At 56.5% G+C, this 115,343-nt stretch carries 101 protein-coding genes, 1 tRNA gene and 6 pseudogenes (1 of these 108 running past the window's edge); 70 read left to right on the top strand and 38 right to left on the bottom strand.

From position 1 onward, the window contains the following. From BST95_RS00545 to BST95_RS00535, 4 genes are all read left to right on the top strand, one after another. On the top strand, positions 1–189 hold the end of the coding sequence (locus tag BST95_RS00545; protein ID WP_146004262.1) for a hypothetical protein. It extends 282 nt beyond the left edge of the window; only the last 189 of its 471 coding nucleotides appear in the window; its start codon lies beyond the left edge, outside the window; the stop codon is at positions 187–189. 53 nt (positions 190–242) lie between these two features. Next, positions 243–377 (top strand): hypothetical protein, encoded by a 135-nt coding sequence (locus BST95_RS20795; protein WP_268245015.1) that lies wholly within the window; start codon positions 243–245, stop codon positions 375–377. Between the two features lie 299 nt (positions 378–676). Continuing rightward, the gene (locus BST95_RS00540) at positions 677–2,791 is read left to right on the top strand and encodes an LruC domain-containing protein (RefSeq protein ID WP_084197725.1); all 2,115 of its coding nucleotides are present in this window, start codon (positions 677–679) and stop codon (positions 2,789–2,791) included. 5 nt (positions 2,792–2,796) lie between these two features. Beyond that, complete coding sequence (locus tag BST95_RS00535) at positions 2,797–3,741, top strand: hypothetical protein (protein ID WP_146004261.1); 945 nt, start codon at positions 2,797–2,799, stop codon at positions 3,739–3,741. A gap of 65 nt (positions 3,742–3,806) precedes the next feature. Here BST95_RS00535 and BST95_RS00530 read toward each other — a convergent pair whose 3' ends face one another. Then, positions 3,807–4,643: an ATP-binding protein gene (locus BST95_RS00530; protein WP_169843808.1), complete on the bottom strand. Its 837-nt coding sequence runs from the start codon at positions 4,641–4,643 to the stop codon at positions 3,807–3,809. A 401-nt stretch (positions 4,644–5,044) separates the two neighbouring features. On the opposite strand from BST95_RS00530, the gene BST95_RS00525 reads away from it, so the two are divergent. From BST95_RS00525 to BST95_RS19490, 6 genes are all read left to right on the top strand, one after another. Further along, positions 5,045–5,488: a hypothetical protein gene (locus BST95_RS00525; protein ID WP_157114434.1), complete on the top strand. Its 444-nt coding sequence runs from the start codon at positions 5,045–5,047 to the stop codon at positions 5,486–5,488. A 194-nt stretch (positions 5,489–5,682) separates the two neighbouring features. Continuing rightward, the gene (locus BST95_RS00520; protein WP_157114433.1) at positions 5,683–7,389 is read left to right on the top strand and encodes a vWA domain-containing protein; all 1,707 of its coding nucleotides are present in this window, start codon (positions 5,683–5,685) and stop codon (positions 7,387–7,389) included. A gap of 14 nt (positions 7,390–7,403) precedes the next feature. Beyond that, positions 7,404–9,788 carry a DUF7507 domain-containing protein gene (locus BST95_RS00515; RefSeq protein WP_157114432.1) on the top strand — a complete coding sequence of 795 codons (2,385 nt, stop codon included), beginning with the start codon at positions 7,404–7,406 and terminating at the stop codon, positions 9,786–9,788. 169 nt (positions 9,789–9,957) lie between these two features. Then, positions 9,958–10,362, top strand: coding sequence for a hypothetical protein (locus BST95_RS00510; RefSeq protein ID WP_146004259.1), 405 nt, complete (start codon positions 9,958–9,960; stop codon positions 10,360–10,362). Between the two features lie 131 nt (positions 10,363–10,493). Further along, positions 10,494–13,901, top strand: a complete 3,408-nt coding sequence (locus BST95_RS00505) for a GEVED domain-containing protein (protein ID WP_146004258.1) — start codon at positions 10,494–10,496, stop codon at positions 13,899–13,901. Positions 13,902–14,053: 152 nt separating this feature from the next. Continuing rightward, positions 14,054–16,678: a GEVED domain-containing protein gene (locus tag BST95_RS19490; RefSeq protein ID WP_146004257.1), complete on the top strand. Its 2,625-nt coding sequence runs from the start codon at positions 14,054–14,056 to the stop codon at positions 16,676–16,678. Between the two features lie 24 nt (positions 16,679–16,702). On the opposite strand, the gene BST95_RS00490 is transcribed toward BST95_RS19490, so the two are convergent. Both BST95_RS00490 and BST95_RS00480 read right to left on the bottom strand, forming a co-directional pair. Further along, complete coding sequence (locus BST95_RS00490; protein WP_146004256.1) at positions 16,703–18,271, bottom strand: GEVED domain-containing protein; 1,569 nt, start codon at positions 18,269–18,271, stop codon at positions 16,703–16,705. A gap of 608 nt (positions 18,272–18,879) precedes the next feature. Then, positions 18,880–19,776 (bottom strand): hypothetical protein, encoded by an 897-nt coding sequence (locus BST95_RS00480; RefSeq protein ID WP_084197713.1) that lies wholly within the window; start codon positions 19,774–19,776, stop codon positions 18,880–18,882. A gap of 163 nt (positions 19,777–19,939) precedes the next feature. On the opposite strand from BST95_RS00480, the gene BST95_RS00475 reads away from it, so the two are divergent. From BST95_RS00475 to BST95_RS00465, 3 genes are all read left to right on the top strand, one after another. Continuing rightward, positions 19,940–22,306, top strand: a complete 2,367-nt coding sequence (locus tag BST95_RS00475) for a C25 family cysteine peptidase (RefSeq protein WP_169843806.1) — start codon at positions 19,940–19,942, stop codon at positions 22,304–22,306. Positions 22,307–22,543: 237 nt separating this feature from the next. Further along, positions 22,544–22,810, top strand: a complete 267-nt coding sequence (locus BST95_RS00470) for a PqqD family peptide modification chaperone (RefSeq protein ID WP_169843805.1) — start codon at positions 22,544–22,546, stop codon at positions 22,808–22,810. Continuing rightward, entirely contained in the window at positions 22,807–23,859 is a 1,053-nt protein-coding gene (locus BST95_RS00465) for a radical SAM/SPASM domain-containing protein (protein ID WP_066059432.1), read from the top strand. Before BST95_RS00470 ends, BST95_RS00465 begins: the two co-directional genes overlap by 4 nt. A 7-nt stretch (positions 23,860–23,866) precedes the next feature. On the opposite strand, the gene BST95_RS00460 is transcribed toward BST95_RS00465, so the two are convergent. Continuing rightward, entirely contained in the window at positions 23,867–25,516 is a 1,650-nt protein-coding gene (locus tag BST95_RS00460; protein WP_084197711.1) for an ABC transporter ATP-binding protein, read from the bottom strand. Positions 25,517–25,593: 77 nt separating this feature from the next. Here BST95_RS00460 and BST95_RS00455 point away from each other — a divergent pair, with 77 nt between their 5' ends. From BST95_RS00455 to BST95_RS00430, 5 genes are all read left to right on the top strand, one after another. Then, positions 25,594–26,040 (top strand): hypothetical protein, encoded by a 447-nt coding sequence (locus BST95_RS00455; protein ID WP_146004255.1) that lies wholly within the window; start codon positions 25,594–25,596, stop codon positions 26,038–26,040. A gap of 146 nt (positions 26,041–26,186) precedes the next feature. Next, a complete protein-coding gene (locus BST95_RS00450; protein ID WP_169843804.1) occupies positions 26,187–27,452 on the top strand; it encodes an O-antigen ligase family protein in 1,266 nt (421 codons plus the stop codon). A gap of 98 nt (positions 27,453–27,550) precedes the next feature. Continuing rightward, the gene (locus BST95_RS00445; protein WP_084197709.1) at positions 27,551–28,801 is read left to right on the top strand and encodes an outer membrane beta-barrel protein; all 1,251 of its coding nucleotides are present in this window, start codon (positions 27,551–27,553) and stop codon (positions 28,799–28,801) included. A 424-nt stretch (positions 28,802–29,225) separates the two neighbouring features. Beyond that, positions 29,226–29,753: a polysaccharide biosynthesis/export family protein gene (locus tag BST95_RS00435; RefSeq protein WP_066059445.1), complete on the top strand. Its 528-nt coding sequence runs from the start codon at positions 29,226–29,228 to the stop codon at positions 29,751–29,753. Next, entirely contained in the window at positions 29,753–31,996 is a 2,244-nt protein-coding gene (locus BST95_RS00430; RefSeq protein WP_084197708.1) for a GumC family protein, read from the top strand. The genes BST95_RS00435 and BST95_RS00430 overlap by 1 nt, the downstream gene beginning before the upstream one ends. A 5-nt stretch (positions 31,997–32,001) precedes the next feature. Here BST95_RS00430 and BST95_RS19485 read toward each other — a convergent pair whose 3' ends face one another. Further along, the gene (locus BST95_RS19485; RefSeq protein ID WP_157114431.1) at positions 32,002–32,148 is read right to left on the bottom strand and encodes a hypothetical protein; all 147 of its coding nucleotides are present in this window, start codon (positions 32,146–32,148) and stop codon (positions 32,002–32,004) included. Between the two features lie 144 nt (positions 32,149–32,292). Between BST95_RS19485 and BST95_RS20790 the strand changes: the two genes are divergently transcribed. From BST95_RS20790 to BST95_RS00380, 10 genes are all read left to right on the top strand, one after another. Further along, complete coding sequence (locus BST95_RS20790) at positions 32,293–32,688, top strand: acyltransferase (RefSeq protein WP_084197707.1); 396 nt, start codon at positions 32,293–32,295, stop codon at positions 32,686–32,688. 13 nt (positions 32,689–32,701) lie between these two features. Beyond that, positions 32,702–33,406, top strand: a complete 705-nt coding sequence (locus BST95_RS00420; RefSeq protein ID WP_084197706.1) for a glycosyltransferase — start codon at positions 32,702–32,704, stop codon at positions 33,404–33,406. 35 nt (positions 33,407–33,441) lie between these two features. Then, positions 33,442–33,828, top strand: a complete 387-nt coding sequence (locus BST95_RS00415; protein WP_240500238.1) for a glycosyltransferase — start codon at positions 33,442–33,444, stop codon at positions 33,826–33,828. An 18-nt stretch (positions 33,829–33,846) separates the two neighbouring features. Next, positions 33,847–34,686, top strand: coding sequence for a glycosyltransferase (locus BST95_RS00410; RefSeq protein WP_084197704.1), 840 nt, complete (start codon positions 33,847–33,849; stop codon positions 34,684–34,686). Between the two features lie 134 nt (positions 34,687–34,820). Further along, entirely contained in the window at positions 34,821–35,060 is a 240-nt protein-coding gene (locus BST95_RS00405; RefSeq protein WP_084197703.1) for a glycosyltransferase, read from the top strand. Positions 35,061–35,195: 135 nt separating this feature from the next. After that, complete coding sequence (locus tag BST95_RS00400) at positions 35,196–36,194, top strand: glycosyltransferase (RefSeq protein WP_180962054.1); 999 nt, start codon at positions 35,196–35,198, stop codon at positions 36,192–36,194. Positions 36,195–36,197: 3 nt separating this feature from the next. Further along, positions 36,198–37,250 carry an EpsG family protein gene (locus BST95_RS00395; RefSeq protein WP_084197701.1) on the top strand — a complete coding sequence of 351 codons (1,053 nt, stop codon included), beginning with the start codon at positions 36,198–36,200 and terminating at the stop codon, positions 37,248–37,250. 50 nt (positions 37,251–37,300) lie between these two features. Beyond that, positions 37,301–38,488, top strand: coding sequence for a carboxylate--amine ligase (locus tag BST95_RS00390; protein WP_084197700.1), 1,188 nt, complete (start codon positions 37,301–37,303; stop codon positions 38,486–38,488). Then, positions 38,485–39,327 (top strand): carbohydrate deacetylase, encoded by an 843-nt coding sequence (locus BST95_RS00385; RefSeq protein WP_169843802.1) that lies wholly within the window; start codon positions 38,485–38,487, stop codon positions 39,325–39,327. Before BST95_RS00390 ends, BST95_RS00385 begins: the two co-directional genes overlap by 4 nt. Before the next feature lie 15 nt (positions 39,328–39,342). Then, positions 39,343–40,455, top strand: a complete 1,113-nt coding sequence (locus BST95_RS00380; RefSeq protein WP_229801908.1) for a glycosyltransferase family 4 protein — start codon at positions 39,343–39,345, stop codon at positions 40,453–40,455. Positions 40,456–41,145: 690 nt separating this feature from the next. On the opposite strand, the pseudogene BST95_RS00375 reads toward BST95_RS00380, so the two are convergent. Further along, a pseudogene (locus tag BST95_RS00375) lies at positions 41,146–42,292 on the bottom strand (IS3 family transposase). A gap of 297 nt (positions 42,293–42,589) precedes the next feature. Between BST95_RS00375 and BST95_RS00370 the strand changes: the two are divergent. The 6 genes and pseudogenes from BST95_RS00370 to BST95_RS20210 all read left to right on the top strand — a co-directional run. Continuing rightward, positions 42,590–43,720, top strand: coding sequence for a DegT/DnrJ/EryC1/StrS family aminotransferase (locus BST95_RS00370; RefSeq protein ID WP_084197697.1), 1,131 nt, complete (start codon positions 42,590–42,592; stop codon positions 43,718–43,720). A gap of 13 nt (positions 43,721–43,733) precedes the next feature. Then, positions 43,734–44,216, top strand: a complete 483-nt coding sequence (locus BST95_RS00365) for a GNAT family N-acetyltransferase (RefSeq protein WP_169843801.1) — start codon at positions 43,734–43,736, stop codon at positions 44,214–44,216. A gap of 273 nt (positions 44,217–44,489) precedes the next feature. Continuing rightward, positions 44,490–45,713, top strand: a complete 1,224-nt coding sequence (locus tag BST95_RS00360) for a glycosyltransferase family A protein (RefSeq protein WP_169843800.1) — start codon at positions 44,490–44,492, stop codon at positions 45,711–45,713. Between the two features lie 574 nt (positions 45,714–46,287). Further along, positions 46,288–47,808 carry an ABC transporter ATP-binding protein gene (locus BST95_RS00350; protein ID WP_084197693.1) on the top strand — a complete coding sequence of 507 codons (1,521 nt, stop codon included), beginning with the start codon at positions 46,288–46,290 and terminating at the stop codon, positions 47,806–47,808. Between the two features lie 390 nt (positions 47,809–48,198). Continuing rightward, positions 48,199–49,815, top strand: coding sequence for an acyltransferase family protein (locus BST95_RS00345; protein WP_084197692.1), 1,617 nt, complete (start codon positions 48,199–48,201; stop codon positions 49,813–49,815). A gap of 689 nt (positions 49,816–50,504) precedes the next feature. Continuing rightward, positions 50,505–50,633: pseudogene (locus BST95_RS20210) on the top strand (IS3 family transposase); the annotation flags it as partial. Positions 50,634–50,671: 38 nt separating this feature from the next. On the opposite strand, the gene BST95_RS21200 reads toward BST95_RS20210, so the two are convergent. Then, positions 50,672–51,013, bottom strand: a complete 342-nt coding sequence (locus tag BST95_RS21200; RefSeq protein ID WP_084197690.1) for an FkbM family methyltransferase — start codon at positions 51,011–51,013, stop codon at positions 50,672–50,674. A 592-nt stretch (positions 51,014–51,605) separates the two neighbouring features. Here BST95_RS21200 and BST95_RS00325 point away from each other — a divergent pair. Next, positions 51,606–51,854: a hypothetical protein gene (locus BST95_RS00325; protein ID WP_084197688.1), complete on the top strand. Its 249-nt coding sequence runs from the start codon at positions 51,606–51,608 to the stop codon at positions 51,852–51,854. 1 nt (position 51,855) lies between these two features. Here the strand turns inward: BST95_RS00325 and BST95_RS00320 are convergent, their stop codons facing one another. Then, positions 51,856–52,980 carry a nucleotidyltransferase family protein gene (locus tag BST95_RS00320; RefSeq protein ID WP_084197687.1) on the bottom strand — a complete coding sequence of 375 codons (1,125 nt, stop codon included), beginning with the start codon at positions 52,978–52,980 and terminating at the stop codon, positions 51,856–51,858. A 78-nt stretch (positions 52,981–53,058) separates the two neighbouring features. Next, positions 53,059–53,307 carry a hypothetical protein gene (locus tag BST95_RS00315; RefSeq protein ID WP_084197686.1) on the bottom strand — a complete coding sequence of 83 codons (249 nt, stop codon included), beginning with the start codon at positions 53,305–53,307 and terminating at the stop codon, positions 53,059–53,061. 338 nt (positions 53,308–53,645) lie between these two features. Here BST95_RS00315 and BST95_RS00310 point away from each other — a divergent pair, with 338 nt between their 5' ends. Next, complete coding sequence (locus BST95_RS00310; protein WP_084197685.1) at positions 53,646–54,464, top strand: tyrosine-protein phosphatase; 819 nt, start codon at positions 53,646–53,648, stop codon at positions 54,462–54,464. On the opposite strand, the gene BST95_RS00305 is transcribed toward BST95_RS00310, so the two are convergent. Further along, positions 54,420–55,259, bottom strand: coding sequence for an MraY family glycosyltransferase (locus BST95_RS00305; protein WP_084197684.1), 840 nt, complete (start codon positions 55,257–55,259; stop codon positions 54,420–54,422). The genes BST95_RS00310 and BST95_RS00305 overlap by 45 nt on opposite strands. Positions 55,260–55,608: 349 nt before the next feature. On the opposite strand from BST95_RS00305, the gene BST95_RS00300 reads away from it, so the two are divergent. The 3 genes from BST95_RS00300 to BST95_RS19480 all read left to right on the top strand — a co-directional run bounded on the left by BST95_RS00300 (position 55,609) and on the right by BST95_RS19480 (position 56,802). Next, complete coding sequence (locus BST95_RS00300; RefSeq protein WP_084197683.1) at positions 55,609–55,929, top strand: hypothetical protein; 321 nt, start codon at positions 55,609–55,611, stop codon at positions 55,927–55,929. Positions 55,930–55,984: 55 nt separating this feature from the next. Further along, positions 55,985–56,542: a hypothetical protein gene (locus BST95_RS00295; protein WP_084197682.1), complete on the top strand. Its 558-nt coding sequence runs from the start codon at positions 55,985–55,987 to the stop codon at positions 56,540–56,542. Between the two features lie 89 nt (positions 56,543–56,631). Then, complete coding sequence (locus BST95_RS19480) at positions 56,632–56,802, top strand: HNH endonuclease signature motif containing protein (RefSeq protein WP_157114430.1); 171 nt, start codon at positions 56,632–56,634, stop codon at positions 56,800–56,802. A gap of 1 nt (position 56,803) precedes the next feature. On the opposite strand, the gene BST95_RS00290 is transcribed toward BST95_RS19480, so the two are convergent. After that, positions 56,804–57,811 (bottom strand): NAD-dependent epimerase, encoded by a 1,008-nt coding sequence (locus tag BST95_RS00290; RefSeq protein ID WP_084197681.1) that lies wholly within the window; start codon positions 57,809–57,811, stop codon positions 56,804–56,806. Positions 57,812–57,917: 106 nt separating this feature from the next. Here BST95_RS00290 and galE point away from each other — a divergent pair, with 106 nt between their 5' ends. Continuing rightward, positions 57,918–58,937: a UDP-glucose 4-epimerase GalE gene (galE, locus tag BST95_RS00285; protein ID WP_084197680.1), complete on the top strand. Its 1,020-nt coding sequence runs from the start codon at positions 57,918–57,920 to the stop codon at positions 58,935–58,937. Between the two features lie 16 nt (positions 58,938–58,953). On the opposite strand, the gene BST95_RS00280 is transcribed toward galE, so the two are convergent. Further along, positions 58,954–59,331 carry an MAPEG family protein gene (locus BST95_RS00280; protein ID WP_066059515.1) on the bottom strand — a complete coding sequence of 126 codons (378 nt, stop codon included), beginning with the start codon at positions 59,329–59,331 and terminating at the stop codon, positions 58,954–58,956. Positions 59,332–59,431: 100 nt separating this feature from the next. Here BST95_RS00280 and BST95_RS00275 point away from each other — a divergent pair, with 100 nt between their 5' ends. Both BST95_RS00275 and BST95_RS00270 read left to right on the top strand, forming a co-directional pair. Next, the gene (locus tag BST95_RS00275) at positions 59,432–60,172 is read left to right on the top strand and encodes a YdcF family protein (protein ID WP_084197679.1); all 741 of its coding nucleotides are present in this window, start codon (positions 59,432–59,434) and stop codon (positions 60,170–60,172) included. A 140-nt stretch (positions 60,173–60,312) separates the two neighbouring features. Next, positions 60,313–62,142, top strand: coding sequence for a sensor domain-containing diguanylate cyclase (locus BST95_RS00270; protein ID WP_169843797.1), 1,830 nt, complete (start codon positions 60,313–60,315; stop codon positions 62,140–62,142). A 15-nt stretch (positions 62,143–62,157) separates the two neighbouring features. Here the strand turns inward: BST95_RS00270 and BST95_RS00265 are convergent, their stop codons facing one another. The 5 genes and pseudogenes from BST95_RS00265 to BST95_RS00245 all read right to left on the bottom strand — a co-directional run bounded on the left by BST95_RS00265 (position 62,158) and on the right by BST95_RS00245 (position 66,928). Further along, positions 62,158–62,643 carry a helix-turn-helix domain-containing protein gene (locus BST95_RS00265; RefSeq protein ID WP_229801900.1) on the bottom strand — a complete coding sequence of 162 codons (486 nt, stop codon included), beginning with the start codon at positions 62,641–62,643 and terminating at the stop codon, positions 62,158–62,160. 123 nt (positions 62,644–62,766) lie between these two features. Continuing rightward, positions 62,767–64,722: a M48 family metallopeptidase gene (locus tag BST95_RS00260; protein ID WP_084197677.1), complete on the bottom strand. Its 1,956-nt coding sequence runs from the start codon at positions 64,720–64,722 to the stop codon at positions 62,767–62,769. A gap of 88 nt (positions 64,723–64,810) precedes the next feature. Continuing rightward, positions 64,811–65,400, bottom strand: a pseudogene (locus BST95_RS00255) (LemA family protein). Between the two features lie 70 nt (positions 65,401–65,470). Beyond that, positions 65,471–65,746, bottom strand: a complete 276-nt coding sequence (locus BST95_RS00250) for a PqqD family protein (RefSeq protein WP_066059530.1) — start codon at positions 65,744–65,746, stop codon at positions 65,471–65,473. A gap of 204 nt (positions 65,747–65,950) precedes the next feature. Continuing rightward, positions 65,951–66,928, bottom strand: coding sequence for a hypothetical protein (locus tag BST95_RS00245; RefSeq protein WP_084197676.1), 978 nt, complete (start codon positions 66,926–66,928; stop codon positions 65,951–65,953). A gap of 145 nt (positions 66,929–67,073) precedes the next feature. On the opposite strand from BST95_RS00245, the gene BST95_RS00240 reads away from it, so the two are divergent. Next, on the top strand, positions 67,074–67,313 hold the full coding sequence (locus BST95_RS00240; RefSeq protein WP_084197675.1) for a hypothetical protein: 240 nt from the start codon (positions 67,074–67,076) through the stop codon (positions 67,311–67,313). Between the two features lie 17 nt (positions 67,314–67,330). On the opposite strand, the gene BST95_RS00235 is transcribed toward BST95_RS00240, so the two are convergent. After that, positions 67,331–68,440, bottom strand: a complete 1,110-nt coding sequence (locus tag BST95_RS00235) for a D-2-hydroxyacid dehydrogenase (protein WP_084197674.1) — start codon at positions 68,438–68,440, stop codon at positions 67,331–67,333. A 193-nt stretch (positions 68,441–68,633) separates the two neighbouring features. Here BST95_RS00235 and BST95_RS00230 point away from each other — a divergent pair, with 193 nt between their 5' ends. From BST95_RS00230 to BST95_RS00220, 3 genes are all read left to right on the top strand, one after another. Next, positions 68,634–69,251, top strand: a complete 618-nt coding sequence (locus tag BST95_RS00230) for a DMT family transporter (protein WP_084197673.1) — start codon at positions 68,634–68,636, stop codon at positions 69,249–69,251. Further along, entirely contained in the window at positions 69,248–69,493 is a 246-nt protein-coding gene (locus BST95_RS00225) for an EamA family transporter (RefSeq protein ID WP_240500237.1), read from the top strand. The genes BST95_RS00230 and BST95_RS00225 overlap by 4 nt, the downstream gene beginning before the upstream one ends. A gap of 258 nt (positions 69,494–69,751) precedes the next feature. Then, the gene (locus BST95_RS00220; protein WP_146004254.1) at positions 69,752–70,300 is read left to right on the top strand and encodes a hypothetical protein; all 549 of its coding nucleotides are present in this window, start codon (positions 69,752–69,754) and stop codon (positions 70,298–70,300) included. On the opposite strand, the gene gad is transcribed toward BST95_RS00220, so the two are convergent. From gad to BST95_RS00200, 4 genes are all read right to left on the bottom strand, one after another. Next, positions 70,297–71,658 (bottom strand): glutamate decarboxylase, encoded by a 1,362-nt coding sequence (gene gad, locus BST95_RS00215; protein WP_084197670.1) that lies wholly within the window; start codon positions 71,656–71,658, stop codon positions 70,297–70,299. The two genes, BST95_RS00220 and gad, sit on opposite strands and share 4 nt — an antisense overlap. A 56-nt stretch (positions 71,659–71,714) precedes the next feature. Next, positions 71,715–73,400 carry an aspartate-alanine antiporter gene (aspT, locus tag BST95_RS00210; RefSeq protein ID WP_084197669.1) on the bottom strand — a complete coding sequence of 562 codons (1,686 nt, stop codon included), beginning with the start codon at positions 73,398–73,400 and terminating at the stop codon, positions 71,715–71,717. 148 nt (positions 73,401–73,548) lie between these two features. Beyond that, positions 73,549–75,033: a Na+/H+ antiporter NhaC gene (gene nhaC, locus BST95_RS00205; RefSeq protein WP_084197668.1), complete on the bottom strand. Its 1,485-nt coding sequence runs from the start codon at positions 75,031–75,033 to the stop codon at positions 73,549–73,551. Between the two features lie 556 nt (positions 75,034–75,589). Beyond that, positions 75,590–75,676, bottom strand: a tRNA-Leu gene (locus BST95_RS00200). A 133-nt stretch (positions 75,677–75,809) separates the two neighbouring features. Here BST95_RS00200 and rnr point away from each other — a divergent pair. From rnr to rplI, 6 genes are all read left to right on the top strand, one after another. After that, a complete protein-coding gene (rnr, locus tag BST95_RS00195) occupies positions 75,810–78,143 on the top strand; it encodes a ribonuclease R (protein ID WP_084197667.1) in 2,334 nt (777 codons plus the stop codon). Between the two features lie 68 nt (positions 78,144–78,211). After that, positions 78,212–78,982: a 23S rRNA (guanosine(2251)-2'-O)-methyltransferase RlmB gene (gene rlmB / locus BST95_RS00190; protein WP_084197666.1), complete on the top strand. Its 771-nt coding sequence runs from the start codon at positions 78,212–78,214 to the stop codon at positions 78,980–78,982. Positions 78,983–79,179: 197 nt separating this feature from the next. Further along, positions 79,180–79,617 carry a 30S ribosomal protein S6 gene (rpsF, locus tag BST95_RS00185; RefSeq protein WP_066059588.1) on the top strand — a complete coding sequence of 146 codons (438 nt, stop codon included), beginning with the start codon at positions 79,180–79,182 and terminating at the stop codon, positions 79,615–79,617. Positions 79,618–79,635: 18 nt separating this feature from the next. Beyond that, entirely contained in the window at positions 79,636–79,863 is a 228-nt protein-coding gene (gene rpsR, locus BST95_RS00180) for a 30S ribosomal protein S18 (protein ID WP_066059591.1), read from the top strand. A 33-nt stretch (positions 79,864–79,896) separates the two neighbouring features. Further along, complete coding sequence (locus tag BST95_RS00175; RefSeq protein WP_084197665.1) at positions 79,897–80,778, top strand: hypothetical protein; 882 nt, start codon at positions 79,897–79,899, stop codon at positions 80,776–80,778. Positions 80,779–80,830: 52 nt separating this feature from the next. Further along, on the top strand, positions 80,831–81,280 hold the full coding sequence (rplI, locus tag BST95_RS00170) for a 50S ribosomal protein L9 (protein WP_084197664.1): 450 nt from the start codon (positions 80,831–80,833) through the stop codon (positions 81,278–81,280). A gap of 122 nt (positions 81,281–81,402) precedes the next feature. Here rplI and BST95_RS00165 read toward each other — a convergent pair whose 3' ends face one another. Then, a complete protein-coding gene (locus tag BST95_RS00165; protein ID WP_084197663.1) occupies positions 81,403–81,978 on the bottom strand; it encodes a hypothetical protein in 576 nt (191 codons plus the stop codon). A gap of 3 nt (positions 81,979–81,981) precedes the next feature. Further along, positions 81,982–82,539 (bottom strand): NAD-dependent epimerase/dehydratase family protein, encoded by a 558-nt coding sequence (locus tag BST95_RS00160; protein WP_169843796.1) that lies wholly within the window; start codon positions 82,537–82,539, stop codon positions 81,982–81,984. A 147-nt stretch (positions 82,540–82,686) separates the two neighbouring features. Here BST95_RS00160 and dnaB point away from each other — a divergent pair, with 147 nt between their 5' ends. Continuing rightward, a complete protein-coding gene (dnaB, locus tag BST95_RS00155) occupies positions 82,687–84,102 on the top strand; it encodes a replicative DNA helicase (RefSeq protein WP_066059603.1) in 1,416 nt (471 codons plus the stop codon). A gap of 192 nt (positions 84,103–84,294) precedes the next feature. Here the strand turns inward: dnaB and BST95_RS00150 are convergent, their stop codons facing one another. The 3 genes from BST95_RS00150 to BST95_RS00140 form a co-directional block, all read right to left on the bottom strand. Beyond that, complete coding sequence (locus BST95_RS00150) at positions 84,295–84,588, bottom strand: GIY-YIG nuclease family protein (RefSeq protein WP_084197661.1); 294 nt, start codon at positions 84,586–84,588, stop codon at positions 84,295–84,297. A gap of 140 nt (positions 84,589–84,728) precedes the next feature. Continuing rightward, the gene (locus tag BST95_RS00145; protein ID WP_229801899.1) at positions 84,729–85,280 is read right to left on the bottom strand and encodes a replication protein P; all 552 of its coding nucleotides are present in this window, start codon (positions 85,278–85,280) and stop codon (positions 84,729–84,731) included. A gap of 31 nt (positions 85,281–85,311) precedes the next feature. Next, positions 85,312–86,451, bottom strand: a complete 1,140-nt coding sequence (locus tag BST95_RS00140; RefSeq protein WP_084197660.1) for a DnaT-like ssDNA-binding domain-containing protein — start codon at positions 86,449–86,451, stop codon at positions 85,312–85,314. A 62-nt stretch (positions 86,452–86,513) separates the two neighbouring features. Between BST95_RS00140 and radA the strand changes: the two genes are divergently transcribed. Next, positions 86,514–87,896 carry a DNA repair protein RadA gene (gene radA, locus BST95_RS00135; protein ID WP_084197659.1) on the top strand — a complete coding sequence of 461 codons (1,383 nt, stop codon included), beginning with the start codon at positions 86,514–86,516 and terminating at the stop codon, positions 87,894–87,896. A gap of 144 nt (positions 87,897–88,040) precedes the next feature. Here radA and BST95_RS00130 read toward each other — a convergent pair whose 3' ends face one another. Further along, positions 88,041–88,319, bottom strand: coding sequence for a PilZ domain-containing protein (locus BST95_RS00130; RefSeq protein ID WP_084197658.1), 279 nt, complete (start codon positions 88,317–88,319; stop codon positions 88,041–88,043). A 157-nt stretch (positions 88,320–88,476) separates the two neighbouring features. Between BST95_RS00130 and BST95_RS00125 the strand changes: the two genes are divergently transcribed. Further along, on the top strand, positions 88,477–89,496 hold the full coding sequence (locus tag BST95_RS00125; RefSeq protein ID WP_084197657.1) for a YVTN family beta-propeller repeat protein: 1,020 nt from the start codon (positions 88,477–88,479) through the stop codon (positions 89,494–89,496). A gap of 55 nt (positions 89,497–89,551) precedes the next feature. Here BST95_RS00125 and ettA read toward each other — a convergent pair. The 6 genes and pseudogenes from ettA to BST95_RS00095 form a co-directional block, all read right to left on the bottom strand. Further along, positions 89,552–91,215 (bottom strand): annotated as a pseudogene (ettA, locus tag BST95_RS00120) (energy-dependent translational throttle protein EttA). Positions 91,216–91,266: 51 nt separating this feature from the next. Continuing rightward, a complete protein-coding gene (locus BST95_RS00115; protein WP_084197656.1) occupies positions 91,267–92,154 on the bottom strand; it encodes a transglutaminase family protein in 888 nt (295 codons plus the stop codon). Next, positions 92,154–94,736, bottom strand: coding sequence for a circularly permuted type 2 ATP-grasp protein (locus tag BST95_RS00110; protein ID WP_084197655.1), 2,583 nt, complete (start codon positions 94,734–94,736; stop codon positions 92,154–92,156). The genes BST95_RS00115 and BST95_RS00110 overlap by 1 nt, the downstream gene beginning before the upstream one ends. A 70-nt stretch (positions 94,737–94,806) precedes the next feature. Then, positions 94,807–98,159, bottom strand: a pseudogene (locus BST95_RS00105) (transglutaminase family protein). A gap of 28 nt (positions 98,160–98,187) precedes the next feature. Then, positions 98,188–99,126 (bottom strand): alpha-E domain-containing protein, encoded by a 939-nt coding sequence (locus tag BST95_RS00100; protein WP_084197654.1) that lies wholly within the window; start codon positions 99,124–99,126, stop codon positions 98,188–98,190. After that, positions 99,123–100,570 (bottom strand): annotated as a pseudogene (locus tag BST95_RS00095) (circularly permuted type 2 ATP-grasp protein). Before BST95_RS00095 ends, BST95_RS00100 begins: the two are co-directional and overlap by 4 nt. 207 nt (positions 100,571–100,777) lie before the next feature. On the opposite strand from BST95_RS00095, the gene glyA reads away from it, so the two are divergent. From glyA to ribA, 12 genes are all read left to right on the top strand, one after another. After that, complete coding sequence (glyA, locus tag BST95_RS00090; protein WP_084197653.1) at positions 100,778–102,040, top strand: serine hydroxymethyltransferase; 1,263 nt, start codon at positions 100,778–100,780, stop codon at positions 102,038–102,040. Positions 102,041–102,169: 129 nt separating this feature from the next. After that, positions 102,170–102,643, top strand: a complete 474-nt coding sequence (gene nrdR, locus BST95_RS00085; protein ID WP_066059638.1) for a transcriptional regulator NrdR — start codon at positions 102,170–102,172, stop codon at positions 102,641–102,643. 14 nt (positions 102,644–102,657) lie between these two features. Beyond that, positions 102,658–103,770, top strand: coding sequence for a bifunctional diaminohydroxyphosphoribosylaminopyrimidine deaminase/5-amino-6-(5-phosphoribosylamino)uracil reductase RibD (gene ribD / locus BST95_RS00080; protein ID WP_084197652.1), 1,113 nt, complete (start codon positions 102,658–102,660; stop codon positions 103,768–103,770). Between the two features lie 71 nt (positions 103,771–103,841). Continuing rightward, on the top strand, positions 103,842–104,501 hold the full coding sequence (locus tag BST95_RS00075; RefSeq protein ID WP_084197651.1) for a riboflavin synthase: 660 nt from the start codon (positions 103,842–103,844) through the stop codon (positions 104,499–104,501). Between the two features lie 44 nt (positions 104,502–104,545). Next, positions 104,546–105,655: a 3,4-dihydroxy-2-butanone-4-phosphate synthase gene (gene ribB / locus BST95_RS00070; RefSeq protein WP_084197650.1), complete on the top strand. Its 1,110-nt coding sequence runs from the start codon at positions 104,546–104,548 to the stop codon at positions 105,653–105,655. A gap of 18 nt (positions 105,656–105,673) precedes the next feature. Then, complete coding sequence (gene ribH / locus BST95_RS00065) at positions 105,674–106,147, top strand: 6,7-dimethyl-8-ribityllumazine synthase (RefSeq protein ID WP_084197649.1); 474 nt, start codon at positions 105,674–105,676, stop codon at positions 106,145–106,147. Beyond that, positions 106,148–106,594 carry a transcription antitermination factor NusB gene (nusB, locus tag BST95_RS00060; protein ID WP_084197648.1) on the top strand — a complete coding sequence of 149 codons (447 nt, stop codon included), beginning with the start codon at positions 106,148–106,150 and terminating at the stop codon, positions 106,592–106,594. It begins immediately after the preceding gene. Between the two features lie 149 nt (positions 106,595–106,743). Next, positions 106,744–107,139 (top strand): AIR synthase related protein, encoded by a 396-nt coding sequence (locus BST95_RS20205; RefSeq protein WP_240500236.1) that lies wholly within the window; start codon positions 106,744–106,746, stop codon positions 107,137–107,139. An 8-nt stretch (positions 107,140–107,147) separates the two neighbouring features. Next, positions 107,148–107,654: a thiamine-phosphate kinase gene (locus BST95_RS20200; protein WP_240500235.1), complete on the top strand. Its 507-nt coding sequence runs from the start codon at positions 107,148–107,150 to the stop codon at positions 107,652–107,654. 34 nt (positions 107,655–107,688) lie between these two features. Then, complete coding sequence (locus BST95_RS00050; RefSeq protein ID WP_229801897.1) at positions 107,689–108,204, top strand: phosphatidylglycerophosphatase A family protein; 516 nt, start codon at positions 107,689–107,691, stop codon at positions 108,202–108,204. Then, positions 108,201–108,851 carry a retropepsin-like aspartic protease family protein gene (locus BST95_RS00045; protein ID WP_084197647.1) on the top strand — a complete coding sequence of 217 codons (651 nt, stop codon included), beginning with the start codon at positions 108,201–108,203 and terminating at the stop codon, positions 108,849–108,851. The genes BST95_RS00050 and BST95_RS00045 overlap by 4 nt, the downstream gene beginning before the upstream one ends. A gap of 65 nt (positions 108,852–108,916) precedes the next feature. Continuing rightward, positions 108,917–109,513 carry a GTP cyclohydrolase II gene (ribA, locus tag BST95_RS00040; RefSeq protein WP_084197646.1) on the top strand — a complete coding sequence of 199 codons (597 nt, stop codon included), beginning with the start codon at positions 108,917–108,919 and terminating at the stop codon, positions 109,511–109,513. A 58-nt stretch (positions 109,514–109,571) separates the two neighbouring features. Here the strand turns inward: ribA and BST95_RS00035 are convergent, their stop codons facing one another. Then, positions 109,572–110,417, bottom strand: coding sequence for a polyprenyl synthetase family protein (locus BST95_RS00035; RefSeq protein ID WP_084200999.1), 846 nt, complete (start codon positions 110,415–110,417; stop codon positions 109,572–109,574). A 32-nt stretch (positions 110,418–110,449) separates the two neighbouring features. Continuing rightward, positions 110,450–110,668, bottom strand: a complete 219-nt coding sequence (gene xseB / locus BST95_RS00030; RefSeq protein ID WP_084197645.1) for an exodeoxyribonuclease VII small subunit — start codon at positions 110,666–110,668, stop codon at positions 110,450–110,452. A gap of 686 nt (positions 110,669–111,354) precedes the next feature. Between xseB and BST95_RS00025 the strand changes: the two genes are divergently transcribed. The 3 genes from BST95_RS00025 to BST95_RS00015 are packed head-to-tail and all read left to right on the top strand — an operon-like array spanning position 111,355 to position 114,411. Beyond that, a complete protein-coding gene (locus BST95_RS00025) occupies positions 111,355–112,113 on the top strand; it encodes a class I SAM-dependent methyltransferase (protein ID WP_084197644.1) in 759 nt (252 codons plus the stop codon). A 58-nt stretch (positions 112,114–112,171) separates the two neighbouring features. Next, positions 112,172–113,269: a glycosyltransferase family 4 protein gene (locus BST95_RS00020; protein ID WP_169843795.1), complete on the top strand. Its 1,098-nt coding sequence runs from the start codon at positions 112,172–112,174 to the stop codon at positions 113,267–113,269. Continuing rightward, positions 113,266–114,411: a CDP-glycerol glycerophosphotransferase family protein gene (locus BST95_RS00015; protein WP_084197642.1), complete on the top strand. Its 1,146-nt coding sequence runs from the start codon at positions 113,266–113,268 to the stop codon at positions 114,409–114,411. The genes BST95_RS00020 and BST95_RS00015 overlap by 4 nt, the downstream gene beginning before the upstream one ends. Here the strand turns inward: BST95_RS00015 and BST95_RS00010 are convergent. Further along, on the bottom strand, positions 114,401–114,793 hold the full coding sequence (locus BST95_RS00010; protein WP_229801895.1) for an FAD synthase family protein: 393 nt from the start codon (positions 114,791–114,793) through the stop codon (positions 114,401–114,403). The genes BST95_RS00015 and BST95_RS00010 overlap by 11 nt on opposite strands. 46 nt (positions 114,794–114,839) lie before the next feature. Next, entirely contained in the window at positions 114,840–115,298 is a 459-nt protein-coding gene (locus tag BST95_RS00005) for a stealth conserved region 3 domain-containing protein (protein ID WP_084197640.1), read from the bottom strand. Between the last annotated feature and the right edge of the window lie 45 nt (positions 115,299–115,343).

The following is a 115,343-nucleotide window of genomic DNA, read 5'->3' as shown; positions in this document are numbered from 1 at the left end:
TGCAGCTACGAGCCCTTCGAGGCTGAGAAGAAGATTCCCGAGCAATTGGCAGACAACTGGTCGCAGGGTGATACGGATGCCCTGGCGATGCTGTGGGCCGATAACGTCAAGTACGAAAGTTGGGTGGGTATCGGCGAGATGCGCTCTGTGTATCAGGACACCTTCGACTGTACGACCAACAGAAACTAGTCATTCGCTCCACCGAGTGGACCCGAGATCCGGTGACTGTCACGGGAGAAGCGATGCTATACGCCACGGGCTGCGGTTGGTGGCCTGAGGGCAAACTGTTCAAGTACTCACTCACGCTCAATGCGGCGGGTGAGATCGATCAAATGTTCTGGTGGTGGCGAGACGAATTTCAGGTGGCATCCCTGTAATCTCAATACCCCCTCGCTGGCGCTTCTACCGCGGCGCAGGCATGAGGTTCACGCTTCATTTCTGCGCTTTCCCTGCTTGTCTGACTGAATCACTCGCCCCGCAAAGCCGATAGGAACACTACGTCATTCACAGTGGCTGAGGGGCTTCCCGGTATGGGTTGCAAAACGCAAATAATTTCGGGACACAAGCATGCTAGCGATGCGCGCATTCTGACTGTAGCCCTTGTCACCACTACGTTTCACGACGCTGGCAAGTTCCTTGCTTTACCAACGGAGGGCTATCAGAAAGAGACATGTAGATGAGGGTCACGAAAGGTTTACTGAACGTGTCGCTCTCTACATCACTGATGTGTTTGAGTGGCATTGTTAACGCATCACCATTCTCTTCTTGCCCCACGCAGGCGTTTCTCGTTCAGGGTTCGACAGCGAAACTCTACGGTGTCGATCTCTCAACGGGTTACGTCGAAACACTGGCCACCAACATCGGTACCAGTAGCAAGTACAACGGTGTGGGGTTCAACTACGAGGACGGCTATATGTATGGTTGGAGTTACCAGCACAAAACCATTGCCCGTCTTGGGGAGGATTACAGCCTCACGCCACTCACCCTGACACAGCTTATCGACGATAATTTTTTCGTGGGTGATGTCTCGATTAGCGGTAGTGACTATTACATTTACAAACGCGGCAGCGGTGGCACCCACGGACTGTGGCGGATTTCCCTGGACGAGAGTTCGGGCAACTACCTCAACCCGCAGCGCATCACCGATGGCAGTTCATTGTCGCTATCGATATACGATATGGCCTTCCACCCAAGCAATGGGACGTTGTACTCTGTGACCTCTGCAGGTGATCTGGTCGCCATCAATCCCGACAACGGTACAGTAAATTTCATGGGTCGGTTGCCTGAGCGCGGTACCTTCGGGGCGGTATATTTTGATCTGGACGGCAGATTGTATTTCAGCCGCAACACCGACGGCCGTATTTTCCGCGTGGATGTCAGCAGTAGCGATCTTGAGGTGGAGCCCTACGCCCAGGGCCCGAAATCCTTCCAGAACGATGGCGCCCGCTGCGCGTTGGCGCCGGTAGCACCACTACCTACCACCGAGATCGATTTTGGTGATGCTCCCGACAGTTACGGCACTACCTTTGACAGCAACGGCGCCCGCCACCAACTCGAGGACGGTGCTCCCATCCTCGGTAATCTTGTCGATAGCGAGGTCCAGGCGCCTCTTGGGGTTGAATCGGACGACAGCATGGGATCTGACGATGAGGACGGTGTCAGCTTTATCACCGACATCGCCGCCGGACAAAAAGCGTTAATCTCGGTAAAAACCACCGGGAACGGTTATGTAAACGCTTGGATTGATTTCAATATCAACGGCGAGTTTGAAGACGATGAGCAAATTCTTCAGGGTCGTGTGATCAACGACGAGACGCAAGTCCTTTCCCTGGATATGCCTGCAGATCTGCAAACTGGCTCCAGCTGGGCGCGATTCAGAGTGTCCGATACGCCTAAATTGCCGCCCACCGGCGGTGCCAGCGGCGGTGAGGTCGAGGACTATCCGGTTGAACTGTATGGCCGCCGGGTCACTACCAGCTTCTACCCCTCCGAAAGCGGCAGTGTGACGTTGGCGTATGAGGACCTGTGGCCCGCGACCGGCGACTACGACATGAATGACCTGGTGATGAGCTACAGCACTCAACTTAACACCGTTGCGCTGGACAACGACCCGGCTAACCGTTCGGTGTACTCCATCGAAGTATCCGGAGAGATTCTCGCTATTGGCGCCTCGATACACAGTGGTTTTGCCGTGGAAATTCCTGGGCTGCCACGCTCGGCCGTGGATCAGGACAATATGTCACTGAAGATTAACGGCACCTATCAGACCCGCGCATTCCTCGAGGAAGGTGCCGGTTATGAGAATGCGGTGTTTATTGTCTATGACGACGCCCACGACTACGTCACCCGCGGCGAAGGCTGCGAGTTTTTCCGCACGGAAGACTATTGCGGCGGTACGTCTGAGAGCCGCTTTACGCTCTCGGTGCCGGTGAGTGGCGATGTGTCTGACGACGCCATTGACGATCTGCTGTTCAATCCCTTTATCTTTGGCGAGAGCGCGCGCCGAGTTGAGGTGCATCTGAAGGGCAAACCGCCCACAGGGAAAGCTGACACAAGCCTGCTTGGCAGTGGGGATGATGCCTCGAACCCGAGCGCTGGCCGTTACTACCAGACCGCGTCCGGCCTGCCCTTTGCCATCGTGATCGGCGACTCCTGGGATCACCCGGAGGAGGCTCACGATATCGCGCAAACATATCCCTCGTTCGAGCCCTATGCGAGCAGCGGCGGCAGTGCCAATAGCGATTGGTACCGCACCGAAAACGCCGTTACCTCAAAACTGTTCCAGGAGTAATGTTCATGATGACGTCTATCAGAGCCGTACTTAAAGCTGGCCTCACGGCCGCTGTCCTGGCAGCCATGGGCGGGTGTATTAGCAGCCCCCTGCCGGTGGGATCGATTGCCACACTGTACCGCTGGGATGATCGCCAGAGCGCGGTGGCCACACGCACCGGTGAGGCCCATGAAGAGGAGGGCGGCTACTTCAGCGGCGACTTCGATTTCAGCGACGTCTTGACGGACTATCCGGAACTTGCAGAGCGCCCCGATGAGCCGATTCTCATCGAAGCCTGTGCCGAGGAAACCTGTTACCGGGTCGTGGTGTTCGGCAATATGTTCAGCTTGTCCGCCGAGGGACTGGTCAGCGGGTACGCATCGATGAATGCCATCACCACAGCCATGGCCAACCAGGTGTTGAATCTGCCAGTGGAAGAGGTGCGCCCGGCGCTGGATGTGCTCGCCGGTCGGCTCACCGCCAGCGGTGAACAAAACTACGCGGCGTTTTTGGCCCTCGACCCGGAGCGCAAGCCCAAGCACATCGCCCGGCTGGTCAACGCGCGGCTGTACGATACAGCTGAACATATGATGCTCGAGCAGCCCGGCTTTGGTGTGGATGCCTTGCTGGGGCAGTCTGCCACCGAAACCATGGACCTGGTCGTACCTGAGGGTTTCGATTTCGATGACTCCTTCAAGATTAGCGTTGATGTGGATGTGTCATCCATGCTGGAAGAAGAGGCGTTTCTGCTGGTCTGTGCTGAATACGAAGAGAGCGGGGCGGGCTATGAGATTGACTTCGACGCCTGTCAGCTGCGGACGGCGTTGATTGGCGGCCGTTACGTCGGAGAGTTGAATCTCACAGGCACCTTTACGGAACTGCTGGTGGTCGTTCTGCCCATGGAGTCTCCTGAGGATGCGCTCTACTTCCCATGGTCACAGCAAGAGGATGGCAATCGTCTACGGATTTAAGCGGTTCTGTGTTTGCGCGGCGAGGGGTAGCTCCAAACTCGTCGCGCTTTTTTTTGCCTGAGAAATTACCGGGCCTGCGGGCCCGCGGCCGCCGGCAGCAGTATCGTGACGTCGGTACCCTTACCTGGCGTGCTGACAATGCGCACGCCGCCGCCAGCGTCGCTGGCAAAGCGCTGCACCATTTTCAGCCCCAGCCCGCGGCCATCCTGATCGCGCGAATCGCACAAGCGGCATTCACAGGATCCTGGCTGTAACAGGCACCTAATCTGCTCCGATCCCATGCCCACGCCATTGTCGGAAACGGTTATCTTCACGTAGTTGCCGGGCGCCAGTTCCTCACCGCGACCGACACTGGCCTGCTCGAGTATCAGGCGGATTCCCCCGTCGTGTTTCCCTTTCACGGCTGACCGCGCGTTCAGGCACAGGTTAAGAATGGCCGATTCGAGGAAGTGGGCATTCACGGTGGCATAGAGCCCCTGCTCGGGCTCTGAGTAGCTGACCCTGCCCTGAAATACGGTGCGATGGGTCCAGCCATACACAACATTCATACTGTAGTTCACTCTTGCGACAGAGATGAGGTCCTCGCCATTGTCGTTTTTGCTAGACAAGCGAGTTAGGTTGGTGATGGCGTCCTGAAGGGCGCACAGCGCATCGCCAATTTCCTCATTGGCGCGCTGGGTGTTTTTATCCTGCTCCTGCACGAGCAGAAACAGGTTGGTGAAGGCGATATGCAAGAGGTTGTTGAGATCATGTACGGCGCCTTGCCGTAGGTGCTCTGAATCGCTTTTGGCAGGTGGGGCCGCACGTGGCGATAGTTCCCGGAAGGCTCGAGGGTCGTAGGGGCCTGCGGGAATACTCTCTGCGGGATAGGTCTGGGTGTCGTTCGCCGTATTGGCTTGCATAACGAGAGTCCTTCTTCGGGCCTGTGAGGGCCCTGTCAGTGTCAGTGACATCTTCCATGCTTGTCTTGGTCGCCTGACGCTCTTGTATCTATGGACAGCGTTCGGCGGTTACCACGCGTTCTTTTAAATATAGTCACAACGCTTGATTTCTGCCCAGCTTCTGGGCTGCTGACCATATTCTCATCCTTATCGACGCCATGGCTTGAATCTTGAGCGTACTTGGCGGAGGAGGCCACCCATTGCGCGTAATCCTTAAGTTACCCTCGTGTGAGTCGATAAAAGCAGTGTGTAGCGATGCTGTGTGAATGGCGCACAGCGCCGCCGCGAAGTTGTTGTAGAGCTTGCGTACACAAGCGAAGAGGGCGAGGGCGATGCAGAAAGAACAGCTAAAGTTTCGGTGCTTGGGCGCTGTCCTGGTTTTATCTACTTTGGTGCTTGGTGGGTGTGCCTCCGGCGATTGGGCCAGCTACAACTACGGCCCCGCCGACTGGCTTCACGACCGCGGCATTGGCACCTGGGAAACCATCTACAACTACGAAAAGTTGGCGGATCCAGAGATTCGGATTCATCGCGTTTCCAATGTGCAGGAAATCTGCGGCAACTTCTTTGCACTTGGCTGCGCCAAGTTGCAGGGCGACGTGTGCGATATATGGATAGGTGAGCGCGGACAGCGCAGCACTTTGGATCACGAGCGTCGCCACTGTCATGGCTGGGACCATCATCGTGTGGACCATTCGTTTTGGTATTCAAGGGACCGCAGCAGCAGAGAGCGCGAGCTGGCGCGGGCAGGGGATTGGTATCCTAGTCGCAGTGATACAGCGACGCAGGTAGCGGCCGAATTTTAGTCTTGAGAGTGTGGGTGATCGAATTATGCCTGACTTGACTTCGTCTGGATTCAGGGCGAAGCTGTTTTGGAAGCTGATTCAAGGGTGACGGATTGCGCCTTTTTTCTATAGCGTCACGTGCTGCCAGTACCGCGCTGGTGGCCACAGCAGTTGTCACACTGACCTTCGTGGCAAGTCACGAGGGGCACGCAGTCGTGCGTGCTACAGAAAGCCCGGTCGTCAACCCGGATCTCGATCAGGCCTGTGGCCTGAACGTGTTGATGATTCTCGATGAGTCGGGCTCTATCGGCAGTAACGCTGGCAATGTTCGCACGGCGTTCAAGGCATTTACCGCCGCGATTAAGAACACCAGTTCGTCCATGGCGGTGGCGGAGTTTTCCAGGGTGGCCAGGCTGCCAGGCATCGGGCCGTTCCAGCCCGGCGACTACATTACCGTTACCGACCAGACCAAAGTCTTTCTCGACACTTACGTGGATTCTGATTACAACCCTAATGGTAATACCAATTGGGAGGATGGCCTGCGCATGGGTATTGCGGGGTCTGCTTTCGCACCTCGCCCCTCGTTCAACGTACCTCACCTGACGGTGTTTATCACCGACGGCGATCCCACCCGCGTGATTCGAAACGATCGCGTGACTACAGCTGAGTATTACAACAAGGTTCCTCTGGACAACAACGAAACCACCGATTCCAACAAAAACCCGGCGGCCGACCGCGCTGTGGCCAATGCCAATAACCTCAAGTCACAGGGCTCGCATATTCTCGTGGTGGCGGTGGGCAAAGGCGTTACCTCCACGTCTTCTTTGGATCGCATCAAGAAGATTTCCGGTGACGACGTTTATCCTGACGATGGCGACCCCTTCGATATCAGCACCGATGACGTGTATCGGCAGCCGAATTTTTCAGAATTGGAAGACGCGTTGCGCGAAGCAGCATTCCAGCTGTGTTCGCCTTCAGTGACTGTAGAGAAAATCCTCGACCTCACCCCCGACCCTGGCACCACCAGCGATGGGGTTCCTGGCGCCAACTGGGGCATTACTGGTGATGTGGACGCTCCTGGCGTCAATGGCGATTACGCCTGGATCCTGCCGGTACAGGAAGATCCTGCCACTGGCCCAAAGAGCACACTCACGGATGCCTCGGGATTTGCAACGTATCAATGGCGTCCTGCAGACGAGGTCGGTCCTTCGGGCTTTACTGCCACCGAAGTTGTTCAGGCTGGCTTTACCAATGACCCCGATCTCACTAACTGCACCTTCCGCACGCCGGATACACCCGATACAACGCTAAATCTCGATGATGTCGGCGATGGCTTCTTTGAGATCACGGTGCCGGAAGAATCTATTGTCACCTGTAAGCTGTTTAACCTGGCGGATCCCGCGCCCTCAATCACTTTGGAAAAACTTACCGACGGCCTGGACGCGGACACGCCGACAGGGCCAATCATCCCTCGTGGCGATGCTGTGAACTGGACTTACGAGGTAACCAACACTGGGAACACCACGCTCAGCAGTATCAGTATTACGGATTTGGTGACTGAACCCAATGCGTTTCAGGGTGAAGTGCAGTCCGTAAATTGTCCCAAGACGGAGCTGATACAGGGAGAATCCATGTTGTGTACCGCCACCGGCGTGGCGGGCGAGACGCCGCAAGGCAACCCATTCAGCGGGCAATTCCGCAACGATGCCACCGTGAATGCGGTGGACAGCTATGGCACGCCAGTGTCGGCTGCTGACCCTTCTCATTACTTTGAGGTGGAACCGGGCGTCAGCATTGAAAAGTTCACCAATGATCAAGATGCCGATCGGCCCCGGGTCCCTTTATACGTCAGGGCCGCAATGTTGAATGGCGCTACGAGGTACGCAATACCGGATCTGAGCCACTCTCTGATGTCGTCGTAATCGACGATCAGGGCGTGTCAGTGTTCTTCCGCAGCGGTGACCTGAACAACAATGGCCTGCTCGACATCACTGAAACGTGGGTTTATATCGGCAGTGGCACAGCGATTGCCGGGCAGTATGCAAACCGTGGACAGGTAAGCGCTAAGGGCTCTATCCAGACGGTGTCGGATGCAGACCCCTCGCATTATTTCGGGCTCGATATTCAGGTGGATATTGAAAAGTCCACTAACGGCGAAGATGCTGATACTCCACCCGGGCCGATATTGGCGCGCGGTGCTGGTGTGAACTGGACATACACGATTAGCAACGTGGGCAACTACCCCATCGACGACTGGACGGTTGTTGACGATCAGTTAGGTGTGGTGGGAACCTGCCCGAACATTGTGTTACTGCCAGGTGGTCCTCCGGCGATTTGCTCAGTGCGTGGCTTCGCAACAGAAGGGCAGTACCGCAATGTGGCGTTGGTCACGGCGGTGAATCCGGCCGGAGGCACGCCAGCCACCGATACCGACCCGTCTCACTATTTCGGTGCCACTCCTGCTTTGAGCCTGGAGAAGGCCACCAATGGCGAGGACGCCGACATCCCCACAGGTCCCTTCATCGAGGTAGGGGATCCGGTTAACTGGACTTATGAGGCGACGAACTCCGGTAACATCCCTCTGCGCCTGCTTGGTGTGCTGGACTCCAAGTTGCCACTGAGCGAGGTGACCTGCCCGAACGTGGTGCTGAATCCCACAGACTCAGCAGTGTGCACAGCCAGTGGCACCTCCCAGCCCGGCCAATACACCAACGTTGGTATTGCTCTAGCGGTGCCCGCTGCTGAGGATCCTAACAATCCCAGCAGTGTGGTAGGCGACTTTGACCTGTCCCATTACTTTGGTGCCAGCCCGGGTATTGCCATCGAGAAATTCACCAACGGCATTGACGCCGACACGCCCGATGCGGCCACCCGGATTCCCATCGGCGACCCGGTGGAGTGGGGCTATGTCATTATCAATACGGGCAACGACGCGCTTGAGGATGTCGCGGTGACTGATAATCAGGGCGAAGTACCTGTCTATAAGAGCGGCGACGACAACAACAACAATCTGCTGGATGTGGGCGAACAGTGGCTCTATGAAGCCCAGGGCGTGGCCGCCCCAGGTATGTATGCCAACATCGGTAGTGTATTCGGCAGAGACCCCCTGGGTTCTGTGGTGGAGGACGAGGATCCCTCGCATTACTTTGGCTTCGAAAATGCCATCAATGTGGAGAAGTCTACCAACGGCGAGGACGCCGACTTGCCTCCCGGGCCCAATCTGGACGTGGGTGACGCGGTTACCTGGGAATATGTGGTGACCAATACCGGAGCCTCAGCCACGCCGCTAGAGCAGGTGGTACTGGAGGATGACCAGTTGGGTATTATCGCCGGCCCGCAAATGGGCGACGATAACAACGATGGCATACTCGATCCCAACGAAACATGGATCTACACCGTAGGTGGTGTCGCCCAGCAAGGGCAGTACGCCAACATTGCCACTATTACCGGTATTGGCCCTGACAGCGAAGAGGTTGATGATATTGACCCCTCTCACTACTTTGGTGGTGAGAGCTCGCCCGGATTGTCGATAGAGAAGTATACCAACGGGGTGGATGCCGATACTCCGCCGGGCCCGCTGCTGGAGGAGGGCTCTCCACTGATTTTTGTCTACGTGCCACAAAATACAGGTGACGTGCCGCTAGAGCAGGTTGAGATCACCGATGACCGGGGCGTGCAGGTATTCTGTGCCGGAGGAAATCCTATTGCCGAGATTCCTGTCGGTGGCTTCGGCTACTGTGTGGGTCTCGGGACAGTGGGTCGCGGCCAATACAGTAACCTGGGCACTGCGGTGGGCACTAGCCTCCTCGGTGACCCTCTGCTTTCCAGTGACCCCAGTCATCACTTCGGTTATATCGATGATAGGGGCTTTGGAGATCTGACGATCGATATCGAGAAAGCCACTAATGGCGATGACGCTGACAACCCGCCAGGGCCCTTGTTGCAGGTAGGTTCTACCGCCAATTTCACATACCAGGTGACGAACGAGAGTGCGGTGCCGGTGGCTACTGTCTTGGTGACCGATGACCAGGGTGTGACGGTGGACTGCCCCTCGGGCAACCCCATTCCTGTCATGATGCCAGGCGCTACCGAGACCTGTACGGGCGACACGGTCGTTACCAGTGGCCAGTACCGGAACGAGGGCACCGCATCCGGCGTAGGCCCAGGCGTTCTGCCCGACACCGTGGAAGACACTGACCCCAGCCACCACCGCGGCCTGTCCCGCAACGAGCTGTTCGGCGTGCCGGTGATGCCGCTGTTCTACCTGGTGATGTCTGTATTGGCCCTGGCGGCCCTCATAGGCCACGCCCGCCGCAAATAAAACCCTGGGGTCAGGTCTTATTTTTCTCAGACAAGGGTTTGTCTGAGAAAAATAAGACCTGACCCCAGGGTTGTGGTTGGTCGAAAAATAACCACCCTGCGAATTCCTGTCTATACTTCAGAGAAGCTGGAGTCGCTGAACACGCGGGAGGTACAGGATGTACCAGGGAATGCTGTTTGCGTTAGTCATTGTGTTGATGAGTCTGCTCGTGTTGAGGATCTACGGCAGCTGGCGGGATGCCAGGGCCAGTCAGCCGCCCTCCAAACGCAGAACCCGACAATCAGCCGCGGTCGAACAGTGGCACTCCGTTTCTTGCGTGGGCAATTGTCCGGCACTCAATACCTACAAAGGCAAGCGCTTCCTGGTGGCTAATGCGCCACCGCTCCCCGTCCCCGGTTGTAAGGCAGATCACTGCGACTGCAGGTATGTGCACTACACCGACCGTCGTGACGATATGGATGAGCGCCGTGGCCTCAACGGCCTGCGTGCTGAGCTTTATACCCAATCGGGCAAGGGTGACCGCCGATCGCGCAGCGGCGGGCGCCGATCTGAGGACCGCCTCACCTTTCATTAGTCGCATTTACCGACTGCCGTCAATCGATATAGTCTGTGAACCTGTTCACCTTGTGCTGATGCCGCGGGTTACCCTCTCTCATTGATTCTGTTAGTGTCGTCCGAACATCCAGAACAAATAGACTAGCGCCCATGTTTGCTAGACCTGCCAGCGTTGGGACCCCCCGGCTTAACGCGCTGCTATTAACGCTTACGGCTGTGATGTTTGCGAACACCAATATTCATGCTGCCGTTGATGTCCCCCAATTGTCTGTCCCTGAAACGGATTACGGCGACGCAGCGGGCTATGGCGATGCCGGTCACCAGCAGAGTGGGCTGCTGGAAACGGTGGTTGCGTCCGGTGTGGGCGACGCCTGGCAGACCGTGAGCTTACGCACGGTATACGACAGCCCCGTTATCGTCTGTACACGCGAACTGGATAACGCTGGCCTTACTGAGGCGGGAGTCAGGGTCAACAACCGCACCAATAACAGCTTCGATGTCAGGCTACAGGTACCCAGTGACCAGCCAGGCTCGGCGGCGTCCGATGTGTATTGTCTGGTTGCGGAAGAGGGTGATTACGACCTGACTGCCGTGGGCGGGCCAAAGTTCGAAGCGCGGACGACAGAAGCCACCGAGACCAACGGTTTCGAGCTGTTCTTCGGCTGGGACAGCGCCGACACGGTGAATATAACCCCAGCCCTGGCCCAAACTTATACATCGCCCGTCGTGTTGGGCCAAGTCATGAGCTTTAACGATTCCCGTTACAGCCAATTCTGGACCCACGATTGTACTGACAGGGCCAATCCGCCCACGGGGGCGGCCATCTGCGTCGGTAAGCACGTGGGTAAAAACGACGACCTCACCGTGCGCAACAACGAGACCCTCGGTTATATGGTCTTCGAAAGCGCCAGCGGCACCATCAACGAACGCAACTGGGTTGCGGCGGTGGGCCCTGCGTTTGTAGAGGGCGTGGACAATTCGCCGCCTTACACCTATGGCCTGACGGGCAACTTTGTATCGGGCACCGTTACCCAGACGGCCGAGATTGGCGGGCAGGGCGGATTTGCAGTGCTGTTCGGTGGTGACCCTCTCGCCGATGGAGAGTTGGACCTTGCCATTGACGAGGACACCACGTTTGACGACCGCACACATCTTGCCGAGCGCGTGGCTTATTTCCTGATGGAGACGGCCGAAGGTATCCTGCTGCAAGAGCCCTATATGGGTTTCAACCCGGGTGACCGTGAGGACCCGCAGTCAGATGCCAATGCGCTGGCGGATGATCTTAACGACACCAGCGTGCGCGGCGTTGGCAGTGACGAGACGGGGGTGAGTCTGGCGCTGTCCTTCACGCCGACGCTGACGCTTACAGCGACAGTTCGAGCGCAAAACCCGACAGCCGGCGACGTGACGCTTTGCGGCTGGATGGATGGGCCGGTAGTCAATGGCAGTTTTGACGCCGGTGAAGTGGCCGAGGAAGGTTGCGTTGCAGTGGCTCCCGGGTCTTCAGATCAGACACTTACATGGACTGGTTTGCCTGAGTCCGGGTATACCACGTTCCTGCGTTTCAGGATCAGTAGCGACCTATTGACTGCTGCCGATGCAGTCGGCATTGCCACGGACGGTGAGGCGGAGGATTTCATTGTGGAGGTCATCCCGCCACCGTCGCCCGAGAGGGACTTTGGCGATGCACCGGAAGTTGATTACGGGGATGCTTTTCATGGCCAGGCGCCCTTGTTGGAGACGCGGGAAGTGTCCGGCAGCGGCGACAATTGGACTACTGTGAATCTGCGCGGCGACTATCAGGACCCGGTCGTGGTTTGCACGCCCATTTTGTCCTCTGCTGGGGATGCCGAGCGAGTGATTCGCGTTCGTAATGTAGCGAGCGAGAGTTTCGAAGTCCGTGCACAGCGCCCCGGCGGGGTATTTGTGGGTAATTGGCAAGCTTCCTGCCTGGTGGTGGAGGCGGGCGACAGCACCCTTCCTGATGGACGTCGCATTGTCGCCGGCACAGTGGAGTCTGACCTCACTAGTGGCAGCACACTGGCAGCCGGATGGTTGACCAGCCAGACAGAGAATGTGAGCCCGGCGCCGGCGTTTACTGAGCCTGCAGTCTTCGGCCAGGTCATGAGCTTTAACGATACTCGTTTCAGTGCGTTTTGGAGTAACAACTGCAGCGCACGCACGGCACCGCCCGATAGTGGTGGCATTTGTGTTGGCAAGCATGTGGGTGAGGATACATCCGGTCGTGGTTCTGAGACTCTCGGCTATATCATCGTGGAGACTACGGGCGGCACCATCGGTAGCGTTGCCGCTAATGGCGCAGCATATGAAGTGTTTCTTGGCACAGATTCCATTCAGGGTGTTGGAGGGACGCCACCGCCCTATACCTATGCGCTCTCATCCTCAGACTACGTTTCTGGTGTGGCCATCCACGCCGCTATGGATGGTGCAGATGGAGGTTGGGCGGTGCTGCTGCCACCCAACGCAATGACTGATCCTGTTTCCGCAGGAGAAATTAACCTGGCGATAGATGAAGACACTATCGGTGATGGTGAGCGCAATCACACGGCAGAACAAGTGGCTGTCTGGGTGTTCGATCGAGAAAATGCCTTTGTGACCACCGGGCCACATCTCGGTGTGATTCCGCCCGATCTTGAAAGCGCTTCCCAGTACAGTGCGGGTGCTGACGGCGATGACACCAATGATACGAGCGAGGTAAGTGCCGGTAACGATGAGGACGGGGTGACCTTCACTTACACCTCGCCGGGCACTATTCAGGCCAGCGTGACGGTCAACAATTTTGCCGATACGGATGCAACGGTCTGCGCCTGGCTGGATGTGCCCAACCTGGCAGGGGTGGCAGATGGCAGCTTCGATGTGTCTGATCTTGGCACGCCCGGTTGCGTGACCGTCTCACCTAATACCGACGTGCCCCAAGCGCCGGTGCTGTTCTCCTGGAATGGCTTGCCCACCTCAGTGTCCTACTCTACCTATGCGCGTGTTCGGATCAGTACAGATGCACTTACTGCGGCAGATTCCACTGGTGGCGCCAGTGATGGTGAGGTGGAGGACTACCAGATCGTTGTGGATCCAACAGCGGTGACCCTGGCGAGCTTCGGCCTAGAGGCAATGCCGATCGAACAATTTGTGGGATCCGAAGGGGCGCCGGTGCAGGTATTGCTGGCAATGCTCGCAAGTTGGGATGAAAGCCAGGCTGGACTGCTGGAAGATAGCTCACGCGAAGACATCGCCGCCGCGCTGATCGACTATCTTGATCCCGATGGTGACGGCCAGGTCGCGCAGTTGATTTGGGAGACCGTCGAGGAGCGTGGTACTTTGGGTTATTATATAGAGCGGAGGAGTAACAGTGGACATTGGACGCGGATCAACAATCGTATGCTGCCCTCGCTGCCCATCGCACCCATGGGTGCGCAATATCAACTGCTTGATCCAGAGGCGGACCTGCAGCAAGTGTTGCATTACCGGTTGATTGAGCAAGAGGCGAGAGGTAGTAAGCGTACCTATGGTCCGTTCGTGCTGGAAGTGCCAAGCCGATAGGTGGATGTCATGCTTCGGTTAGCTGTGCGCGCCTCAAAACTGAACCCGCAAGGCCCCAATACGCAGGGGTGGGATGCCTGCGCTGACTCATCATTTCGGAACAGATTCAACATATGCGAATAACGAATATTGGTATAACAATTGCCCTAGCCTTGAGTACAGGGCTGGCGGCCACGCAGTCTTCCGCTTATAGCTTTGACTGGGCGGCTGCCACTCGCACTGATCTTGGCAGCGGTGTGTTCACCTATGTTGATACTGTGTCTGGGGTGGGTGCTGATATTCTCGTGAGGGCGACCATAACTCCGCAGGACGTGCAAGATGCCTCGAGCCTTTTCGAGGAAGGTACTCCCTGCACGAATAGCTGCGCATTTGGTGCCCCCTTCGGTCAGCTTGAACTGGCGGCTAATCACGGCAGCAGTGCTGCAAATCCCGATCAACGGGTCGAGATTACGATTGAGTTTTTTGAAACGGATGGAAGTACTCCGGTCGGTGTCAGTGTAGATACAGTGGAGGTGAACGATGTTGATGCCGGCGATAGTGGTGGTTCCAGTTTTGCTGACGGTTATCGAGTTGAGGGTTTTCCTGTATCTGTCGCGACGAGTGTGCCGCCCACTAGTTTTATACCAGGCGCTCAACATGATGTGATTGGAGTGAATGGCGTTCGGCCCGCGGTCACGACCGGTTCGTCTTATGGGCCTGAGTCCAGGTTCACCTTTGGCTTCGAAGGTCGGCAAGCCATCGAGAGAATAGTCTTGACCTGGTTTCCGGTCGTGGAACAGCTTCCGGTGTACCCGTTTCCAAATGACAACCCCACGGTTCAAGGGTCGAGCATATCTGGATTTAGCTTTGAGCGGGGCGCTGCTTTCAGCGATTTTGGCGATATCGATGGTTATGCGGATGCTTCGCATTCTGCAGCTGCGCTCATTGAAACGCGAGAAGTCTCGGGCTCTAACGACGATTGGGTCACTGTCAATTTGAGAGGGAAGTTCGTCAGTCCGGTCGTGGTGTGTACCCCGGTATTGCCTTCAGTTGGTGATGACGAGAGAGTCTTGCGTGTGCGCAATGTCGGAAGTGGTAGTTTCCAAATTCGAGCACAGCGTCCCGGGAAGGCGTTTTCTGCACAAGTAGACTGGGATGCTACCTGCCTGGTTGCTGAATCAGGTGAACAGACTCTCCCAGACGGTCGTCGCATCCTGGCAGGGACGGTAACGTCAACCGTGACAAATTATGGGGTTCAGCCTACCTTTTGGGACCCGGCCTCTACCGCGGATGTCACACCGCTGGTTCCATTTGTGCAACCTGCCGTATTCGGGCAGGTGATGACATTTAACGACGAGCGCTTCTCTGTATTCTGGAGTAATGATTGCGTGTCGGAACTATCTCCACCAGATGCCGATGGTATATGTGTGGGCAAACATGTAGCAGAGGATGTGGGTATCCTCGAAGATGATGGGCCTCGCGCAAACGAAACGCTCGGATACGTTATAGTTGAGACTGAGTCAGGCACGACTGGGCTTGAAGCACAAAATGGGGTCGCCTATGAGGTGGCTCTGGGGTCTGATTTTATACAAGGAGTGACCAATCCCTCGACCCCTCCCGGATACACCCTTACGCCAGCGACGACTGAGTACGTTTCAGGGGTCGCAACTTTGGCGGCGATGGATGGGTTCAATGGTGGTTGGGCGGTGCTTTTTGGTACGCCGCCTATCGATGAGCCACAACCGCCGAACTCTGGTCTGATAAATTTACGCATTGACGAAGACACCATTCAGGATGACGAGCGACAACATACGACGGAGCAGGTCGCATATTGGGTCTTTGATCGGCAGAACGTTCTTTTGACCGCTGGGCCATATCTGGGTGTGGTTCCGCCCGATCTCGAAAGCGGCTCCCAGTCCAATGCGGGCGCTGACGGCGATGACACCAATGATACGAGCGAGGTGGGTGCCGGTAACGATGAGGACGGGGTTGTCTTTACTTACACCTCGCCGGGCACTATCCAGGCCAGCGTCACGGTCAATAATTTTGCCAATACGGTTGCAACGGTCTGCGCCTGGTTGGATGTACCGTCGGGCGCGGTCGGTGATGGCAGTTTCGATACGACTGATCTTGGGACGCCCGGCTGCGTGCCCGTCCCAACTAATTCGGCTGGGCCTCAGACACCTGTGCAGTTCGTCTGGACGGGCTTGCCCACCTCGGTACCCTACTCTACCTACGCGCGTGTTCGGATCAGTACAGACGCACTCACTGCGGCAGACGCCGCTGGCGAAGCCAGTGATGGAGAGGTGGAGGACTACCAGATTGTGGTAGATCCTACCGCGGTGACCCTGGCGAGCTTCAGCCTCGAGGCAATGCCGATCGAACAGTTGCTGGGACCCAGAGGGGCGCCGGAACAGGTTCTGCTGGCAATGCTCGCCAGCTGGGACGAAAATCAAGCTGAACTGCTGGGCGATGCCTCACGCGAAGACATCGCCGTCGCGTTGATCGACTATCTTGATCCCGATGGTGATGGCCAGGTCGCGCAGTTGATTTGGGAGACGCTGGAGGAGTACGGTACCCTGGGCTTTTACGTTGAGCGGCGCGGAAGCGAGGGGGGGTGGAACAGGGTTAACCAGCGGATGCTGCCAGCGCTACCCATTGCGCCCATGGGTGCGGAATATCAGTTGCTCGACCCCGAGGCGGACCTTCAGCAGGTATTGCGTTACCGTCTGATTGAGCAGGAGGCGCGAGGCAGTACTCGGACATACGGTCCGTTCACGCTGGACGCGTCACCCTGATACGGGGCAACGCACAACAGCTTACTAGCGAAGTTCCAGTTCATATGGCCCGTAGGTGTTCTTGCCGCCGCGGGCCTCTTGCTCGATCAACCTGTACTCCCAGGTGCCTGAGGACACGGAGGGATCTACCAGCTGATACTGCCCACCCATGGGCGCGATGAGCAGCGAGGGTAGCATTCTCTCGTTCACGGATTGCCACTCGCCGCCCGGGGTTCTGCGCTCCACGTAGAAGCCCAGTGTGCCTTGTTCTTCGAGCGTTTCCCAGATGAGCAGCGCTACCTGCCCGTCACCGTCGGGGTCCAGATAACTGGTCAGAGCCTGCAGTGTTGCATCGCGGTCTTCGGGATTGGTCTGTGCGGCCAGCGCCGGTGCCCAGACCTGCAAGACGCGATAAAGTGAGGCGGTGTCCATTTCGCCTGTGCCAGACTCGCTCAGATAACTGTCTACTGAGGCAGGCTCCAGTTCAATGTTGCCAATGGTTACAGAGGTGGGGTCGTAGATAAGTTGGTAGTCCTCAACCTCACCATCGCTCACAACGGTGTCAAAGTCATTTGTTGTGAGAACATCAGAGGAGATGCGCACCCTTGCGTAACTGGAGACAACACCCGTATCCGCCGACCACGTAAGCTCAATAGGTGGATCCAAGGCATCCGACGTGCTGGTTCTATCCGAGCAGCGCCCTTCGTCATCACTAAAGTTGCCACTGTTATCGAGATCTACCCAGGCACAAACATAGTGAGTTGCAATCTCGCTGATAGTCTCGATGCTTGCCGTTAGCGCATTTGGAGTGGCACCAGCAGAGGCAGTGAATGTTACGCCGTCTTCATCGTTAAGGTTGTTGTCGTCGTCGCCTACAGCATCTGCTCCAGGGACAGCGTGGGGGGTGGTGTTTTCGAAATCTGGCGCGATGTCGCCCAGGTAAATGACATTGCCCGACGCATTGTGCTGCGGATCGCCGTAGGTTGAGGGCGCATCTCCTCTATCGCTGCCAGGCGTAAACGAAAAATCGGAGATGGTTATAGCTTGACCTATAGGGTCATCAAAATTGTCGAGAGGCTTATGAGTGATGCTTATGGAAGTGACCAGCGCATTGGGGTCACTGAAATTGGTTGTAAGCCAGCCTGTTGTGTCTGTGTAACCCAGCGACGTAAATGTCTGAGAATCATAGTTAATGTTGTCCCCGGCATCCGTTACCGCAGAGCCTACAGTGACATTATCCGCCAGTACCGGGTTCACGCCATCGCTGCCCTGAACTTCCACCGCGTCATTGAAACCAAATCCAAAGAAATCTAGGCTGTCGATATCTTTAATAATGAGCTGGCTCACCGACACAGGGGTAGAGAATGCAATTTGCGCGGTAACCGATTGGGCGGTGGACGAGTAGTTTGGGAAGAGTCTAAGTTCGTCATTGCCTCCAACGTCGAACAGCGCGGGCGTGTTGTTTGTCAATTGAGCGACGTCTCCGGTCACGGTCACGGTCACGGTCACGCCGGAACCATCTACGTCATTGAAAATTTGCGGACCATCATCACCATCAACCCACGTTACACTGCCCCAATCAAAATCAAAGGCGTGGGCGATAGGGTTGTTCAATAGCAAAAGTCCCGTGCCAAGTGCAAGGGCGCGGCGTGATAGCAGCATGGTATCCAAGCTTCATCGAATAAGCGTTTTCCAACTATATCAGCGGCGGTCTTTTCTACAAATGGGGCTTTTACAGTTTGTGAGCACGTTCACGCCATTGGGTCACAATCTAGTGGAAGCGGGTTCCCGGAGGAGTCTGGGTATTAGTGATAACTAAACGGTTTTCCTCGGTACTAGCTTTGCCGTGGCTAGCCGGGTCAGGTGCCAGGCGAAGGCCAAGCAGCATGTTAGGCGCTTCGTGGCCTGGGTGCGCAGCGGCTGGCCCTCAATTTCAATAACCCGCCCCACGACCCTGGTTATGGGGAGCAGGGCGTCTGGCCGAGGTTCACGGTCTGCCTTGCATAGCAGGCGTTCTCCGGGAAGAGTGCCAAGTAAGCGGTGCACAAGCATACTGTCATGGCTGGTGGTGAACACCAGAACGTCACCGGGTAGGTATTTGTTCGCTTTCTGGGCTGTAATACAGGACCCAGGACCCAATGTGGGCATCATACACTCGCCATTGACAGTCAGCTTGAGTGCCTCGCCCTCGCGCAGTACCTCAGCGATATGCGCCCTTGAGGTCATGTATGGTTAGCCTCAAGTATGCGGGAATAAATCGTCGTGAAGTCATCCCCTGCCCGCGATTTGAGCTGGTGAAATGGGAGTATCGCAAGAATCTCCAGCAGAACATCTTCCAGCTGGGGTCCGCGTGAATGCAGGGAATTCACTGTTGGGGCACAGGCCATCAGCCGGCCGAAGGCGACCCCCGGAGACAGGGTCTCTACAGCCAGTTCATCGCTTTGGCACAGCCAGAACAAGCCCGCTACGGGGTAGGGGCGGTTACCCTGGCACGCTGTCTGCCCGAGGTCTCCGGCGAAGGGTACTGGTGCTACCTCGTAGCCGCCTTCTGGGGAGGGGAGTAGTAGATTACCGTCATCACTAAGGATAGTCGCGCCGGCCTCTAGTGCTTTGGCGGCGAGGGTTGATTTACCAGCGCCTGAGCGACCCAGGCACAAGTACGCCTTGTCGTTGATGACGACCCCGGCGCTGTGCAGCAGCAGTCCACGCAACTCTAGAGCCATGAGTGCGCTGAGGATTCGCAGGAAGTTTTCGAACACCACCGAGGTAGCGGCCTCGGTGGCGGTGTTGGTGTACAGCACTCCACCGGCGTCGGGGGTGAGGCTGATTTCGCCGCGGTAGTCGACACCCTCCACGCTCAGTTTGGAGTCGGCAACTTCTTCAATCAATTGTCTGTAGCCGGTTTGAGGGTCGTTATAGCGCTCTATAGAGTGCCTCGGAAAAGCCTTTTCAGCGGCACAAATGGTGGCCTGGCAGCGTTGGATGCTCGCCTGATCAGGGTTTAAGCCATAGCGCTGCCTGATGGGCGCACACTGCTCCTGCGTCAGCCCCTCAATGCGGAACTGGAAGCCGGCGAACGAGAGATCTACGTGCTGTTCGCCCCAGGTGGCGAGTTCCATCTGACAACCTTTTGCTCGTTGTGTGACGCGGATCATATCACGGTGCATTTGTGGTCCGCAGCAACGTTTACAGGGAAGGTGATAGGGACGATAATTGGGGGTCAAGATCGCTTTGGCTGTCCGGATGACAGCGTGCGATCTATCAAATCGATGGGAGAGGTTAATGCCACTATCAGGCAAGTACAATGCAGCGAGAGCTGGCATCGGCGCAGCGGCGCTGGCGCTCGGCCTGATTGCCGCCAGTGCCGGTACACAGGCAGCACCGCGTAGCAGCGAGCAGGCAACGTGGGGCGAGTGGCAGGCTATTAGCGGCGGCTTTGTAGGGCGTCGTCGCGAGCCCCACGGCATGGGAGTGAGCCGCGCTGAGCGACAAGCGCTGCCATCGCCCGCAAAACTATCACGCAATAGTTTCCGCGGTAGCGATCTTGCTGCTGTCTCGGCCAAAGAGTCTGTGCCGCCCTCGGGACATGTTTGGCTATATACCCAGGGTGACGGGGTCCAAAGCGTTTCGATTGCCGAGCTTGCACTGAAGATGGGCAAATCCGAGGCAAGCATCCGTGATCGAGCAGACCAGGGCAGACTCGTGCTGCGTAATGCCCGCAAAGGTGTGGCCTGGTACTACGACGCCGCGGGCGATTCGATTCAATTTGTTGCAGAGACATACGATACATTCTTCACGAGCGAAAATGCCTATCACCTGAAATTCGGTGGTGGCAAGCGTGCGCTGAGAATGGCCGTCGCCGTGGGTGAGGGCCCCGCAGAAACTGCTCTGACTGCCTTCCCAGAGACCCTGTTGTTCGAAGAAGAGCCGGACATGGTGTACATCCCATGGGCAGTTGCCGAGGAGCCCGAGGCAGACTTTTGGTTCTGGGATGTGTTGAGCACCGGTTTTCCCGACTTTATTACCCGTGAATTTACATTCGATGCCCCCGATCCCGATGTATCTGGTAATGCGAACCTGCGGGTGCGCCTTCGTGGAGCCAGCGAATTACAGACGGGCGACGACCATTATGTGACGGTAGCGCTGAACGGTGTCGATGTGGCAGCGCAAAGTTTCGATGGCTTTCAGGAAGTGGTCATCAGCGCGGCAGCTGTGCAGGACTATCTTATGATGGATGGCACCAATACGGTAGCGCTGACAATTTCAGGTATTCCAGATGGCGGAAGCCGGGTTTATGTTGATGACATTGAACTCGACTACCAGCGCCAACCTGTTGCAAAAGACGGTTTTTTACGCGTGCACAATGCCGTGGGAGGCCTCCAGTCGGTCTCTGGCTTTTCTAGCGATCAGATCAGTGTGTATGAAGTGGCCGATGGTGGTTCATCCGTGCGGCAGGACGTTGCAGTGGTGGACGGCGGCACCGATGGTTTTATCGCTTCTTTCGACGCACTCGCTGGCGCAGACTATGTGGTGATGCAACAGGGTACAGCTGCACTTCCTGAAGTCGCGATTGATGAGCGGTCCTCTCTGCAGAAGCGTTCCAATGGCTCTGATTACCTGATCATCGCGCCTCGCTCGCTTACCGAGTTTGCTGAGGAATTGGCAAGCTATCGCCGTCAGATGTTTGGCGCGGTCAAGATTGTATGGCTGGAAGACATCTACGACCAATACGCCCAGGGCCGCAAGGATCCGGCTGCAGTGACGTTATTTATGGAAAAAGTCCGCAAGCGCTGGAGTCAGGTGCCTTCCTACGTGGTGCTGTTGGGCAAGGGCAGCCTCGATTTGAAAGACCGGATGGGATACGGCGATGGCGTTCTCCCTGTGCGGTTCGTGTCAACTCCGTGGTCTATCGTGGCGTCTGATGACGCATTGCTCGGCAATGATGGCCGTAATGACCTGGCCATAGGTCGAATCGCGGTAACGACTAATGAAGATGGCTTGCTGTATCTGCAGAAAATGCAGGCCTATGAGGAAGATTTGCTTTACGGCAACTTCGCCTCGCATGACAAGGCGGTACTTTTTGCCGACAACGCTGATTCCGCTGGCGATTTCCCTGCCAATACCGTGGAGAAGGGCGCATACCTGGGCAACGAGGGCGGCTTCTTTACGGTTGAGCAGAACGTTCACGTGAGTGGCACCGCCGTGCGCACAGCGTTCAATGACCCTGAAACCTGGAATTCCGGCTATGTCTCTTATGATGGTCACGGTTCCACCCAGCAGCTGGGTAACTATTCAGAGAACTTCTTTAATGAAAGCGCAGCAGCGAGCCTCACAAATACTGGCCGCCCGATATTCTCTGCGCTTACCTGTTCCGCGGGCAACGACTGGTATCCTAATTACTTGTCGTTGGCATCGGCACTTGTGCTCAACCCCGATGGCGGCGCCATTGCTGCGCTGGCGCCTGCTGGAGCATCGCTTGATGCGGATGCGCATACGCTAGGCATGAGCCTGGCTGAAGGGCTTTTTGAGACCAATGAATCGATTGGCAACGCGGCAACGGCCGCCAAGGCGGCCAATGTAGGCGTGATTCGGGATTTCATGCCGCTGATTTATGACGTAAAGGGTGACCCTGCGCTGAATGCGCGGTAGTGTGGCTCATCAGCAAGGTTCAGGTGGGAGAGAATACGTGAGTACACAAAAGCACGACAATGATACTCGCAGTGGGGCTGGGCAGAAAGTGCGCAAAGCCTACCAGCCGCCAAAAGTGATTAGTATTGAACGCTTGGAGGCTGCCGCCTCGACCTGTGGGCCGCCGCCCAATCCCAACGGGCCAGGGAAGAGTGTGCCTCTACAATGTTCTACTCTCGGATCATAGCTGGGCCCTTTGTGTTTACTCTCTCCCCCCGCGCCAGGTACCGTGCGGTAGCTGGCGAAGGGGTTGTTATTCAGCTCGATCGCGACCAGATTGTCGTGGTAAATGAACTGGGCCTTGAATTACTCGAACAATTAAAGGCGGGCGCTACGATCGCTCAACTGGCCACCTCTGTCTCTGCAAATTACGAAGTGACGTTTTCCAGGGCGTCTGACGATATAGCGCATTTTATCGCTGAATTGCAGGCACAGGAGCTGGTGAGCCAACAGGCTGAGTCATGACAGCCGACCACTATAGCCGTGTTGTGCTCAGCCGTATTCGCGAGCAACGCCTTCTCCATGATGTCACCCTTGAGCTTACTTACGGCTGCAATCTGGATTGTTTCTACTGCTACAACGATAGAGACAAACCGGGCGAGGCCCTGAGCCTTGCGCAATACCGAACGCTGCTGCACGACCTCGCCGAGATGCAGACCATGTATCTCATGCTGACGGGTGGTGAGCCCATGCTACACCCGCACTTCTTCGCTATTGGTGCGCTAACACGCGAACTCGGTTTTGCGACGACGATACGCACCAACGGCCATTCCCTTGGCGCTCGAAATATCGAGCGCATGCGTGATGAGGTCGACCCCTACAAGGTTGAAGTGTCCCTCCACGGCGCCAATGCCGAAGTTCACGACCGCCAGACGCGGGTGGCGGGTAGTTTTGAGCGCCTGATGGCGAATGTCGCGCAGGCGGTATCTGCGGGGCTCCGGGTAGATATGGTGTGCACGCCAACGAAATGGAATCAGCATCAGATCTCGGAAATGTTTCTATTGTCTGATGCCCTTGGAGTGCGGTTGCGCTGCCAGGGGCCTGTTGCCCCTCGAGACAATGGTGATACTGCGCCACTGGAGCTGCAACCTTCCAGTGCCGTGTGGGATGTGGTGCGTGCTGAGCTCAGTTCTCGAAATCCTCTGCTGGAATCGGAACTTGAGGGGCGGCAGAGTCAGTCTTGCTCGGTCACCGCGACTTGTTCGGTTGGTGTTCAGGGAGTAGACATTGACCCCTATGGCAATGTGCAGGCATGTATTCACTTGCAACGTTCGGCCGGTAATTTGCATGAGCGTTCTATAAAAGATATCTGGACTGCCTCGCCATTGTTTGTCGAGGCACGTGATCGGGCCGAACAGGCGGCTCAGGGCTTTGCCGAGCGCCCGCCCGAACAATACGGTGCGCCGATATATTGCCTCGCGGTAGAAGAGAACGCAGAAAAGGGCTGCAACACTGATACGCCCTTTGATGAGCTGCCCAAAGGCGTAGAGCTTATCCGGCTGATCCCAAGCTGACGCAAGTTTACTTCAGGCGTATTACTCGATCGGCGAGTGCCAGCGTACTCTCGCGATGAGTGATGAGCAGTACTGTTTTGCCTGTCAGGGATTGGCCGCATTCGTGAATGAATGCTGTTTCACCTTCCTCGTCATACATTGACGTTGCCTCGTCCAGAATCAGAATCGCAGGGTTTTTCAACAATGTCCGTGCCAGCGCCAGCCGTTGCCTCTGGCCACCTGACAAGCGCACCCCCTGATCGCCGATCACGGTGTCGTAGCCATCTGGTAGCGCCCTAATAAAGTCGTCAGCCCGAGCGGAAATCGCTGCAGCCTCGATTTCAGCGTTACAGGCGCCAGGCTTGCCGTATGCAATATTTTCCCGCACAGGACCATTGATCAGCAGCACCCGTTGAGCGACTAACCCGATAGCATTGCGTACCGATTTTATGGTCGCTTCCCGCGTATCGACACCGCCGATTCGAATCACGCCAGCGTCCGGGTCGGCGAACCTCATTAGCAGGTGCACGAGGGTGGATTTCCCCGCCCCGTTGGGCCCGGTGATCGCCACAGTTTCGCCTGCATCAATATGTAAATTCAAGGCTTCCAGTACCTGTGAGCTCCCCGGATAGGCAAAGCTGACCTCACAGAAATCGATGCTCGCGCCTGTTGCCTGCAAGTTGGTTGCGCCGCTATCTTCTGGCTCTCGCTGCTCATTGAGAAAATCAACAATGCGCTCAGCTGCCCCCCTTGTTGCTTGAAGTTGGCCATACAGATTGGCCAGGCTTTGAAGCGGACCCATCATCAGCATCGCATAGAACATCAGCGACACCAGTTCAGGTGCTTCAAGTTGGCCTGCCTGAATTTGCTGGTAACCCAGCGCCAGTGCGCCGACCAAACCGGCGCTGCCGATCAGGTTCATCGTGGGCCCATACAGGGAGTCAATCCACAGGCGCTCCCGCGATACCGCCAGCAGGTGTTGCAGGCTCTCGCCAAAACGGCGGTTCTCCAATGGCTCCCGGTTAAATGCTTTGATGGCTGGGAGCATCCCCAGGTTTTCTTCCATTACCGAATAGCTCGCGCTATCGGCATCCACCAGGCGCCGAGACAGTGGCCGCATCCGGCGGCCCAGTATTTTCATGGCCAGCATGTAGCCGGGAAGAAACAGCATCGCGATACCGCCAAGCAGAGGGTTCAGCCACAACATCATTCCCATTGCAGCCAGCAAAGTCACCAGCGCCGGGAGCGCCTGCAACCCACTGCCTGTCACGAAGTGGCTGATGCGACTGGTATCGGCGTAGAGAATGGTGAGCACATCGCCTCGCCGCTGGCTGTGGTGGTAGCTCAGGGGCAGCACCTGCATGTGTTCGTAAAGACGCTGGCGCAGCTCATGGGTGAGCTCCATGCCGGTTTGCCCGATGATATAGCTAGACGCCGCGCTCAGCCCCGCTTTGACAGCGGCCACCAGCAACCAAAGCCCGACAATGGCCCATGGCCCAACAGCCGCTTCTTCAGGCTGCAGCAGGCCGCGAGTGAACACCCCTGCGAGCATTGGCGGCACGATCGAAGCTGCACTTACGCACAGCAGCAGAGCCAGTATCAGGATCAATCGATCGCGATGCGGGGTCAGATACGCCAGCACGGTGCGGAACTGGGTCACAGCTGTGTATTTTGTCATCCGTGTATATTACCCAATGGGTTCAGCTCTTTCCCCCTCAGCTGTTACAATTTGCCCAGACTCAGGTGGAGATGATTATGAGCAGGTTTTTCCTCACTATTTGCATGCCGCTGGTGTTCACTACGACCGCCTGGGCTGTTCCTATGGGCGACGCTGAGGCAGTCGCCGCTGTCATGCAGTTGGAACGCGACGGTCGTCCCGCATACGAGTTGGTCAATTTGCTAGTGGATGATGGCCGCAGTGTCGAGGATGCCACAGTGCTGGTAGTGCGCGTAGGCAATGAAACTACGCGGGCCGCGGCCACCTTGGCCGGCATGTGCCTTGCGGGGAGGCTGGAGGAATTTGCCGGTAGTGTAGGGAATGCCGTGTATGCCATCGCCCCCGAAGATGACGCGGTGGTGAATACGATCAGTACTTTCAGCTTCGAAAAGTGCGAAACATTCCTGAAGGGTTTGCCCTACCCTCAAGGGGTAGGAGCTCCTGAGCCCCGCGGCCCAGGCGTCCCCGTTAGCCCTTCTAGTTGAGCCCACAGCCCTCTCGATGGGAGGCAGGCCTGTTCGCCTGCCTGCTGTTAGTGCTGGTGTGGGCGCCGCTGCCGTTTGCGTCCAACCGTGTTTGGGGTGCAATGCTGCTCACCACACTCATAGCCCTTCTGTGTGCAGCCTGGGCTATGTTGTATCTAGCAGGTAGAACGCAACTCCAGCGGGATGTCTGGCGTATTGCTCGCTGGCCGCTGCTGGCTCTACTTGGTGTGCAGTGCTGGGTGTTATTGCAACTGTTGCCCTTGCCCAGATGGCTGCTTGGCCTGGTCAGCCCGCAGGCCGATGCCTGGTGGCTTACAGAAGGCCCAGCGTCCATATCGCTAGACCCCGAGGCCACTCGTCAATACCTGCTGAAAGGCCTGGCCGTTACCGGCGCATTCTTCCTGACAGTCGCCCTGGTAAACACGGCAGACAGGATGAAACTTCTCCTGCAGACCCTCGTTTTTTCCGGCACCGCTCAGGCTATCTATGGGTCCATGATGGTGCTGACGGGCCTGGAATACGGGTTTCTGATTGAAAAGTACGCGAGTCTCGGCTCCGCTAGCGGCACGTTTGTGAATCGCAATCACTATGCGGGCTATCTCGTGATGTGCCTTGCTGCGGGCATTGGGCTTCTCCTCTCGCAGCTCAGTACCCGTTCTTCCAATGGATGGCGCGATCGTATTCGCCGTTATCTGCAGCTGATGTTGAGCTCCAAAATGCGCCTGCGCATCTATCTGGCCCTAATGGTGATTGCCCTGGTACTGACGCGATCGAGAATGGGCAATGTGGCGTTCTTTACGGCGCTGGGAGTCACCGGCAGCATACTGCTCATCAGTCAGCGGCGGTTTAGTTGGCGCATCCCCGTCTTCCTGGGCAGCCTTTTGGTGGTGGATCTGCTCATCTTGGGGCAGTGGTTTGGCCTCGACAAAGTGGTAGAGCGACTCGAGCAGACCGCACCGGATACCGAGGCTCGTGTGGACTATTTCAAGCCAGGCCTGGACTACGTCAGCCACTTTCCAATGACCGGGTCTGGCGGCGGTTCTTTCTACGGTATCTTTCCCAATTTTCAGCCCCCGAACGTTGAGGGGTATCTGGACCACGCGCACAATGATTATGTCGAGTTTGCTGCTGAGCTAGGGGTGCCAGTGCTACTGGTGCTGGGTGCGCTGGTGTTGGCCGCGGCTTGGCAGAGCTGGCTAGTCTTGAGGATGCGCCATACTCGCCTTTACCAAGGTGCGGCATTTGCTGTGCTTATGACCATTGTCTGGCTGTTGTTGCACGCCGCTGTGGACTTCAACATGCAGATTCCGGCGAATGCTGTCACCTTCGCGGCCATTCTGTCTCTTGCGTGGATCGCGCGTGGCCTGCCCGCTGTGGGGGAACCGTGTCACAAAGTCACAGATTTGTCCTAGCTGCGGAGGTATAGTTTGATTAGTATGGGCAACTGCGCCGAAGTCCATATAAATCGTCGCGAAATGCTGCAAAGTGACCGGATGTCTTTCCCGTTTAAATGACAATTAAGAACTCTGCCAGGGATAAAGGCATATCTGATCGCCAGGATGGGCGTTTGCGCCGCGGGATTATTGCCCTGGGGCTGGCGTGCGCGTGTGCGCCGGTAGCTGCCCTGCAGCCAGCGAATATTCCTCTCGGCCCGCTTAAAATTGAGCCCACGCTGCTCTTTGATGCCGCCTGGGTGGACAACCTTTACCGCAGCGCGGATGACGAAATCGAATCCTGGGTTTTCTACACCCAGCCCACGCTCGATGTATGGCTAGACAATGGGCCTAGCAAATACATCTTCCATTACGAGCTGCAGGACAGGCGATATTCCGGTACACCTAGCGGTGAAGATGATGACTTCACCGGTCATCTTTTTCGCGGTGATATCCACCAGCGTTTTAATGTGCGCAATGAGCTGAACCTTTACGCCGAACACCACAGGGCAGCGGAGGAGCGCGGCACTGGCCTCACCGAAGGCGATGATGTCGGTCGCTTAACCAGCGAACCGTTGGAGTATGACCGTGATAGCCTGGGAGGCACCTATATTTATGGTAGCCAGACCGGCCAGGGACGCCTGGAGGCTACCGCCGAATACTGGGAGATGGATTACCGCAATTTTGAAAGCTACACGCAAAATTTCGACTACGATGCGACTCATTATCAAGGTGAATTCTTCTGGGGTGTGGCCCCCAAAACGGCCTTGGTCCTGGATGCCTCTTACTTGCAAACCAAATACGCTGAAGATCGGGCTGACATGTCCTCGCTGGATGCGCAGGAGCTCCGTGTGCTGGTTGGCGTAGAATGGGAGGCCAGCGGTCGTACTCGAGGTGCTGTCAAAGTGGGTGGGTATGAGCGAGACTTTGACGACAGCGAACGAGACAAGTCCACTGGTTTTTCATGGGAAGTCGATGTGACCTACCGTTTGAGAACGCACTCTAATTTCGATTTTGGCGCAGCGCAGATCTCCCGCGAGACCAATGGCCAGGGAGACTTCATTGACTCCAAGGAATACACTTTTGATTGGCTGTATATGTTTAAGCGAGGCTATCGCTCTAACTTGGCTATCATGCGGGCGGAAGATGATTACAAGGGCACGGACCGTGAGGATGTGCGCCTGAATGTCGAGCTCAGTTTAACCAAGGCATTTCGCCGCTGGCTGGAAGCAGGTATCGGCTGGCGCTATGAGGACCGCGATTCCGACGAGGCGCAGTTCAAGTATGAGCGCAATGAGTTCTTTATAGATCTGAAGCTGAGCCTGTAATGGTTGCAAGGGCTGCTGTCGTTAGCCTGTTGGTAGTAGCCTGTGGTACAGCTTTCAGTGCTGCAACAAGAATCCCTGCAGACTTCAAGTATACAAATCTCTCCACTGAAGTGAGCTTCTGGGGTCACAACGATTACAGGCCAACCCCCGACACGCGCGAAGCGACCGCAGCTGGCATCGCTAACCTGGTGAACCAGTATCCCCAGAACGCCGACTACCATGTCTTGGCGGCGCGCACCTATGAGTGGCTCGCGTATTTCACCTTCAACCCAGAAGCTGCAGTAGGGTACCGCCAACAATCCAAAAACTACCAGGAACTAGCTATAAAGCTCCGCCCCGCTCATAGTTATTCCCGTGAAGTCGGTGGTCCGAGATTTCGGAATCCAGTAAACTGACGTCAGAATTCGCCAGTAGCTATCCAATAATGCAGTACGTCACAAAACTACTAACAACACTGTTACTAGTATGGGTCGGTACCATACAAGCCCAAGACGCATATACTCTGTCCGCCGGTGACACTATCCGAATCCACGTCTATGGCGAGCAAGACCTGACCTTCGAGGATCTCCTGGTCGGCCAAAACGGCCGTATCACTTACCCATTCCTCGGTGAGATGAAGGTCAGCGGCCAAACCGCTTCTGAAGTGCAGCAGCGTCTGGTCACCGGGCTGAAGCCCGATTATCTAGTAGACCCTAGAATCTCGGTGAGTGTGGTGAGTTACCGTCCCTTTTTCGTTAATGGCGAAGTTAATGCCCCAGGGGGGGTAGACTTTCAGCCCGGCCTCACGCTCCGCAAAGCCGTTGCACTTGCAGGTGGCTTTACAGAACGAGCCAATAAAAAACAGTTTGTACTCATTGCTGAAAGTGACCCAGAGCGCAAGGAACAGAAGGTAGGCTTGGATTATCGGATAGAGCCAGGCGACATCATTACTGTTCAGAGCACATTTTTCTGATGAATCAGCGTTCTAGTCTTGGCTCAGAGGAACTGGCCCGGCAGCAAGCCCAGGTTGCAGTGATCCAAACCTCGCCTGAGACATCTGAAGACGACCTGATTGATCTCAAGAAAGTATGGAGAGCGGTATTCCGCTACAAATGGGGAATTGTCGGGCTCTCGATACTTTTCGGTTTGATAACGGCAATGTATGTTTCCACGATCGAGCCCGTTTACCGGGCCTCTGCGACGTTGCTGCTCGAGAGTCGCGAAGCGAATCTGGTTGGCGTTGAGGATATATATTCAAGCAGCTATCGCGCATACGATTACTACACGACACAGTTCGAGATACTGAAGAGCCGGAGTATCGCTGAACGTGTAGTCAGGAATCTTGAATTGCACAAGCGTCCCGAATTTCAACCCGGGGAGAAAAAGCAATCTGGTTTCTCTTTGCAGTCATTGCTTCCCGCACGTGAGCAGTCGCCGCCGGTTCAGCTGAGTCCTGCAGAGCGCGAGAAGCGCTTGATCGATCAACTTACAGGCTATGTGGCCGGTGGTCTTGTTGTGGAGCAAGTCGATTACACCCATATGGCGCATCTGAGCTTTAACTCCACCAGCCCCCGGTTGGCAGCAGATATCGTTAATGCCATGGCTGAAGAGTTTATCGCGGCTAATCTTGAGGCCCGTGTCGAGGGAACACTGCAAGCCACAGGGTGGCTTTCTGAGCGCTTGAGCGTATTGAAGAAGAACCTCCGAGACTCGGAACAAGCGTTACATGACTTCAGGCAGATGGAGGGTCTGGTCCACATTGATGGTGAGACCAACCTCGGTGGCAATGAGTTGGCCGGACTGTCTCAGCGCTTGGAAGATGCCCGAAGGTCGAGAATTGAAGCGCAGAACATCAAAGCGGATATTCAAAACATGCCCGGTGCAAGCACCGAAGAGTTGATGGCCTTGCCAGCGGTGTTAAAGCATCCGCTGATTGGAGGCCTGAAGCGAAGCCAGAGTGAGGCAGAGCGCCGTGTAGCCGAGCTGAGCATGCGGTACGGCCCCAAACACCCGGTAATGATTTCTGCTAGATCAGACCTTCAGGTTGCAACCGAGGACTTGCGTCGAGAGGTGCGGAAGGTTATTTCGGGTATCAGCCTAGAGTATGAAATAGCGCTGCGGAACGAGCAGCAATTGCAAGTCAATTGGGAGTCCCGGAAGAAAGAGCTTCAGGAGTTCAATCGCGTCGAGTTCGACCTCCAGGAATTGGAGCGCGATGTTGAGACAAATCGTCAGCTATATGATCTCTTCTTCACCCGGATCCGCGGGGTCAGCGAGGGTGGTGGATTTGAAAAACCTCATGCGCGTATAGTTGATCGAGCGAGAGTACCAGCGAGTCCTCACAGCCCTAATGTAAAACGCGCCGCGGTTATTGCGGCAGTTTTGGGCCTAGTGTTGGGTGCGGCAGTCGCGGCGGTCATAGAGCTTATCGACTACACGATTAAGCAGCCCGATGATGTCCAGAATGAGCTTGGCGTGCCTCTATTGGGCACTCTGCCGCTCGAAAAGACCAAGGGAGAAAGCACATTCCCTGCCTATTGGCACGAGCCTCAGGGCCGCTACGCGGAGGCCATACGTACGATACGAACCGGTGTGTTGCTGTCCGAGCTTGATGAGCCGGAGAAAATTATTCTCGTAACCTCAACAGTGCCGGGCGAAGGTAAGTCGACGCTCGTTTTGAACCTGGGGGCGGCACTTGCCCAGATGGAGCGCATATTGATCATCGGTGCCGACCTCCGCAGGCCCAGTCTTGCCCAGAAATGCGGCCTGGAGCCCGGGCATCTTGGGCTGAGCCACTATGTCTCGGGTACGGCAGAACTGGAAGAGTGCATTTCAGAACTTGAAGACTCTGGTATCTGGGCTATGCCCGCTGGGGTTATTCCGCCCAATCCACTGGAAATGATCAGTTCAAAGAAGTTTGAAAACGCCTTGTCTTCACTAAAAGGGCAATTCGACAGAATTTTGATTGATTCAGCGCCTGTACAGGCGGTGAGTGATGCGCTGGTGCTCGCAGCGTATGCCGACGCTGTGGTGTATGTTGTGAAGGCAGGTTCCACCCACGCCGGGGCCATCAAGAAAGGCATTGGTGGGTTGCTAACTGTCAATAAGTCTTTAAATGGCGTCGTCTTGAATCAATTTGACAGCCGGCGTGCTGACCAATACTTCGCTAACGGCGGGTACTATCAGTATGGTGGTTACTCTCAGGAGCAGGCGTGAAAGGTTTATCCGTTGGTGCTCCAGGCGACCATGGAGCCGTGAAGTGAGGGTTGTTCCAAAATTCCCGAGGTCTCAAGCAGCGGTGCAACGACGCCGTGGCTGTAAGTCAGTGAAGTGACAATACTGCGAGCTTTGCTCAGAAGGGTGTTCAAACTGGCGGATTCTTTCCGCGGAGCCTGTGCGCTTCTGAAATTAAAACTCATATACCCGAGGTCAAGATTCCCTTCAGATATGCGTTTAGCTTCTGGTGCACGCGTACAAGTTACTGACGGAGGTCACGCGGAAATCGGCGCGGGATGTTCGATAGATCGATTCGCTACCATTGTGTCAAGGAGGGCGAATTGGTAATAGGGAGCCATACGCATGTTGGTGCGGGTACACACGTCTGCGCCAGACAAAGCGTGCTCATCGGTGACAACGTGCTCATTGTAGAGCATGTCACGATTCGGGATCAGGACCATATATTCGGCCCCGGATTGGTAACAGCGAGGTCGGGATTCGCGACAGCGCCCATAGTCATCGGAAACAATGTTTGGTGCGGAGCTAAAGTTACTGTTACCAAGGGTGTCTCCATAGGAGACAACGCCGTGATTGGTGCTAATTCTGTGGTGACGAAGGACATTCCTTCCGAAGTAGTGGCGGCGGGTAATCCTGCGGTGGTCATTCGTGAGATTACTTCTTCTAGCTCATGAGTCTTGAAGACTGATGAGGGTACTTCATGTCATCGACACGTTGGGCGTTGGAGGTGCTGAACGCCTTCTGGTAACTATTTTGCCTGAACTTGCCAAACGCGGGCACAGCTTCACAGTAGCAGTTATGAGGGCGCCCTACGAACTGCAAGTAGTGCTCGAAGAAGCTGGAGTTCCAGTGATCAGGCTTCCCGCCAGACATAAGTGGAATTTGTTCGCTAGTGCCAGGGATATAGCGACGTTGTGTGATGAGTTGGATGTGGACATATTGCACGCTCACCTTTATTTCCCCGCAATATGTTCATCGTTGGTGCGCTCTTTTCGACTTGCCAGGGTGCGCACAGTAACGACGTTCCACAACTTGGCGTACGCAGAGGGCGTTAACAAGGCCGGAGTCGGACTTTCACTGAAGAAGAAACTGGCATCTCTGATATATCCCGGCGGTATGGATCAATGTCTAGCGGTCAGTGGTGTCGTATCCTACCACTACTCTCAGGCGCTGGGTTTGGACGGCATTCGCGTGATTCACAATCCCATTGATCTCGCTATGGTCGATAGAGCGATTCGAATCGGCAGCGAACAAGGAGATGCACTGTTACACATTGTTTTGCCGGGCCGCTTGGTACATGAAAAGGGGCATCAAGTATTCCTTTCTGCGATCGCTACAATTGCGCAAGAGTTGCCTCCCTTTCGCATTAGCTTGGCGGGCGGGGGCCGTTAAAGGACGATATTGAAGAGAGAATCACCTCTTTGGGCTTGGGAGCACTTGTAACGGTAACTGGCAATCTGGATCATGCAGCTCTGCTAGAGTCGGTTCACAGTGCCAATATTGTAGTCGTTCCTTCACTGTCGGAAGGTTTCGGGCTTACGGCGCTGGAGGCGATGGCGCTGTCGAAACCGGTCGTTGCGTCAGATGTGGGCGGACTAAAGGAAGTAATAATAGATGGTGAGAGCGGAGTGCTGTTTCCTGCAGGAGATAGCGAAGAGTTAGCCTCGATCCTGCTGGAGCTTGTGAACAGCCCTGAACTGATGCAGCGGATTGGCCTTGCCGCCAGAGAGAGGGCTGAAGCTGCTTTTTCGCTGGGCATGATTGCCGATCAGTATATCGATGTTTATCAAGAGCAATTGCAGCATGCACAGTGAAATGTGCAGCGAACCTGAATGGCAGAGATGAAACCAAGCGTACTGTATATATCCTACACAGGTATTTTGGATCCATTGGGCGAATCCCAGGTCCTTCAGTACGTTATTGGGCTGAGCAAAAAACATAAGATGGTGATCCTGACTTTTGAAAAGCCGGAGGCCCTGAAAGATGAGCAGAAGCTATCTGAATTAAAGCGGACTTGTAGTGATGCCGGGGTGGAATGGCACTACCGTCATTATCATCGCCGCCCAAACCTACCGGCCACGTTCTACGATCTTCTCGTGGGAATATTTGCAGGAACGCAACTGGCCAGACGACATGAAATTTACGTTGTGCATTGCCGCAGTTATCTTGCCGGCCTTATGGGGCTGGCAGTTAAGAGGCTGACCGGTACACGTCACATTTTTGATATGCGCGGGTTCTGGCCTGATGAGAGGGTGGATGGTGGCGTGTGGACGAAAGCGTCCCTGCGCTACCGTTTGTTCAAAAGGCTGGAGAGGACCCTGCTGCTGGGCACCGACTATGTGGTTTCACTCACTCGCTCGGGTGTAACGGAGCTTACCAAGTTTGACTATCTTAAAGATCGAGATTTCAAGGTTTCAGTCATTCCGACCTGCACCAATTTGCAACTTTTTTCGCCAGTAGAAGAAACCAGACCGGGTGCTGGAAGTGGCTTTGTGATGGGCTACGTGGGGTCCGCGGGTAGCTGGTATATGTTCGATCAGGTTGCCAAAGCGGTAAAGAGGCTGTTTGATCAGTTGCCAGATTCGCGATTTCTTGTGCTGAACAAAGGGGGCATACCGAGATTCTCAGGCACCTGGAATCTGAAGACGTTGATATCTCCAGAGTCGAGTTGAAATCGGTTCCTTATCAGGAGGTCTCGCAGCACATTGCGTGCATGACAGCTGGAATTTCTTTCATCAAGCCGGCCTGGTCGAAGCGAGCGTCATCTCCAACCAGGCTGGGAGAATTCCTGGCTTGTGGAAAGCCATTGCTGGCAAACGCTGGCGTGGGTGACGTTGAGTCAGATTTACTCAGCTCTGGAACGGGGGTTGTCATCAAGGAGTTTTCAGACGAGGAATTGTCTGCGGCTCTGGCATCTATCGTTGAACTTGCGAGTGACCCTGAACTAGGTGTCAGGTGCAGGGAAACTGCAGAGCGGCAATTTTCTCTGCAATCCGGTGTGGAAGGATACTCCTCAATCTACCTGCGTCTTGAGGATGAACGGTAGTTCTATGGTCTTCCTGTTATGAGAGTATTGTTTCTGACTCGATACCCCGTCGAGGGAGCGAGCAGTCGCTATCGAGTCTATCAGTACGTCCCTTATCTGGAAGAACTGGGTGTCAGCTGCGAAGTGCAGAGCTTCATGGACCGAAAAATGTACGATCTGAGTCTCGCGAAAGGCCGCACCGTACAGAAGATCTACCTAACTTTGCTTGCCATCGCGAAGCGAATCGCGGTCCTGACAAAGCACCGGCAGTACGACATCATATACATGCAGCGGGAACTGTTTCCCTTGGGCGGTGCAGTCGTAGAGCGTTACTTAAAGAAAAAAGGCGCCGTACTTTGCTTTGACTATGACGATGCTTTGTTCATCAAGAAACCCAGTCGATACAATTCCATTGCGACGTTTTTCCGCTCACCCACCAAGACACTAGATATTTTCAAGGTTGTGGATTGTGTGGTCGCTGGCAACAAGTGGCTCCAGGAATCGGCCCAGAAACACGGTGCTAGGCGCGCCGAAACCATTGAGGTTGCTGAAGATGTTTCACGCTACATCCTTCCCGAGGATCGAGCGTCCCGAGCTAAGGTTACCATCGGCTGGCTGGGCTCGCCTTCAACATCCAAGTACCTTTTCGAAATTGAAGGCGCGTTACGTAGAGTTGCCAGTGAGTTCAGTGATGTAGATTTTCTGATGGTTGGCGGGGGCGAGTTCGCCATGCCCGGCGTCCCATGGGTGCTGAGAGATTGGTCATTGAGCGGAGAGGTAGACGCCCTGGCGGAAATTGATATCGGTTTAATGCCACTGCCATCAGAGGACTGGGCGCTTGGCAAATCGGGCGGTAAGGCAAGAACCTACATGGCGGCCGGTGTTGTACCTATCTGTTCGGCCATTGGCTACAATAATGAGTTGGTAGTTCAAGGAGAAACAGGTTGCTTGTGTAGTAGCGAGGAGGAGTGGTACTCAACCATCGCTGAACTAGTGCAAAGCCCAGGCCAACGGGAAAAAATGTCGGCCTCAGCTAGAAATCACGTAATAGAGAACTTCTCAATTGAAGATAAAGCCAGCCAAATGAACCGCCTCTTTTCCGATCTTCTCCGCCGCGACGAAGAAGAGATCACCAAAGCTAAGGCGGCAGACTGAACCTTGTACACCTATATCTCCATCTATTTTTCTCTAGCTCTTATCGGTCTGATGAAGGGCTCTCGTCGACAGAACGTTCTGTTGTTATTTGCCCTTTTCTTCCTGTTTGTGGCGTTTGTAGGTTTCCGTTTCGAAACCGGATGTGACTACACAGGCTACTTTTTGCGGTGGAGTAACTTCGACGTAAACGCTGATTTTTGGTCCGGGCTAAATGAGCCGGGATTCTTCCTTCTGACCAAGACTGTCAAGTCTCTCGGGTTGGACTACGTCTGGCTAAACGTGATCTGTGCAGCAATCTTCTTCTATTTCGCGGTTAGTTTTTCATACAGGCACCCTCGGCCTTTGCTCCTGCTGGCCATAATGTTTCCTCTCCTTGTCATTCAGTTGTCAATGTCAGGGGTAAGACAAGCCTTGGCAGTGGCGTTGCTAATGGGCGCTTTTGGTGCTTTTTTCGACGGCTCACGCATCAAGGTGGCGGCATACGTGTTGCTCGCGTCTACGTTTCATCAGTCTGCGGTCATCTTCCTCCCTTTGGCATTAATGGTAGGCAGAACTGTTTCCTACTGGAGGATGATACTGGCAATGCTTCTCTTGATGCCGGTGGCACTTTATCTCTTGTCTGATCGTCTGGATGTTTATCAGGCTAGATACTTTGAGGAGACCTATGGCGAGATGGAGTCAGCTGGCGCACTTCTTCGGCTTGGATTGATCATTATTATTTCCCTGCTGTTCTTCAACTATAGGAAACGCATGCGAAAGTACTTTCCTAAGGAATACAGCCTCATGGAAATTGTGGCGTTGGCATCTCTATTCCTTGTCCCAATTGCCTTTGTCAACACCGTGGTCGTCCACAGGTTGATTTATTACGTCGCACCGATGCAGTTATTTACTTTTGCAGCCTTGCCATACGCTATGAGCGTACACTTTGGTGGTAGACGTTTCAGCGAGCTTATTCCGGCAGGCGTTTTTCTGTTGTATGTCGTTGTCTGGTTTTCATTGTCAAGTCACGCACGAACTTGCTATGTACCATATGACTCCTTTTTGTTCTATTGGTAACGGCTGAGTTCGTGAACTAGTGTAGTGCTCTGTATAAATATGGATTGGCAATGAAAGGTTCTCTACCGCACGGCGTCGTCTTAGGTATGTCTCCTACAGGTTTGTACGTCCTTAGGGAACTGGGCGGTTTTGGTGTAGATGTAATTGGCGTCGACAAGGAATTCGCCTGTGCATCATGGTCGAGATTCATCAGAGCTGCCGGTAAGTGTTGGATAGAATCGTCAAGGGATCGGTTGGTTTCAAAGTTGATCGACTTTGCCAAGTCTGTCGAGGAGAAGCCGGTATTGATTCCTACCAGTGATTACTACATTGAATTTTTAATCGAGAACTTCGAGTTGCTAAGCGAAGAGTTTCTAGTAAGCACGGGATACAAGCGGGCGGCTTTGGCCCTACTTGACAAGACTCTTTTCTCAGAGCTGTGCGTTGGGGCCAATATTGAGGCGCCGAGGATTTGGCGGCTGTCCAAAGATTCAGATGTGTCAGCGTTTGAGAGCGAGATCAAGTACCCATGTATTCTCAAGCCGGTGTTCATTCATCTGGCGAAGCCTTTTCTGCGCGGCGAAAAACTTCTTGTCGTGAATAGCATTACCGAAACTCGTGAGCTGATGAGTAAGTTTCCCAGTGAGTCTGGCGATTGGTTCTTACAAGAACTGGTGCCAGGCGAAGAATCACGGATAACACTTTTGGCAGGTATAGCCACGGATGATGGAGACCTTTCCGAGTACTTTACCGCCCGGAAGCTGCGTCAGTATCCACCGGGGTTTGGCTCTGCGTCTTTGGTAGAAAGTGAGGAGTGTGAGGAAACTGCAAGGCTTTCGAAACGGCTGGTTCGCGCTGCTGGATATTCCGGAATCTTTGGTGCAGAGTTCAAACGAGATCCAAGAGATGGCCGACTGAAAGCCATCGAAATCAATCCACGACCAACTCTGTGGTTTCAGATCAGCCACGATGCAGGTAAGCGCATAGTACAGAAGTTGGTTGAGGAACTTGTAGGGGTTGACTCTAATGCAGGTGAGGTTCAACGTAATGGTGTCGTCTGGCGCTACTTGCTCAAAGATATGTACTCCAAGATTTTCTACATGCTAGTGCCTCGAAGGTTCGCGTTACCTCCCCCGGATGTGAGCAGCACCCGTAGAGTCGCCGGACGTTCCTGGCCAGTTTTTTCGCTCGACGACCCATTGCCCGTCTTTGCCGAGTTCCTGGTCTCTATTCGAAAATTCGTCGGAAGAATAGTTTGAGCGAACTGATCATTAATGCAGATGACTTTGGGCTGTGCGATGGTGTAAACGACGCAATTGTTGAGCTGTTTGAGCTGGGAGTGCTGACCAGCACAACGCTAATGGTCAACGCGGATTCTACCTTGAGCGCTGTCACTATCGCGGAGAAGAATCCGAATCTTGGTGTGGGATTGCATTTTAACCTGACGCTGGGGAAGGCTGTTGCACCTGCAAATGAGTTAGATGGTCTAGTTGATAGTGATGGGTATTTCTATCCAAGATCTAAGCTCTTGAAGAGGTTGGCGGCGAGGAGTGTGCAAGCGGAGCAAATAAGTCTTGAACTAGAGTCGCAGTATCAACGCATGCTGAGCTTTGGCTTGAAGCCCACGCACATCGACAGTCATCAGCACCTTCATGTTTATCCACTTGTGTTTGATGTTCTCGCTAACTTCTGTGCCTCGAAGTATCTGCCAATCAGGATGCCCTGGGTTGCGCACAGTCCGAGCAACCGATTGTCGCTCCCGAAGCGCGCCAAACGTGGAATCCTCTCTTCCGCAAACAGCTGGAATGCGCGGCGCTGGGATGGCAAGCTCAAGTGGAATGACGCTCTGTGCAGTGTCTTTGATATTGCTAGAAGGCCTTCGTTGGTGACTGTAGGAGATTATGCAGCGCTGATAGGCGAGCAGCCTGGTGGAGTCGTTGAACTGATGGTGCATCCGGCTACCAATCTGCAGGATATAGGATCACTAACCCGAATTGGTGAAGTAAGTCTTCAGGAATGGACCGTAATGCGAACGCCAGAATTCAGGCGCATGCTGGTGGATAGTGGTTTAAGACTTCGCAGCTTTAGAGGTTTGTGAATACTCGTGAAAGTCATGCTTTTTGCCAATACGGATTGGTACTTATATAACTTCAGATTATCGCTTGCAGCCGAGATCAAGCGACAGGGCTTCGATCTTGTCCTGGTTTCGCCGAATGGAGAGTATGGTCCTAAACTTCGTGAACTTGGCTACGAATGGATCGCTGCTCCGATGGATAGAACCAGCCTTAACCCGCTAAGAGAACTAGCGCTGCTTTGGTGGCTGAAGAGATTGATCCAGTTAGAAGGGGTGACTTTAATCCACGGTTTCACAATCAAGTGCGCAGTTTACGGATCACTAGCTGCAAGACTTGCCGGTGATGTCGCGCGAATCAATGCTGTTGCGGGATTGGGATATGTCTTTATTAGCAACGATATAAAAGCTCGCGTGCTAAGGCCTATGGTGCGCGGGATGATGCGGTTTGCACTCGGCGGGGATCGAGCGAGGTTGATTCTTCAGAATCCAGATGATGTGGATATGTTTGTGCGAACTCGCTTGGTGAGAGAGGAGATAATTCGCCTTATCCCTGGGTCAGGCGTTGACTGTGAGAGGTTCAAGCCCAATCAAAGATCTCGAACCAACAATCCACCTAGAGTTCTGCTTCCGGCCAGGTTGTTGTGGGACAAGGGCTTGGCTGAGTACGCGTCTGCTGCAAGGGAAATTATAGCCGACGGCTATCAAGCTGTATTCTTGCTCGCCGGTGAGCCTGATCCAGGTAATCCCGCTTCGGTCTCCAGAAGCGATATTGAGAAATGGGTAGGCGAGGGTATCCTGGAGTGGCTTGGTCACGTGGATGATATGCCTATGCTGTTTTGTTCTGTGGATGTGGTGGTACTGCCCAGCTACAGAGAAGGACTGCCAAAAGGGTTGATCGAAGCTTCTGCGTGTGGCTTACCGCTGGTCACGACAGATGTACCGGGCTGTCGGCATGTCGTCGAAAACGGAATTAACGGATATTTGGTGCAGCCTCAGAGCTCCCAGATGCTTGCTATTGCTATTAAAAATCTGCTCGATAATTCATCACTGAGGCAAAGGTTAGGGATTGCGGCACGTAGAAAAGCGTTGATGGAGTTTGATGAGAGGATCGTGCTAAGCGAGACAGTATCTACCTATGGCGAGGTGGCATGATTTGTGTGAGGTCAATTTAGATCTCCATTTTATTTGGATTGCGCGTCCTGAACGATAAATTATGGATAGCACTGTTTGCTCTCGGCAACGGTTTTTTCGTCTGGCTAGTTGCGTAAATTTGATTGCATTTCGAACTGCAGCGCCCGAGTGCGCGGCCGCATTGTGTGCAATCGAATGCCCTTCTAATCTGCAGAGTGTAGGTCTGCCAGCGTGAATTGATCAGACTGCTACCATCGACGAAGACTAATAATTCTGCTCCCGAAATTGCTGTTGGGAAAGAAGAGAGCTCTCTAGTATCTGTACTTAGAAATTTGGGCGAGCGTTGAGCGTAGCGGCAACGAAATCGGCGGTGTGTTCGATAGTCGCTAGGACTGTCTGCGAAGCCCCGCTTGGTTGAGCTAGAGGAAACGGGTTTGAGTGATTGGCTGAAAATAGGATGAACCTAGCTAGTTAGTCGAGCAGAGATATGATGAGAAATTGGTAGTCGAAGCTGCGATTGAAGTATTAGAGTCGATAGAAAAAGCGGTGTAGTACTCCCTTACTCTTAAAAGCAGAGACAATCATTTGTAGCGAGTGATATCTTTACTTACGCAAGTGTAGCTAATGTTTTGATATGCAGAGAGCGAAGAGTGCCAATCCAGAAAAGTGAAAATTAGTAGTACTTCATAGCTTTGGACTTCCCAGCCTTTACTAGACGCCTTCTAGCTCCGCGAAATAGGCCTCTTCAAACTTAGCCGGCGAAACACCACCCTGAGGCTGCGGCGCTTCACTGGACTGTAGAACATTTCGATAAAATTGAATATCTCCGCCTTGGCTTCCTCGCGTGTTGAGTAGATTTCTCTTTGGGTGACACGTTTTTTGAAGGTGGCGAAGAAGCTTTCAGCAACGGCATTGTCATGGCAATTCCCGCGACGACTCATCGACGGCTCCAGATTAGTCTCCTTCATAAAGGCAAGATAATCGGCATTGTCATATTGGCTGCCCTGGTCGCTGTGTACCAATACGGTTCTCTTTGGCTGCCGTTTCCAGACCGCGATTAGCAAAGCCCGAATAACCAGGTGCAGATCCATGGTTCCATCCATCGACCAGCCCAAGATGCGACCGGAGAATAGGTCCAACACTGTGGCCACATACAAAAAGCCTTTATACGTACGAACATAGGTAATGTCGTTCACCCATGCCCGATTGGGCTCTTCAGGATTAAAATTACGATCCAGCACATTGGCTGCAACATTCGCCAGATTGCCACGCTTGATATAACAGCGCTTGTAGCCGATTTGAGACTTTATCTTGTTCACACGCATAATCCTCGCAACGCGATGAACGCCGCAGCTTTGTCCGGTCTCGCGCATATCCCGATGAATCCCGGGACTACCGTACGTCGCTTCGCTGGCAATATAGAACTGCTTGATCAGCTTCAGTAAACGCTGGTCCTCTATTGCCCGGTTCGACAGGGGCTTGTCAGGCCAGGCGTAAAAGCCACTGAAGTGCAATTTGAATATCCGACACATGGCTCTGACAGAAGAGGCTGAACGATGGTCAAGGATAAAGGCGTACTTCACCCGGGGTCGTTGGCAAAGTACGCGGCGGCCTTTTTAAGGATATCATGCTCTTCAGTGACTCGGCGAAGATCCGCCTTGAGCTTGGCAATCTCTGCCTGGTCGTCGACCTAGTTCGCCTGTTGGGGATTGGGCTCTCCATATCGCCTCTTCCACGCATACAAACTGTGGGTGGTCATACCCAATCGTTCCGCGACCTCGATGACAGAATAGCCTCGGTCCGTGCCTTGCTTGACCGCTTCAATCTTGAATTCTTCTGTGTATCGCTTGCTGGTCATAAACATCTCCAATAGAGTTACATTTTAACGCTATTAGGTGTCTAGCAACCCCTGGGAAGTCCACTTTTACGCGTGACTCTTTGTAACAGGTTGTTTTCGGTGAGCTTTCAGTAGATTGAAACTTTATGTTTGCTTTTAGTATTTGTGTCAGGAAATTCTCGAATATTTATCCATGACTGGAGTATTGAATACAGCGTTCCCGTACTCTATATATAGGTGGCCAATAGATTGGCTGAAGTGTTGTTTTGAAATTTAAAACTATGCACTTTAAAAAGTGATTGGCAGGGAGGAGGTGATATGAGTATACAGTTGTTCGTTCCTAAATTTAGAGTCGATGAGTGTCTGAACGAAGTTAAGGAGTGTCTTGAAAAAGGTTGGACTGGTCTAGGGTATAAGACAGTAGAGATTGAAGAAGAATGGAAAAAATATACAGGCTTGGAGCACGCGCACTTTATTTCCTCGGCCACTGCCGGGCTGCACCTCGCCTTGTATGTGCTTAGGAAGCGGTATGGCTGGAGTGATGGGGACGAGGTTATTTCCACATCACTGACATTCGTTTCAACTAATCATGCAATCAAGTATTGCAATTTGATGCCGGTGTTTGCGGATGTCGACGACCATCTGTGTTTAGACCCGATCGATGTAGAGAAAAAAATCGGCGCAAATACAAGAGCGATAATATTTGTCGGCATAGCGGGAAACACAGGGCAGTTCAATAAAATTGTAGAGCTGTGTAGAAAGCATAATTTGAAGCTTGTACTTGATGCCGCTCATATGGCTGGCACTAGGCTGGAGGGTAAGCATGTAGGGCCGGGCGCCGATGCGACTGTGTTTAGCTTTCAGGCTGTAAAAAACCTGCCTACTGCTGATTCCGGTATGATTTGCTTTGCAGAAAGAGAGGACGATGAAGTCGTGAGAAAGTTGACTTGGTTGGGGATAAATAAGGACACATTCTCTCGTACAGTTGGTAAGGGGGCCTACAAATGGAAGTATGACGTTGAAGATATTGGATTTAAATATCATGGGAATTCAATCATGGCCTCTCTGGCACTTGTGGGCCTAAAATATCTCGACAATGACAATGCATATCGCCGTCAACTAGCGTCTTGGTACAGGCATGGATTGGCTTCGGTTTCTGGTGTTGATTTGATACCAATCGCTCCTGACTGTGAATCGTCTACTCATTTATTCCAGATACTCGTAGAAGAGCGAGATCGGGTCATTATGGCTTTAAATGACCATGAAATTTACCCGGGCGTGCATTACACAGACAATACGGTGTACGAGATGTACTCATATGATGGGTGCGAGAATTCTCGCTCGAGGTCTTTTTCAGATAAGCTCCTCTCATTGCCTATGCACCTTGGCGTTACTAAGAAAGACGTTGACTCAATCGTAGAAGTTGTTGGTATGTATGGAAATAAATAAGCAAGAAATATACATGCGTGACGGTGATCTAGAGTTAAGATCACTTGAGGGTGACGATCTAGCGTACACACTATCTTGGCGGAATAGTCCTGACGTGCGGAAATGGTTTTTAAACGACGCAGTTATCACTGAGAAAGCTCACAAAGATTGGTACCACCGGAATCTGTCCAACGATAAAGATATTGTATTAATTGGACATGGAGGCACCACTAAAGAAAGAGTCTGCCAAGTATCTATTTACAATATTGACGAAAGTTCAGCGACTGCCGAAGTTGGACGTTTCGTTTCTAACCCTAGAACGGTTGGTATGGGGTTCGTGAGAAGGTCCATAATATTGTTGATTGAATTCGCTTTTAGCGAATTGGAAATGCAGGAGCTTTATCTTGAGGTTAAAGATGACAACTTCCGAGCGATTGAATTGTACAAATCACTAGGGTTTAAGGTCACGCTGGAAAGTGAAAAAATGCTTAGAATGGGTTTGTGCAGGGCTCAATAATGCATGATTTTTCGAGAAGGATGCACCTTCGATTTTGTATATTGAGCTCATTCTACAGTTTTGGTGTCATTGAGAGCTAGGTGCGCCAAGTCAAGAAATCCTTTGGATAGATGTAAGGCGGTTGTGGAAGTGAGCGTACTAAATGACGTTCTAGGTATCACAGACACTCTGCATCGGAGATGATAGTTCGAGCCGAATCACAAGTGTTCTCAGGGGTAATTGTTAGTGCTATTTACTTAGATAGAAGCACTTAGCTTTCAGAAGGGTATTAAAGTGAAAGGTCCGAATTTTATATCAGTAGTTATACCGACCCACAATCGTGGAAAATTAGTACGGTTTGCTATTGAGAGCGCTGCCTCGCAAACCGATGAGAATATGGAGATTATAGTTTCCGATACCTCTACACGGGTAGAGGATCAGTTGCAGGTTAGAGAAGCTGTCGAGAAAGCCAAGTTAAATAGTTCTGTTTCTGTCTCTCTTGTTCGTCCCGATAAGAGGCTAAATATGGCCGACCATTGGGAGTTTGCAGCCAAGGGTTTCACTGGTGATTACCTGGCCATACTCTGTGATCATTACGCATTGAGACCAAGTGCAGTTTCGACCTGGCGTGAGATAATTGGAAATTCAGCGTCTAGCCCCGACATTGTTATGTCAAATGTTCGCTCAGGATACTCCAGTGTTACTCGTACTGAGCGTACAGCATCTTTCACGGGTGAAATTGTATCGAGAAGTGCGCAGGATGTTCTGAGGGATTTCTTGAAGTTTGACGCTTGGAATGATGATTCGATGTTGGCTACCAATCTGCCGCGGGGTATGAACTGTCTTTATAGTAGGAGGATCTGTGATGCTGTTCGTGACCAGCACGGGAAGCTATTTCATGAAATCTCCCCGGACTATACATCGTCGTTTCTTTTGTTGGCACACGCATTAGACGTTTTGTTGGTGGATAAACCTTTCTATTGTACTTTCGGATCTCAGAGTAATGGTCGAAATTCTGTGGTTAATGGCATGGAAAAATTCCTCGAAAATTACCCTGGCGTAGATCCTTTTCAGGATTGTCCTACTCGAATACATGCAGTTCAGAACACCTTGTATAGAGATTTCTACGCCATGAAGAGAGTAGAGCCCAAGCTTGGCGACTACCGTATTGATACTGTGGGTTACTGCCTGTCGCTATATCGCGAAATAATAGTCAAGGAGTTTCATGGTTCTGGTTTAGATACTAAGGACATGAAAGCTGAGTGGCATCACTATGTTGGTACTCTTGATTCTGAATCACGCCAAAGAATAGACCACGGAGTTGAGGTTTTAGCAGCTCGAAGAAAAAAAAACACTCTCGTTCGAAAAGTACTCTTTAAGCTGGGCCTTTTTGAGAAGTCACGAGATGTCTATCGTGAAGCTCGAATCAGAATTGGGAATGCAACTGGTCGTCCTCAGCTCCGTTATGAGAATGTAGTGAATGCGGTTGCTGGCACAGACAGTTATTTGAAAGATTGACAACTAAAAGCAAATGCTGACTGGTCTTTATTGGTTGATCTGAAAACCCTAGTTAGCTAAATGTTTGACTCATCTTAGAGTAGTCCCGCTCTGTTTTCTTTCTGCAGAATACCACCAAAGACTAGTATTATAAAACGTTAGTTCGATGGTGCGGTGTTGAACTGAGCCGTTAAAAAATGAATATTTGGCATGCAGGGAATGTCTGCCTGATCGAGAGGGTTCCATATCAAGGCAGCAGTATGCGGTCGAAAGCTTTTAAAGGTTAGATGGTAAGTAAGTTCAGAATATGATCAGTCGCTTAGTGGCATTTTTTGGATCGTTCTAGAAGAAATACATATCTATTGGTTAATTTGATGCAAATAGTTCGAAAGCTTTTATTTTTACTTCAGCCAAGAGAGCGAATTCAGCTCTACTTACTGATGGCTGCAGTCATATTTAGCGCGATGTTTGAAATGATTGGAATCGCCTCGATTTCACCATTTTTGACCACTGCCACGAATCCCGAAGCAGTTTATGCTAACGAATGGTTGAGCTTTGCGTATAGATACTCGGGGCCGAATCTCCAGAGGAATTTTTGATTTATCTTGGTGTTTTTTCTTCAACCTTTATTTGCATTAGTAATGCCTTTATTGCTTTTACTCTCTGGGCGCAGCTCAGAATTGCGGGAAATTTCCGCTACTCTATTTCAACCAGATTGATGGCTCATTACGCAGAACAGGATTATACGTTTTTTTTAGACAATAATACTGCTGAGCTTCACAAGAATTTGATATCGGAAATTGATTTCGTATCTAGCTCGATCCTCAGGCCTGTGTTGCGATTTATAGCGCGCTTAATAGCTTCCATCGCGATAATACTACTAATTGTCTTTATGGACCCGATACTCGCAGCGATTGTTGGCTTTGGTTTTGGACTGGCTTATGTGCTTGTTTTTCTTTTTGTTAGGCGGAAGATTAGTAGGCAAGGGGAGTTGAGAGCAAGCTCCAATACTGATCGAGCGAAGTCAGCCAATGAACTGTTGGCCGGCATAAAGACCATAAAGATGCTTGGTAAGGAGACGTATTTTCTCCGTAAATTCGCGATAGCAGTGAAAGATAACACCAGAACGACGGCGATGAATGGTTTCTTGGGTGAGCTTCCTAGATATCTTCTGGAAGCTATTACGCTAGTAAGCGTCATACTTGTGGCTACTATTTTCCTCGGGACAGACGAAAATTTTATACAGAAAATTCCGATGATGGGAGTGTACATTTACGCTGGCTATCGCTTGCTCCCAAATTTGCAGCAAGTGTACGCGTCATACGTCCAGCTAGGCTTCGGCCATGCAGGGCTCGACAATCTCTATTTGGCTATGCGCGAAGTGACTGAAATAAATTCGGAACCTGATCCAAAGGTCGAGAAGCGGTTTAGATTGAGTGATTGTATCGAACTGCGTGATACAACATTCACCTACCCAGGCGCGGATAGACCAAGTTTGGATTCACTTAATTGCAAAATATTAGCTCATAGAACATATGGTGTGGTTGGAAAAACAGGCGCGGGAAAAAGTACATTCATTGATTTGTTACTTGGCTTGTTACCAGGCTATCGAGGCGCAATATTAGTTGACGGCTGTCGACTGTCGGAGCGAAATCTTGGCGGCTGGAGAAAAACTATCGGTTACGTACCTCAATCTATCTACCTCAGTGACACTACTATCTCCGAAAATATCGCGTTCGGTGTGCATAAAGATTGCATGGACGAGGAGAGGATTCGAAGGGCCGCAAAGATAGCCCAGGCCGATGAGTTCATCCACTTGCTACCGAACGGCTTTAAAACTGTAGTGGGTGAGCGTGGGGTCCGTCTTTCAGGAGGCCAAGTCCAGAGGATTGGCATAGCAAGGGCTTTGTATAGCAGCCCGGAAATACTCATTTTCGATGAGGCTACTAGTGCGCTGGACAAAGATACCGAGGCCGCTTTAGTAGAGTCTCTTAAAAAACTCCATGGAAACAAAACAATTATAATAGTTGCTCATCGCCTAGAGACACTTAAATACTGCGATAGCATCATTAGGCTAGAGAATGGTTCGATCGCCGAAATAGAAAATTTGAGCTAATGACCTTGCCAGTTTTTTGGTTGAGTAAAATCTTCGGGGTTTACATATTTTTCACGGTGTTGGGGATACAGCATGAAGTATCGTCCAGAGATTGATGGGTTGCGAGCCGTGGCGGTGGTTCCGGTGCTTTTTTTCATGCCGGGATTTCAACTTTTTCTGGTGGCTTTGTAGGCGTCGATGTTTTCTTTGTTATTAGCGGTTACCTGATCACCTCGATCATAGTTAGAGACCAGAAAAAGGGGCTTTCTCTGTCTCTAATTTCTATATGCGTAGGCTAAGACGTATATTGCCGGCACTTTTTCTAGTGACGTTTTTGACGATTCCCTTTGCTTGGCTTTGGATGCTTCCGGATGATTTGGATAGCTTTGCGAGAAGTGTTCTTAGTATCCCATATTTCGTTTCAAATATTTTTTCTGGAGCGAAATCGGCTATTTCAATACAGATGCAGATCTCAAGCCTTTGCTGCACACTTGGAGCCTTGCTGTAGAAGAACAATTTTACCTTCTCTTTCCTGCATTTCTTGTGACGACGGTGCACTACGGCGCCAAACCTCAGGTAGTACTTTTGATAATCCTTGCGGTAGCTAGTTTACTGCTGGCAGAGTGGGGCTGGCGTAACGCTGAATCAGCGAATTTTTACCTCGCACCGACTCGGGCTTGGGAGCTATTAGTCGGTTCTATCTTGGCGCTCTCAAGCGTTCGGTTGAGTGTGCAGTCAGCCAATTATGTTTCTATGGCTGGTCTGGCACTAGTTACATTTTCTATCTTAGTTTTTGACGAAACTGTCCCAACTCCATCGATATATACTCTTGTGCCTGTGTTGGGTACCTCTCTTATACTTATAGGAGCGGTTCGGGGAACGCTGGTAAATGCTCTTCTATCTATGCGTTTATTGGTTTTTATAGGACTCATAAGTTACAGTTTGTACCTGTTCCACCAGCCAATCTTGGCGTTTTGGCGTATACGCACGCAAGACGAAATATTGGGCTTCGATGTCCTCTATTTTCTTATTACTACATTTGTATGTGCGGCGCTTTCATGGAAGGTTGTGGAGGCGCCAATGAGACGATCTAGTTTTATGCCTGCAAGGTTGTTTCTTGCCACATTAGCACTGTCTATTGCGATTCTATCTCTTTTTGGGGTTCATGTGGTTCGAAATGAAGGCTTGCCTAATAGACTTTCATCCATAGTTAATGACCTTGATGAAATCGGTTCGTGGAGTAACTACTGCCTTTTTCAAATTGATGATGGCGCGCCGAGAGATATGCCAATGAGTGATTGTCGTTACGGTCGTGACAGGAATACAGCGTACGCAATCTGGGGAGATTCTATTGCTGCAGCTGTGGCTCCTTCTGTTGCAGCCGAATTTGCGAATCTTGATATAGGCCTGCTACAGCTAACGCATGGACATTGCGCACCAATAAGTGGGGTAGAGCGCGCGTATCACAGGTGGTCATCAAACTGCAGAGAGTTTAACAAAGTCGCTATCGAAATGATTTTATCTAATAAGATTGACACGGTTATATTGATGGCGAATTGGGATGACTTTTTTGGCTCAGAGTATCTCGATTTCGGAGGCGGGGACATATTATCAAATAACATTAACGTATCTGAGCAATTGGCATCTAGCCTCGATTCAACTATAGATATACTCAGAAGCAATGATATTAGTGTGACAGTTGTCTACCCTGTAGTAAGAAGCTCCAAAGACGTCCTACGTTATATTCAGCAGTCATTGGTACATCAAGTAGAATGGCCTCTTGTCCAGGAGACCCGAGCAAATGCACTCAATTCGTCTGAGTTTAGTTACAGAATTTTGGACAGAATATCACGCCCTATTACTAGAATTTATCCCGAGGCAGAAATGTGCGAGGAGGGCCTCTGTACGCTATCTTCCAATGGTGAGTTACTAGTATCTGACAAAATTCACCCTACAGAGCAGGGCGCAGCCAAGTTGGCGAAATTTTTTGTGAGATCTATGCCGATTAAGTCAGATATAGTGAACTGATGTACCCTTGGAAATTCTCGTGATAGAGGGAATGCTTCATTCTAGAATAGTTGTTCTTTCTATCGGCTGATTTGAGGAGATGAGTTTTCTCTCCATAGGCTCTGGAAGATTTCAGTATTGGTCGAAACTTGATGCACGGATATTTACTGATACTTCCTATATAGAAAGAGTGTCGCAGAGGGAAGAGACTTGGATATCGAGCAGCTGAATTTACAAGATGAAGATGTTTGGACAGAAGTTAATGAGCTCCAAAAATTGTGCTTTGGGGATTTCTCACCAACGCTCCAGGCCCACACTCTTCGCGATTCCCATCCAGAAACAGTTATGCTGGGAGTCTAAGGCGGGGGGTAACTCAAGGCAGTTAATGGTTTCATCGCCCACAATGTTCATCGTAACGGAGTACATGGATTGGCCTATCAATCTTATATGAGTGCAACCCACTTTACATTTGGTGGACGAGGAGCGTTTACGGAAATCATAAAAAACTCAAAGGACATATTGGCAGCGTAAGGAGGTGGCTTTATCCTCGATTATCCAAACCAGAATTCCGCTCCCATTTTCCTCAAAAGCTTGGGTTTAAAGATGTATCTATGTCCGTTGCCTATTTGCCTAGTCGACTCCCTGGCTTTGCTATAAATGAAGCGCTTTTTATGTATAGGTGCAGAGGGGCTTGCAGGGCACCGTTCAGTGAGGCGAAGCGGGACATCGGTTGCTACCTGATGGACTACTACAACTGGCAACGGCCGCATCAGTACAACGGGGGTCTATCGCCCGCTGACGCAGAAAATAGACCTAAACCATTGTCCGAGAATAGTTGACCACTACATCTCATACCCTGGGCTATGGCGGAGATGTCTCACAAGGTTCCCTTGGGCAATATCTCTAATGAAGGGGCCTTGCTCGAATGGACTAGAAGTACGTTTCGATCTTCGTGGTCTTCAATGCTACCTAGGTCAACTCTATCTGAGCAGGAAGGGTCAAGAGCAACGTATCCACACCGCTCGAGTAGGTTGGCTGCTTCTCTATTCTTTTCCGCTCCACCTAACCATTCGCAAATGTACTTGCAATTTCCTTGCTCCAGAACTTCTCTCGCGCCTAGAAGAACTTTGCCTTCAACCCCTTCGACGTCTATCTTAACATGGTTTGGCTTTAGTCCGTGTGTCGAGCAGAATTTGTCAATAGTGGTGACCGATACCATAGTATGAATCCATACGGGTCCCTAGGAATTCCGCATCTAGAGAAGTGCTATAAGCCATATCACCTCCAGGATCGAAAATTTGGAGCTGACTCTCTATGTTTGAGATTGCTAAAGGATAAATCTTAACGTCAAGGCCGGAAACTAGTCGGGTCTCCTCAGGAAGTTCCGCTATTCTTTGTATTGGTTCAAAGGCATCAACAGATGAATTGGGGCAAACGGCTTTGGCAATAAATGCAACAGATGGTTGACTTCAATCTCTTTGTGCCGGCCAATATGGTCTACTTTGGATTTCTTACTGGCGTGTTCTTTCACCCCTATTCTGAATCGGCTCCGAGACCTAGCAAGCGCAACACGCCCCGCGTTCCTGTTGAACGCTCGAAGCCGCTGCTACAGCCGGTGGATGAGGGTAGTGACAGAAATCCGTTTATGGATTGAGCCCGGAGCAAGGCCCTGATTGGATGTCTAGACGTTATTTGGGAATTTTTGCAGGCGTATTCTTGGTGCTGGCAATCGTCGGAACTTCGGTGTTGCGAACAACGGGGTTTTTATCCACGATATTTATCGTGTCCAGGAGCGGCTGGGCGGCGACAAGATGACCCACGCCTTGATGGGTGCTGCATTTGTGATTGCTGGCTGGCTCTTCCTGTCTGGAGGTAGTCCAGTGGCACGCATGCGCAAGGCGTTTGGTTTGGCCCTTGTGCTGGTGTTACTGGAAGAAGGCTCGCAGGCACTTATTCCCAACCGATCGTTTTCACTGTCTGACTTGACGATGGGCGTTGTGGGTGCGGCCAGTGTCTATTTATTCGGCTGCTTTATTATGCGTAAGCTGCCTTCAGCGTGACCTATCCCTTCAAGTTATTGCGGATATACCCTGTAAGTTTACCAGGGCTCACTAGCATCTTTTTCCCAAGGTGCCGAACTCGGCCTAATGTATCGAGGTAAGTCGCTGTTCTCGCATTGTTGTACCGAGCCTTTATAAGTCGCTCAGTGAGCGCATTGGCTTTAGCCTCTGTAAATGACATGGGCGCTTCTACTTCGAATAGCCACTTGAGTGAATAGAAAAATTGTTCCCCTCTAATGCCACATGTCTGGGCCACGCTGGCGTTATCAATTTTTGTATTGTCGGCCGCGGCCTCGCTCATCAACTGTATGTAGTCCAAAGCAGGCCGAATCGGCACTCGGCAGGTGGCGGCGTAGCCATCGTGAACGAAACTCCCGAGAATCAGGTGAATGGCACGGTGTTCGAAGCTGGGCACCCTGAAACGAATGTCGCCGGCGGTATGTGTAGCTGCGGTGTTGAGCAGGTCCTCTAAAATTCCTGCCTGATCGAAGCCAGCGGGGAGATGGTAACGATGCAACTCGACCAATGCCGTTGCTTTTGGGTGTGTCATCGGTGGCAGATGGTGGTGGTAGCGAGATTCTTTTAGGGCTCTCTCAATGTCTCTATGCGTGGTGACATTTCCTTTGTTGTCGTTGGGCCTTGTGGTAGTAAAACGATAGCCCGCCTCCACCAGCTGCTCGCAAGCGGCGCGCAAATTAGCGGGCTCGACGACCACGTCGATATCCGCTTGGTCTCTCGCCGCGAAATCTGCTGCCTTCGAACTCAAAAGGGTTGCAGTACCTTTTAGGAATATAGGCGTTATTTCTGCCTTGTTGAGGGTTTCGGCCAGCCTCAGAGCTTGTGCGTAAATGGACATTGTCCGCACGGCAACTTGCCTGCCAAGTCCATTCAGCGATGCAGGGGTTGTTTCTGGTGCGCAAGAGAGGTGGGCGCACGCGTTTAGCTTCGCGGCTAGCGCAGGCAGGCACTGATGGCTGCTCGCGAGGTCCACGAGTGTCGGCCAGCTATCTGTCGAATTGATGCGCTCAATGTAACTCGTCGGTTCACTATCCGTCAGCAATAGGCACAGCAACTGTAGCTGCTCCCAGCCTGTGAGGCTCGAGCCAGTGCGACTTTTAGCGGTCATGTGTGGAAGGAGGGTGGTGCAAGCATGGAAGACCTCTATGGAGAGTTGTCTTCCAGCGGTGGGGGTTATTAAGTGAAATCAGAGAGATGGCCGCGTTGTCGTCGCTGTTGGAGTCGCACCTACCTGATTGTGTGTGGCTGCGGTGAAGATGCTTTCACAGGCCTCTGGCGATGCTATGGTCGCGATTTCGTTGTCGCCTAGGCTTTGTATGCAGCCATTGGCAAAATGCGCCTGAGCGCTGCCACCCTTCATGACCATCAGGCGGTCGCCGGGGTACAGGAACATGCTCTCAGTGGCCTCAACGTAGCTTTCAACCTGATCTGCCATCACGGGAGCCTGCACGTCAGTATGGTTTGCTTGTCTTCGGCGGTGGCAGATAAGCCGGTGGCCACGGCAATCAGCATGAAAATAGAGGTCAGAAGCTGTTTCATTGATCACGATATCCCTGTAAGTCAGATTAATATGTCGCGCGCGCTTCTTCTTAGGGGCTCTTATCTTAATGGCAAGGATAGGAGCGAACTTGGGGCATGGCAAGGTGAAAATCGCACCTTTCTTCGTTGCCTAATGTATCCATTTTGCGGTGTTGTCTTGCCTACCCGCTCGGTTTTGTCATACTGAACCACTGATGGTGCTGTTTTCTTACCGTTTTTGGTTCTGCTGTTCTTATGATTGATCTTCACTGCCATATGCTGCCCGGGATAGACGATGGTGCCCGGGACCTCGAATCCGCCCTGCGTATGGCTGAACTGGCCGTAGCCGACGGCATTACGATGACCGCCTGCACTCCGCATATCTATCCGGGCTTGTTCGAAAACACACACGCCGGTATCCGCGAGGCAGTGGCCAGTTTTCGGGAAGAGTTGAAAAAGGCGAATATTCCTCTGGAATTGACGTATGGCGCTGACATTCAGGTGGTGCCGGACCTTGTGCGGGGCCTGCAGGATGGCACCCTGCCAAGCTTGAATAGCAGCCGCTATTTCCTGTTTGAACCCCCGCATCATGTGCCCCTGCCACGTATGGCGGATTTGATTCACAACGCCTTGCTGGCGGGTTATGTGCCTGTTATCACCCATCCTGAGCGGCTGACCTATATCGAGTCAGATTTTGACAAATTCGTGGGGGTCGCCCGGGCCGGCGCCTGGATTCAGCTCACAGGCGGCAGCCTGCTGGGGCGGTTTGGCCCCCGGGTAAAGAAAATTGCCGAGCGTTTTCTGGAAGAGGGTTACACGCATTTATTGGCATCTGATGGCCATAATCTCAAGAATCGCACGCCTGAACTGCGCGAGGCACGTGACGCGGCCGCACTCATCGTGGGCGAGGAAGAGGCTGACAGATTGGTGCAGGGAAGACCCGCAGCGATTATTGCCAATACTGCACCAGGTGAGGTGCCGCTGCCCTGGGGGTTGGACCCAGAGGGTACTCGCCCGTTTAATCCCTCATCACGGCAGAAGGGCTGGTTTGCCAGGTTTTTTAGTGGCGAGTGACTCCGCTTTTATAACGAAGCCACAGTGAATAGCGAACAGCAAGAAGTAGAGTGCCAGGCTGACATAGGCAGGGAGCGCTTCCAGCGCCAGGCCCGCCGCCGCCGCAATCGCACCGTACGAGACCATCACCGCCAGCGCCGCGCGTTTGCCAAGTCCCGTAGTATCCACCAATGTGTGGTGCAGGTGCATGCGGTCTGCTTCCATCAGTGGAAGCCGTTTTCTCGCGCGCCGCAGCATGGTCGCCAGCATATCCATGAGTGGCAGACATACCAGCCAGAGTGCCGTTACCGGTTCGATGATCGCCGTTTCCCCTTGCGAAAAAAATACCAGCGCTGCAGTGACCAGAAAACCAAGGGTAATGCTGCCGCTATCACCAAGAAACATTTTCGGCAGCAGCGCATTGTTGGGGCCCAGGTTGAACAACAGGAAGACACCTATCGGAATGAGCATCAGCAGCAACGCGTTGGCGTGGGGGTGGCCGGCGTTTACCGCCAGGCCAAAGAGCACCGCCAGCGGCAGCGCGACCAGCGATGATGACACCCCGTCGATTCCATCAAGCATATTGTAGGCGTTGCACAGCCCGGCCACCGAGAGTGCTGTCAGTGGCGCTGCGAGCAAGAGCAGGGGAATGTCTCCCATCGCGAGTAAGTTGCCGACATTCTGTATAGATATTCCGCCCCAAGTCGCGAGCACAATGCCCGCGCCATACTCGATGCCCAGCCGGATCCAAGGGTTGATGTGTTTCACATCGTCAAAGACGCCGATAATAAAAACGAACGCCGCGATGGCCAGCATGGCCCAGGTGAAGGGGGAATGCCAAGCAAGAAAGAGCCGGTGATGATGGTCAGGAAGATCGCGAGACCACCGGACAGGGGAATAGCGCCCACGTGGCTTTTGCGGCTATCAGGGTGGTCCAGAAGCCCCACGCGAAGGCCCACTGATACGCTCGCCCGAGCAAGCACTAGGGCAATCAGCAGGACTTGGAGAACCAGTATTAAGACACCCATGTTAAAACTATCTATCGCTTCGAAAATACAACAGCTAAGTAACAAAAAGACTAGGGTATGATCCTTTGTCTTGTCAAAGCCATTCCGCGCTCTTGAGCCTAGTTGATACGCTTAGTAAACAATTAACCGGGTGTGCGATGGCAGCCATATTCTGGGGTTCTGATGAGCTCGTGCGGCAAATGGAAGAGGTGGGTATTTCCAGGGCCCAGGCGAGCGCCATCGCGAAAGGTACGGCGACAATGGTGGTTCAAAATTTCGATGCGCTGGTGACCAACGATTACTTCGATGCCAGGTTTACTGCGTCCAAATCAGAGCTCGACGCAAAGATCGAGAAGCGGTTTGTTGAGGTCAACCTTCGCTTTGAGCGCGCCGAAGGCAAATTCAGGCTGTTGTTTTGGATGCAGGCCATCACCGAAGCTGCCGTGGTGCTGCCTTCTCTTCGTGATTATATTCGCTAGCTTGGTTCACCTCATACCCACTATCCAGTAGCAGGCGGTTTTCCCGCGCTGTGTGATGTCTAAGCGCGAAGTTGAAGCGCTGCGGGAGCAGAAGCGGGAGTTTTACTGGTTCCACGATGACGATGACGACGGCACGGTGGTGATACACGGCCGGTTTACCCCGGAGGAAGGGCTTGTGGTGTGCAGAACAATCGACACGATGACAAAGCCCATTCGGGAGGCGCGGCAGGCGGACTGGGACGCAGTGCACAAAGGGCGAATGCAGGCAGCGGCACGAAACATTATCGCCCGTGCGCGCGACGCGGAAGACAGGGTGATCACAGGCGAGGATTTTAACGCGCCGCCGGATGTGGAGTATGAGCAGGCCAAAGAAACAATCTCCGCGGAGACGTACAAGCAGTTTATGAACCAAAGTCGGGCGGATGCGTTTGTGGGTTTGGTGGAACATTCTCTGGCGATGGCGCCGAACTATTCACAGCTGCAGGGGCTGAAGGGCGCCGAACGGTGCCAGGTTGTGTTGCAAGTGGATGTGAACACGCTACGGGAACAGCAATCGGGGGTGTTGTGTACATGGGCGCGCCGATTACGAGCAGACGCCGAGTCTGGCGCCTGAAACGGCGCGTAGGTTGAGTTGCGATGCTTTGCTGGTGACGGTGATCGAGAGCGAGGATGGCCTGGTGCTGAACGTGGGTCGAAGGTCGCGTGTGGTGCCTGCGCGCATCCGGCGGGCACTGGTCCGAAGGGGGTGAGACAAGCCTCGACAACCTGGTGACCTTGTGCCGGTTTCACCACCGGCAGCTGCATCGTGGGCGCATGGAGGTGGTGAAAGACGACGTCTCCGCAGAGATTCTATTTGTGGAGACGCCGGAGTAGTTCAGGCGCCGTAGAACTCGCGGTACCAGCGAATGAAATTATCGATGCCTTCACTGACTGGGGTGCTGGGCCGGTAGCCCACAGCGTTCTCGAGGGCATCGATGTTGGCGGCAGTGGCGGGAACATCCCCGGGCTGCATGGGCAGGAGTTCGAGCTTGGCTTTCATGCCCAGAGCGTTTTCGATAGCGCCGATGTAGTCGAGCAGTTTTACCGGGTTATTGTTGCCGATATTGAAGATACGGTAAGGCGCGCTGGATGTGCCCGGGTCTGGGTTGGCGCTGTCCCAGTCGGGGTTGGGGGTGGCCGTGTTGTCGGTGACACGCACCACGCCTTCCACGATGTCGTCAATGTAGGTGAAGTCGCGCTGCATCTTGCCTTCGTTGAATACCTTGAGGGGCTCGCCGGCGAGAATGGCGCGGGTGAACAGGAACAGGGCCATGTCAGGTCGGCCCCAGGGGCCGTACACCGTGAAGAAGCGCAGGCCGGTGGTAGGAAGGTCGAACAGGTGTGAATAGGTATGCGCCATCAGCTCGTTGGCCTTCTTACTGGCGGCGTAGAGCGAAATCGGATGGTCCACATTGTCGTGCACGGAGAAGGGCATGGTGCTGTTCATGCCGTACACCGAGCTGGAGCTGGCGTAGACGAGATGGCCAACGTTGTTATGGCGGCAGCACTCGAGAATGTTGGTAAAGCCCACGATATTGCTATCGATGTAGGCGTGGGGGTTCTCCAGCGAATAGCGTACGCCCGCCTGAGCCGCTAGATTGATTACGGCGTCGAACTGGTGCTCGGCAAACAGTGCTTCAAGCACAGGCCGATCTTCCAGATTGGCCTCAATGAAGGTAAAACCAGGCTGTGCCTCGAGCAGCGCCAAACGGGCTTGCTTGAGACTTACCTCGTAGTAATCGTTCAGGTTATCCAGCCCAACCACGGTATCACCGCGGGCGAGGAGTTTCTGACAAGTGTGGAAACCGATAAAGCCGGCGGCGCCGGTAACGAGAATATGCATCTGGACTTCTTGCGCGAGTGAGCTTTTGCCGAGGATAAGTGATTTAGACAAGCGCCGCTATGTTAGGATGCGCGTGGTCGTCTAATAGTTGTTCGAGAATTGATTCATGTCGCAAACTGTTCTGGTCACCGGTGGTGCGGGTTATATCGGAAGCCACGCCTGTGTCTCCCTCGTCGAAGCGGGTTTTACCGTGGTGGTGCTGGATAACCTGTGCAATAGCAGCCGCGAAGCGGTAGCCCGGGTGGAACAGATCACCGGCGCAGACATCCCCGCCATCGAAGGCGACATTCGTGACGCCCAGTGCCTGGCCGATGTATTTGCCTCTCACCGCATCGACGCCGTAATGCACTTTGCCGGCCTCAAAGCCGTGGGCGAATCTGTCGAGAAGCCTCTCGAATACTACGACAACAACGTGAACGGCACGCTTGTGTTGCTGGGTGCCATGGAGCAGGCCGGTGTCACCCGAATGATTTTCTCCTCCTCGGCCACCGTCTATGGCGACCCGGCCTCTATGCCGATTCGTGAAGATTTCCCTACCTCGGCCACCAACCCCTATGGTCGTTCCAAGCTTATGGTGGAGGAGATTCTCGGCGACTGGGCGGTAGCTCGCCCCAACTGGAGCATCGGCCGGCTGCGCTATTTTAACCCGGTGGGCGCTCACGCCAGTGGCCGTATCGGTGAAGACCCGAGCGGCATTCCGAACAACCTGATGCCCTTTGTGGCGCAGGTGGCGGTAGGCCGACGGGAAAAACTGGCTGTGTTTGGCGATGATTACCCTACGCCCGATGGCACTGGCGTGCGTGATTACATTCATGTGGTTGATCTCGCAGAAGGCCATGTAGCGGCACTGAACTATGTGCTGGAAAAGCCCGGCCTGCTCACCGTGAACCTGGGCACTGGCAATGGATCTTCAGTGCTCGACATGGTGCGAGCCTTCGAGGCCGCCAGTGGCAAGCCTGTGCCGTATGAGATTGTTGCGCGCCGAGCGGGGGATATTGCTGAATGTTGGGCAGACCCGGCTCTGGCCGAAGAGTTACTGGGCTGGAAAGCCAGCCGCACCCTGGAAGATATGTGCGCCGACACCTGGCGCTGGCAGTCGGCGAACCCGGCCGGTTATTCCGGCTGAGTTCGCAGCCTCGCTGTTATAGCTGGCCGATAGCACCCCACAGCGAAAGCACCATAAGGCCCACGTTTGCGAGAAACCCGATGCCCATGCCCGGGCCGCGCGTGGCCGGGTCCTTCATGTAGGCGTTGCGGTACAGCAGCCGGCCCACCATAAACATCACGCCCAGGCCCGCCGCCCACAGCGGGCTGAAAAAATACGCGCACACCCACATGGCTGGCAAAGTCACTGCCATTTGTTCCAGGGTGTTCATCTGCACCCGGAAGGCGCGCTCGAATTTTTCGTCGCCGGAGGTGGCTGGCGCCACCACGTTCTCGCCCCGGGCAAAGCCGCACAGCAACATGTAAGCCGTGTATTGCACGAGCATGAGGATGGTGACAATCGCGACATATTGCATGGTATCTATTCCTTGTTCTTGTTGATTTGTGGCTTAGTATGGTCCCAAGCGCGTTCGAGTATACAGGAGTTGCCCCATCTCATTTGCCGTTACAAAACTGTTGTCGCTGCTGGTGTATCCGCTCACCCAGGTGATTCTGGCGGTATTAATTGGATTATTCCTGCTGAAGAAAGATTGGCCGCGCAGCGGTAAGTGGCTGATCTTCTTTGCCACGGCCTGGCTGTATGTGTGTTCCAGCGCCCTGTTTGCGGATTTCCTGATGGGCAGCCTCGAGGACTATTACCGCCCCAAAGTGATGTCAGTTGTGCCCAAAGCGGAAGCGATCGTGGTGCTGGGCGGCGGCACCCGCGGCGATACTCACTGGAGTAGCCACGGCGATCTCAACCACGCGGCTGACCGCATGCTGCACGCGGCGGATCTCTATAAAAACGGCAAGGCCCCGTTTATTTTGGTGAGCGGCGGGGCCGGGCCAGGAGACCGATCCGAGGCGGATATCATGGAGCAGATTCTGGTAACCATGGGCGTGCCGGCCAGGGCTATTCTTAAGGAGAGCAACAGCCGTGATACCCACGAAAACGCCGTTTTTTCAAAAGTGATTCTCGACGGCAAAGGCGTTGAGAAAATTCACTTGGTAACGTCTGCCTGGCATATGCGCCGCGCCGTGCCCTTATTTGCGCGCGAAGGGTACGAGGTGATTCCCGCGCCCACCGATTACCAGCGCCTCGTCGGTACACCCGCGGTGCCGCCCTTTTTACCCACTGTGGACGATCTGGCCCGCACCACGTATGCCTTGCGGGAATATGTCGGTTATCTTGTGTATCGCTACCGCGGTTGGCTCTAGATCAAGTAGTGCTTTGCAAAAAAGTACAGAAAAGCTGTCCTGAACTGTGACGGAACTCTAGCTTTTACGCCCCTCAAGCCACCGGCCACTGTAATTTCCCTATACTGATGATCCCCATTTTCGAGGGATTGAAGGACAACGTGGCCAAGATCAGTACCCTTCAGTCGGCGGCGAGCAAACTTTTGCTGGGCTGCCTCGCACTCCTGCTTCTGGCGGGACAGGCGAGCCTTGTCTCGGCGAACGATACTGTCGCTGCCCATGTGGACGAGCATCTGCTGCGTGAGTCGCTATCGCTGAAAGGCGATTGGCGGTTTATGCCCGGCGACGACATGGCCTGGGCTTCGCCCACCTACAGCGATGCCGAGTGGGAGGTGCGTCGTGTTCCTGGACGGTGGGAGCGCCCGGGTTACCCAGAATTCAATCACATGGCCTGGTATCGGCTGACGATCCAACTCGACTCGAACCTCGTCGCCAGCGACCAGGTAAAAAGCCTGGCCATTCGCACCGGCAAGGTGATGAGTGCGTTTGAGCTTTATGCCGGTGGTGAGTTAGTCGGTAAAGTCGGGCAACTGCCTCCCCTGGGTGATATTAACTACGACCGCCAGCGCGTATTTGTCATTCCCGCCTCTGCCGTTGATGCCCATGGCCGCGTGGTGCTGGCCATGCGTGTATGGGGCGGCCCGGAGCCCTTAGTGAATGCCTGGAGTGCGGGCCCATCCGGCGGTGAATTCCGCTTCGGTGAATTTGCACCGCTATTACTGAAAGGTGTGGTCGGTGAATTGCCGGGCCTGTTGTTTGCCGTGCTCATTTTCGCGTTTGGCTTGTACCACCTGTACATCTACGCGCAGAACAAGGTCCTGGTGAGTTACCTGTGGTTTGGCCTGGCGTCGATGGTGATCGCGCTCTACGGGCTGATGCTCACCCAATGGAAGTTTATGCTGGGTCTGGATTTCGGCACCCTGAAGAAAATAGAGTTCGGCGCTATTTACCTGTTCCCTGCCCTCGGTATTCAACTGGTATGGGCGGTGCTGAAAATTGGCGTGCCACCGTGGCTGCGGATGGTGCAGGTGGCCTTTGTGATGTTCTCCGCCGCGGTGATGTTGATTCCGGGGCAGAATGTGAACTTCTACACGCTCCACTACGAGCAATTCCTGGCACTGGGCGTAGTGGCCTATACCGTATATGTCATTTTGGCGGAGACACGCCGGGGCAATCCCGAAGCACGCTCGGTGGCGGTGGGTACGTTTATCTTTATGGCCACTTGCGTCAACGATGTGACCATCGACCTGTTCCACATCGAAACCCCGCGGCTGTCGCCGGTCGGTTTCGTGGCTATTCTGTTGGCCATGGCTGTATCCATGGCGCGCAGCTACACGTCCATGCATTCCGAGTTGGAAGCGCAGGTGGCGGATCGAACCGCCGAACTCAGTGACGCCAATGAAAAGCTCATGAGGGCGGCGAGTATTGATCACCTCACCGGCCTGCTGAACCGTCGCGGTTTTACCGATGAAGTCAGCCAGGAAATCAGCCGTTCACAGCGCTCGGGTAAGCAGTTCTCGATCGTCATTTCCGACGTGGATCATTTCAAGCAGTTCAACGACCAGTACGGCCATGCCTGCGGTGACCACGTGCTGCGCCGGGTAGGCGAGCTGATGCGCGACCGCACCCGCGATGTCGATCGCGTGGCCCGCTGGGGCGGCGAGGAGTTTATCCTCATGCTGCCCGAGACAGATTCCGAAGGCGCGGCAGTACTCGCCGAGAAGCTGCGCGAAACTATCGCCGACAATGTGTTCGAGTACGGTGGTGAACGCTTAAGCCTCACCATGACCTTTGGTGTCGCTGAGTATCGCAAGGGCGAGACGCTCGACGCCTGCGTTGCCCGGGCAGATACCGCCCTGTATCACGGCAAGGAGCGCGGCCGGAACAAGGTGATGATCGGCAACTACAAAGGTCTCACACTGGTCGGCTGACGCAACCGTCTCACTTCAGTATCCGCACTGTTCCCTGTACTGGCTGTACGTTAGCCCGGTCCAGCGCTGGAAGGCGCGGTAGAAGCTGTTCACTTCCAGGTAACCCAGTTCATCCGCCAGGCATTTGCCCGGTCGCCAACGCTCTCGCAGTGAGCGTTCACAGCGGTATTGCCGCACCCGGTCCAGCAAAAACTGGTAGCAGGTGTGGTCTTGCCGCAGGCGCCGGCGCAATGTGGTGCCGCTCATGCCGAGGGTCTCGGCAACGGAATCGGCCCTCACTCGCGCCAGGTTACTCTCCAGTAGTATTTTCAGGACGCGCTCGGCGGTGCAGATCTGATGCGAGGGTCTCTCCCGCGGCAGAAAGCCTTCGCTGGCGTCAGGTTCAGGTGGGGCAACGGGCTGGGGTGGCATGGGTGCCAGCAGCGGGTTGCCGATGAGTGCTTTCACATCGGGCAGGTAGCCGGAGCCAGCTCCCGCCCGAGAGGTCAGTGCGTGTTCCATAGCCAAAACTTCCATGTTGTGGTTTAGAAACTGTTATGTGTGCCGTCATCCTTGACGGTAAGGATCAGCCTAGCACAGGGGGCGTGCCTCGCCAGCGAATGGTCGGTTTTGGTGGGGCGGGCTTCAGTTCTGCAGGTAGCCGGGTAGGGGGCAGTCCATTACCGCGGCCATCGCCGCGACAATTTCGCGCTCTTCGGCGGTGACAGCGCCGTCGGCGCCGGCGGCAAGCGTCATCGCTTTTAGTATCCGCGGCTTTAGGAGGGGGTAGCAGCTGGCCAGCTCGTGCACGGCTTGGCTGAAGGCTGCCACGCTCATCTGGTCGCGCTGCATCAACTGCATTTTATTGAAACCCAGTTCATCGGCGCCCAGGCGGAAGGCCTGTTCGCTGTCCTTTATGCTGCTGGCGCCGCCTTCATAGGCGAGGGTGGAAAGGACCACGCGTAAATGGAAGTCGACCTTGGCCAGCTTGCGGTAGCGCGGCTTGCTGGGCTTCACCTGGATGTATTCCGGATCCAGGTAGTGGCGAGCGAGTTGGAACAGGCACCATTCATGCAGTTCAGTGCGCGTGTCCGCTTTAATCAGTTGCAGCAGATTGGTTTTGAAGGCCCGATACTGGCCGAGGGACATGGCCTTGAGAGCGGGCAGGCACAGCTCGAGCAGCGGCAACCGCCTGGGTGCTCCCAGCGCCTGTACCGCCGGGTATACGGTATGGGTGAGCTCGGCCAGGCCCTGCACACCGGATTCGCTAAGCACTTGTGACTGCACCTGGTAAACCGGCGCCTGTGGGCTGGCCAGCAGCGCACACACCAGTGCCTGGGCGCCTAACGGTTCGTGGCTGTGGCGCACCAGGGCCACGGGAATAGCGGCCTGGGTGGCGGTCTCCGCTTCAAAGTCTGCGGGTTCGCCAAACCAGGCGTCTTCCTCAGCGCTTACCTCATCCTGTTGGTCAGCCACATCTGCTGTGGCCGCCATCGCAGCCGCTACGATACCTGCGCGTGCCAGCCCTGCTTCAGCCGCCGAGGTGCCGGGGTTGGGGTAATGCTTGGGTTGGCGTTTGATGAACTGGCCATCCCAGGCGGGGTCGACGCGACGAATGCGCTCGGCCAGCGGCGGGTGAGTGGAAAACACCTGCCACAAGTGATGCTCCACCTGGCCAAAGAAAATGTGCGACATCTCTACCGCGCGTGCGGCGTGCACCAGCGTGCCGGGCACATAGCCCCCTATGACCTTCAGCGCATCCGCAATGCTGCTGTTGTCGCGGGTGAACTGCACCGCACTGGCGTCGGCCAGATATTCTTTCTGGCGGCTGATGGCGGCCTTGATAAAGCCCGCAGCGAGACCGCCCAACCAGCCCAGTAGCCACAGCAGCAGGCCCAGTATCAGCAGTGCCGGGCCATCATTATTACTGCGTGCCCCGGTGCGAACGCGGTTGGTGCTGCGCATCAGAATGTGGCCCACATCGCCCACAAACGTAATGCCCTTGAGCATTGCCGCCAGGCGAATGTTCAGGCGCATATCGCCGTTGAGTATGTGGCTGAACTCGTGGGCGATAACGCCCTGCAGTTCTTTGCGGGTGAGGTGGTCAATACAGCCCCGTGTCACCGCGACTACGGCGTCTGCCGGCACGATCCCGGCGGCGAAGGCGTTAATGCCGCGCTCTTCCGGAAGTATGTAGACCGCCGGCACCGGCATATTTGCCGCCAGTGCCATCTCCTCTACCACATTGAGGCAGCGGCGTTCGGCTTTGTCGGTGGTTTGCGGAAGCAACCGCACGCCGCCCATGCTCTCGGCTACTACCTTGCCGCCGCTGGAAAGGTGTATCCACTTGAACAATATTACCAGCGCGATCGTGGCCGTGGTGGCCATGCCGATCGCCCCGAAGCGCTCCCAGCTAAAAAAGGCCATAAAGCCCTGCACACCGCTGCTGCCCGAATACACGTTGTAATCCTGGCTGAAGTACAGAAAGCCCGATACCAGCAGGTTGGTAAGCAATACCAACAAAAACACCGCCGCCACAAACAGAGCCACCAGCAGCCGGCTGTTTCTGCGAGCAATATCCTGTTGCTGAAAAAAATCCATAACCCTTCCCGCTGTCGGAAAACCCTGGGGTCAGGTCTTATTTTTCTGAAACAGCTGTTTCAGAAAAATAAGACCTGACCCCAAGGTGTTAGAAGGCGATTTTGGGGGCGGCCTGGAGTTGGGGGGAATCGTCGAACTCCAGGAGTTGGGCGTCTTCGGGGTGGCCGAAGCGGGCGGCGAAGAATACCGGGGGAAGCTCTGGCGGTAGGTGTTGAAGGCCATGACGGCATCGTTAAAGCCCTGGCGGGCGAAGGCGATGCGGTTTTCGGTAGTGGTGAGCTCCTCGGTGAGTTGCATCATGTTGTCGCTGGCCTTGAGGTCCGGGTAGGCCTCCATGGTTACGTTCAATTTGCCCAGGGCGCCCTGCAGGGTGTTTTCCGCGCTGGCAAGGTTGCCCAGGTCGGTGGCGCCGAGGTTGCCGTTTTCCAGCGCTTTGAGCACGGCGGCCGCGTCGTTGCGGGCGGTGACTACGGCATCCAGGGTTTCGCGTTCGTGGGCCATATAGCCCTTGGCGGTTTCCACCAGGTTGGGGATGAGGTCGTAGCGGCGCTTGAGCTGCACTTCAATTTGAGCGAAGGCGTTTTTGTAGCGGTTCTTGAGAGTGACCAGGCGGTTGTAAATACTGATGATGTAAATCACCAGCGCCAGTAGCACGAGCCAGAAGATGATGCTTCCCATAGGTCACTCCGTTTGGTTTATGGTGCTGACTGCTTGAGCAGCCATTATTAATTGTTGCGGCGCGGAGCGCTCAGTCGCTCAGCTCGACCAGGCCCATCTTGGCCAGTTTGCTGAACAGCTCGCCCATGTCTTCCTCGAGCTGCTCTGCGGTAACGTCATACTCAGCCAGCATGCGGTCGTACACATCTTGCAAGCTGCCGGTTTCCTCGGTGAGTTGCCAGATACGCGTACCGACCTCGTCCAGGCCGAAGTAGTTCTCGCTTTTAAGATCGAGAATCACGGTTTCACCGGACACTTCCTGATGGATGGCATCCGGGGAGATTGTGACAGTCTGGGCCAGATTCATCTGCACTGCATCCTTATCTTTGGTATGAATGCAGGGTGTATAAATTGGAGCGGGAATTCAAGCGTGTTGTGTTGCCATTTGTCGCGAAGTGTCGTGCTTGTGTCGACGGATCGGTGGGGGAATAGCGCGGATTGAGATTCCTGGAACAAGTGGTAGCGGAGAGTCGCGGAGCTCGGACCGAGGCCGGCTCCGCGAAGGGCGCTGTTAGCGGCGGCGGTTGCGGCGCGCGGCCAGTCCACCCAGGGCAATCACCAGCGGCACGAGCCACAGCGAGGGCAGGGGCACCGGCCTTGGATCAAAGGCTGCGCGGCTGCCACCGTCGTCAGCGACCCCGGCCTCGGCGGCCACCGCCGTGTCGGTGCCTGAGGTAGTGTCTACGGGCGTAAAGTCAAAGTTATAGGCGGCGCTGTAGCCCGCACCTGCGCTGTGCGCAATTGAGACGTTATCCACGTACCCGATCTGGCCCTGGTTATAGGAACCCACACCCAGGCTCACCTTTACCAGGTCAGCATCGGCAAAATCAGTTGAGAGCTGGGCCAGCCATTCATTGAGCGTGTTCAGCGGCGGGCCGCCAGCGGCGTTGCCGGTGCCGAAGCCGCGGGTAGACCAGAAGAAGCCTTTGTCGCCGTCGATGGTTTCTGTAGTCCAGGTGTCCAGCGGTGGCTCGCTGTTGCCATAGTTCCAGTAGGGCTCGTAAACCAGCGTCATGAAGTAGTCGTCCGCACTGACCACGTCGTCGCAGGTGGCATTGAAGAATGTCAGTCGCAGCGCAGGAGCGGCGAAGGCACTCTGGCCGACGTTGGTGGCCTTCAGGTAGCTGTAGCTGAGCTGAAGTGAGCCAAAGATGTCGGCAGGCCTACCGTAGGCATCCAGTACCCCGATTTCACTCTTGGCTTGGTTGGTGAAGTCTGTGGTCAGCAGGGCGGCGCCGACTGGCAGTGGCGCACTGTTCTCCAGGTTGCCCCCCAGGCCGGTCAGGTCGACGATGCCGGCGGTGCCACCTGTGCGAACGTCGTTTTCATACCAGACCTGAGGGTCGGTATTGGTCGAGTCGGCGATGGTGGTGACAAGGGTTTGTGACAGGGCCGCGGGGCTATAGCGACGCCCAGACAGGCGGCGAGGAACTTCTGGTGGTACACGGTGGATCAGACGCCATTCTGGTGGATGAGTAAGGGCGGCCATTAGCGCGAATCTTGAGGGCTGCAGCAGTAGAAAACTGGAGATTGCGCCAGAAAGTGTGCGGTGGGTCACACAACTGGTCTCAAGTGGCCAAGGCCGCTGTTTGGTCTATGCTGAGCAGAACCAGTTAAGGACCCGGAGTCGACGTATGAAATCCCCAGCTATCGCACTTTCTCTCGCCCTGCTAGTAAGCGCCTGCTCCGGCGGAGACGGCGGCGGCACCGGTAGTCCCGCGGTGGGATCGGATGTCGACGAGCATGGCTGTAAGGCTTCTGCAGGCTACAGCTGGTGCGCCAAAACCCAGCAGTGCGAGCGCCCCTGGGAGTTGGCCAAGCAGCAGGGCTTTGAGAATAACGAGGCCGCCTATAAGGCGTTCTGCGAGGAGTAGCAGCCCGCTGGCTGGCGTTAGTAGCCAGCCTGGGTGTTCACCTTGTTTAGCAGTGGCTCACCGGCCACGTAACGTCTGAGATTCTCCACGGTGAGTGCGCTCACCCGCTGCACTGTGCCTGCGCCTGATGCAGACAGATGCGGTGTGATGATCACGTTGTCCATCTTCCACAGGGGATGATCCGCGGGCAGGGGTTCCGGGTCAGTCACATCCAGACCCGCCGCATAAATCTGCCCGGAGGTCAGGGCCGCCATCAGGTCATCGGTGACGGTACTCTTGCCCCGGCCGATGGACAGGAAGATAGCGCCGGACTTGGTCGCGTTGAAAAACTCTCCATCAAACAGGCCGGTGGTGGAGGTAGTTAGCGGTAAGGCGTTCACGACCACATCGGCCTCTCCCGCCAGTTTGTGCAGTTCATTGGCGAGGCCCACGTAGCTCACAAAATCTGGCCCACTGCGGCTGGAATTTCTCGTGGCTGTCACGTTCATGCCCAGTGCATGGGCGCGGCGGGCGATTTCTGTACCAATACCGCCGAGGCCCACCACGAGAAGGGTTTTTCCGCGCAGTTCGCCAAAAGGCATATTGCGTGCTGGGCCACCCAGCCATTCGCCCGTTTGTTGGGCGTTGATCAGCAGGGGCAGGTTGCGGGTGAGGGCCATCAGCATGGCAATAGTGTGCTCGGCAATGGCTGGGCCCATCAGGCGTTTGCTGTTGGTGAGCACCCGCTGGTCGAACGCGTCCATGGGGCAGCGGTCAACACCGGCGGAGATATTGTGCACCCAGAGCAGCTTATCTGTGGCGGCCTGGATGAGGTCCGGTGAGCAGAACCCGATCACCGCATCGGCGTCTGCGAGCTCCCTGGTCAGGGTGTCGCGGGTAGCGAACACGAGTTGTGCATCCCCCGCGGCGGCCTCCAGCTGTGCCTGGTAGCCGGGCATGGCCTGAAGCATGGTCGGCGGTACGGCCGCCACAATTTTGCCGGGTGCCCAGCCGGGGTGCTCGCGCATGGGCTCAGCGGCCTCGCGCAGGCCCAGTTCATTAATCATGGCTTGCACCTGGGGACTGGGGCCCGCCTGGGCGGTCAAGGTGATCAGCGTGGTGATCATCAGGGCAATTATCTGGCGCATCGGCAAGTCCTCAGAGATTTCGTGATCGGTTGTACGCAAGAAGTTGCCAAGCGTATCAGGGTCTGCGGGCCTTTGCCCCCTGAGCCTGGCCCTCTATACTGCGCGCAGCTTTTGTCCCTGACGGAGAATCCCACTGTCTACTAACGCCACACAACCCGCGCCGCGCAGTAATATCCCACGTGCCATCGCCTGGATGATGTTGGCGCTGTTTTGCTTCTGCCTGCTGGCGGTGGCCAGCCGCGAGTTGACGGTGGAGATGGGCACGGTGCAAATTCTGTTCTGGCGCAGCCTGTTGGGGTTGATCATGGTCAGCACCATTCTCTATTCCAAGGGGCTGTTGAATCGCGAGGGGTTAAAGCCCGAAGTGGCGCCCTGGCACTTCCTGCGCAACGGCGCGCACTTTGCCGGCCAGTGTGCGTGGCTGATAGCCATTGCCGCGCTGCCCCTTGCGGAGGTGTTTGCGCTGGAGTTCACTACCCCTCTATGGGCAGCATTGCTCGCGGCGGTGTTTATGGGTGAATCCATGACCCGTGGCCGCTGGGCCTCAATTTTATTGGGACTTATCGGTGTCCTGGTGATTTTGCGCCCCGGCGCGGCGGTCATCGACCCTGCCAGCCTGGTGCTCCTCGCCGGGGCGGTGGGTTTTGGTATCAGCATAATTGTGACGCGTAAGCTGACGCTGCTGCTGAGCGGTACCAATCATACTTTCCTGTTGATTCTGTTCTACATGACGGCCATGCAGTGTGTGTTCTCGCTGCTGTTGTCGCTGCCGGCGCCGGGCTTGCCCCGGCGGATGACTGGGGGTGGATGATCGCGGCAGCAGTGACAGCACTGGTGGCTCACTACTGCCTGAGCCGGGCCCTGTCCTACGCGGACGCGGCGATTGTTATGCCCATCGACTACCTGCGCTTACCGCTAATCATGCTGACGGCATGGTGGTTGTACGACGAGGCTGTGACGATCTGGTTGGCCCTGGGTGCCGGGCTAATTATCGGCGGCAATGCGCTTGGATTATTCCTGGAGTCGCGGCGCAGGAAAGTAGCGAGCACCTAGCCGCCAAAGCTCGCGAAATCAGCTGGATGCTGTTGTGAACCACCCGGCGCCTCCACCTGGCCTATATTTAGTGGACACAAGCTTGGTCTGGTAAGTTTGGCCGCATTAGCGAAAACCTTACTCCTGGGGATGGATGAATGGTGTCGAAAAGCCGCGTGCATTCTGGGCGCCATGGCCCTTTCGGTAGGGGCTTTGGAGGCCCGCGCCTATTTAACGGATCAGACCATCACCATGTGCATCAAGTTTTAACCCGGTGACGTGGCGCCACCGCTAACGGCTCCCACGACGGACACTGCAGCCTGCCGCACGTTTAGCGATAATCCGTACGTGCCCGGTGATGTTCCCGCCGGCACTTGGGTTGTGGGGCCTGGTATCGAATATGACGATGTGGGTTCAGGCGCGCCGTTTGATCGCGATGTGGAATTCACCGGGACCAGCCTGACTATCACCTACGGGTCTGAATTGGCCGACGGTGATTTTTACCTGTTCACCGATCTCGTCTCCACTGTGCCCGGTGAAATCATTACCCATGTCACATTGGTGGGCGATATGGACGCAGGAGTGTCGGTTGCGTTTGATTCCACCAGCATCGGTCTGTCCGTGGAAGATAAGGGCCGCCTTGGCCGCGAAGGCCGCGTCACGTTCAATATTGAGCTTAGCGACCCTAATGCGCCGGATGCCGCGCCCGCACACGCTCCTGAGGCGCAGGCCACTCCCGCGACCTCGACAGGTGCGCTTGCTTTTCTCGCAGTGCTATTGCTGCTGGTTGCTCGCCGCCGGATTCGTCGCCAGCCACCTTTGCGCTAACACTTGTGTGACGAGTGCGCGTGCAGCTCGGGCGGTTTGGCGGTACCTCCGAATTCAGCGAGGTAATCGCAGGCTGCGATAATGTCGTTGGCCAGTTGTTCGACCACAGTACGATTGAGATGCGGGCGCACTACAATCCGCAGTGAGTTAATGGACTGTGCATTGGGTGGCATGGTGTACGCCGACAGTACCCAGCCTTTCTCGCGCACCTTGTAAGACACATCGAATTCGTTAAAGCGCGTGATGTCGTCATTCAGGGTGAGCGCCACCACCGGAATGCGTTGAGTCTGGTTCATGATTTCAAAGTAATCACTGTCGACCAGGCGATCGCGCAGGTAGGCAGCGTTTTCTACCGTCTGCTGCATGATACGAGTGTAGCCTTCCCGGCCGTGGTGCAGGAACTTGTAGCACTGGGCGATGATTTGCCCGGCGTTGCGGCTAAAGTTGAGCGTGGCGGTGGCGGATTCGCCGCCGAGGTAGTTCACATAAAAAATGAGCCCCTCGTTGAAAATCTCCTTCTCGCGGAAAATCACCCAGCCAATGCCTGGGTACACCAGCCCGAACTTGTGTCCGGAGGCATTGATGGAGGCCACACGCGGCAGGCGGAAGTCCCACTCGTAGTCGGGGTAGAGGAAGGGGTTTACGAACCCGCCGGAGGCGCCGTCGATATGCAGCGGGATGGAGATGCCGGTTTTCTTCTCGTACTCATCGAGCCAGTCGTGAATGGCCTGAATGTCGTCGTCCTCGCCGGTAAAGGTCTGTCCGGCAATGGCCACTACGCAGATCGTGTTCTCGTCGACATATTCATCCAGATGCTCGGCGGTGAGCCGGTAGTTGCCGGGCTCCAGCGGGATGATGTGATCTTCCACGTCGAAGTAACGCATAAACTTTTTCCACACCACCTGCACATTACCGCCGGTGACCATGTTTGGCCTTGAGGTGTCTTTCCCCTCGGCTTTGCGCTTTTCCCGCCAGTTCCACTTGTGCGCCAGGCCCGCCAGCATACAGGCCTCGGAGCTGCCCACGGTGGCTGAGCCATAGGGCTCCTTGTCCTTGGGGCCGTTCCACAAATCGTGCAGCCACTTCACCATGAGCTGTTCCATGGCGTAGGTTTTCGGATACATGTCGTGGTCGACATAGTTGACGTGCAGGTGCTCTGTCATCAGGTCGCGTACCTCAGGCTCCATATATGTGGTGACAAAGCTCGATAGGTTTAACATGGGATTGGCGTCGGTCCACATGGCGGAATCCACCAGGGCCCGCGCGGCACTTGCGCTGATGGACTCCTGGGGAAAAGCATCCTGGGGAACCTCAATGTTGAACTCCTCATACACGGTCATTTTTTTGTCTTCAGACATGTGTTGTTTCCTTATACAAAAGTTCTGTTAGCAGTGGCTGCTCGGGCCTCCGTGGCTCAGGCAAGCATAAGCACGATGACCAGCCCCCAGAGAGTCAGTGTGGTGTTGGCGACGGCATAGGGTACGGTGTAGCCCAGCATGGGCACGTTGCTCTTGGCCACGTCGCCCACCATGGCGACCGACGCAGTGCTGGTTCTGGCGCCGCCGCAAGCGCCGAGGTTAATCGCGGGATCAAACTTGAAGATGTATTTGCCGATGAGTGGCGCCAGGAGCATGGGCACGGACGTGGCGAAGATGCCCCAGAAGAAAATGCCAAAGCCCACCTCCTGCAGGCCTGCGATAAACGTCGGGCCAGAGGTAATGCCGACCACGGCAATAAATACGTTCAGCCCGACAGAGTTCATCATCCAGAGGGCGCCGGATGGTACAGCGCCAAAGGTGGGGTGTACGCCCCTCAGCCAGCCGAGCAGAATGCCGGCGATCAGCGCGCCGCCAGAGGTGGACAGCGTGACGGGTACACCTCCTACGGGCAGGGTGAGCGCGCCGATCAGGCCGCCAATGGCGATGGCAAGTCCCACCCAGACCATATCTGTTTCGGAGCTGGGACGGTCGGCATAGCCCATGGCGTTAACCACTCGACTGGTGTCCTTGCGGGTGCCGACGATGGTCAGAATGTCGCCTCTGTGAATTTCTGTGAGGGGGAGGAGCGGTATCTCCACCGATGTAGCGCCGCGAGTGATCTTGTTCAGGTAGACACCGCGGGTGAACTTTTCGCGGGCCAGATCGATGATGGTTTTGCCGGCGTAGCCTTTGTGGGTAATCACGAGGTTGACCCGCTCCGTGGGCACGTCGAGCAGTTCGCGGTCCTCAACTTCCTGGTGGTTGTTGCCCAGCGCGACAATAACCTCGCGCTTGCCAGAGACGGCAACGATGTCACCAGCTTGAAACACGGTGTCTTCGTCGAACTCCAGAATAGTGCCATCGCGACGAATTCTCTGGGTGAACACCCGTACACCTTCGTGCTGGGCCTCGGCGTGGGCGATGGTCTTACCCACTGGCCACTCCTGGTGCAACTGGTAGGCGCGCATCTCTACCTGGTGCCAGGCGGTTTGTCCGGCCTCGGGTGGGTGGCCGCCTGACATTTCTCGCTCATAGCGCTTGCACTCTTCGGCCAGATCAATGCGCAGCAGCTTGGGCCCGAGCACTGACAGAATAAGCCCCGTGCCAATCGTGCCCCAGAGATAAACAACCGCGTAAGCCACCGGGATGTGATTGAGCATGGTCTGCTTTTCTTCGGAGCTGATATCCAGATTATTGATGGCATCGGTGGCCAGGCCTATAGATGCTGAAATGGTTTGCGAACCGGCTAGAAGTCCAGCGGCGAAGCCCACGTCATAGCCAGCGACGACGGCAGCGATATAAACCGATAGCAGGCACAGCACGGTGATGACGACAGCGAACAGGGCCTGGGGTGCACCGTCGGTAGCAATGCCGTGCACAAACTGAGGTCCCACGCCGTAACCGACGGCAAACAGGAACATGATAAAGAAGACGGATTTGACCAGTGGGTCGATCGTTATGCCCAGCTGACCCACCACAATGCCGGCCAGTAATACACCTGTCACAGAGCCAAGCTCAAAGTTGCCGATGCGAATCCGGCCAATGGCGTAACCGATGCCAAGTGTCAGAAAAATGGCGAGCTCGGGGTTGGAGCGCAGTGTGTCGAAGATGTACCCGAGCATCTGTGTGGCCTCAGTTTATGTTTGGCGTTTCCAAGGGTTATCTCTTCAAGTTAAGTTCACGATTTGGGTCTGTTCAAGTTCCGATCATCGACTTTGTCGACAGGTACCTGCAGGCGGTGCTACCTGAGTCGAACTGAGGCTCCCTGCCTTAAGTGATGTGTTGACGGGGCGGAGATTCAGGTTCTGGTGTCAGTTTATCGAGTTGCTTTATCTTGATATTGGCATAGCCGTATACGAGCGCAATGACAGGGTTAATCAGGTTGAAGAAGCAGTACGGCAGATAGCTCAGGGTGGCGACGGCCAATGTGCCTGCCATGAATACACCACAGGCATTCCAGGGAATAAGCGGTGATGTAAGCGTCCCGGCATCTTCGAGTGTGCGCGAAAGGTTGACTGTATCGAGATTGCGCTTGCGGTATTCCTCTTGCCACATCTGCCCGGGCAGTACAAGCGAGAGGTACTGATCTCCGGTCAGCACATTGACGCCGATACATGTCGTCATCGTGGTGGCGATTAGCGATCCTGTCGATCTCACCAGGCTCACCATGCCGCGCATGATAAGTTGTATGAAGCCGACCTTTTCCATGACGCCGGCCATCATCATTGAGCTGAGGACCAGCCAGACCATATTTACCATGGAACTCATGCCGCCACGAGACAGCAGTGAGTCCACGTCCTCGTTCCCTGAAGCGAGGACGAAGCCGTCGAACAGTACGAGCCAGAGCCCCTTGATGACCAGCATGGTCTGGCCCAGCTCACTGTCATTTACAAAGCGAGATAATGTCGGTTGCTGGAAGAGCGTCGCGAATAAACAGGCGAGCAGCGTACCGGCGGTGATGGCGAGCAGGGCCGGGACTCGCTTTATCGCCAGCACGAGCACGAAGACAATGGGTATGAGGTTGTACCATGCGATGTTGAAGCTGGAGTCCAGAGTGACAAGAAAACGCTCTACCTGGGCCTGGCTCTCGCTCTCGACGTTGGCGGTCAGGCCAACGATAGCGAAGAGTACAACGCTGATAATAAAGCTGGGTATCGATACCCATGTCATGTGCCGGATGTGGCTGAACAACTCGCTGCCAGTGACAGCGGGAGCCAGATTGGTGGTTTCTGACAGGGGCGACATTTTGTCGCCGAAGTAGGCGCCGGAAATGACGGCGCCTGCGGTGATCTCTGGCGAGAGCGAGAAGCCGTAAGCGACACCGATCAGGCCTACGCCCACGGTCGCCGCGGTGGTCCAGGAACTGCCGATGCACAATGAGGTTAGCGCACAGATCAGGCAGCACAGCGGATAAAAGTACTCAGCAGAGAGTATGTTCAGTCCGACATACAGCAGCGTTGGCACAGAACCTGACAGCATCAGGCTGCCGATCAATGAGCCAATGGATAAAAAGATGAGGTTAGTGCCAATGGTGCGCGAAGTGGCCTTGACGATATTGGCTTCGATTGCGTTCCAGCTCAAACCATTTTTCATGCCGATGACCGCACCCACAAAGCCGGTGAGCATTAAGGCTATCTGGGTCGCGCCCTGCAGCGCGTCGCTGCCAAACAGCGCAATAGCGCCGCCCAGCAGCACGACCAGCGTGGCGGCGATGATCATCGCATCAAAAAGGCTCAGGTCTTTGGTCTTTATCATTCTTCTGTCGCCCTGTACCGGGTTCGGCTCGCTCAGGGCCTGAGCGACAGCCGTAACCTTGGGATAAGGTACAGGTAACTCGCGCGCGGCTAAAGCGCGTTGCGATGATTTTTCGTCGCATTGAATGCCAACTCGCTGAATGTGCTGGACGTTGGGCAGGGCCTCAGCCTATCCGTATACAAGAAGCGGGCGGCCATGAATCCAAACTGTCGCTCGGCCAGGCGATGGCCGGCTTGCCCGGAGAGGCATGTTCGAGCTTTGCCGGTAACGGCCTGGGCGGAGCGCGCGGCTGATTGTGGATGACGCTGCCTGCAGATTGGATCACTACTTGGACGTTGTGTCAGCCGGTCGGAAGTCCGATCCCGGAAACGAAAAAGACCGAGCAAAATGCTCGGCCTTCTTTGAATTGGTGCTCAGGAGAGTGAGGCAAACGCTTTCATTGCGCAGCAATGAGTGCGGTTGAACGCCGCCCAGCTGTGCTGGGTGGCTTGAGTCCTCTCCTGTTAAACGAGCGGGCACAAAAAAAGCCAGTCAAGAGACTGGCTTTCTTGGAAATTGGTGCCCAGGAGAGGACTTGAACCTCCACGCCCTTGCGAGCACTAGCACCTGAAGCTAGCGTGTCTACCAATTTCACCACCTGGGCTTCAAACCGTTGCTGTACAACAGTTGAGGGCGCGCACTTTATATTTCGTGCGCGGCTTTGTCAATCCTCGTTTATAATGTTTTTACACGGATACTGAATCCTCCCAATAATCCTCACGGACGACCCCCAATCTATGGCCAAAAAAGGCAACATTGCCGACCCCCACGCAGCGCGCGAGGCCGCAAAATACGACAACCCCATTCCCAGCCGCGAGGTCATTCTCGATGTGCTGCGCGACGCCAATAAACCGCTGAATCACAACAAACTGGCCAAGCGACTCCAGTTGGCTGACGTTGAGCAGGTGGATGCCCTGTGCAAGCGGCTACGCGCCATGGAGCGCGACGGCCAGATTATGTCTGACCGCAAGGGCGCCTATGGACTTGTCGACAAGATGAACCTCGTGCATTGCAAAGTGCAGGGTCATCGCGATGGCTATGGTTTCGCCATGCCGCTGGAAGAGGGTGAAGACATATACCTCAGCGCCCGGCAGATGCACTTTGTGTTCGACGGTGACGAGGTGCTGGTGCTGGTCACCGGCGAAGACCGTCGCGGCCGCTTAGAGGGCCGGGTGGTGGAAGTGCTGGCCCGGGGGCTTACGTCTGTAGTGGGGCGCTACCAGGAGGAGAGCGGCATTGGCTTCGTGATTCCCGACAATGGCCGGCTCACGCACCAGTTCCTGATTCCACCCAAGGAAAAGAATGGCGCGCGCAACGGCCAGATTGTCACGGCCAGGATCACCGATTATCCCACCCGGCAGTTGGGTGCCAAGGCCTCGATAACCGAGATTCTGGGCGACCATATGGACCCTGGGCTGGAGATCGACGTGGCCATTCGTTCCCACGAGATTCCCTGGGAGTGGCCGGAGGCGGTGCAGCGTGAGGCGGCGAGTCTGGAAGATGAGCCCTCTGAAGCGGATAAGCGCAACCGCAAGGATTTGCGCAAGCTGCCTTTCGTCACGATTGATGGCGAGGACGCTCGGGACTTCGACGACGCGGTGTTCTGTGAGAAGCGCCGCGGTGGCTGGCGCCTGTATGTCGCCATCGCCGATGTCTCCCACTATGTGCGCCCGAGCATGGCCCTGGACGAAGAGGCGGCTAATCGCGGCAACTCGGTGTATTTTCCCGAGCGGGTTGTGCCGATGCTCCCTGAGGCACTGTCGAATGGGCTTTGCTCGCTCAAGCCCCAGGTCGACCGTCTGGCCATGGTCTGCGAAATGGAACTCAGTCGTGTGGGCAAATTGCTCCGGTATCAGTTCTATGAGGCGGTGATTCATTCCCATGCCCGGCTCACCTATACCCAGGTGGGCGAGGTGCTGGATGCAGGCTGGCATGCGGACGTGGATCCGGCCCGGGTGCCTGATCTGCTGTTGCTCCACGAGTTGTACAAGGTGCTGCGCGGGCAGCGCGACACCCGTGGCGCCATCGATTTTGATACCGTGGAAACCCGGATCATCTTTGACGCCCAGAAGAAGATCGAGTCGATTGTGCCGGTGGTGCGCAACGATGCCCACAAGCTGATCGAGGAGGCCATGCTGTGCGCCAATGTGGCGGCGGCGCGGTTCTTTGAGGCCAATGAATTGCCGATTCTGTATCGGGTGCATGAAGGGCCGAGTGAAGAGCGGTTGGAGGGTTTGCGCAGTTTCCTCGGTGAGTTGGGCCTGGATTTGTCCGGCGGCCCCAAACCGACGCCTCTCGATTACCAGCACTTGCTGCAGCAGGTGGCTGAGCGCGAAGATGCGCATGTGATCCAGACCATGTTGCTGCGCTCGCTGAGCCAGGCCCAGTATCAGCCGGACAACGGCGGCCACTTCGGCCTTCATTACGACGCCTATGCCCACTTTACCTCGCCCATTCGCCGCTATCCGGATTTGCTGGTGCACCGCGGTATTCGCGCGCTGGTGCGCTCCGAGCAGCCCGCCGAGGGTGTGCTGAGGGTGGAGGGTGCCGAGCCGATCCCCCGCAAGCGCATCTTCCCTTACGACGAGGCCGCTATGGTGGTGCACGGCGAGCAGTGCTCGATGACGGAGCGCCGCGCCGACGATGCCACCCGCGAGGTCAATGCCTGGCTCAAGTGCGAATATCTGCAGGAGCATGTGGGCGACGAATTCGATGGTCTGATCGCCGCTGTCACCAGTTTTGGATTGTTTGTAGAACTGCAGGACTTGTATATAGAAGGGCTTGTCCATGTCACCTCGCTACCGGGCGACTACTACAACTACGACAAGAACCGACAGCGCCTGATAGGTGAGCGCAGTGGTCGCACGTTTAAACTGGGTGGCAAGGTGCGCGTGCAGGTGGCCCGTGTCGATCTCGACGACCGCAAAATCGACCTCGAAATGATCGATACCCGCCCCCCCAAGAAGGACAAGCACCACAAGCCCAAGCCCGGTTCCAAACGCGATCCCAAACGCAAAGACAAAAAGAAACCAAAGAACAAAGGCAAAACCGGCCTCCGCCGCCGCTACTAACCCGCCTGGGGTCAGGTCTTATTTGTCTGAGAATTTTAAGGCCTCCCCAAAGGTTTTGAGAGAACACTATGCAGTACATATACGGATTCCATGCTGTCGACAGCCTGTTGCGCAAAGCGCCCAAGTCGGTGCAGCGGTTGTGGGTGCAGGAGGGGCGTGACGACAAGCGGATTTCTGCCCTGCTGGAGCTGGCCCAGAACCAAGGAGTGCCTATCGCCAGGGAGCCCAAGCGCGATCTCGATGCCATGGTTAGCGGACGACATCAGGGGGTAGTGGCGGAAACGCTGGATGAGCCGGTACACGGTGAAGTGCAACAGGCCAACCTGTGGCAGGAGGCGGACTTGCTGCGCATGGTGGAAGCCAAGCAGGAGCCAGTGCTCATTCTGGTGCTGGATGGGGTCACAGACCCTCACAACCTGGGGGCATGCATGCGTTCAGCCGATGCCGCGGGGGTGGATGCGGTGGTAGTGCCCAAGGATAAATCTGCCGACTTAACCCCCACCGCCCGGAAGGTGGCTTGCGGGGCCGGCGAGGTCGTGCCCTTTGTGCGGGTGACCAACATCGCCCGCACCCTGGAGGCCCTGCAGGAGCGGGGTGTGTGGGTCTATGGTGCTGCCGGCGAAGCTGAAAAACTTATATATGACAATGACTTAAAGGGATCAATGGCGCTGGTGATGGGGGCTGAGGGCGCCGGTTTACGCCGCCTTACCCGTGAGCACTGTGATTTCCTGATCAAACTTCCCATGGCGGGCTCCGTCAGCAGCCTGAACGTTTCCGTGGCCACCGGCATTTGCCTGTTCGAAGTGGTCCGCCAGAGAACCCAAGGGGCAGACCTCTAGTGTCTGAGGCAAATAAGACCTGACCCCAGGGTTGTCTGAGAAATTTGAGACCTGACCCCATGGTTTTTCGGGTGTTGCGTGGGGTGATTAAACTCTATACAATCCGCGCCTCAAAATTTGCCCGGTGGCTGTAAGCCGCCGATCTCCTTGCTGCACCACATTGCGATGGGCAGCATTAACCCGTAAGGAGCTACTGTATGCGTCATTACGAAATCGTATTTATGGTCCATCCGGACCAGTCTGAGCAAGTGCCCGGCATGATCGAGCGCTACTCCAACACCATCTCCAAGGACGGCGGCAGCGTTCACCGTCTGGAAGACTGGGGCCGTCGCCAGCTGGCATACCCCATCAACAAGATCCACAAGGCACACTACGTGCTGATGAACGTGGAAGCTTCCAACGAAGCGATGGAAGAGCTCACCACCACTTTCCGTTACAACGATGCTGTGATCCGTAACCTGGTGATCCGCCGCGACGAAGCCGTGACTGAAGAGTCCCTCATCATGAAGGCTGAGAAAGAGTCACGCGAGCGTAAGAGCCGTTACGAAGAGCGCAAGGCTGCTGAGGCAACTGCCGAAGAGAAGCCTGCGGAAAAAGCAGCTGAGCCGGCCGAAGACGCCGCCTCCGAAGAGTAATAGAGAGGAGTATTGAAGATGGCACGTTTTTTCCGTCGTCGTAAGTTCTGCCGTTTCACTGCTGAAGGCGTTAAAGAGATCGATTACAAGGATCTCGAAACCCTGAAGGCGTACGTTTCCGAAACTGGCAAGATCGTACCTAGCCGTATCACTGGCACCAAGGCCAAGTACCAGCGTCAGCTGGCCACTGCTGTGAAGCGCGCGCGCTTCCTGGCCCTGCTGCCTTACACGGATTCTCATAAGTAAGAATCTGTTTCCGCGCGGGTAATACGAGGCCTTATGAAGGCAATCGCTGAATTTGCCATGCGCGGGCGCTTCCAGGCTCTGCTCCTCACCGTAGGGGGTGCCGGAAGCATTCTGTTTTGTTGGATCAGCGCCGCGGTATTGGCACTGGTCACCCTGCGCAAAGGCGCGGGAATGGGAGCCCAGCTTTGGTTCTGGGCTCTGCTGCCCTCCGGCGCGGTGTGGTACACCTCCGGAGACAGCGGTCCGCTGACACTACTCACGGGAACTCTGGTTCTGGCGATGGTGTTGCGAGCCACGGTAAGCCTGCCCCTGGCGGTGCTTGCCAGTGTTGCCATCGGTGCGCTCTCGGGCCTAGCGATGTTGACACTGGGACAGCACTACCTGGACCAGATGGTGAGCGTGTTCGGCGAGTTTCTCGCCCAACTCGAGCAGAATCTGGCCCAGGGCGGCGAAGCAGTCCAGTTGCCGCGGCCCACCAACCTGCAGATTGCAGGCATGCTGGGCGCGGGAACAGCGATGACCTCGGTACTGTGCCTGTTATTGGCGCGTTACTGGCAGGCAGCGCTGTACAACCCGGGCGGCTTTGGCGACGAGTTCAGGGCACTCCGGTTCACCCCGGCGGTGGCTACTGGCATGGCACTGGCGGCCGCGGCGGTCTCTGCGCTGGGCGCTGAGTTCCGCACCTGGGCAGTGATATGTATGTTGCCGCTGAGCTTTGCAGGTCTTGCACTGGTTCATGCGCGCGCCCGATACCGCGGGCAGGGCACGGGATGGTTAGTGGCGTTTTACGCTATCTGGATCATCTTCGACCCGATAAAACTGATGGTGGTTTTCGTCGCCATCGCCGACAGCTGGTTTGATTTTCGCCAGCGTTGGGCAAAGCCAGGCAAGGACCTGGATCGCGGCGAAGACTGAGCAAGAATTTTGAAGTAGTGGGAGCACGCTCCCCAATAACGAGGAAAGTAAGATGGAAGTCATTTTGCTGGAAAAAATCGGCAACCTGGGTGGCCTGGGCGACAAGGTTGACGTTAAAGCTGGCTTTGGCCGTAACTACCTGATCCCTCAGGGCAAAGCCGTACCTGCCACTCAAGACGCCGTAGCGCAGTTCGAAGCGCGCCGCGCCGAGCTGGAAGCAGCTGCCGCTGAAACTCTGGCTGCTGCTGAAACCCGCGCTGAAGCGATCAACGGCCTGGAGCTGGTCACTATCGCCGCTAACGCTGGCGACGAAGGCAAGCTGTTCGGTTCAATCGGTACTCGCGACATCGCCGAGGCCGTATCTGCTGCTGGCGCTGCCGTGGACAAGGCTGAAGTTCGCCTGCCCGAAGGCGCGCTGCGCGAAGTGGGCGAGTACGAAATCGCCATTCAGGTACACAGCGACGTGACCGCCATGGTCAACGTTGCGGTTGTTCCCGAGTAAGGGACCTGCCTGCCCGCTTCGGCGGGGCTATCGAATAGAATGCACCGGCTGCTTTGCGGTCGGTGCATTTTTTGTGTCTGGCTGAAATGCAGGGTGGCCATCGACGGCCTGGCCCGTGCACTTCAGAACCTGGCCCGTACGCAGGCAATCTGCGCCTTGGCCACCGCGGCTATATCGCCCGGCTGCATGGTATCGGGCAACTCAAAGCCCAACTCCTCTTGCAATATCTCCCGCGCGTAGTCTGCAAAGCGCACTGTGCCGTCATCAGTGATGTCTTCGACCCCGTCGCGGCGGGTGGCGGCTCGCATCATCTCCACGGCCTCATCGCGGTCCCAGTCGGTGGCCAGGTCGAGTTGGATTTCACCGCGCTCGATCAGTACCGGGTAGCCGCCGGGTAAACCCAGCGGGGCCGGCGCATGGAGCCGGTGAGTCGCGCCGCTGTCATCCAGCAGTGCCAGCGCATTGCGCGCGGCAAGTATGCCGGTGGTCGATGAGAAAGCGGCGCCCGGCTCGTAGCAGTGATTGATGGCGCGATTAAGTAAGGCGCGGCTGTCACCGAACTGGCCTGTAATGTCTTCCCCCTGCTGGGATATGCGCAGCAAAAACGGCGCATCGTTGGCGTAGCCCGGCTCCCGGGGCGCCACCCAGTGAATGTGGTGGGCGACCAGTTTTACTTCCAGGTCTTCAGGGTCTGTCATGAGCTAGCTGGCTGCCAGGTGTTGGATGGCTGCGGCCATCAGCCCTACATTGCCGGCGCCACAGGCGGGCCAGACCAGCGCTTCCCGAGAACTGAAGCCAGTGATAATCGGAATAGTGATGTCGGGCAGGTTGCCCACCATCAGCCTGGCATTCGGGCAGTTGTTGGCCATGGCTCTGGCGACGGCCAGCGGGGCAGTCACCTGAATCGGCGTGAATGCACCCAGGCCCGCGGCGGAGAGGCGGGTGTAGTTGGGCAGTTGTTTGGTGGCGTCCCAGGTGATGGGAATGGCGTAGTTGATCACCAGTGCCGGCCGCTCACGGGCCAGAACAGCCTCTACCTGGCGCTGGTCCAGTACATCGATATCGCCATGGTGGCTGAGGCGGGCCCGGCAACCCGGGTCGGCCAGGCGGGTGTCGGTGAGAATGCGCGCGGCAATCTGGCCGAGTCGCTTCTCCGGGATGAGATCTGCCAGTGCGACATCCAGCCCGCAGCGGGTGAGCTCAGCGGCCAGTTGTTGCCCCACCCGTCCCGCACCACCAAAAATCACCACTTTTGCCATAGCGTTATCCATCCTGAGAATGCGCTAGTCACCATGGCTGGGCCGGCGGGCCCTCGCAAGTATCGCCGTGTTTTGCTTTGCCCTCGTGCCGACTTCCTTTATTCTGTGCAATCCGCTCAAAAAACTGTGCACAGGTAGAATTTCGCGATGTCCGAGCCGGACTTCCCAGACAACGTTGCTGAGCTGCCCTACAACCAGGACAGCGATATTGCCCGGATCAAGATGCAGCCCCACTCGCTGGAGGCAGAGCAGTCGGTGATCGGTGGTCTGCTATTGGCGGCCGAAGGCTGGGATTCCGTGGCTGAAGAAGTGGCCGCCAGCGATTTCTACAAGCCGGCGCACCGGGATATTTTCCGTGAAATTGCGGTGCTGGCCGATGCGGCCGAACCGATCGACGTGATCACCGTGGCGGATAAGCTCGAGGCCAAGGGGCAGCTGGAAGGCGCCGGTGGTCTGCCGTATCTGGCCGAGCTCGCTCAGAACACGCCCAGTGCCTCCAATATTCGCGCCTATGCCCAGGTTGTGCGTGAACGCGCCAGCCTGCGCAAGTTGATTGAGGCGGCCCAGGACATCGCCGAATCAGGGTTCAACCCGGAAGGCCGCAGCTCATTGGAACTGTTGGACGAGGCTGAGCGCCTGATCATGCAGATTGGTGAGCAGGGGCCCAAGACCGGCGGCCCCCAGGACGTCAATCCACTGCTGCAGAAAGCGCTCGGCAGGATCGAGGAGCTGTTTAATTCCGGCGGTGATATCACCGGCCTGACCTCGGGCTTTACCGACCTCGACGGCATGACCTCCGGCCTGCAGCCCTCCGACCTGGTCATTGTGGCCGGTCGACCTTCGATGGGTAAAACCACCTTCGCCATGAACCTGGTGGAGAACGCCCTGCTCGCCACCAAGAAGCCGGTGCTGGTGTTCTCCATGGAGATGCCCGCAGACCAGCTGGTGATTCGTATGCTGTCGTCGATCGGCAAGATCAACCAGACCCGTATTCGTAACGGCAAGCTCGAGCAGGAGGACTGGCCCAAGCTCACCACGGCGGTTAATAAGCTGAAGGACATGCCGCTGTTTATCGACGACACGCCGGCGTTGACCCCTACTGAGGTGCGTTCGCGGGTGCGCAAGGTCGTGCGCGAGAACAACGGCGAAATTGGCATGATCATGATCGACTACCTGCAGCTGATGCAGGTGGCGGGTTCCTCCGAGGGGCGGACGGCGGAGATCTCCGAAATCTCCCGAAGCCTCAAGGCCATTGCCAAGGAGTTCGAGGTGCCCATGGTGGCGCTGTCGCAGCTCAACCGCTCGCTGGAGCAGCGGCCCAACAAGCGCCCGGTAAACTCCGACCTGCGTGAATCCGGAGCCATCGAGCAGGATGCCGACGTCATCATGTTCATCTACCGGGACGAGGTGTACAACGAGGATTCCCCCGACAAGGGTGTGGCCGAAATCATTATCGGCAAGCAGCGTAACGGCCCCATCGGTACCTGCCGCCTGGCCTTTATTGGCGAGTTCACTCGCTTCGAAAATCTCGCCATGGGTTATGGCGGGGGCGACGACTACTAACGCGTACTGCGCTCCCCTCGTTTCCCCGCGGCGCCATCTCCCGTCATTCTTCCGAGTTGCCCACTGCGCCCTTCACCGTCATCCCTCCGAATTGCCCGGTACCCCCTTCGCCGTCACTCCACCGACTTGCCCAAAGCGCCCCTCACCGTCATTCCCGCGCAGGCGGGAATCCAGTGGGACGAAAACTATCTCTCACTGGATGACCTGATGCCATAGATCCATCCAATCGGGGTTCTTTTCCTCGATAATTCGCAGCTTCCAGCGCCGATGCCATTTCTTCAATCGCTTCTCCCTAGCTATCGCTTCCTCCATGCTCGAAAGAAACTCGAAGTAGACCAGTCGATGTACTGTGTATTTTTTGGTGAATCCTTCGGCGATGACGTTCCTGTGATGCCAAATTCTTTTGATTAAATCGGACGTGACTCCGATGTAGAGTGTGCCATTGCGGCGATTCGCGAGTATGTATACAGCGGGTTGCTTGGCCATTCCATGCCCTCCGTGGCTAGGTTCTGGCCAAGCATAACCACCAAAGCACTTGCCCGGTGGCGCAGGGGCGAAAAGGATGAAAGTGGGTTTTGTTGCCGGTTTTGTGGATCCCCGCCTTCGCGGGAATGACGGCAGCGGGGTTAGAGCCCGCTGCTTTCTCGCAGTTCTTTAAGGGCGGCGAGCTGTTCGTCGTTACTGAGTGGCTCGGGGGCGTGTTTCTCCAGGGCTTCGGGTGCTGGAATAGTCAGGCTTTCGCCGCGTAGCACGGCAGCGCAATAGCGCTGGTAGTGGCTACGAAATACCGGCCAGGTCAGGCGCTCTTCGTTGTTGGCCAGGAAAAACCATTCGCTGTCGCGCCCGGCAAGGTACACCGCCGGGTGGCTCCAGGCCTGAGCCGATTTGGGCGAGGGTGCCTGACAAGCTTCCACGTAGGCATCGTGAGGGGCGGGCAGGCCGAGCTCCACCAGGCCCGCCTGGCAGCATTCGATCATGCGGTTCAGGGTGGGCAGGTATTCACTGTTTTCAATGGCGTGCTTGGCGCCCTTGAGAATTTGCTCTACCGGGAAATCAGCGAGGGATTCCAGCCACAGGCGCTTTACCTGATTGAGCTGGCTGGCTTCGGAATAGGCCGCGAAGTACTGGTTGTGATAGTTCAGCCGAAACAGGGCAAAGACCTGGTTAATGGCCTCCACATGGGTGTCATCCGGCGTGCGCTGCCGGGGTTCAGCTTGCCCAGCTGGTGTCGTTGAGGTCGTCTTCGAGGCTTCGATCTCTTGTGCGACCTGTTGGATGAGTTCCCTGCTGTCCGCCATGGCTTTGATCCGATTGCTGTAATTGGTGGCGCTTGGCCCAGTGGTGTTTTACGTGCTGCAGAAATTTGCTGTTCCAGGAAGTGTGAGCCTGGTTGGTGTCCTTCCAGTACACAATGAATTCCGGCAGCAGTGACTTGGCAAAATCCAGATCGATATGCGACATGCGCAGGATATCGAACACGTCTTCACTGGGCTGCCAGTGATTAACGATACGCTTGGGCTCGGTGGAGTGCTCCAGGCCCGAGCTGTAGCGTGCCCATTGAATGCGAATGTGCTGGATGAATTTGGAGTTGAGTTCCTTGGGAGCGGCTCCGCGCTCACGCCAGTAGAGAATAAACTCGGGCACCGCCTGATCGATAAAGTCACGATCAATGCCGGAACGGGCCATGATCTCCAGGGCATCTTCGCTGGGGCGCCACTCGCGACCGAGGCGTTGCGGTGCCTTTACGTCGAAATCGGAGGCGTTTGAGCGGGTGGTCTGTTGCTGGTGACGCCAGTTGCCTAGCACGTGCTGGCGGAACTTGTTTTCCCAGGCGTGGCTGGTCTCGCCGCGTTCACGCCAGTAAAAGATGAAATCTTCCAGTTGATCCAGGGCAAACTGGCGCGGAATATTGTGATTGAGGGCGAGCATTTGCAGCAGGTCTTCGCTGGGTGACCAGTGCACGGGCAGCAGGCCAGCGCTGCGTCGGGTGGGGGCAGGCTCGTCTGCCATCGCCGGCGTTGGTGCGGGCGCTCGCTGTGCGGGTTCATTAAGTGCAAACAGCAGGTGATTGGCGCTGTGCAGCGGTGGCGATTCGACCAGGATGACACCCTTGTCGACCAGCGAGCGGCTGATACGGTGCAAATCCACGGCATTCCAGAAGGGCAGGGAATGCAGCAGGTAATCGCGGGAAATGTTCAGCCAGGCAAAGTTATCGCGCAGCTGGGCATCGCGATGCTCGAACAGCTGCTGCAGGTGTTGCAGCAGAATGGCCTCTTCCAGCCCGATAGTCGCCGCCAGGCCGGGCGAGAAGACCAGCTGGCGTTCGGGAACTAGGGAAGATTCGGACATCGTTTTATCAGTTTTCGTGAGCTGTCTGATAGGATACCGCAGAACCTGAACCTGAGGCACCAATGGCCAAACAAAAAACAGCGTTCGTGTGCAACGAATGCGGCTCTGACTATGCCAAATGGCAGGGCCAGTGCTCCGACTGCGGCGAGTGGAACACCATTACCGAGATCAAGCTGGGCCCCGCCAAGGGCTCTGGCCGCGCCGGCGCCGGTGTCACGGCCAATCGCGCCGGCTTTGCCGGTGCCCTGGCCAGCGCAAAGTTGCTCAAGGATGTGGATCTCGACGATTTGCCGCGCTTCACCTCCGGTGCAGAGGAGTTCGACCGGGTGCTGGGCGGTGGCCTGGTGCCGGGTTCGGCGGTGCTGGTGGGCGGCCACCCTGGCGCAGGCAAGAGTACGCTGCTGCTGCAAACCATGTGTCACCTGGCCCAGGGCATGGAAGCGCTGTATATCACCGGCGAGGAATCCCTGCAGCAGGTGGCCATGCGCGCCCAGCGGCTGGGCCTGCCCACCGACAAGCTGCGGCTGATGTCGGAAACCAACGTCGAAACCATTGTCGCCGCCGCTGAGGAATTCAAGCCCAAGGTGCTGGTGGTGGATTCCATTCAGGTTGTGCACACCGCCGAAATCGCCTCAGCCCCGGGCAGTGTGTCCCAGGTGCGTGAATGTGCGGCCTATCTCACCCGGTTTGCCAAACAGACCGGCACGGTGCTGTTCCTGGTGGGCCACGTTACCAAAGATGGCTCGCTCGCGGGCCCGAAGGTGCTGGAGCATATGATCGACTGCTCCATCCTGCTGGAAGGCACTCACGATTCCCGGTTCCGTACCCTGCGGGGCCAGAAAAACCGCTTCGGTGCGGTGAATGAGCTCGGTGTATTTGCGATGACCGAGCAGGGCATGAAAGAGGTCAAGAACCCCTCTGCCATCTTCCTCGATCGCAGTAGCGAGCCTGCCTCGGGCAGTGCGGTGATGGTGGTGTGGGAAGGCACCCGGCCGCTGCTTGTCGAAATTCAGGCCCTGGTCGACGACAGCCAGCTCGGACATCCCCGACGCGTGGCGGTGGGCCTCGAACAAAACCGCCTGGCCATGCTGCTGGCCGTCCTACACCGCCACGGCGGCTTGCAGGTGGGTGACCAAGATGTGTTCGCCAACGTGGTCGGCGGTGTTAAAGTGTTGGAAACCAGCGCCGACCTGGCGTTGTTGTTGGCCATTGTGTCCAGCTACCGCGACCGCCAGCTCCCCCGCGATATGGTGATCTTCGGCGAAGTCGGCCTGTCCGGCGAAATCCGCCCGGTCCCCTCGGGCCAGGAGCGCCTGTCTGAAGCCGCCAAACACGGCTTCAAACGCGCCATCGTCCCCAAAGCCAACGCCCCAAAAAGCGCCATCCCCGGCATGCAGGTCGTCGCCGTCACCAAGCTCTCCGAAGCCCTCGCCGCCGTCGATTAGACAACCCTGGGGTCAGGTCTCAAAAGTCTGAAACACCCGTATTAGAACCCTGGGGTCAGGTCTTATTTTTCTGAAACATCTGTTTTAGAAAAATAAGACCTGACCCCAGGGTTGTCTGAGAAATTTGAGACCTGACCCCGTGGTTTAGTCGAGGCGGGCGAGTTCTTCCTGGAGGGTGGTGGGATCCATGTGTTGTTCGAGGAGGGCACTCAGGGGTTCGATATTTTCGCGGTCGACGTGTTGGACTTTGAAGCCCAGGCGCATGGATTCGACGTGCTGCAGGTAGGCGTGTAATTCCAGGTCGGTGCCGTCTTCGAGTTTGATGATTAGCGTGAAAGGCTCGTTGTACTGGGCGTCCCAGAGGTCGGGCTGGTCGGTGGACACGCCGTTCAGGGAAATGTCGATGGTGCGCTGGGGCCACATGCTGCCCCCTGGTGGACTTCAACCGGGAGGTCAATGGCGACGCGGGTGAAAATGCGGCGCTCGCTGCGGATATCGCTCATGCTGCTACTCTTGTTATTCGATGTGTGGCGCCACTATAGCGTAGTATGTGAGCCGTCGCGACAATCGGAATTTCACTATGATCAAGCCCCTGTCACAGGCCCTGTGCCTCTCGCTGTTGGCGGTTACTACGCAGGCCCAGACCTTGCTGGTGGCCAATAAGAGCGAAGCCAGTGTCACCCTGTTTCAGTTGCCTGAAGCGGAGGTAGTGGCCACGCTGCCCACAGGCGTCGGGCCCCATGAAGTGGGCGTGTCTCCGGATGGTCGCCAGGCGATTGTGACGGACTATGGCACCCGGGATGCGGGCCCCGGCCAGTCGCTGACGATTGTCGATGTGCCCGCGCGCAAAGTGCTGGGCACTCTGGCTCTGCCCCAGGGCAGCATGCCCCACGGTGTGGAGTGGATCGATAACCAGCACGCGGTGATTACCGCCGAGGGCATTGCCAGCGTGCTGGTGGTGGATGTCGATGCGATGGCCGTCACCAGCCAGGTCGCAGTGAATCAGCAGGTGGCGCATATGCTCGCCCTCGATGCAGCCGGCCAGCGGGTATATACCGCGAATATCGGTTCAGGGACGGCCACGGCGGTGGATTTGAAAGCGGCCGCCAAACTCAAGGATTTGCCGTCAGGGGCGGGGAGCGAAGGCATTGCGCTGGCCCGTGACGGCGCCGAGCTGTGGGTGACCAACCGGGCTGCGGATACGGTGACCGTGTTTGATACCGGTAGCCTCGAGCAGCTTGCTGCCATTCCCGTGCAGGGTTTCCCGATTCGGGCGGAAGCGGATGCCGCGCGGGGTTTGGTTTATGTCTCGTTGCCCGCAGCGGACGCGTTGGTGGCCATTCATGTGGCCAGTCGTAAGCAGGCCTGGCGGATCGATTTTGACATTCCCCCGGACCACACCCGCAAGACGTTGTTTGGCGACCGCCTGCCGGGCAGTTCTATTCCCATCGGCGTGCAGCTGTCAGGCGACGGCAAGCATTTGTATGTCGCCCATACCAATTCCCACGTGGTCAGTGTGTGGGATGTCGATACCCGGGAGCGGGTGGGGTTGATCAAGACCGGGCTGGAGCCCGATGGGATGGGGTGGTCGCCGCGCTAACGGCGACCCCAAGTGCCGCGCTCGGGCCGTGGCCCGGTGCGCGGTGAAAGCACGCTTACTTGAGTGCGCGATACTTGATGCGGTGAGGCTGGTCCGCGGCGGCGCCGAGGCGCTTTTTGCGGTCTTCTTCGTAGTCGGTGAAGTTGCCTTCGTGGAACACCACGCCGCCGTCGTCTTCATAGGCGAGGATGTGGGTGGCGATGCGGTCGAGAAACCAGCGGTCGTGCGAGATCACCATGGCGGAGCCCGGGAAGGCCAGCAAGGCTTCTTCCAGGGCGCGCAGGGTTTCTACGTCGAGATCGTTGGTCGGTTCGTCCAGCAGCAGCACGTTGGCGCCCTGCTTCAGCAGCTTGGCCAGGTGCAGGCGGTTGCGCTCGCCACCGGAAAGGTCCTTCACGAACTTCTGCTGATCAGAGCCCTTGAAGTTGAAGCGCCCGCAGTAAGAGCGTGAGTTCACCTCATAGGTGCCGATGCGGATGATGTCGTTGCCGTCGGAGAGTTCTTCCCAGACGGTTTTAGAGCCTTCCAGATCATCGCGAGACTGCTCAACGTAGCCCAGCTTAACGGTCTCACCGAGTTTCACTTCGCCGGAATCAGGGGTTTCTTCCCCCGCCATAATCTTGAACAGGGTGGATTTACCCATGCCGTTGGCACCGATAATGCCGACAATGGAGCCGGGGGCACCACAAAGCTCACGTCATCAAACAGCAGGCGATCGCCAAAACCCTTCTTGAGGTTGGTGACTTCGATCACGTTGTCGCCCAGGCGGGGACCCGGGGGAATGTAGATCTCGTTGGTTTCGTTGCGGCTCTGGAATTCCTGCGATTGCAGCTCGTCGAAACGGGCCAGGCGCGCCTTGCTTTTGGCTTGGCGCCCCTTGGGGTTTTGGCGCACCCATTCCAGCTCGGCCTTGATGGCCTTCTGGTGGGACGCTTCCTGACGGGCTTCCTGTTCGAGGCGCTTCTCTTTGGCTTCCAGCCAGTCTGAGTAGTTGCCCTCGTAGGGAATGCCGCGGCCGCGGTCGAGTTCGAGGATCCAGCCGGCGGCGTTGTCGAGGAAGTAGCGGTCGTGGGTAATGGCCACCACGGTGCCGGGGAAACTCTCGAGGAAGCGCTCCAGCCATGCCACGGATTCTGCATCCAGGTGGTTGGTGGGCTCATCGAGCAGAATCATATCGGGGTTGGAGAGCAGCAGGCGGCACAGGGCCACGCGGCGGCGTTCACCACCGGAAAGGGTGGTGACGTCGGCGTCCCAAGGCGGCAGGCGCAGGGCGTCGGCGGCCACTTCCAGGCGGTGGTCGAGGTTGTGGGCGTCGGTGGCCTGGATGATGTCTTCAAACTCGGCCTGCTTCTTGGCGAGGGCGTCGAAGTCGGCATCGGGCTCGGCGTAATCGGCGTACACCTTCTCCAGCCCCGCCAGCGCATCGATGGCGTCCTGAACGCCTTCTTCCACGTTGCCGCGCACATCTTTTTCCGGATCCAGCTGCGGCTCCTGGGGCAGGTAGCCGATCTTGATGCCGGGCTGGGGGCGCGCCTCACCGATAATGTCGGTGTCGATACCGGCCATGATTTTCAGCAGGGTGGACTTACCGGCGCCGTTCAGGCCCAGTACGCCGATCTTGGCGCCGGGGAAGAACGACAGGGAGATGTCCTTCAGGATTTCTTTCTTGGGCGGCACGATCTTGCCGACACGGTTCATGGTGTAAACGTATTGGGCCATGGGCGGGTTAATCTCTGGGAGGTTTTGAGACGGGGAATTCTAGCAGATTTTTTAGTCTTCGCTGACCCGGCTTACGTCGACCGAGACGTCTAGCGCCGGCGCGCTGCCACCGCCGAAAATCACACCCTTTACCGGCGTCACGTCGAGGAAGTCGCGGCCGTAGGCGGTGACGATGTGTTGGGTCTGGGCGGCAGTGTCATTGGTGGGGTCGAACTCCAGCCAACCTTCGTCCGGGCAGAAGTAGGCAACCCAGGCGTGGGTGGCATCTGCGCCCACCAGCTTTTCCTCGCCCGGCGCCGGCAGCGTCTCGATATAACCGGACACATACTTGGCGGGAATACCTACGGCGCGCAGGCAACCTACCTGCAGGTGGGCGAAGTCCTGGCAGACACCGCGTTTGTGTTCCAGTACCTCGCTCAGGGGCGTGGCAATGGTCGAGAACTCCGGGTCATAGGTGAAGTCGCTGAAGATGCGGGTGGTCAGCTCCGCCACACAGGACTTCAGTGAGCGGTCAGGGACGAATGAGGGTTGGGCGTAGTTGGTCAGTTCTTCAGTCGCAGCAATCATCGGCGAGTTCAGCAGGTACTCGCGCGCTTCCAGCGCGTGGTGCGAGCGGTTACTGCGCATGTAGTGCAGGGCCTGGGCATAGGAGATGCCGAAGTCCAGGTTGAGATCCGGTTGCGCTTCTGAAATCTGGATCTCGCTCTCGGCGGTAATCACCAGTTCCTTGTGGGCCTTCTGGATCTCAAACTGGTAGGCGTGGTTGCCGAAGTAGTCGGTGCGCGAGCGGCTCACCGCCGGCATCGGCGACACCGTGACATTGCTGTTCAGGCAGCGCTGGCGCCGCGTGTCTCGCGGCAGCACATTGGCCAGGTTGTAACAGGAGGTTACCCGGGCCGGGTAGCTGTAGCGGGTAGTGTGGCGAACCTTATACCGCATCAGCTGCCACTCCGCGTGTTGGTGAATAGCTGCTTTGGGCCACTGCGATGGTCGAAGTGTTTGTCGCTGATAAAGCGGCTGAACTCGCGCAGCAGCCCGGCCAGCTGGGTCATCAAGGTCTCCACCTCAGGGCGGCGCTTGCCCGCGACCTGCAGCAGATGCGGCACGCGGGTCAATTGCAGGGTGGTCATGGCCTCCAGCAGGCAGCGGTTCTCTTCGTCGAGTTCACCCGCCAATGGCTCGGCATTCGGTAGTTCGGCGAGGTGTTCCTGCAGGCGTTCCATCTGGAATAGCAGCGAGCGCGGGTTGGTGCGGTCCAGCAGGACCAGATCGGCACCCAACTCCAGGCCGCGTTGCTGGCGCCCGCGTCGGCGGTAGGTGATCAGCGCTTCCATCGATGTAAGCATGGCGGTCAGCAGGGTCGCCTGTTCGGTCTCTCCACACGCTTCCGAGAGCAGGCCGCGCACGGTGGCAATGGTCTGCAACGAGCGCTCGATGCGCTTGCCCATGTCCATGAACCGCCAGCCTACGCCGCGAATCATGGATTCCTGGGTAAGGCCCGCGAGGCCTGCCAGGGATGTCACGAGCGGGTCAAGGGCTTCTTCCGGCGCCGAGGCCAGGCCGCCGGACAGGTCTGCGTCGAGGTTGTCCAGAGCGTCCTGCAGGTCGTTGATGACCCGGATCGTGTCAGTGGACAGTAACTCCTTGGATTCGTCGGCCGCCAGCAGCAGGGAATTGATGGTGGAACGCACACTGCCCACCCGGTTGCCGTCGCTGATGATCTCCAGCAGTTCTTCTTCCGGATTGGCCAGTTGCTCGGGGGTGGCCGCGGTGAATCCCGGCAGGGTGTAAGTGATCTGCGAAACGGTTTCCAGCAGGATGCGTGTGGCATCCGGGGTGATGCGGTCCTCGCCATTGAGCATCACGAACACGGTGCGCAGCAGGCGCATTGAGGCTTCCGCACGCTCGGCGTAACGGCCCATCCAGTACAGATTTTCCACCACCCGGCTGGGCAGGCTGTCCACCGGCGATTCCTGGGCCAGGCGCAGGCTGTCGATGCTGGCCTCTGTCGTCACCTCACGCTCTGGCTCGGAGGCGATGACCCAGGTGTCCTTGGAAGGGCTGCCTTCCTGCATGGAGATAAGCTGGCCGTTAGTCGAGGTGCCGATACGGGTGAGGCCGCCCGGCAGCACGGTATAGGAGCTGTCGGTAGCCACCGCAAAGGTGCGCAGCAGGGTTGGCCGTGGTTCCAGATTGTAGCCGTTGAAGGCCGGCGTGTAGGGTTTGTCGAGCTTCTCTTGTGCAACGTAGTCGAAGGGGCTGTGATGGATTCGCGCCAGCAACGCGGTGCGTTGCTCCTCGTTGAGGTCGCCACCGAAGGCGCTGTTCTCGCCACTGCCGCGCCAGGCGTGTTTGATGATCAACTTGTCGATGTTGCGAGTGATGTGGGCGAGATCGGCTTCATCGCCGGCCCAAAAGGTTTTCACCGTATCCAGGCGTAAGTCGCGGCCCAGCAGGAGCGTGGCAATACCCGGCAGGTATTTCAGCAAAATCGCATTTTCAAGTGCGCCACTGCCGAGCGGATTGCAGACCACGACCCGGCCGCTGCGGACGATTTCCAGCAGCCCGGGCACACCGAGTTGTGAATCCGGGCGCAGTTCCACCGGGTCGCAGTAGACATCGTCGACCCGGCGCAGCAGCACGTCGACTCGTTTTAAGCCGTCCAGGGATTTCATCCACAGGAAACCGTTGCGCACGACCAGGTCGCCGCTTTGCACCAGCGGGAAACCGAGATAGTTGGCGAGGTAGGCGTGTTCGAAATAGGTTTCGTTCTGCGCGCCGGGTGTCAGCAGGGCCACCCGCGGCAGATCGCCAGAGGGCGAGAGTGAGGTTAGTTTGTGGCGCAGCCGTTGGTAGAAGCTGGCGATGCGGTGCACATGGCTGTCGCGGTACAGGCTGGGGAAAACCCGCGACATCACTGTGCGGTTTTCCAGCACATAGCCTGAGCCCGAGGGCGCCTGGGTGCGGTCGGACAAGATACACATCGAGCCATCCGGCCGGCGCACCATGTCCACCGCGTGCATGATTAGCTCGTGATCACCGGGCAGCTGGACACCCTGGCAGGCGCGCAGGAAGCCGCCATGGTTGAACAGTGCCTCCGGAGGGAGGGCGCCGTGGCGGATCAGGGTGCGAGGCCCATAGAGATCGCGCAGGATCAGGTTGAATAGCTCTGAGCGTTCCTGCAGGCCCGTTTCGATCTGGGACCAGTCGTCGCTGCTAATGATATAGGGAACCGGGTCCAGCTCCCAGCTGCCGCTGGCACTGCCGGGTTTGCCGTATATGTTGTAGGTGGCGCCGTCGTCGCGGAGGATGCGGCGAGCCTTTTCCTCGCGATTGCGCATGACCTCGGGCCCAAGGTCGCGCACCGCACCCAGCAGGTAATCCCAGCCGGGCTTTAACGCGCCGTCGGCGTCGCGGGTCTCATCCAGCAGACCGCCGGGCGCCGGGTAGTCCAGGGCCGAATGCAGGGTTTGTACCTGCGATTGGCCAGACTGGGGGCTGGGCGGTTGCTTGGAAATCATTGCGTGGCTTGTCCTGTTCGCAGGGGGCGAAAAATCGGCCGGTTAATATACGCAATCCCGCTGTCCGGGGCTAGCGCGGTGCGGGGCTGCGCATATCGAGAATATAGGGGTACTCGCCGGCCGGTTCCTCCGGAGGCGGCTCCATTGGGCGCGGCACCGAGTCGTTGGGGAAGAACTCGCGCAGCGCTGAAACCTCGGGCTGGGGGATGAACGGCCCCTGGGTGTGGCTGACCGTGTCGAAGCGGTTGATCCGCCGCGACTCGGCCTCGAAGGCGTTGATCGGGAAGGAATCGTAGCTGCGCCCACCGGGGTGGGAGACATGGTAGCTGCAGCCCCCGAGGGAGCGGCCGTTCCAGCTGTCGATCAGATCGAACGTCAGTGGCACATGCACACCGATCATGGGGTGCAGTGCCGAGGGCGGCTGCCAGGCCCGGTAGCGCACACCGCCGACGTATTCGCCGTGTACACCTGTTGGGCGCATGGGTACCCGCCGGCCGTTACAGGCCACCACGTAGCGGCCATCGGTCATGCCGGTACAGCGGATCTGCAAGCGCTCCACGGACGAATCTACATAGCGTGAGGTGCCAAAGCTGGTGGTTTCCTCCCCCAGTACATGCCAGGGCTCCACTGCCCAGCGCAGTTCCAGCTCCACACCGTCGAGCATGACCCGGCCGTAGTGGGGGAAACGAAATTCCTCGAACGGCAACAGCCAGTCGAGGTCGAACGCGAAACCGTGTTCACGCAGGTCGTCGACCACGAATTTCATGTCTTCCCAGAGGTAGTGGGGCAGCATGAAGCGGTCGTGCAACTCGGTGCCCCAGCGTACCAGCTGGCCGCGATAGGGTTTGTCCCAGAAGCGCGCTACCAGGCAGCGCAGCAGCAGCGCCTGGACCAGGGCCATGCGCGGGTGGGGCGGCATTTCGAAGCCGCGGAATTCGAGAATACCCAGGCGCCCGGCAGGGCCTGCCGGGGAGTAGAGTTTGTCGATACAGAACTCTGCCCGGTGGGTATTGCCGGTGACGTCAATCAACAGGTTCCGCAGCAGGCGGTCCACCAGCCAGGGCTGAGGCACTTCGCCCTCGGTCATCTGTGAGAAGGCGACTTCCAGTTCGTAGAGCATCTCGTCGCGGCCTTCGTCGACACGCGGTGCCTGGGACGTGGGGCCGATGAACATGCCGGAAAACAGATAGCTGAGGCTGGGGTGGTGCTGCCAGAACGTGATCAGGCTGCGCAGCAGATCCGGGCGGCGCAGCATTGGGCTGTCTGCCGGCGTGGCCCCCCCAGGGTGATGTGATTGCCGCCGCCGGTGCCGGTGTGGCGGCCATCCAGCATGAATTTCTCGGTGGACAGGCGCGACTGGCGGGCCTCCTCGTAGAGTGAGGTGGTGGTGGCCACAAGCTCGTCCCAATTATTGGACGGATGTACATTGACTTCGATGACGCCCGGGTCGGGGGTGACCAGCAGTTTTTGCATACGCGGATCTTTCGGCGGCTCGTAGCCTTCGATCAGTACCGGCATTTTCAGGGCGCTGGCGGTTTCCTCCACCGCGGCGATCAGTTCGACGTAGTCTTCCAGGTATTCCAGAGGCGGCATGAACACGCACAGCCGGCCGTCGCGGGCCTCGATGCACATGGCGGTGCGCACCACCTGCTCGTATTCCGGCTCTTCCAGTGGCTCGTCGGCGTTTTCACCCGCGCTCTCCTGAAAAGTCATGTCCTTGCGTGGGGCCAGTTCATCGCGGGTCTCAAACGGGTCTCGGGGGTGCTGGTAGCTGTCGATCTTCTCTGCCAGCTCCGGCAGGTCAGCCAGTGGCAGACGCAGGCCCATGGGCGAGTCACCGGGGATCAGGGTGATGCGCTCCCGTTTCATCGGCCACAGGCTGGAGCGCCAGGTTTTTTCGGCAATGGGCCAGCCGGTGTTGCGTTCCAGTGGCAGTACCAGGCCGGTAGGCACACTGAAGCCGCGTTCGATCAGGCGCGCAAGGCGCCGGCGGTCCAGGTCGTTCTCCACCTTGTGCGATAACACGTCGATGTTCTTGGGCAGGTTCTGCTCCTGCATCAGGTAGTAGAACCCGTCCTCGTAGGCGGGCTGGCTGCTGCCGCGCGGCAGACCGAGCAGGTCGCACAGCTTGCGGCCGAACTTGACGGCGTCCTTGGCGTCGCGTTGGTAATCCTTATCGACCCGGGCGAGCAGGCTGTTGTCCTGCCACAGTGGCTCGCCGTCTTTGCGCCAGAAAACCCCGAGGGCCCAGCGCGGTACTTCTTCGCCCGGGTACCACTTGCCCTGGCCGTAGTGCAGCAGCCCCTGCGGTGCGAACTGGTCGCGCAGGCGCAGCAGCAGGGTTTTCGCCAGGCTCAGTTTGTCTTCGCCCAGCGCATCGGTGTTCCACTGTTCGGACTCCATGTCGTCGATCGACACGAAGGTGGGCTCGCCGCCCATGGTCAGACGGACATCGTTGTTGTCGAACAGGACATCCACGGATTTGCCCAGGGCGAGAATGTGTTGCCACTGGTCCTCGGTATAGGGTTTGGTGACGCGAGGGTCTTCGAGCACCCGGGTGACCGTGTTGCTGAAATCAAACTTCACCTCGCACTCATCGGTTGCCCCGACAATAGGCGCGGCGGAAACGGGGTGCGGTGTGCAGGCGAGAGGAATATGCCCCTCGCTCGCGAACAGGCCCGAGGTTGGGTCCATGCCTACCCAGCCGGCGCCGGGCAGGAAGACTTCACACCAGGCGTGCAGGTCGGTGAAATCCTCGTCTGCACCGGAGGGGCCGTCCAGTGATTTTTCGTCCGGCTCAAGCTGCACCAGGTAGCCTGAAGCGAAGCGCGTGGCCAGGCCCAGGTGGCGCAGCAACTGGGCCAGCAGCCAGGCAGAATCGCGACAGGAGCCCTTGGCGAGTTTCAGGGTTTCTTCCGGGGTTTGTACACCCGGTTCCAGGCGCACCAGATATTCGATCTTTTGTTCCAGATCCTGATTCACCGCCACCAGAAAGTCGTTGATCGCGGTCTCTGATCGGTCGACCCCGGCTACCAGCTCATCGAACAGCGGGCCAAAGTCCTCTATTTCCAGGTAGGGTTGCAGCTCTTTTTTCAGCTGCTCTGGATACTCGAAGGGATAGTTCTCGGCATATTCTTCAACAAAGAAATCAAAGGGATTGATCACCGTCATGTCGGCGATCACTTCCACATCCACTTCGAACTCGGTGCATTTCTCTGGGAATACCAGCCTGGCCAGGTAGTTGCCAAAGGCGTCCTGTTGCCAGTTGATGAAGTGCTCTTGCGGCTTGATGTTGAGGCTGTAGCTGTGGATCGGCGTGCGCGAGTGCGGCGCCGGGCGCAGGCGCACGGTGTGCGGCGACATGTTCACCGCCCGGTCAAATTTGTAGGACGTACGGTGGTTGATGGCTACACGGATAGTCATTGCTTAGTTACCGCTCCGGCGGTGAGTTTCAATCGGTTTCGCTGTGGAACCAGGTGCGGCTGATCTCGGCACCGAGCTCCAGCAGGTTTCCCTGGAATTTGTCGATGAATCTGTGCGTGTCGGTTCGGCCTGCCGAGTGCGGATCAAACCGTGCCAGGCTGCGCCGCGAACGGTCGATAATCTTGAGTGCCTGGCGGCTGTTCTGCAGTGGCGCCAGGTCCTCGCGAATACCGCCGAGGCAGAATTTAAGCGAGCGGGGTAGGCTGCCGTCGCGAAAGATGAAGTCTACCACTTCTGACCGCTCCACCAGTGGGCCGATCGTGCGCCGGTAGGTTTCGTGGGCTGAAAGGGAGTCCAGCACGCTAGCCCAGATAAGTGGATCTGCAGTGCTGGGGTTGCGCTCTTCGTTCATCAGTGACCCCACGCCGGCATCGAGTACGCGCGTGGTCATATCGGCCCGTTCCAGCAGGTTGCCGATACGGATAAACCGATAGCTGTGGTCACGGCATAGCGTGGTCATCATTAGGCCATTGATCATCTGGCAGCGGCCGATCACCTGCTCCAGGAAGCCGTGGCGGTTGCGTCGGCCGACACACTTGTCGGCGTTCTCGCGGGTGTAGAGATAGAGTTCGTTGACGTGTTCCCAGACTTCAGCGGGCAAAACGTCGCGGGTGGTGCGCACGTTCTCCCGCGCAGCCTGCACCGCGCTCGCGATGCTGCCCGAATTATCGGGCTCGGCCATCAGGAAACGCAGCACATTGGTTTCGTTGGCCACCCGGTAGCGCTCGGCAAAAGTTGTGTCGGCGTTGAAGGTTTTGAGCAACACCTCCCAGCCCGGCTCCGAGCCCTCTGGAATGTCCATGATCATGTGGGTGTGGGAGCGCAGCAGGCGGGCGGTGTCTTCAGCCCGCTCCAGATAGCGCGCCATCCAGTACAGGCGCTCCGCGACGCGTGAGAGTAATCTCATTTGGAGCCCTCCACGATCCAGGTGTCTTTGCTGCCGCCACCCTGGGATGAGTTGACCACGAGCGACCCTTTCACCATGGCCACCCGGGTGAGGCCGCCGGGGGTGACCCAGGTATCTTGGCCCGAGAGAATAAAGGGGCGCAGGTCAAGGTGGCGCGGCTCTATGGTGTTGCCGCAATAAGTGGGTGCGGTAGAGAGTGACAGGGTTGGCTGGGCGATATAGTTGCGCGGGTTGTCCTCAATGAGCTTGGCGAAGGTCTTGCGCTGTTTGGCGGTGGAGTGAGGCCCCACCATCAAGCCGTAGCCACCGGACTCGTTGGCTGGCTTTACCACCAGTTTGTCGAGATTGGCCAGCACGTAGTCGCGCTCTTTCTCGATCATGCACAGATAGGTTTTCACCGAGGCGATGGCGGGCTTTTCCTTCAGATAGTAGCGAATCATGTCGGGCACGAACGCGTATACCACCTTGTCGTCGGCCACGCCGGCGCCGGGGGCGTTGGCGATGGCCACGTTGCCCTTCTTCCAGGCGCGCATGATGCCCGGCACTCCCAGAACGGAGTCGGCGTTAAAGGCCTCCGGGTCAAGGAAATCGTCGTCGATTCGGCGGTAGACCACATCCACGCGCTCGGGGCCGTCCACCGTGCGCATGTGCAGCACGTCATTGTCGTCGACGAACAAGTCGGTGCCCTCCACTAGTTCTGCCCCCATGCCCCGTGCGAGGAACGAGTGCTCAAAGTAGGCCGAGTTGTAGATCCCGGGGGTGAGCACCACGATGCAGGGGCGTTTGCGCTCCCTTGGGCTCAGAGAAGCCAGGGTCCGATACAGCTGGGCGGGGTAGTCGTCCACCGGCTGGATGCTGTAATTCTCAAACAGTTCGGGGAGCACGCGCTTGGTAATCTCCCGGTTCTCCAACATGTAGGAGACGCCGGACGGCACCCGCAGGTTGTCCTCCAGGACATAGAACTTGCCGTCCTTGTCACGGACCAGATCAGTGCCGCAGACATGCGCCCATGCACCAAAACGGGGCGAAATGCCTGCGCACTGGGGCTTGTAGTTGCCGGAATCCAGCACGATCTCGGCGGGGACAATGCCGTCCTTGAGGATGCGTTGCTTGTTGTAGATATCGTCGATAAAGGCGTTGAGGGCACGGGTGCGCTGGGCTAGGCCCGGCTCACTTTGCTCCAGTCACGGCCGCCAATCACTCGCGGGATGATATCGAACGGCCAGGCGCGGTCGATGTTCTGGCCTTCGGAGTAGATGGTGAATGAGATGCCCATGTCGCGGATCGCCAGCTCAGCGGCATTGCGGCGCGCTTCCATTTCTTCGCGGCTGAGTTTCTGCAGCAGGTTGACAGCCCTGCGGGCCGCCACGCGCGGTTTGCCAGCGTCGGTGATCAGTTCGTCAAAAAATGGGCCGGTGTCGTAGGATTTCCAGCTTTTGTTCATGTGTCCCCACAGTTATTAGTCTAGCCGAGGCATGCAAACGCCGCGCCACTCCTTAGGATATAGACGAGAGCGTTGGAAGGCGCAATTGGACCTTAGTCGAGGCAGGCCAATTTCTCCCCAAACCACCTTCTGTAACTGCGCCTTTTTCGTTAAAATGCGCGCCTTTCCAATCGGGGCCACCCCACCATTTTTTTGCGGGAGACACGCATGTTTGACAGCAACATGACCATTGAGGGTTTTGACGACGAAATCTTTGCCGCCATTGGTGAAGAGGAGCGCCGCCAGGAGGAGCACATCGAGCTGATTGCTTCTGAAAATTACACCAGCCCCCGGGTCATCGCGGCGCAGGGTACTGTGCTGACGAATAAGTACGCTGAAGGCTACCCAGGTAAGCGCTATTACGGCGGTTGTGAGTATGTCGACAAGGCCGAAGATCTCGCCATCGAGCGGGTCAAGGCCCTGTTTGGCGCCGACTACGCCAATGTGCAGCCGCACTCGGGCTCGCAGGCCAACTCCGCGGTATTCCTGGCCCTGGTTCAGCCCGGCGACACCATTCTGGGCATGAGCCTGGCCGACGGTGGCCACCTGACCCACGGCGCCAAGCCCAACTTCTCCGGTAAAAACTACAACGCCATTCAGTATGGACTGAATGCGGACACCGGTGAGGTGGATTATGACCAGGTAGAAGCCCTGGCGCTGGAGCACAAGCCAAAGATGATCATCGCCGGCTTCTCTGCCTATTCTCAGGTCATGGACTGGGCGCGCTTCCGCGAGATCGCCGATAAAGTGGGTGCCTACCTGATGGTCGACATGGCCCACGTGTCCGGCCTGATCGCCGCTGGCGTCTACCCCAACCCGGTGCCTTACGCCGATGTGGTCACATCTACCACGCACAAGACCCTGCGCGGCCCCCGCGGCGGCATCATCCTGGCCAAGGCCAATGAGGAACTGCAGAAGAAATTTAATTCTGCGGTGTTCCCCGGTGGTCAGGGCGGCCCGTTGATGCACGTGATCGCGGCCAAGGCCGTCTCCTTCAAGGAAGCCGCGAGCCCCGAGTTTGTGGAATACCAGAAGCAGGTCGTGGTGAACGCCAAGGCCATGGCAGCAACCTTTATCGAGCGCGGTATTAACATTGTTTCCGGCGGTACCGAGAATCACCTGATGCTCGTGGACCTGATCGGTAAGGCTTACACCGGTAAGGATGCAGACGCGGCCCTGGGCGCGGCTAACATCACTGTGAACAAGAACGCGGTGCCCAATGACCCCCGTTCGCCCTTCATTACCTCAGGCCTGCGCGTAGGTACGCCTGCCATCACCACGCGCGGTTTTGGCGCGGAAGAAACCGTACAGCTGACCCACTGGATGTGCGATGTGCTTGAATCGCTGGAGAACGGCAATTCCGAGCAGGTGATTGAGGAAGTCAAAGGCAAAGTTCTGGAAGTCTGCGCCCGCTTCCCGGTCTACAAGTAACCCCGCCTCAGACAACCCTGGGGTCAGGTCTTATTTTTCTGAAACAGCTGTTTCAGAAAAATAAGACCTGACCCCAGGGTTTTTGTTAAATTGTGTTATCCTTCAAGCAGTTAGCAGGGGAGAGCTGATATGCATTGCCCATTCTGTGGCGCTGAAGACACCAAAGTGATTGATTCCCGCCTCGTGGCCGAGGGGGACCAGGTGCGTCGCCGTCGCGAGTGCCTGAGTTGTGCCGAACGCTACACCACCTATGAGGTGGCGGAGCTGGTGATGCCGCGGGTGATCAAGCAGGACGGTACGCGCGAGCCTTTCAATGAAGACAAGCTGCGTGCCGGCTTTCTCCGCGCTTTGGAAAAGCGCCCGGTGTCGGTGGAAGACATCGAGGCCGTCATCCACAAGATCAAGAACGCCCTGCGCGCCACCGGTGAGCGTGAGGTGAAGTCGCTGGTGCTGGGCGAACTGGTGATGGACAACCTCAAGAAGCTCGACAAGGTGGCCTATGTGCGGTTTGCCTCGGTATATCGCAGCTTTGAGGATATCTCTGAATTCAAGGCCGCCATCGACGATTTGCAGTCAGAGCCCAGCCACGAACCCGCCAACTGATTCCGCTCCTCGCCATGAGCACTGAATTTGATACCCGCATGATGGCCCGCGCGCTGACCCTGGCGCGGCGCGGCCAATACAGTGCCAAGCCCAACCCGCATGTGGGTTGTGTGCTGGTGCGCGACGGCGAGATTATCGGCGAAGGCTATACCCAGCCCGCGGGCGGCAACCACGCCGAGGTGCAGGCACTGCAAGCCGCCGGCGATGCCCGGGGCGCCACAGCGTATGTCACCCTGGAGCCCTGCTCCCACGTGGGCAAAACCGGGCCCTGTGCCGATGCCCTAGCTGCGGCTGGCGTCACCCGGGTGGTGGCGGCCATGCAGGATCCGAACCCGATAGTGGGTGGCAATGGTTTTGAAAAGTTGCGCGCTGCAGGTATTGCCGTCGAGTGCGGTTTGCTGGAAGCGGAAGCCGAACGCGTGATTCCCGGATTTGTGTCGCGCATGCGTCATGGCCGTGGGCGAGTGCGGGCCAAGCTGGCGATGTCGGTCGATGGCCGCACGGCCATGGCCTCTGGCGAAAGCCAGTGGATTACCGGCCCCGATGCCCGGACGGACGTGCAGCGTCTGCGGGCCATGAGCTGCGCCATCCTGACCGGGGTCGGCACGGTGCTGGATGATGATTGCTCACTCACAGTTCGCGCCGAAGAACTGGGCCTGCCTGCACAGGAAGCGGCGCTCGCAGCACAGCGCCAGCCACTGCGCGTGGTGATGGATTCCAGGCTGCGCACGCCGGCTGATGCCAAAGTGTTGGATGGAAGTGCTCCCACATTGGTGTGCCACGATGCTGCGATCACCCCATCCCCGGCGCTACAGGCCACGAGCGCCGAGTGGCTGCCCCTGGAACGAGGCCGCCAGGGCCTGGATTTGTCCACCATGCTGGACCAATTATCCACGCGGCAATGCAACGAAATTCTGGTAGAATCTGGCCCCCATTTGGCTGGGGCCATGCTCCAGGCGGGACTGCTGGATGAATTAATCATCTATATGGCCCCCACCCTGATGGGCAGTAACGCCATGCCCCTGCTGCAATTGCCGCTGGACCGCATGGCCCAGAAAGTGCCGTTGCTGATTGAAGACATTCGCGCCGTGGGCCGCGACTGGCGCATCACCGCCGTACCGGGCTAGCGCATTACGCGAGCCGGTCGCCAGGCACTGCAGCTTTCGGCTGCGATTAACGTTTTTTGAGAAGGTAGATTATGTTCACAGGCATTATCCAGGCCGTTGGCGAAGTTGCCGCGATGCAACCCTCCGGGGGAGACCTGCGCCTGCGCATTCACACCGGCAAACTCGACCTGGGCGACGTGGCTCTGGGCGACAGCATCTGCACCAATGGCGTGTGCCTGACTGTTATCGAACTGCCCGGCGACGGCTACTGGGCCGATGTCTCGGTAGAGAGCCTGAACTTTACAACGCTGGGCGATCTCAAGCCCGGCTCCAAGGTTAATCTCGAAAAAGCGCTGACACCCGCCAGCCGCCTCGGTGGCCATATTGTGAGTGGCCATGTGGATGGCGTGGGTGAAGTGGTGAGCCTGCATGAGGATGCGCGCTCGATCCGCTTTGTGCTCCGCGCCCCCGATGACCTGGCCCGCTACATTGCCCACAAGGGCAGCATTACCGTGGACGGCACCAGCCTCACGGTGAACGCGGTGAATGGCGCCGAGTTCGACCTGAACATTATCCCCCAGACCATGGCAGAGACGGTTTTTGGCGATTACCAGCCGGGCACCCGGGTGAACCTGGAAGTGGACGTGATTGCGCGCTACCTCGAGCGTCTGATGCAGGGCGACGATGCGGCCAAGCCCGGTGCGGGCTCGCTGTCGATGGCCACTCTCGCTGAAAACGGATTCCTGAAATAACAGCAGAAGCCGATCACCGGCTTTTGTGAATTGTGAAAATGACTATGCAAGTAAACACTGTTGATGAACTGATTTCTGACCTGCGCCAGGGTCGCATGGTAGTGCTGTTGGACGATGATGCCGACAGCCACAATGAAGGCGTGGTAATGGTAGCTGCCGAGCACGTGGATGCCGACCAGGTGAACTTTATGGCCCGCAAGGCCCGTGGCCTGGTGTGCCTGACCCTCACTGAGGAGCGCTGCCGCCAGCTCGACCTGCCACCCATGGTGGAAGATGCCATGGGCGAGAAGTCCAACTTCACGCTGTCCATCGAAGCCACAGTCGGTATCGATACTGGCATTTCCGCGGCAGACCGGGCGCGCACCGTGCACGCCGCCGTGGCGCCCCATGCGGTGCCGGGCGATATTGTGCAACCGGGCCATATCTTCCCCCTGGAAGCACTGCCGGGTGGCGTGCTTACTCGCGCGGGCCATACCGAAGCCGGCTGCGATTACGCCCGCCTGGCAGGCCTTTTGCCTGCGGCAGTGATTGCCGACATTCTTACCGATGACGGCACCCTGGCCGATGGCCCGGCGCTGGTAGAGTTCGCTGCCAAGCAGGGCCTGAAAATCGGCACCGTGGCAGACCTCATTCACTTCCGCATGGTGAACGAGCGCACTATTCGCAAAGTGCGTGAAGGTAAGGTGAATACCGCTCACGGTGAATTCAACCTCACCGCGTACCGCGACCAGACCGCTGGCGACGTGCACCTGGCCCTGTCCATGGGTGATATCAGCGAGGCCGAACCCACGCTGGTTCGGGTGCATGTGCAATCGGCCCTGCGCGACCTGGTGGGCAGTGAGATCGAAGACCAACCCACCTGGAGCATGGCCCGCTGCATGCAGACCGTGGCCGAGGCTGGCAAAGGTGTGATTGTGCTGCTGGCCCGCGAAGAAGGGCCCGAGCAGTTGCTGAACAGCATCGACATGGCGCTGGGCGAGGAATTTACCGCCGGCAGCGGTAGCGCCGTGTATAACACCGTGGGTCTGGGCTCCCAGATTCTGCGCGACCTGGGGGTGGGAAAAATCCATTTGATGGGCGCCCCAATCAAGTACAATGCGCTCTCGGGTTTCGACCTCGAGGTGCTGGATTTCGTCAGCCCCAAGGCCGACTAAACGGACAAGGAAACCAACATGAACGACATCAAGACCATCGAAGGCGACTTCACCAGCGGCAAAGGCGACTACACCATTGTGGTTGGGCGCTGGAACAGCTTCGTGGTAGAGCACCTGCTGGAAGGCGCGCTGGACTGCCTGCGCCGCCACGGTGTGAGCAAAAGCCAGATCACCATTGTGCGTGCACCCGGCGCGTTCGAGATTCCGCTGGTGTGCAAGCAGATTGCCGCCAAAGGCAAAACCGACGCCATCATCGCCCTCGGCGCCGTGATTCGCGGCGGCACCCCGCACTTTGAATACGTGGCCGGCGAATGCACCAAGGGCCTGGCCATGGTGAGCATGGAGTACGCTGTGCCTGTGTCCTTCGGCGTACTGACAGTGGACACCATTGAGCAGGCCGTAGAGCGCTCCGGTACCAAGGCCGGCAACAAGGGCGAAGAAGCCGCCATGTCTGCCCTGGAAATGGTCAGCCTGATGGGCAAGATCGACTAAATGAGCAAGCAGCCTCACAACACCCTGGCGGCGGAGCGCCGCAAGGCCCGGCACTATGCAATGCAGGCCTTGTACCAGTGGTACATGGCCAGCGCCCCGCTGAACGATATCGAAGCGGAATTTCGGGCCGAGTATGATTTCGCTCACGTTGACCTGGAGTACTTCCAGGCGGTGCTGCACGGTGTGCCCACCTGCGTGGACGAACTCGAGGCGATTTTCGAGCCGCTGCTCGACCGCAATATCGATGACCTGGACCCCATTGAGCGTACCCTGTTGCGCATGGGTATCTGGGAGCTCAAAGAGCGCATTGATGTGCCCTACAAGGTGGCCATCAACGAGGCCGTGGCCCTGGCCAAGAAGTTTGGTGCCAGCGAAAGCCACAAGTACATTAACGGTGTGCTCGACAAGGCCGCGCGGGAATTGCGCCAGGCTGAGACCGGCGTCTGAGATCGCCCCCGGCGAACTCATTGTGATCAGGGGCAACTCATCGTCATCCCTGCGAGCGTACCGTCATCCCGGCGAATTCATCGCTATCTCGGCGCACTCATCGTCATCCCGGCGAAGGCCGGGATCCAGAAACCCTGCGGCCCAAACCCATGCCCAGTGAATTCGACTTAATCTACCGCCACTTCGCCCACCTGGGCGCCGGCCCTGCCGTCGAACTGTCCGTGGGAGACGATTGCGCCATCCTCAAGCTGGAACCCGGCGAACGCCTGATCACCTCGTTGGATACCCTGGTGGAAGGCGTTCACTTCCTGCCAGACACTTTCCCTGAAATTATCGGCTACCGCGCCGTTGCCACTGCGGCATCGGATCTCGCTGCCATGGGCGCCCGCCCGCTGGGCATGACCATAGCGCTGACCTTGCCCGATGCTGAGGAATTCTGGGTGCACAGTTTCAGCCAGGGTCTGGCCGAGGCTGTGTCTGAATATTCACTGCCCCTGGTGGGGGGGATACCACCCGCGGCCCTCTCACGGTCAGTGTGCAGGTAATGGGCGCAGTGCCTGTAGACCAGGCACTGCTGCGTTCTGGCGCTCAGGTAGGTGACGAGGTGTATGTATCGGGCACGCTGGGTGATGCCGCAGGTGGCCTGGCATTTCTGCAGGACGAGTGGCGCCCCAGCCGCGATGCCGCCGCTTATCTGGTAGAACGCCACGAGCGGCCCACCGCTCGCCTGGCCCTTGGTCAGCAATTGCTGGCGGTGGCCACGGCGGCCATTGATATATCCGATGGCCTGTTGGCAGATGCCGGGCATATTGCCGCTGCCAGTGGCGTAGCCATCGAGCTGGAATCCGCGGCGTTGCCCGTATCGCCTGCGTTGGCAGAGGCCGGCGAGCGGGCCATCACCTGGGCGCTTAACGGCGGCGATGATTACGAGCTTTGCTTCACGCTGCCGACAGGTGTGCCAGCGCCTGAGGGCTGCGTGCGCATAGGTACGGTCGTGGCCGGTGAGGGCGTTCAGATCGATGCCGATATTGACACCGGCGCCGGTTACCAGCATTTTTGACCTCGTCATTCCCGCGTAGGCGGGAATCCAGGAAATGCAGACACAGGAAATCATGCCCGATTCAATATCACCAAACCCGCTGAAGTCTCCCATCCAGTTCCTGGCCTTTGGCCTGGGCTCGGGCCTCGCGCCGAAGGCGCCGGGCACTTTTGGCACCATTGCCGCGGTGCCCCTGTTCTGGCTGCTCTCGCACCTGAGCCTGGAGATGTATACCGTAGCGCTCGTAGTGGCCTTTGTTGCCGGCATCTGGATTTGCGACAAGGCCAGCAAAGAGTTGGGCGTACACGATCATCCGGGCATTGTCTGGGATGAGTTCGTCGGCTACTGGCTGACCATGTGGGCGCTGCCTGCCGACTGGGTGTGGATGCTGGCCGGCTTTGTGGCGTTCCGCATTTTCGATATCGCCAAACCCTGGCCGATTGGCTGGCTGGACAAGCGCGTGGATGGCGGCCTTGGCATTATGATTGATGACATTGTGGCGGGGCTGATGGCCTGCGGTGTGCTGCACATAGCTCACACCGTCATCCCCGCGCAGGCGGGGATCCAGTGATTCGTTTGCTCGCAACAATCCTGCTGGCAGCAGCCCTGCTAAGTGCACCCCTGCGTACGATTGCCGACCCTCATATCGAGATTGAAGGTCTGATGCCCCCCAATGCTGCCGTGGTCAACGTCGATGGCCAGCGCAAAATGGTCAAGGTGGGGCAGACCTTTCAGGGCGTGACCCTGATCGCCGTCTACACCCGCACCGCCACCCTCGAGGTGGATGGCAATGAGACCGTGGTGGGGCTCTCCCGCAAAGTAGGCGCTAACTACCAGCCACCCTCAGAGCAGGTGGTGACCATTCAGATCAACCCCTCGTTGCAGTACCGCACCAACGCCACCATTAACGGCCGCCAGGCCGAAGTGCTGGTGGATACCGGCGCCAATGTGATGGCGATGAACCTCGGTGAGGCGCGGCGCCTAGGTGTGAAAGCTGAAGATGGCTCACCCACCCGGGTGGAAACCGCCAGTGGCAATGTGCGCGCCTACCTGGTGAACCTCAAGGCCGTGGATGTGGGCGGCATCAAGGTGAATAACGTGCAGGCCGCGGTGCTGGAGGGTGATCAGCCCTCTACGGTGCTGCTCGGCATGACCTGGCTAAGACATGTTAAAATTGAAGAAAAACAGGGGGTTATGACCCTCACCAAGGGCCCCTGATACACCCTCGCGCCCCTTGCCCCAAACCTGTTAGAATACGCGCCCTTTTGCACGGATACGCCCCTTTGGTTGCACGATACGTAGAATCCTCCCGCCTCCCCACTGCCTGGGGTGTGTTCGATATGCATGGCTTTGAGGACGTGGAATCCAACAAGGAGCACATTGTCCTCACCATGGGCGATGTCGGCGACGGCGCTCCCGTGCTATCCCGTGTGCACTCAGAATGCCTCACTGGCGATGCCTTCTCCAGCATGCGCTGTGACTGCGGCCCCCAGCTCGATGCCGCTCTGGAGGCCATTGCCAAAGAGGGCAGGGGTGCGCTGTTCTATCTCCGCCAGGAAGGCCGCGGCATTGGCCTGCTGAACAAGATTAAGGCTTACAAGCTACAGGATGCTGGTGCGGATACCGTAGAGGCGAATGAGCAATTAGGTTTCGGCGCGGATATGCGTGATTACAGCATTCTCAAGCCCATGATTCACCACCTGAATATCACCGCTGTGCGTCTGATGACGAATAACCCGCGTAAAGTGAAAGCATTGGAAGAGCACGGGGTGAATGTGGTGGAGCGGATTGCGCTTCATACCGGGGCGAATCCGCATAATGAGAAGTATCTGAGCACCAAGGCGGGGAAGTTGGGGCATATGATGGATGAGACGGGCTAGGCCCAGTCTGTTCTCTACTTCACTCGGTGATGTCGGGGGCAAGCCGCCCCAAAGTCACTTATCGATCCCTCTCCACGATATATCGGGCCAGGTCACGGAGTTGGTCCGCTGAATCCCCAAACATTTCCAGTGCATCGATAGCTGCCTGTAGCAGGCGCTTCGCCTCGGCTTTGGCGCCGTCGAGACCCAGGAGTTTCACATAAGTCGGTTTATTGGCTTCAGCGTCTTTGCCCGCTGTTTTGCCGAGCGCTTCCGCGTCACCTTCCACATCCAGAATGTCGTCGACAACCTGAAAGGCCAGCCCGATGTGCTTGCCGTACTCGTCCAGCGCCGCCAACTGCTCGTCTGTGCCATTGGCAGCAATGCCACCCAGGGCGAGAGATGCGCGGACGAGGGCGCCGGTCTTCATCTCGTGCATGGCCTGGAGTTCTTCCAGGGTCATGTCGGAGTCGACGGCCTGAATGTCGATGTATTGGCCGCCGACCATGCCCTCAAAACCGGATGCTTGGGCGAGCACTTTAATCATGCGCACTTTTTGCTCTACTGATAGATCCGGGGCATCGGCGAGTAGTTCGAAAGCTCGGGCCTGGAGGCCATCGCCCACAAGAATGGCGGTGGCTTCGTCGAAAGCCTTGTGAAGAGAGGGCTTGCCACGACGCATATCGTCGTCGTCCATGGCGGGGAGGTCGTCGTGGATTAGGGAGTAGGTGTGGATTAGTTCCAGAGCGGAGACAGGGACCAAGTTGATCGAACCGGGTGTTATTGTCGAGAATGCAAGGTAGGCTAGGGCCGGCCGTACTTGCTTGCCACTTTCCTCCAATGCGTAGCTGCACACTGCTGCCAGATCGGGGATTAGAAGATCAAGAGGGAGTTGATCTTTCGGGTTTAGTCGACACTTTTGCATAAATGCGGTAAGCACAGTTATAGCAGCCACTATCAGCTTTCTTCTTCGCCAAAGGCGGTATTGCCGAGAATATGAACTTTTTGCTCTGCGTTGGAGATGTCAGCCTGAGCTTTACGGATAAGATTAATTCCCTCTTCGTACTCTGCCAGCGACTTTTCAATTGATTGGTCTTCGGACTCAAGATTTTTGACGACGGTTTCCAAACGTTGCAGCCGGTCCGCGAGGGTTTCAGGTAGATTTTGTTTTTCCATGGGAGTGAAATGATTCTTGTTTGTTGGGGGCAGTATAACACTATTGATTTCTACGATAATGGTGATCCTTTATATCTGTACATTCGGGCTGCTTGACCTAAGTGCCTGCGTGTTTGCAAAGGGTCAGTGCCTAAAGGAGATCAGCATGCAGTCAAATCGCAGGGTTTGGGTGATCATTTGTGCGTCGTTATAACTTTCCATTCAGGCTGCATCGTCATTTAATAGACGCTTCAGCTCATCTGGACCTGTAACTCTGCCTGATTGTTTAGAAAGCATCTTGGGACGCGTCGCCAAGGTGTTCAGTAATATCTCCTTTCATTGATCGAGAATCTGTTGTCTGCGCCTAGAATAAACACTAGCTGGCTTCAGGTTACCGAGCGATTCGTGGTAGCGTTCGCTTTTTTGCCCCCCCCAGATACGTTGTTCCAAGTTTCCCGGAAAAGGTTTATACCGCTCTTTCACGAACTCAATTGGTGTTATCATTTTTGCTTAGGCTTAGCGGCCATTTCGAGACAATTTACGACCAAGACGGTATATAGCGTTTTTATCTGGGACTCGGGGCGTGGAATTGATTTTCAATATCAGTATGTTACCGCGATTATGCGCTGGAGACCGGATTAGACTGGGGTGGGGATATTAGCTTCAGATGCTAGTGCATATACAAAAATAATTCTGGTGAGAGGCACATGGATCGGGATTACCAGTACAACTATTCGGCGTTGAAACCCTCCGTGTTCAATGCCGAGGGGCGCGAGCGCAAAGCGAGAACCGTACTCAAAGTGTGCCAGGATTACCTGGCACGTGAGGATCTCACGGATCTCACCCTCCTGGATGTCGGCAGTTCCAGCGGTATTATCGACAACCTTCTCGCTGACTACTTCGGCACTGTCTTCGGCGTCGATATTGATGAGCCCGCGATGGCTCACGCCAGGGAGACCTTCGCCAAACCCAACCTCCACTTTGCCGCCGGCGATGCCATGGCGCTCGAGCAGGACGATGCCAGCGTCGACGTGGTGGTGTGCTCGCATGTCTACGAACACGTACCGGACGCCAGCCAGATGTTTCGGGAAATCTACCGGGTCCTGAAGCCCGGTGGTTTCTGCTATTTCTCAGGCAACAATCGCCTGATGTATATGGAGCCCCACCACAAGCTACCGTTACTGTCGGTCATCCCAAGACCAATGGCACACTATTACCTGCGTGCCGCGGGCAAAGGCGACTTCTACCACGAGAAGCACGTCAGCTATTGGGCGCTGCGCAAACTGTGTGAAGCCTTCAATTTCAGCGACTACTCGGCACGGGTGATCGCAGAACCCACCCGATTCGGCGTTGACTATATGCTGCCTCCCGGCAGCCTGAAACACCGTCTCGCCCACTTCGTGGCCCGAGGCCTGCCCTGGCTGACACCACACATCTGGGTACTGGCAAAACATGGCCAGGACTGAGCCTCACAAACCCCGGGTTCTGCTGATTACGCGGAATCTACCGCCGCTTGTCGGCGGAATGGAACGGCTCATCCTGAATGCCGCCCTGGGCATGCGGCACTACCTCGACCTCACCGTCATCGGCCCGGCTGGCTGCGAGCAGCACCTGCCAGATGACACGACCGTTTTTACGGCGCCATCCTCCCTCGCCGGCTTCATGTCCAGTGGCCTTGCCCACGTCCTGCGCCATTGCCGCCGCGATCGTTTCGAGCTCATAGTGGGCGGCAGCGGCCTTGCAGCGCCCCTGGTTGCACTGGCCAGACGGCTGTGTGGCGCAAGATCGCTGATCTTCCTGCACGGCCTCGACCTGGTCGTTAACAGCAAACCCTACCAGTGGCTGTTTCTGCCCTCCATTCGCAACGCGGACCACCTCATCGCCAACAGTGAGAATACTCGCCAGCTGGCAACGGGTCGGGGAGTACAACCGGCGCGCATTACCGTGATCAATCCCGGTACCGATCTACCCTCCGGCCTCGACGAGGAGCAAATAGCAGCATTCAGGGAGCGTCACGCTATTCCCTTTGAACGCTACCTGCTGTTTGCCGGCAGGCTGACGAAGCGCAAGGGCCTGTCGCACTTCCTCAGGCACGGCCTTCCGCGTGTACTTGAGGCCACCAAGGGAGTGGGCATGCTCGTCGTGGGGGAAAACCCCAGTGACGGCCTGACCCGCAATGGTGACCAAGGAGAAACCTTGAAGGCCGTCGAGGCGTTGCAGCTGGCGCCTCATATCCACTTCGTCGGCGCCGTCGATGACGATGATATGTGGCTGGCCTTCGCCAGCAGCGCTGCCCACGTGTTTCCACTGGTCGAGGTTCCCGGTGATGTAGAAGGTTTCGGCATGGTCGCTGTCGAAGCCGCAGCCAGCGGCACACCGACCTTCGCCTTCGATCTTGGCGGTGTGGCCGACGCGGTCAGCGCAGGCAGCGGACGCCTGCTACCGGCCGGCGATTACGAAGGACTTGCCGATGCAATTATCCAGGATCTGCAAGTACCCACCTTCACCGCAGATGCCTGCCGGGACCATGCGAGCCGCTATGCATGGCCGCACTACCAGTCGTCCCTTGAGCAAGCGATCAGCGCCCTGCTTGGCCAACCACAGGGTGCTCCGCGCGCATGAAAATCGACAAAACACGGCCCGATCACTGGCTGATGCTGGCCCTGCAGGGCGGTTTCTCGCTGCTGATCGTAGCGCTGCGATGGCTCACCCCACGGTCAAAACGGCCGGTGGTTGCGCTCTACGGCCACCAGTATGGCGGCAACCTGAAGGCAATCTACGAGTACCTGGCAAGCCACTGCAGCGACCAGGTTGATCCGCGTGTCCTCCTCCTCGACCGGCAGCAGGCTCACCGCTTAAGGGCGGATGGCATCCGCACGCTGTCCTGCACCAACCTGTTCGACATGCTGCAACTCGTGAGGTGTCGCGTGCTGGTGAGCGATCATGGCCTGCACGCGATGCTCCCCCTCGTCCACCTGACTGACATTCGATTTGTCGACGTCTGGCACGGGATTCCCTTCAAGGGGTTCGTACCGGATGACTTCAAGCTACAACACCACTATGACGAGAGCTGGGTGACTTCGCCCCTGCTCGAAGATCTGTACGTGCAACGCTTCGGTTTCAGGCAACAGCAAGTGCACAGTCTCGGTTATGCCCGCACGGATCAGCTATTCAGCGCCGAGGCCCGACCCGCCGACAAGCAGACGACCGTGCTCTATGCGCCCACCTGGCGCCAGGACGATGCCGGCCGTGAACTGTTTCCCTTCGGCCTCGAGGGTGCGGCTTTTATTAGAGCCATCGCCGCTACTTGTGACGCGTACGGGGCACGACTGATCATCCGCAGCCACCTGAATGCCGAGATCCAGGAGACGGGATTAAGCAACGTTGAGTTCCGCCCACAGAAAGCGTATCCGGACACCGAGGCGTTGCTGGCCGACACCGACATACTGCTTTGCGATTGGTCGTCTATCGCGTTCGACTTTCTTTGCCTGCAGCGACCCATGCTGTTTATCGACGTACCCCCACCCTTCAAAAACGGATTCTCACTGGGCCCCGAATACCGTGCGGGAGCTGTCGCATCGACAATGACCGAACTGGTAGCGACACTGGAAGAGTTTCTGGACAAGCCCCGCACGTTCACCGCTCGCTACGGCGCCATGCAACGCGAAATACTCGATGCTCTCTATGCAGAAGACACTCGCGGACGAGCGGCAGCGCTTCAATCTGCGCGCGTGCTAAGGCTGGCCGGGACCACTACACCCTGATTTTTTCTATCACTTCGGTGGTGGAAATCGCAGGCGTGCGAGGCAGGTAGGCAACCTCACAAAGATCACTGAACTGGTCAAACTTGCCTTTCCAGTCATCACCCATCACCAATATGTCGGCGCCATAGCGCTGGATGTAGTCCGCTTTCAATTCGAGCGACTCTTCCAGAAACACTTCATCCACACAGGACAACGCCCGAATGATTTCCGACCGCTCTCCTTCACTGTAGACGGGAGGCCGCCCCTTTTTAGCTTCGTTCAGGGCATCGGTAGACACACCGACGACCAGCCGATCTCCGAACGCGGCCGCTCGCTCCAGGATACGCAAATGACCAACGTGAAACACATCGAACGTACCGAATGTAAGAACTTTTTTTGCCACACTATCTCCCATCTGAACGTCGCGCCTCAAACCGCACGCCGCCCCGTCAATTAAACATCCTGTCCAGAAGTCGAACAACGATCCGATCGCGTAATCCACCGAACAACTTCATCGCCCTGACCTCATTCAGGCAGCAGGTCTGGTATTTACCTCTCCGTAATGGCGACAGGGGATGCACCAACAACAGGAACAGGGGATCGCCAATATCCACGTAACGACAGCGGATATCGCGCAACTCTGCCCGTCCTGTCGCATGGCAATAGTAAGCATGCATGCTGGTCGCCAGGGGAATATCCTCCCGATGGCGAAACTTGCGTGCCCGCGTGGCATTCACCAGATCGGGATATCTGTCTTCTATCTCCTGCAGGGTGCTCCGGCGCAATGCATAGGGCGCGTGATGCAGGCGTTTCTCTGGCCTGTAACCGAGGTCTCGCTCGATCAGGCGACAGGCGTTCAGCGCGCCATGTTCAAAATGGGACAGTGGTGGCTGCGTCTCGTAGGGCATGTCGTGCCTGGTAGGAAAGACACAGGGATGACGTTCCGGCGTAAA

The organism is Halioglobus japonicus, from assembly GCF_001983995.1.
GTDB lineage: Bacteria > Pseudomonadota > Gammaproteobacteria > Pseudomonadales > Halieaceae > Halioglobus > Halioglobus japonicus.
This window is presented reverse-complemented; position numbering and strand designations above follow the sequence as displayed.

Excerpts from the sequence above, each read along its gene's own strand:
- BST95_RS20795 (WP_268245015.1), top strand. The coding sequence starts at position 243 with ATGCTATACGCCACGGGCTGCGGTTGGTGGCCTGAGGGCAAACTGTTC.
- BST95_RS00540 (WP_084197725.1), top strand. The coding sequence starts at position 677 with ATGAGGGTCACGAAAGGTTTACTGAACGTGTCGCTCTCTACATCACTG.
- BST95_RS00535 (WP_146004261.1), top strand. The coding sequence starts at position 2,797 with ATGATGACGTCTATCAGAGCCGTACTTAAAGCTGGCCTCACGGCCGCT.
- BST95_RS00530 (WP_169843808.1), bottom strand. The coding sequence starts at position 4,643 with ATGCAAGCCAATACGGCGAACGACACCCAGACCTATCCCGCAGAGAGT.
- BST95_RS00510 (WP_146004259.1), top strand. The coding sequence starts at position 9,958 with ATGCTGTTTGCGTTAGTCATTGTGTTGATGAGTCTGCTCGTGTTGAGG.
- BST95_RS00505 (WP_146004258.1), top strand. The coding sequence starts at position 10,494 with ATGTTTGCTAGACCTGCCAGCGTTGGGACCCCCCGGCTTAACGCGCTG.
- BST95_RS00480 (WP_084197713.1), bottom strand. The coding sequence starts at position 19,776 with ATGGAACTCGCCACCTGGGGCGAACAGCACGTAGATCTCTCGTTCGCC.
- BST95_RS00475 (WP_169843806.1), top strand. The coding sequence starts at position 19,940 with ATGCCACTATCAGGCAAGTACAATGCAGCGAGAGCTGGCATCGGCGCA.
- BST95_RS00465 (WP_066059432.1), top strand. The coding sequence starts at position 22,807 with ATGACAGCCGACCACTATAGCCGTGTTGTGCTCAGCCGTATTCGCGAG.
- BST95_RS00460 (WP_084197711.1), bottom strand. The coding sequence starts at position 25,516 with ATGACAAAATACACAGCTGTGACCCAGTTCCGCACCGTGCTGGCGTAT.
- BST95_RS00455 (WP_146004255.1), top strand. The coding sequence starts at position 25,594 with ATGAGCAGGTTTTTCCTCACTATTTGCATGCCGCTGGTGTTCACTACG.
- BST95_RS00450 (WP_169843804.1), top strand. The coding sequence starts at position 26,187 with ATGTTGTATCTAGCAGGTAGAACGCAACTCCAGCGGGATGTCTGGCGT.
- BST95_RS00445 (WP_084197709.1), top strand. The coding sequence starts at position 27,551 with ATGACAATTAAGAACTCTGCCAGGGATAAAGGCATATCTGATCGCCAG.
- BST95_RS00435 (WP_066059445.1), top strand. The coding sequence starts at position 29,226 with ATGCAGTACGTCACAAAACTACTAACAACACTGTTACTAGTATGGGTC.
- BST95_RS00430 (WP_084197708.1), top strand. The coding sequence starts at position 29,753 with ATGAATCAGCGTTCTAGTCTTGGCTCAGAGGAACTGGCCCGGCAGCAA.
- BST95_RS20790 (WP_084197707.1), top strand. The coding sequence starts at position 32,293 with ATGTTCGATAGATCGATTCGCTACCATTGTGTCAAGGAGGGCGAATTG.
- BST95_RS00420 (WP_084197706.1), top strand. The coding sequence starts at position 32,702 with ATGAGGGTACTTCATGTCATCGACACGTTGGGCGTTGGAGGTGCTGAA.
- BST95_RS00410 (WP_084197704.1), top strand. The coding sequence starts at position 33,847 with ATGGCAGAGATGAAACCAAGCGTACTGTATATATCCTACACAGGTATT.
- BST95_RS00400 (WP_180962054.1), top strand. The coding sequence starts at position 35,196 with ATGGACCGAAAAATGTACGATCTGAGTCTCGCGAAAGGCCGCACCGTA.
- BST95_RS00390 (WP_084197700.1), top strand. The coding sequence starts at position 37,301 with ATGAAAGGTTCTCTACCGCACGGCGTCGTCTTAGGTATGTCTCCTACA.
- BST95_RS00380 (WP_229801908.1), top strand. The coding sequence starts at position 39,343 with ATGCTTTTTGCCAATACGGATTGGTACTTATATAACTTCAGATTATCG.
- BST95_RS00370 (WP_084197697.1), top strand. The coding sequence starts at position 42,590 with ATGAGTATACAGTTGTTCGTTCCTAAATTTAGAGTCGATGAGTGTCTG.
- BST95_RS00365 (WP_169843801.1), top strand. The coding sequence starts at position 43,734 with ATGCGTGACGGTGATCTAGAGTTAAGATCACTTGAGGGTGACGATCTA.
- BST95_RS21200 (WP_084197690.1), bottom strand. The coding sequence starts at position 51,013 with ATGGTATCGGTCACCACTATTGACAAATTCTGCTCGACACACGGACTA.
- BST95_RS00325 (WP_084197688.1), top strand. The coding sequence starts at position 51,606 with ATGACCCACGCCTTGATGGGTGCTGCATTTGTGATTGCTGGCTGGCTC.
- BST95_RS00320 (WP_084197687.1), bottom strand. The coding sequence starts at position 52,980 with ATGACCGCTAAAAGTCGCACTGGCTCGAGCCTCACAGGCTGGGAGCAG.
- BST95_RS00315 (WP_084197686.1), bottom strand. The coding sequence starts at position 53,307 with ATGGCAGATCAGGTTGAAAGCTACGTTGAGGCCACTGAGAGCATGTTC.
- BST95_RS00310 (WP_084197685.1), top strand. The coding sequence starts at position 53,646 with ATGATTGATCTTCACTGCCATATGCTGCCCGGGATAGACGATGGTGCC.
- BST95_RS00305 (WP_084197684.1), bottom strand. The coding sequence starts at position 55,259 with ATGCTGGCCATCGCGGCGTTCGTTTTTATTATCGGCGTCTTTGACGAT.
- BST95_RS00300 (WP_084197683.1), top strand. The coding sequence starts at position 55,609 with ATGGCAGCCATATTCTGGGGTTCTGATGAGCTCGTGCGGCAAATGGAA.
- BST95_RS00295 (WP_084197682.1), top strand. The coding sequence starts at position 55,985 with ATGTCTAAGCGCGAAGTTGAAGCGCTGCGGGAGCAGAAGCGGGAGTTT.
- BST95_RS00290 (WP_084197681.1), bottom strand. The coding sequence starts at position 57,811 with ATGCATATTCTCGTTACCGGCGCCGCCGGCTTTATCGGTTTCCACACT.
- galE (WP_084197680.1), top strand. The coding sequence starts at position 57,918 with ATGTCGCAAACTGTTCTGGTCACCGGTGGTGCGGGTTATATCGGAAGC.
- BST95_RS00280 (WP_066059515.1), bottom strand. The coding sequence starts at position 59,331 with ATGCAATATGTCGCGATTGTCACCATCCTCATGCTCGTGCAATACACG.
- BST95_RS00265 (WP_229801900.1), bottom strand. The coding sequence starts at position 62,643 with ATGGAACACGCACTGACCTCTCGGGCGGGAGCTGGCTCCGGCTACCTG.
- BST95_RS00260 (WP_084197677.1), bottom strand. The coding sequence starts at position 64,722 with ATGGATTTTTTTCAGCAACAGGATATTGCTCGCAGAAACAGCCGGCTG.
- BST95_RS00250 (WP_066059530.1), bottom strand. The coding sequence starts at position 65,746 with ATGAATCTGGCCCAGACTGTCACAATCTCCCCGGATGCCATCCATCAG.
- BST95_RS00245 (WP_084197676.1), bottom strand. The coding sequence starts at position 66,928 with ATGGCCGCCCTTACTCATCCACCAGAATGGCGTCTGATCCACCGTGTA.
- BST95_RS00240 (WP_084197675.1), top strand. The coding sequence starts at position 67,074 with ATGAAATCCCCAGCTATCGCACTTTCTCTCGCCCTGCTAGTAAGCGCC.
- BST95_RS00235 (WP_084197674.1), bottom strand. The coding sequence starts at position 68,440 with ATGCGCCAGATAATTGCCCTGATGATCACCACGCTGATCACCTTGACC.
- BST95_RS00230 (WP_084197673.1), top strand. The coding sequence starts at position 68,634 with ATGATGTTGGCGCTGTTTTGCTTCTGCCTGCTGGCGGTGGCCAGCCGC.
- BST95_RS00225 (WP_240500237.1), top strand. The coding sequence starts at position 69,248 with ATGATCGCGGCAGCAGTGACAGCACTGGTGGCTCACTACTGCCTGAGC.
- gad (WP_084197670.1), bottom strand. The coding sequence starts at position 71,658 with ATGTCTGAAGACAAAAAAATGACCGTGTATGAGGAGTTCAACATTGAG.
- aspT (WP_084197669.1), bottom strand. The coding sequence starts at position 73,400 with ATGCTCGGGTACATCTTCGACACACTGCGCTCCAACCCCGAGCTCGCC.
- nhaC (WP_084197668.1), bottom strand. The coding sequence starts at position 75,033 with ATGATAAAGACCAAAGACCTGAGCCTTTTTGATGCGATGATCATCGCC.
- rnr (WP_084197667.1), top strand. The coding sequence starts at position 75,810 with ATGGCCAAAAAAGGCAACATTGCCGACCCCCACGCAGCGCGCGAGGCC.
- rlmB (WP_084197666.1), top strand. The coding sequence starts at position 78,212 with ATGCAGTACATATACGGATTCCATGCTGTCGACAGCCTGTTGCGCAAA.
- rpsF (WP_066059588.1), top strand. The coding sequence starts at position 79,180 with ATGCGTCATTACGAAATCGTATTTATGGTCCATCCGGACCAGTCTGAG.
- rpsR (WP_066059591.1), top strand. The coding sequence starts at position 79,636 with ATGGCACGTTTTTTCCGTCGTCGTAAGTTCTGCCGTTTCACTGCTGAA.
- BST95_RS00175 (WP_084197665.1), top strand. The coding sequence starts at position 79,897 with ATGAAGGCAATCGCTGAATTTGCCATGCGCGGGCGCTTCCAGGCTCTG.
- rplI (WP_084197664.1), top strand. The coding sequence starts at position 80,831 with ATGGAAGTCATTTTGCTGGAAAAAATCGGCAACCTGGGTGGCCTGGGC.
- BST95_RS00165 (WP_084197663.1), bottom strand. The coding sequence starts at position 81,978 with ATGACAGACCCTGAAGACCTGGAAGTAAAACTGGTCGCCCACCACATT.
- BST95_RS00160 (WP_169843796.1), bottom strand. The coding sequence starts at position 82,539 with ATGGCAAAAGTGGTGATTTTTGGTGGTGCGGGACGGGTGGGGCAACAA.
- dnaB (WP_066059603.1), top strand. The coding sequence starts at position 82,687 with ATGTCCGAGCCGGACTTCCCAGACAACGTTGCTGAGCTGCCCTACAAC.
- BST95_RS00150 (WP_084197661.1), bottom strand. The coding sequence starts at position 84,588 with ATGGCCAAGCAACCCGCTGTATACATACTCGCGAATCGCCGCAATGGC.
- BST95_RS00140 (WP_084197660.1), bottom strand. The coding sequence starts at position 86,451 with ATGTCCGAATCTTCCCTAGTTCCCGAACGCCAGCTGGTCTTCTCGCCC.
- radA (WP_084197659.1), top strand. The coding sequence starts at position 86,514 with ATGGCCAAACAAAAAACAGCGTTCGTGTGCAACGAATGCGGCTCTGAC.
- BST95_RS00130 (WP_084197658.1), bottom strand. The coding sequence starts at position 88,319 with ATGTGGCCCCAGCGCACCATCGACATTTCCCTGAACGGCGTGTCCACC.
- BST95_RS00125 (WP_084197657.1), top strand. The coding sequence starts at position 88,477 with ATGATCAAGCCCCTGTCACAGGCCCTGTGCCTCTCGCTGTTGGCGGTT.
- BST95_RS00115 (WP_084197656.1), bottom strand. The coding sequence starts at position 92,154 with ATGCGGTATAAGGTTCGCCACACTACCCGCTACAGCTACCCGGCCCGG.
- BST95_RS00110 (WP_084197655.1), bottom strand. The coding sequence starts at position 94,736 with ATGATTTCCAAGCAACCGCCCAGCCCCCAGTCTGGCCAATCGCAGGTA.
- BST95_RS00100 (WP_084197654.1), bottom strand. The coding sequence starts at position 99,126 with ATGAGATTACTCTCACGCGTCGCGGAGCGCCTGTACTGGATGGCGCGC.
- glyA (WP_084197653.1), top strand. The coding sequence starts at position 100,778 with ATGTTTGACAGCAACATGACCATTGAGGGTTTTGACGACGAAATCTTT.
- nrdR (WP_066059638.1), top strand. The coding sequence starts at position 102,170 with ATGCATTGCCCATTCTGTGGCGCTGAAGACACCAAAGTGATTGATTCC.
- ribD (WP_084197652.1), top strand. The coding sequence starts at position 102,658 with ATGAGCACTGAATTTGATACCCGCATGATGGCCCGCGCGCTGACCCTG.
- BST95_RS00075 (WP_084197651.1), top strand. The coding sequence starts at position 103,842 with ATGTTCACAGGCATTATCCAGGCCGTTGGCGAAGTTGCCGCGATGCAA.
- ribB (WP_084197650.1), top strand. The coding sequence starts at position 104,546 with ATGCAAGTAAACACTGTTGATGAACTGATTTCTGACCTGCGCCAGGGT.
- ribH (WP_084197649.1), top strand. The coding sequence starts at position 105,674 with ATGAACGACATCAAGACCATCGAAGGCGACTTCACCAGCGGCAAAGGC.
- nusB (WP_084197648.1), top strand. The coding sequence starts at position 106,148 with ATGAGCAAGCAGCCTCACAACACCCTGGCGGCGGAGCGCCGCAAGGCC.
- BST95_RS20205 (WP_240500236.1), top strand. The coding sequence starts at position 106,744 with ATGCCCAGTGAATTCGACTTAATCTACCGCCACTTCGCCCACCTGGGC.
- BST95_RS00050 (WP_229801897.1), top strand. The coding sequence starts at position 107,689 with ATGCAGACACAGGAAATCATGCCCGATTCAATATCACCAAACCCGCTG.
- BST95_RS00035 (WP_084200999.1), bottom strand. The coding sequence starts at position 110,417 with ATGCAAAAGTGTCGACTAAACCCGAAAGATCAACTCCCTCTTGATCTT.
- xseB (WP_084197645.1), bottom strand. The coding sequence starts at position 110,668 with ATGGAAAAACAAAATCTACCTGAAACCCTCGCGGACCGGCTGCAACGT.
- BST95_RS00025 (WP_084197644.1), top strand. The coding sequence starts at position 111,355 with ATGGATCGGGATTACCAGTACAACTATTCGGCGTTGAAACCCTCCGTG.
- BST95_RS00020 (WP_169843795.1), top strand. The coding sequence starts at position 112,172 with ATGGAACGGCTCATCCTGAATGCCGCCCTGGGCATGCGGCACTACCTC.
- BST95_RS00015 (WP_084197642.1), top strand. The coding sequence starts at position 113,266 with ATGAAAATCGACAAAACACGGCCCGATCACTGGCTGATGCTGGCCCTG.
- BST95_RS00005 (WP_084197640.1), bottom strand. The coding sequence starts at position 115,298 with ATGCCCTACGAGACGCAGCCACCACTGTCCCATTTTGAACATGGCGCG.